This window comes from Rhizobacter sp. P5_A1 (assembly GCF_056400745.1).
The window spans coordinates 1-108,543 of sequence record NZ_JBFUKR010000018.1; the positions used below are offsets into that span (position 1 = coordinate 1).

General features: G+C 66.5%; 114 protein-coding genes, 4 pseudogenes and 2 riboswitches (1 of these 120 only partly in view). Of the genes and pseudogenes, 57 read left to right on the top strand and 61 right to left on the bottom strand.

Annotated elements, in window-relative coordinates; translation table 11 throughout:
• From AC1DTW_RS18660 to AC1DTW_RS18705, 10 genes are all read right to left on the bottom strand, one after another.
• On the bottom strand, positions 1–730 hold a 730-nt coding region (locus AC1DTW_RS18660; RefSeq protein WP_477982821.1), incomplete at its 3' end, for a Rossmann-fold NAD(P)-binding domain-containing protein.
• 178 nt (positions 731–908) lie between these two features.
• Positions 909–1,898, bottom strand: a complete 990-nt coding sequence (locus AC1DTW_RS18665) for an isochorismatase family protein (protein WP_477982822.1) — start codon at positions 1,896–1,898, stop codon at positions 909–911.
• Positions 1,898–2,092, bottom strand: a complete 195-nt coding sequence (thmT, locus tag AC1DTW_RS18670; protein WP_477982823.1) for a 2-hydroxymuconate tautomerase — start codon at positions 2,090–2,092, stop codon at positions 1,898–1,900. Before thmT ends, AC1DTW_RS18665 begins: the two co-directional genes overlap by 1 nt.
• Position 2,093: 1 nt before the next feature.
• Positions 2,094–2,774 (bottom strand): hypothetical protein, encoded by a 681-nt coding sequence (locus AC1DTW_RS18675; protein ID WP_477982824.1) that lies wholly within the window; start codon positions 2,772–2,774, stop codon positions 2,094–2,096.
• 2 nt (positions 2,775–2,776) lie between these two features.
• The gene (locus tag AC1DTW_RS18680) at positions 2,777–4,123 is read right to left on the bottom strand and encodes a dihydroorotase (protein WP_477982825.1); all 1,347 of its coding nucleotides are present in this window, start codon (positions 4,121–4,123) and stop codon (positions 2,777–2,779) included.
• The gene (locus tag AC1DTW_RS18685) at positions 4,120–5,010 is read right to left on the bottom strand and encodes a dipicolinate synthase subunit DpsA (protein WP_477982826.1); all 891 of its coding nucleotides are present in this window, start codon (positions 5,008–5,010) and stop codon (positions 4,120–4,122) included. The genes AC1DTW_RS18680 and AC1DTW_RS18685 overlap by 4 nt, the downstream gene beginning before the upstream one ends.
• Entirely contained in the window at positions 5,007–6,095 is a 1,089-nt protein-coding gene (locus tag AC1DTW_RS18690; protein ID WP_477982827.1) for an NAD/NADP octopine/nopaline dehydrogenase family protein, read from the bottom strand. The genes AC1DTW_RS18685 and AC1DTW_RS18690 overlap by 4 nt, the downstream gene beginning before the upstream one ends.
• Positions 6,096–6,102: 7 nt before the next feature.
• A complete protein-coding gene (locus tag AC1DTW_RS18695) occupies positions 6,103–6,906 on the bottom strand; it encodes an ABC transporter ATP-binding protein (RefSeq protein WP_477982828.1) in 804 nt (267 codons plus the stop codon).
• A 61-nt stretch (positions 6,907–6,967) separates the two neighbouring features.
• Positions 6,968–7,792: an ABC transporter permease gene (locus AC1DTW_RS18700; protein WP_477982830.1), complete on the bottom strand. Its 825-nt coding sequence runs from the start codon at positions 7,790–7,792 to the stop codon at positions 6,968–6,970.
• Between the two features lie 15 nt (positions 7,793–7,807).
• Positions 7,808–8,809, bottom strand: a complete 1,002-nt coding sequence (locus AC1DTW_RS18705; protein WP_477982831.1) for an ABC transporter substrate-binding protein — start codon at positions 8,807–8,809, stop codon at positions 7,808–7,810.
• Between the two features lie 237 nt (positions 8,810–9,046).
• On the opposite strand from AC1DTW_RS18705, the gene AC1DTW_RS18710 reads away from it, so the two are divergent.
• From AC1DTW_RS18710 to AC1DTW_RS18720, 3 genes are read left to right on the top strand one after another with little or no spacing between them, the layout of a single operon-like run.
• On the top strand, positions 9,047–9,796 hold the full coding sequence (locus AC1DTW_RS18710) for a GntR family transcriptional regulator (protein ID WP_477982832.1): 750 nt from the start codon (positions 9,047–9,049) through the stop codon (positions 9,794–9,796).
• A 19-nt stretch (positions 9,797–9,815) separates the two neighbouring features.
• Entirely contained in the window at positions 9,816–10,283 is a 468-nt protein-coding gene (locus tag AC1DTW_RS18715) for a RidA family protein (RefSeq protein WP_477982833.1), read from the top strand.
• Positions 10,284–10,285: 2 nt separating this feature from the next.
• Complete coding sequence (locus AC1DTW_RS18720; protein ID WP_477982834.1) at positions 10,286–11,329, top strand: CobW family GTP-binding protein; 1,044 nt, start codon at positions 10,286–10,288, stop codon at positions 11,327–11,329.
• 12 nt (positions 11,330–11,341) lie between these two features.
• Here AC1DTW_RS18720 and AC1DTW_RS18725 read toward each other — a convergent pair whose 3' ends face one another.
• The 4 genes from AC1DTW_RS18725 to AC1DTW_RS18740 all read right to left on the bottom strand — a co-directional run bounded on the left by AC1DTW_RS18725 (position 11,342) and on the right by AC1DTW_RS18740 (position 16,405).
• Positions 11,342–12,487, bottom strand: a complete 1,146-nt coding sequence (locus tag AC1DTW_RS18725) for an amidohydrolase family protein (protein ID WP_477982835.1) — start codon at positions 12,485–12,487, stop codon at positions 11,342–11,344.
• A gap of 80 nt (positions 12,488–12,567) precedes the next feature.
• Entirely contained in the window at positions 12,568–14,007 is a 1,440-nt protein-coding gene (locus AC1DTW_RS18730; RefSeq protein ID WP_477982836.1) for an amidohydrolase family protein, read from the bottom strand.
• Between the two features lie 66 nt (positions 14,008–14,073).
• Complete coding sequence (locus AC1DTW_RS18735) at positions 14,074–15,213, bottom strand: M24 family metallopeptidase (protein WP_477982837.1); 1,140 nt, start codon at positions 15,211–15,213, stop codon at positions 14,074–14,076.
• Positions 15,214–15,244: 31 nt separating this feature from the next.
• Positions 15,245–16,405 (bottom strand): mandelate racemase/muconate lactonizing enzyme family protein, encoded by a 1,161-nt coding sequence (locus AC1DTW_RS18740; RefSeq protein WP_477982838.1) that lies wholly within the window; start codon positions 16,403–16,405, stop codon positions 15,245–15,247.
• A gap of 530 nt (positions 16,406–16,935) precedes the next feature.
• A riboswitch (glycine riboswitch) is annotated at positions 16,936–17,032 on the top strand.
• Between the two features lie 4 nt (positions 17,033–17,036).
• Positions 17,037–17,142: riboswitch (glycine riboswitch) on the top strand.
• 83 nt (positions 17,143–17,225) lie between these two features.
• Here AC1DTW_RS18740 and AC1DTW_RS18745 point away from each other — a divergent pair.
• The gene (locus tag AC1DTW_RS18745; RefSeq protein ID WP_477982839.1) at positions 17,226–18,536 is read left to right on the top strand and encodes a D-amino acid dehydrogenase; all 1,311 of its coding nucleotides are present in this window, start codon (positions 17,226–17,228) and stop codon (positions 18,534–18,536) included.
• Positions 18,537–18,783: 247 nt separating this feature from the next.
• Here the strand turns inward: AC1DTW_RS18745 and AC1DTW_RS18750 are convergent, their stop codons facing one another.
• Positions 18,784–19,638, bottom strand: a complete 855-nt coding sequence (locus AC1DTW_RS18750) for a helix-turn-helix domain-containing protein (RefSeq protein ID WP_477982840.1) — start codon at positions 19,636–19,638, stop codon at positions 18,784–18,786.
• 206 nt (positions 19,639–19,844) lie between these two features.
• Between AC1DTW_RS18750 and AC1DTW_RS18755 the strand changes: the two genes are divergently transcribed.
• The 8 genes and pseudogenes from AC1DTW_RS18755 (at position 19,845) to AC1DTW_RS18790 (ending at position 25,466) form a co-directional block, all read left to right on the top strand.
• Positions 19,845–20,711 (top strand): fumarylacetoacetate hydrolase family protein, encoded by an 867-nt coding sequence (locus AC1DTW_RS18755; RefSeq protein ID WP_477982841.1) that lies wholly within the window; start codon positions 19,845–19,847, stop codon positions 20,709–20,711.
• A gap of 8 nt (positions 20,712–20,719) precedes the next feature.
• Positions 20,720–21,502: an alpha/beta fold hydrolase gene (locus tag AC1DTW_RS18760; protein WP_477982842.1), complete on the top strand. Its 783-nt coding sequence runs from the start codon at positions 20,720–20,722 to the stop codon at positions 21,500–21,502.
• Positions 21,503–21,563: 61 nt separating this feature from the next.
• A complete protein-coding gene (locus AC1DTW_RS18765) occupies positions 21,564–22,907 on the top strand; it encodes a metal-dependent hydrolase family protein (protein WP_477982843.1) in 1,344 nt (447 codons plus the stop codon).
• A 183-nt stretch (positions 22,908–23,090) separates the two neighbouring features.
• Positions 23,091–23,315, top strand: a complete 225-nt coding sequence (locus AC1DTW_RS18770; protein ID WP_477982844.1) for a hypothetical protein — start codon at positions 23,091–23,093, stop codon at positions 23,313–23,315.
• A gap of 60 nt (positions 23,316–23,375) precedes the next feature.
• Positions 23,376–23,751 (top strand): annotated as a pseudogene (locus tag AC1DTW_RS18775) (IS1595 family transposase); the annotation flags it as partial.
• Positions 23,752–24,441: 690 nt separating this feature from the next.
• On the top strand, positions 24,442–24,717 hold the full coding sequence (locus tag AC1DTW_RS18780) for a hypothetical protein (protein ID WP_477982845.1): 276 nt from the start codon (positions 24,442–24,444) through the stop codon (positions 24,715–24,717).
• 13 nt (positions 24,718–24,730) lie between these two features.
• Entirely contained in the window at positions 24,731–24,931 is a 201-nt protein-coding gene (locus tag AC1DTW_RS18785) for a hypothetical protein (RefSeq protein WP_477982846.1), read from the top strand.
• 232 nt (positions 24,932–25,163) lie between these two features.
• Positions 25,164–25,466: a hypothetical protein gene (locus AC1DTW_RS18790; RefSeq protein WP_477982847.1), complete on the top strand. Its 303-nt coding sequence runs from the start codon at positions 25,164–25,166 to the stop codon at positions 25,464–25,466.
• A 105-nt stretch (positions 25,467–25,571) separates the two neighbouring features.
• Here AC1DTW_RS18790 and AC1DTW_RS18795 read toward each other — a convergent pair whose 3' ends face one another.
• On the bottom strand, positions 25,572–25,982 hold the full coding sequence (locus AC1DTW_RS18795; RefSeq protein ID WP_477982848.1) for a type II toxin-antitoxin system PemK/MazF family toxin: 411 nt from the start codon (positions 25,980–25,982) through the stop codon (positions 25,572–25,574).
• Positions 25,979–26,266 carry a hypothetical protein gene (locus AC1DTW_RS18800; RefSeq protein ID WP_477982849.1) on the bottom strand — a complete coding sequence of 96 codons (288 nt, stop codon included), beginning with the start codon at positions 26,264–26,266 and terminating at the stop codon, positions 25,979–25,981. Before AC1DTW_RS18800 ends, AC1DTW_RS18795 begins: the two co-directional genes overlap by 4 nt.
• Before the next feature lie 284 nt (positions 26,267–26,550).
• Between AC1DTW_RS18800 and AC1DTW_RS18805 the strand changes: the two genes are divergently transcribed.
• Positions 26,551–26,754 (top strand): hypothetical protein, encoded by a 204-nt coding sequence (locus AC1DTW_RS18805; RefSeq protein ID WP_477982850.1) that lies wholly within the window; start codon positions 26,551–26,553, stop codon positions 26,752–26,754.
• 121 nt (positions 26,755–26,875) lie between these two features.
• Here the strand turns inward: AC1DTW_RS18805 and AC1DTW_RS18810 are convergent, their stop codons facing one another.
• Together AC1DTW_RS18810 and AC1DTW_RS18815 are read right to left on the bottom strand one after the other, a co-directional pair.
• Positions 26,876–27,304, bottom strand: a complete 429-nt coding sequence (locus tag AC1DTW_RS18810; protein WP_477982851.1) for an SET domain-containing protein — start codon at positions 27,302–27,304, stop codon at positions 26,876–26,878.
• Between the two features lie 105 nt (positions 27,305–27,409).
• Entirely contained in the window at positions 27,410–27,667 is a 258-nt protein-coding gene (locus tag AC1DTW_RS18815) for a hypothetical protein (RefSeq protein WP_477982853.1), read from the bottom strand.
• Positions 27,668–28,206: 539 nt separating this feature from the next.
• Here AC1DTW_RS18815 and AC1DTW_RS18820 point away from each other — a divergent pair.
• Together AC1DTW_RS18820 and AC1DTW_RS18825 are read left to right on the top strand one after the other, a co-directional pair.
• Positions 28,207–28,716, top strand: coding sequence for a single-stranded DNA-binding protein (locus AC1DTW_RS18820; protein ID WP_477982854.1), 510 nt, complete (start codon positions 28,207–28,209; stop codon positions 28,714–28,716).
• Positions 28,717–28,786: 70 nt separating this feature from the next.
• A complete protein-coding gene (locus tag AC1DTW_RS18825; protein WP_477982856.1) occupies positions 28,787–29,659 on the top strand; it encodes a DUF932 domain-containing protein in 873 nt (290 codons plus the stop codon).
• Positions 29,660–29,898: 239 nt separating this feature from the next.
• Here the strand turns inward: AC1DTW_RS18825 and AC1DTW_RS18830 are convergent, their stop codons facing one another.
• Positions 29,899–30,558: a PIN domain-containing protein gene (locus AC1DTW_RS18830; RefSeq protein WP_477982857.1), complete on the bottom strand. Its 660-nt coding sequence runs from the start codon at positions 30,556–30,558 to the stop codon at positions 29,899–29,901.
• Between AC1DTW_RS18830 and AC1DTW_RS18835 the strand changes: the two genes are divergently transcribed.
• The gene (locus AC1DTW_RS18835) at positions 30,543–31,040 is read left to right on the top strand and encodes a thermonuclease family protein (RefSeq protein ID WP_477982858.1); all 498 of its coding nucleotides are present in this window, start codon (positions 30,543–30,545) and stop codon (positions 31,038–31,040) included. The two genes, AC1DTW_RS18830 and AC1DTW_RS18835, sit on opposite strands and share 16 nt — an antisense overlap.
• A gap of 31 nt (positions 31,041–31,071) precedes the next feature.
• Here AC1DTW_RS18835 and AC1DTW_RS18840 read toward each other — a convergent pair whose 3' ends face one another.
• Positions 31,072–31,518, bottom strand: coding sequence for a helix-turn-helix domain-containing protein (locus AC1DTW_RS18840; RefSeq protein WP_477982860.1), 447 nt, complete (start codon positions 31,516–31,518; stop codon positions 31,072–31,074).
• Positions 31,519–31,706: 188 nt separating this feature from the next.
• Here AC1DTW_RS18840 and AC1DTW_RS18845 point away from each other — a divergent pair, with 188 nt between their 5' ends.
• Positions 31,707–32,150 (top strand): HU family DNA-binding protein, encoded by a 444-nt coding sequence (locus AC1DTW_RS18845; RefSeq protein WP_477982861.1) that lies wholly within the window; start codon positions 31,707–31,709, stop codon positions 32,148–32,150.
• 123 nt (positions 32,151–32,273) lie between these two features.
• Here the strand turns inward: AC1DTW_RS18845 and AC1DTW_RS18850 are convergent, their stop codons facing one another.
• From AC1DTW_RS18850 to AC1DTW_RS18860, 3 genes are read right to left on the bottom strand one after another with little or no spacing between them, the layout of a single operon-like run.
• Positions 32,274–32,735 carry a hypothetical protein gene (locus tag AC1DTW_RS18850; RefSeq protein WP_477982862.1) on the bottom strand — a complete coding sequence of 154 codons (462 nt, stop codon included), beginning with the start codon at positions 32,733–32,735 and terminating at the stop codon, positions 32,274–32,276.
• A complete protein-coding gene (gene stbB / locus AC1DTW_RS18855; protein ID WP_477982863.1) occupies positions 32,732–33,442 on the bottom strand; it encodes a StbB family protein in 711 nt (236 codons plus the stop codon). The genes AC1DTW_RS18850 and stbB overlap by 4 nt, the downstream gene beginning before the upstream one ends.
• Positions 33,439–33,804 carry a hypothetical protein gene (locus tag AC1DTW_RS18860; protein WP_477982864.1) on the bottom strand — a complete coding sequence of 122 codons (366 nt, stop codon included), beginning with the start codon at positions 33,802–33,804 and terminating at the stop codon, positions 33,439–33,441. Before AC1DTW_RS18860 ends, stbB begins: the two co-directional genes overlap by 4 nt.
• A gap of 433 nt (positions 33,805–34,237) precedes the next feature.
• On the opposite strand from AC1DTW_RS18860, the gene AC1DTW_RS18865 reads away from it, so the two are divergent.
• A complete protein-coding gene (locus tag AC1DTW_RS18865; protein ID WP_477982865.1) occupies positions 34,238–34,828 on the top strand; it encodes a hypothetical protein in 591 nt (196 codons plus the stop codon).
• Positions 34,828–35,313, top strand: a complete 486-nt coding sequence (locus AC1DTW_RS18870; RefSeq protein WP_477982866.1) for a hypothetical protein — start codon at positions 34,828–34,830, stop codon at positions 35,311–35,313. Before AC1DTW_RS18865 ends, AC1DTW_RS18870 begins: the two co-directional genes overlap by 1 nt.
• Positions 35,314–35,556: 243 nt before the next feature.
• On the opposite strand, the gene AC1DTW_RS18875 is transcribed toward AC1DTW_RS18870, so the two are convergent.
• From AC1DTW_RS18875 to AC1DTW_RS18905, 7 genes and pseudogenes are all read right to left on the bottom strand, one after another.
• On the bottom strand, positions 35,557–35,862 hold the full coding sequence (locus AC1DTW_RS18875; protein WP_477982867.1) for an RNA polymerase sigma factor: 306 nt from the start codon (positions 35,860–35,862) through the stop codon (positions 35,557–35,559).
• Positions 35,863–36,519: 657 nt separating this feature from the next.
• A pseudogene (locus AC1DTW_RS18880) lies at positions 36,520–37,709 on the bottom strand (IS91 family transposase).
• 9 nt (positions 37,710–37,718) lie between these two features.
• Complete coding sequence (locus tag AC1DTW_RS18885) at positions 37,719–38,594, bottom strand: tyrosine-type recombinase/integrase (protein WP_477982868.1); 876 nt, start codon at positions 38,592–38,594, stop codon at positions 37,719–37,721.
• A 391-nt stretch (positions 38,595–38,985) separates the two neighbouring features.
• Positions 38,986–40,815: an ATP-binding cassette domain-containing protein gene (locus AC1DTW_RS18890; RefSeq protein WP_477982869.1), complete on the bottom strand. Its 1,830-nt coding sequence runs from the start codon at positions 40,813–40,815 to the stop codon at positions 38,986–38,988.
• Positions 40,816–40,847: 32 nt separating this feature from the next.
• A complete protein-coding gene (locus tag AC1DTW_RS18895; protein ID WP_477982871.1) occupies positions 40,848–42,641 on the bottom strand; it encodes an asparagine synthase-related protein in 1,794 nt (597 codons plus the stop codon).
• 14 nt (positions 42,642–42,655) lie between these two features.
• A complete protein-coding gene (locus AC1DTW_RS18900) occupies positions 42,656–43,384 on the bottom strand; it encodes a lasso peptide biosynthesis B2 protein (RefSeq protein WP_477982872.1) in 729 nt (242 codons plus the stop codon).
• 295 nt (positions 43,385–43,679) lie between these two features.
• Complete coding sequence (locus tag AC1DTW_RS18905; protein WP_477982873.1) at positions 43,680–43,811, bottom strand: rubrivinodin family lasso peptide; 132 nt, start codon at positions 43,809–43,811, stop codon at positions 43,680–43,682.
• Positions 43,812–44,121: 310 nt separating this feature from the next.
• Between AC1DTW_RS18905 and AC1DTW_RS18910 the strand changes: the two genes are divergently transcribed.
• Complete coding sequence (locus AC1DTW_RS18910; protein ID WP_477982874.1) at positions 44,122–45,210, top strand: transposase; 1,089 nt, start codon at positions 44,122–44,124, stop codon at positions 45,208–45,210.
• A gap of 269 nt (positions 45,211–45,479) precedes the next feature.
• On the opposite strand, the gene AC1DTW_RS18915 is transcribed toward AC1DTW_RS18910, so the two are convergent.
• Positions 45,480–46,424: a LysR substrate-binding domain-containing protein gene (locus AC1DTW_RS18915; RefSeq protein ID WP_477982875.1), complete on the bottom strand. Its 945-nt coding sequence runs from the start codon at positions 46,422–46,424 to the stop codon at positions 45,480–45,482.
• Between the two features lie 6 nt (positions 46,425–46,430).
• Positions 46,431–46,928 (bottom strand): thioesterase family protein, encoded by a 498-nt coding sequence (locus AC1DTW_RS18920; RefSeq protein WP_477982877.1) that lies wholly within the window; start codon positions 46,926–46,928, stop codon positions 46,431–46,433.
• A gap of 155 nt (positions 46,929–47,083) precedes the next feature.
• On the opposite strand from AC1DTW_RS18920, the gene AC1DTW_RS18925 reads away from it, so the two are divergent.
• Genes AC1DTW_RS18925 through gabT form a run of 10 tightly spaced genes read left to right on the top strand, consistent with a single transcriptional unit; the run spans position 47,084 to position 57,108 of the window.
• The gene (locus AC1DTW_RS18925) at positions 47,084–48,247 is read left to right on the top strand and encodes a thiolase C-terminal domain-containing protein (protein WP_477982878.1); all 1,164 of its coding nucleotides are present in this window, start codon (positions 47,084–47,086) and stop codon (positions 48,245–48,247) included.
• Between the two features lie 2 nt (positions 48,248–48,249).
• Positions 48,250–48,648, top strand: a complete 399-nt coding sequence (locus tag AC1DTW_RS18930; protein WP_477982880.1) for a Zn-ribbon domain-containing OB-fold protein — start codon at positions 48,250–48,252, stop codon at positions 48,646–48,648.
• A complete protein-coding gene (locus AC1DTW_RS18935; RefSeq protein ID WP_477982881.1) occupies positions 48,645–49,094 on the top strand; it encodes a MaoC family dehydratase in 450 nt (149 codons plus the stop codon). Before AC1DTW_RS18930 ends, AC1DTW_RS18935 begins: the two co-directional genes overlap by 4 nt.
• Positions 49,091–49,843 (top strand): SDR family oxidoreductase, encoded by a 753-nt coding sequence (locus tag AC1DTW_RS18940; RefSeq protein WP_477982883.1) that lies wholly within the window; start codon positions 49,091–49,093, stop codon positions 49,841–49,843. The genes AC1DTW_RS18935 and AC1DTW_RS18940 overlap by 4 nt, the downstream gene beginning before the upstream one ends.
• A 31-nt stretch (positions 49,844–49,874) precedes the next feature.
• A complete protein-coding gene (locus AC1DTW_RS18945) occupies positions 49,875–50,915 on the top strand; it encodes an ABC transporter substrate-binding protein (RefSeq protein ID WP_477982884.1) in 1,041 nt (346 codons plus the stop codon).
• Positions 50,804–52,678 carry an ABC transporter permease gene (locus tag AC1DTW_RS18950; protein ID WP_477982885.1) on the top strand — a complete coding sequence of 625 codons (1,875 nt, stop codon included), beginning with the start codon at positions 50,804–50,806 and terminating at the stop codon, positions 52,676–52,678. Before AC1DTW_RS18945 ends, AC1DTW_RS18950 begins: the two co-directional genes overlap by 112 nt.
• Positions 52,675–53,748, top strand: coding sequence for an ABC transporter ATP-binding protein (locus AC1DTW_RS18955; protein ID WP_477982886.1), 1,074 nt, complete (start codon positions 52,675–52,677; stop codon positions 53,746–53,748). The genes AC1DTW_RS18950 and AC1DTW_RS18955 overlap by 4 nt, the downstream gene beginning before the upstream one ends.
• A complete protein-coding gene (locus AC1DTW_RS18960; RefSeq protein WP_477982887.1) occupies positions 53,745–54,554 on the top strand; it encodes an enoyl-CoA hydratase in 810 nt (269 codons plus the stop codon). Before AC1DTW_RS18955 ends, AC1DTW_RS18960 begins: the two co-directional genes overlap by 4 nt.
• A 23-nt stretch (positions 54,555–54,577) precedes the next feature.
• Entirely contained in the window at positions 54,578–55,780 is a 1,203-nt protein-coding gene (locus AC1DTW_RS18965; protein WP_477982959.1) for a CaiB/BaiF CoA transferase family protein, read from the top strand.
• Positions 55,780–57,108 carry a 4-aminobutyrate--2-oxoglutarate transaminase gene (gabT, locus tag AC1DTW_RS18970; RefSeq protein WP_477982888.1) on the top strand — a complete coding sequence of 443 codons (1,329 nt, stop codon included), beginning with the start codon at positions 55,780–55,782 and terminating at the stop codon, positions 57,106–57,108. The genes AC1DTW_RS18965 and gabT overlap by 1 nt, the downstream gene beginning before the upstream one ends.
• A gap of 422 nt (positions 57,109–57,530) precedes the next feature.
• On the opposite strand, the gene AC1DTW_RS18975 is transcribed toward gabT, so the two are convergent.
• The 5 genes from AC1DTW_RS18975 to AC1DTW_RS18995 are packed head-to-tail and all read right to left on the bottom strand — an operon-like array spanning position 57,531 to position 62,899.
• A complete protein-coding gene (locus AC1DTW_RS18975) occupies positions 57,531–58,355 on the bottom strand; it encodes an ABC transporter ATP-binding protein (RefSeq protein ID WP_477982889.1) in 825 nt (274 codons plus the stop codon).
• A gap of 47 nt (positions 58,356–58,402) precedes the next feature.
• Positions 58,403–59,209, bottom strand: a complete 807-nt coding sequence (locus AC1DTW_RS18980; RefSeq protein WP_477982890.1) for an ABC transporter permease — start codon at positions 59,207–59,209, stop codon at positions 58,403–58,405.
• A 14-nt stretch (positions 59,210–59,223) separates the two neighbouring features.
• Entirely contained in the window at positions 59,224–60,087 is an 864-nt protein-coding gene (locus tag AC1DTW_RS18985) for an ABC transporter permease (protein ID WP_477982891.1), read from the bottom strand.
• Positions 60,088–60,108: 21 nt separating this feature from the next.
• On the bottom strand, positions 60,109–61,206 hold the full coding sequence (locus AC1DTW_RS18990; RefSeq protein WP_477982892.1) for an ABC transporter substrate-binding protein: 1,098 nt from the start codon (positions 61,204–61,206) through the stop codon (positions 60,109–60,111).
• A gap of 34 nt (positions 61,207–61,240) precedes the next feature.
• Positions 61,241–62,899 carry a hypothetical protein gene (locus tag AC1DTW_RS18995; protein WP_477982893.1) on the bottom strand — a complete coding sequence of 553 codons (1,659 nt, stop codon included), beginning with the start codon at positions 62,897–62,899 and terminating at the stop codon, positions 61,241–61,243.
• Between the two features lie 505 nt (positions 62,900–63,404).
• On the opposite strand from AC1DTW_RS18995, the gene AC1DTW_RS19000 reads away from it, so the two are divergent.
• Genes AC1DTW_RS19000 through AC1DTW_RS19050 form a run of 11 tightly spaced genes read left to right on the top strand, consistent with a single transcriptional unit; the run spans position 63,405 to position 71,104 of the window.
• Entirely contained in the window at positions 63,405–63,875 is a 471-nt protein-coding gene (locus AC1DTW_RS19000) for a rhodanese-like domain-containing protein (RefSeq protein WP_477982894.1), read from the top strand.
• A gap of 28 nt (positions 63,876–63,903) precedes the next feature.
• Positions 63,904–64,671: a cytochrome b/b6 domain-containing protein gene (locus AC1DTW_RS19005; protein WP_477982895.1), complete on the top strand. Its 768-nt coding sequence runs from the start codon at positions 63,904–63,906 to the stop codon at positions 64,669–64,671.
• A 37-nt stretch (positions 64,672–64,708) separates the two neighbouring features.
• Positions 64,709–65,359 carry a cytochrome c biogenesis heme-transporting ATPase CcmA gene (gene ccmA, locus AC1DTW_RS19010; RefSeq protein ID WP_477982896.1) on the top strand — a complete coding sequence of 217 codons (651 nt, stop codon included), beginning with the start codon at positions 64,709–64,711 and terminating at the stop codon, positions 65,357–65,359.
• Positions 65,353–66,021 carry a heme exporter protein CcmB gene (gene ccmB / locus AC1DTW_RS19015; RefSeq protein ID WP_477982897.1) on the top strand — a complete coding sequence of 223 codons (669 nt, stop codon included), beginning with the start codon at positions 65,353–65,355 and terminating at the stop codon, positions 66,019–66,021. Before ccmA ends, ccmB begins: the two co-directional genes overlap by 7 nt.
• 27 nt (positions 66,022–66,048) lie before the next feature.
• Entirely contained in the window at positions 66,049–66,837 is a 789-nt protein-coding gene (ccmC, locus tag AC1DTW_RS19020) for a heme ABC transporter permease CcmC (protein ID WP_477982898.1), read from the top strand.
• Entirely contained in the window at positions 66,834–67,028 is a 195-nt protein-coding gene (ccmD, locus tag AC1DTW_RS19025) for a heme exporter protein CcmD (RefSeq protein WP_477982899.1), read from the top strand. The genes ccmC and ccmD overlap by 4 nt, the downstream gene beginning before the upstream one ends.
• A complete protein-coding gene (gene ccmE / locus AC1DTW_RS19030; protein ID WP_477982900.1) occupies positions 67,025–67,489 on the top strand; it encodes a cytochrome c maturation protein CcmE in 465 nt (154 codons plus the stop codon). The genes ccmD and ccmE overlap by 4 nt, the downstream gene beginning before the upstream one ends.
• The gene (locus AC1DTW_RS19035; protein WP_477982901.1) at positions 67,486–69,492 is read left to right on the top strand and encodes a heme lyase CcmF/NrfE family subunit; all 2,007 of its coding nucleotides are present in this window, start codon (positions 67,486–67,488) and stop codon (positions 69,490–69,492) included. Before ccmE ends, AC1DTW_RS19035 begins: the two co-directional genes overlap by 4 nt.
• 7 nt (positions 69,493–69,499) lie before the next feature.
• Positions 69,500–70,027 (top strand): DsbE family thiol:disulfide interchange protein, encoded by a 528-nt coding sequence (locus AC1DTW_RS19040; protein ID WP_477982902.1) that lies wholly within the window; start codon positions 69,500–69,502, stop codon positions 70,025–70,027.
• Entirely contained in the window at positions 70,020–70,448 is a 429-nt protein-coding gene (locus AC1DTW_RS19045; RefSeq protein WP_477982904.1) for a cytochrome c-type biogenesis protein, read from the top strand. Before AC1DTW_RS19040 ends, AC1DTW_RS19045 begins: the two co-directional genes overlap by 8 nt.
• Positions 70,445–71,104: a tetratricopeptide repeat protein gene (locus AC1DTW_RS19050; protein ID WP_477982905.1), complete on the top strand. Its 660-nt coding sequence runs from the start codon at positions 70,445–70,447 to the stop codon at positions 71,102–71,104. Before AC1DTW_RS19045 ends, AC1DTW_RS19050 begins: the two co-directional genes overlap by 4 nt.
• Positions 71,105–71,116: 12 nt before the next feature.
• On the opposite strand, the gene AC1DTW_RS19055 is transcribed toward AC1DTW_RS19050, so the two are convergent.
• The 8 genes from AC1DTW_RS19055 to AC1DTW_RS19090 form a co-directional block, all read right to left on the bottom strand.
• Positions 71,117–72,535 (bottom strand): sulfatase family protein, encoded by a 1,419-nt coding sequence (locus AC1DTW_RS19055; protein WP_477982907.1) that lies wholly within the window; start codon positions 72,533–72,535, stop codon positions 71,117–71,119.
• A gap of 89 nt (positions 72,536–72,624) precedes the next feature.
• A complete protein-coding gene (locus AC1DTW_RS19060; protein ID WP_477982908.1) occupies positions 72,625–73,344 on the bottom strand; it encodes a lectin in 720 nt (239 codons plus the stop codon).
• 34 nt (positions 73,345–73,378) lie between these two features.
• On the bottom strand, positions 73,379–73,858 hold the full coding sequence (locus AC1DTW_RS19065; RefSeq protein WP_477982909.1) for a c-type cytochrome: 480 nt from the start codon (positions 73,856–73,858) through the stop codon (positions 73,379–73,381).
• Between the two features lie 84 nt (positions 73,859–73,942).
• Entirely contained in the window at positions 73,943–74,584 is a 642-nt protein-coding gene (locus AC1DTW_RS19070; protein ID WP_477982911.1) for a c-type cytochrome, read from the bottom strand.
• Positions 74,585–74,633: 49 nt separating this feature from the next.
• Positions 74,634–75,227 carry a peroxiredoxin gene (locus tag AC1DTW_RS19075; protein ID WP_477982912.1) on the bottom strand — a complete coding sequence of 198 codons (594 nt, stop codon included), beginning with the start codon at positions 75,225–75,227 and terminating at the stop codon, positions 74,634–74,636.
• A gap of 10 nt (positions 75,228–75,237) precedes the next feature.
• On the bottom strand, positions 75,238–75,531 hold the full coding sequence (locus AC1DTW_RS19080; protein ID WP_477982913.1) for a hypothetical protein: 294 nt from the start codon (positions 75,529–75,531) through the stop codon (positions 75,238–75,240).
• Positions 75,532–75,636: 105 nt separating this feature from the next.
• Positions 75,637–77,082 carry a DUF1501 domain-containing protein gene (locus tag AC1DTW_RS19085; protein ID WP_477982914.1) on the bottom strand — a complete coding sequence of 482 codons (1,446 nt, stop codon included), beginning with the start codon at positions 77,080–77,082 and terminating at the stop codon, positions 75,637–75,639.
• Between the two features lie 53 nt (positions 77,083–77,135).
• Positions 77,136–79,454, bottom strand: coding sequence for a DUF1549 and DUF1553 domain-containing protein (locus tag AC1DTW_RS19090; protein ID WP_477982915.1), 2,319 nt, complete (start codon positions 79,452–79,454; stop codon positions 77,136–77,138).
• A gap of 391 nt (positions 79,455–79,845) precedes the next feature.
• On the opposite strand from AC1DTW_RS19090, the gene AC1DTW_RS19095 reads away from it, so the two are divergent.
• Positions 79,846–81,060 carry a sigma-54 interaction domain-containing protein gene (locus AC1DTW_RS19095; protein WP_477982917.1) on the top strand — a complete coding sequence of 405 codons (1,215 nt, stop codon included), beginning with the start codon at positions 79,846–79,848 and terminating at the stop codon, positions 81,058–81,060.
• Between the two features lie 81 nt (positions 81,061–81,141).
• Here the strand turns inward: AC1DTW_RS19095 and AC1DTW_RS19100 are convergent.
• The 3 genes and pseudogenes from AC1DTW_RS19100 to AC1DTW_RS19110 all read right to left on the bottom strand — a co-directional run.
• Positions 81,142–81,471: pseudogene (locus AC1DTW_RS19100) on the bottom strand (LysR family transcriptional regulator); the annotation flags it as partial.
• Positions 81,472–81,531: 60 nt separating this feature from the next.
• Positions 81,532–82,818, bottom strand: a complete 1,287-nt coding sequence (locus AC1DTW_RS19105; RefSeq protein WP_477982918.1) for a type II toxin-antitoxin system HipA family toxin — start codon at positions 82,816–82,818, stop codon at positions 81,532–81,534.
• A complete protein-coding gene (locus AC1DTW_RS19110; protein ID WP_477982919.1) occupies positions 82,808–83,152 on the bottom strand; it encodes a helix-turn-helix domain-containing protein in 345 nt (114 codons plus the stop codon). The genes AC1DTW_RS19105 and AC1DTW_RS19110 overlap by 11 nt, the downstream gene beginning before the upstream one ends.
• Before the next feature lie 105 nt (positions 83,153–83,257).
• Here AC1DTW_RS19110 and AC1DTW_RS19115 point away from each other — a divergent pair.
• Both AC1DTW_RS19115 and AC1DTW_RS19120 read left to right on the top strand, forming a co-directional pair.
• Positions 83,258–83,416 (top strand): annotated as a pseudogene (locus tag AC1DTW_RS19115) (ABC transporter substrate-binding protein); the annotation flags it as partial.
• Entirely contained in the window at positions 83,412–83,717 is a 306-nt protein-coding gene (locus AC1DTW_RS19120; protein WP_477982963.1) for a hypothetical protein, read from the top strand. The pseudogene AC1DTW_RS19115 and the gene AC1DTW_RS19120, both read left to right, overlap by 5 nt.
• Here AC1DTW_RS19120 and AC1DTW_RS19125 read toward each other — a convergent pair.
• Genes AC1DTW_RS19125 through AC1DTW_RS19140 form a run of 4 tightly spaced genes read right to left on the bottom strand, consistent with a single transcriptional unit; the run spans position 83,686 to position 87,368 of the window.
• Positions 83,686–84,555, bottom strand: coding sequence for an ABC transporter permease (locus AC1DTW_RS19125; protein ID WP_477982921.1), 870 nt, complete (start codon positions 84,553–84,555; stop codon positions 83,686–83,688). The genes AC1DTW_RS19120 and AC1DTW_RS19125 overlap by 32 nt on opposite strands.
• A complete protein-coding gene (locus AC1DTW_RS19130; protein WP_477982922.1) occupies positions 84,552–85,433 on the bottom strand; it encodes an ABC transporter ATP-binding protein in 882 nt (293 codons plus the stop codon). Before AC1DTW_RS19130 ends, AC1DTW_RS19125 begins: the two co-directional genes overlap by 4 nt.
• 2 nt (positions 85,434–85,435) lie before the next feature.
• Positions 85,436–86,446 carry an ABC transporter substrate-binding protein gene (locus AC1DTW_RS19135; protein ID WP_477982923.1) on the bottom strand — a complete coding sequence of 337 codons (1,011 nt, stop codon included), beginning with the start codon at positions 86,444–86,446 and terminating at the stop codon, positions 85,436–85,438.
• Between the two features lie 25 nt (positions 86,447–86,471).
• Positions 86,472–87,368, bottom strand: coding sequence for a TauD/TfdA dioxygenase family protein (locus AC1DTW_RS19140; RefSeq protein WP_477982925.1), 897 nt, complete (start codon positions 87,366–87,368; stop codon positions 86,472–86,474).
• A 191-nt stretch (positions 87,369–87,559) separates the two neighbouring features.
• Between AC1DTW_RS19140 and AC1DTW_RS19145 the strand changes: the two genes are divergently transcribed.
• Together AC1DTW_RS19145 and AC1DTW_RS19150 are read left to right on the top strand one after the other, a co-directional pair.
• A complete protein-coding gene (locus AC1DTW_RS19145; RefSeq protein WP_477982926.1) occupies positions 87,560–88,612 on the top strand; it encodes a class II glutamine amidotransferase in 1,053 nt (350 codons plus the stop codon).
• Between the two features lie 13 nt (positions 88,613–88,625).
• The gene (locus AC1DTW_RS19150) at positions 88,626–89,600 is read left to right on the top strand and encodes an aliphatic sulfonate ABC transporter substrate-binding protein (protein WP_477982927.1); all 975 of its coding nucleotides are present in this window, start codon (positions 88,626–88,628) and stop codon (positions 89,598–89,600) included.
• A 13-nt stretch (positions 89,601–89,613) separates the two neighbouring features.
• Here the strand turns inward: AC1DTW_RS19150 and AC1DTW_RS19155 are convergent, their stop codons facing one another.
• From AC1DTW_RS19155 to AC1DTW_RS19190, 8 genes are all read right to left on the bottom strand, one after another.
• Positions 89,614–90,573, bottom strand: coding sequence for an ABC transporter substrate-binding protein (locus AC1DTW_RS19155; protein ID WP_477982928.1), 960 nt, complete (start codon positions 90,571–90,573; stop codon positions 89,614–89,616).
• 10 nt (positions 90,574–90,583) lie between these two features.
• Positions 90,584–91,513: an ABC transporter substrate-binding protein gene (locus AC1DTW_RS19160; RefSeq protein ID WP_477982930.1), complete on the bottom strand. Its 930-nt coding sequence runs from the start codon at positions 91,511–91,513 to the stop codon at positions 90,584–90,586.
• A gap of 42 nt (positions 91,514–91,555) precedes the next feature.
• Positions 91,556–93,394, bottom strand: coding sequence for an amino acid ABC transporter permease/ATP-binding protein (locus AC1DTW_RS19165; RefSeq protein WP_477982931.1), 1,839 nt, complete (start codon positions 93,392–93,394; stop codon positions 91,556–91,558).
• 14 nt (positions 93,395–93,408) lie between these two features.
• A complete protein-coding gene (locus AC1DTW_RS19170) occupies positions 93,409–93,993 on the bottom strand; it encodes a GNAT family N-acetyltransferase (RefSeq protein WP_477982932.1) in 585 nt (194 codons plus the stop codon).
• 21 nt (positions 93,994–94,014) lie between these two features.
• The gene (locus AC1DTW_RS19175; RefSeq protein WP_477982934.1) at positions 94,015–95,235 is read right to left on the bottom strand and encodes a M20 aminoacylase family protein; all 1,221 of its coding nucleotides are present in this window, start codon (positions 95,233–95,235) and stop codon (positions 94,015–94,017) included.
• Complete coding sequence (locus AC1DTW_RS19180; protein ID WP_477982936.1) at positions 95,235–96,581, bottom strand: LLM class flavin-dependent oxidoreductase; 1,347 nt, start codon at positions 96,579–96,581, stop codon at positions 95,235–95,237. Before AC1DTW_RS19180 ends, AC1DTW_RS19175 begins: the two co-directional genes overlap by 1 nt.
• A gap of 32 nt (positions 96,582–96,613) precedes the next feature.
• The gene (locus tag AC1DTW_RS19185) at positions 96,614–97,615 is read right to left on the bottom strand and encodes an LLM class flavin-dependent oxidoreductase (RefSeq protein WP_477982937.1); all 1,002 of its coding nucleotides are present in this window, start codon (positions 97,613–97,615) and stop codon (positions 96,614–96,616) included.
• 159 nt (positions 97,616–97,774) lie between these two features.
• Positions 97,775–99,088, bottom strand: a complete 1,314-nt coding sequence (locus tag AC1DTW_RS19190; protein WP_477982939.1) for an O-acetylhomoserine aminocarboxypropyltransferase/cysteine synthase family protein — start codon at positions 99,086–99,088, stop codon at positions 97,775–97,777.
• Positions 99,089–99,365: 277 nt separating this feature from the next.
• On the opposite strand from AC1DTW_RS19190, the gene ssuE reads away from it, so the two are divergent.
• The 11 genes from ssuE to AC1DTW_RS19245 all read left to right on the top strand — a co-directional run.
• Positions 99,366–99,953 carry an NADPH-dependent FMN reductase gene (ssuE, locus tag AC1DTW_RS19195; protein WP_477982940.1) on the top strand — a complete coding sequence of 196 codons (588 nt, stop codon included), beginning with the start codon at positions 99,366–99,368 and terminating at the stop codon, positions 99,951–99,953.
• Positions 99,954–99,996: 43 nt separating this feature from the next.
• A complete protein-coding gene (locus AC1DTW_RS19200; protein ID WP_477982942.1) occupies positions 99,997–100,215 on the top strand; it encodes a TOBE domain-containing protein in 219 nt (72 codons plus the stop codon).
• A 35-nt stretch (positions 100,216–100,250) separates the two neighbouring features.
• Complete coding sequence (locus AC1DTW_RS19205) at positions 100,251–100,844, top strand: RBBP9/YdeN family alpha/beta hydrolase (protein ID WP_477982943.1); 594 nt, start codon at positions 100,251–100,253, stop codon at positions 100,842–100,844.
• Positions 100,845–100,991: 147 nt separating this feature from the next.
• A complete protein-coding gene (locus AC1DTW_RS19210) occupies positions 100,992–102,209 on the top strand; it encodes an acyl-CoA dehydrogenase family protein (protein WP_477982944.1) in 1,218 nt (405 codons plus the stop codon).
• A 74-nt stretch (positions 102,210–102,283) separates the two neighbouring features.
• Positions 102,284–103,081 carry a methionine ABC transporter ATP-binding protein gene (locus tag AC1DTW_RS19215; protein ID WP_477982960.1) on the top strand — a complete coding sequence of 266 codons (798 nt, stop codon included), beginning with the start codon at positions 102,284–102,286 and terminating at the stop codon, positions 103,079–103,081.
• Between the two features lie 20 nt (positions 103,082–103,101).
• The gene (locus AC1DTW_RS19220) at positions 103,102–103,764 is read left to right on the top strand and encodes a methionine ABC transporter permease (protein WP_477982945.1); all 663 of its coding nucleotides are present in this window, start codon (positions 103,102–103,104) and stop codon (positions 103,762–103,764) included.
• Positions 103,765–103,802: 38 nt separating this feature from the next.
• Complete coding sequence (locus AC1DTW_RS19225) at positions 103,803–104,648, top strand: MetQ/NlpA family ABC transporter substrate-binding protein (RefSeq protein ID WP_477982946.1); 846 nt, start codon at positions 103,803–103,805, stop codon at positions 104,646–104,648.
• Between the two features lie 12 nt (positions 104,649–104,660).
• Positions 104,661–106,046, top strand: coding sequence for an LLM class flavin-dependent oxidoreductase (locus AC1DTW_RS19230; protein ID WP_477982947.1), 1,386 nt, complete (start codon positions 104,661–104,663; stop codon positions 106,044–106,046).
• Between the two features lie 27 nt (positions 106,047–106,073).
• Complete coding sequence (locus tag AC1DTW_RS19235; RefSeq protein ID WP_477982949.1) at positions 106,074–107,060, top strand: aliphatic sulfonate ABC transporter substrate-binding protein; 987 nt, start codon at positions 106,074–106,076, stop codon at positions 107,058–107,060.
• Positions 107,061–107,066: 6 nt separating this feature from the next.
• The gene (locus AC1DTW_RS19240; RefSeq protein ID WP_477982950.1) at positions 107,067–107,921 is read left to right on the top strand and encodes an ABC transporter permease; all 855 of its coding nucleotides are present in this window, start codon (positions 107,067–107,069) and stop codon (positions 107,919–107,921) included.
• Positions 107,922–107,931: 10 nt separating this feature from the next.
• Positions 107,932–108,543, top strand: partial view of an ABC transporter ATP-binding protein gene (locus AC1DTW_RS19245; RefSeq protein ID WP_477982951.1) — the 5' portion only. It continues 135 nt past the right edge of the window; only the first 612 of its 747 coding nucleotides appear in the window; it begins with the start codon at positions 107,932–107,934; its stop codon lies beyond the right edge, outside the window.

Here is a 108,543-nt window from a genome sequence, read left to right on the forward strand (position 1 = left end):
CCTGCTGGCGCGCGAGCCAGCTCGGCGGCATCGGCTTGGCGTAGCCGCCGACGCCTTCGGCGGCTTCCTTCTCTTCGGGCGTGTCGTACGAGACCTCGATGAACTTGCCGCCGAGCGACTCGATCTGCTCCTTCACGCTCGGGCGCACGTCGCTCGCCTCGATCACGGCGCCGAGGCGCTTCGCGGTCGCGATCGCCTGCAGCCCGGCGACGCCGACGCCGAGAATCACGACGCGCGCGGCCTTCACGGTGCCGGCCGCGGTCATCAGCATCGGGAAGAAGCGCTGGTACTTGTCGGCCGCGATCATCACGGCCTTGTAGCCGGCGATGTTGGCCTGCGAGCTCAGCACGTCCATGCTCTGCGCGCGCGTCGTGCGCGGCGCGGCCTCGAGCGCAAAGCTGGTGATGCCGGCACCGGCCAGGCGGTGCAGGCCGTCGCTGTCGAACGGGTTGAGCATGCCGACGAGCGCGGCGCCGCGCTTCATTGCACTCAGATCTTGACTGCCGGGTGAGCGGACTGTGAGCACGAGATCGGCGCCAAGCGCGCCGGCGCGGTCTGTGATCACCGCGCCAACCGCTTCGTAAGCTGCATCGCTCACGCTGGCGGCCACACCGGCACCGGACTGAATCATGATTGCGTGGCCCAGTGCCGTCAGCTTCTTGGCCGTCTCTGGCGTGACGGACACGCGCGATTCACGGGCCGCCGTCTCCAGCGGAACTCCTATCAGCATGGGGTGCCTCCTCAGGCGCTTTGGATGCTTGCTCGCGTTGCTTGTCGCGCACAGGCCAGGCCGGGTAAACGTGCCTCGGCAGGCCACCAGAACTGAAGACTCAAGTCCACTCTTCACAAGGAGGCTCGTTGTCGCTGCCTCTGGCAGCGCGGGCCGCGGCGGGATTCAGTTTAGTGGATCAAGCCGTTGCGCCGACTTGATAGAGCTCGATCCGGATGCCGTCGGGGTCAGTCACGTAAATCGTCAAGCCATACGGTCCATCGTGCAGATCCTGCTGAAATTGAACGTCCGACCGCTTCAACTTGTCGCTCAACGCGCGCACGTCGTTGACTTCGAAAGCGATGTGGTCCACTTGGCGATGCGCAGGCGAACGGCCGCCGACGATCGCCACGCCCTGGTGAAACGCCGTGAACGGGCGGCCATCTGCCAACGGTTTGGCCGGTCGGACCGTGAAGCCCAGTTGGTCGACATAGAAGCTCGTCGAGCGCGGCACGTCCTCGACCATCAACAGCATATGCCCGTAGCCGAGCGTGCGCGGCGCCCGCTGGTCGTCGATCCAGCGCGACATCTCCTTCGAATCGGAGATCTCGCAGAAGTACTGCTTCCAGACCTTCTTCGCGGTTTCTTCCCACTCGCCGTTGACACCGGAAATGCAGTCGTTCAACGCGACGACATCGAAGTCGCGCAGGTAGGCCTCTCGGATGCTGGTTTCCACGCATGCATTCGTCGTCGTCCCGGCCACGAACAGGGTTCGCGTGCCCAGCATCTTCAGCATCATTTCGAGCCGGGTCTCGTAGAACGCGCCGAAGCGGTGCTTGCGGATCACGTACGCGGGGTTGACCGCGGCCAGAGGCTTCAACTCGTCGACGATCTCCTCGTCCCAGGTGCCTGCCAGCGCCGACACCTGCTTGCGCCGCGAGGTGTGGCCGGCGAGCTTCTTGCGTGCCCGGCTCGCGTCGACGGCGAAGTGCTCCTGCACCGTCCAGATCACCGGAATGCCCGCCGCCTGGCAGCGCGGGATCAGTTCGCCCAGCACCGGCACGATCGCCGACAGCCGCTTCGTGTCCACCCCCGACACGCCGAGCGTGCCCTGGTCGTGGATGAAGGCGTTCTGCAGGTCGATGACAAGCAGCGCGGCGGTGCGTGAATCGAGGTCCCCGAGCGTCATCATTGTTCCTTCATGTCGATGCCGAGCACGCCGTTGCGGCCCCAGCTGTCCTTGGGTGTGTCGTGAATGACCACGTGCAGATGCTCGGGCTTGCAGCCGGCATGATCGACCATGGCTTCGGTGATGGCCTTGACCAGGTTGCGCTTCTGGTCGACCGTGCGGCCTTCAAAAAATTCGACGATGACGAATGGCATGTCAGTGCTCCTCAGGTTGAATACCGGCCCAGCGCGGGACCGGGGGCGCAAAGCCCGTGACGAAATCGTTGCCGGCCCGGTCCTCACCGCGCACCAGCCACAACGGGCGCGTGGCGTAATTGATGAGAGGCTGCTCTTCCATGGCGGCCCAGTTGGCCCGTGAGCGCGCATCGCGAACGAACTGGCTCGTCGCCGGCATGTAGCGGATCACGTAGAGGGGCGCGCCCGGGTCGAACCCGGAAAGATCAGCGGTGGCAAGCGAAGCCAAGTCCAGACACGCGAACGAATGCGTCGCTCGGGTTGGCGCGATCAGAACCACCGCCCCCGCGAGCGGCATCATCGGCCAGTACCTGCCTTCGCGCCCTTGCGCGGCAAAGCGAACATATGACGCGGCCTCGAGGTGCAGTTCGCTGTCCCACAACACGATATCCGGCCCAACCAGCTTGGCGACTGCATCCAAGACGACCGCGTCTTCGCAGAGGTCCAGAAAGCGCCATGCGTTGGCAAGGACCGCCGCGTGTCCCCAGGGGTTGTGCATGCCGGACAGGCGTTCGGGCCTGAGCTTTGGGTGCCGGTCAGACAGGTCTCGCACGGTCGCCTGCAACGCGTCGATGCGCTCGTCGAGCGTCGCGGCGGCCGGCGACACACGCACCGCGCCCACCTGCGGGAACGCGGTCGCCATGTTCATGCCGGCAGAGAAACGCAACGGCCGCGCCCAAAATGGCTCTCATCGACCACGCCGTTCTCGTAGACGACGGCGCCGCGCGAGACCGTGAGGACCGGCCAGCCCTTGAGCTTCCAGCCCTCGTAGATGCAGGTACCCTTGCCGGTGTGTTGGACGGTGCGCTCCTCGTCGAGATCGACCAGCACCAGATCGGCGTCGAAACCGACCTCGATGTTGCCCTTGCGCGGCCACAGGCCGAAGCGGCGCGCCGGGTTGGCGGCGTTGAGCTGGACCAGCCGGGACAGCGGCAATCCGCGCTGGTGTACGCCGAAGTGCAGCATCAGCGGCAGTTCCCACGGAAACGATACGACCCCAGGGAGCTCGGTCCACAGGTTCTCCAGCTTCTTCGGTGGGAAGGGCACGTGATCGGTGCCCAGGCTGTACACCGACCCGTCAAGGATGCCGCGCCACAGGCCGTCCTGCTCCTCCTTGTCGCGCAGCGGCGGCGATATCTTGGCGCGCATGTCGAGGTCGGCGTCGTAGGCAGTGCGCGTCAAGTAGTGCTGGCACGTCTCGACCGTGACGTGCACGCCGCGCGCCTGCGCCTCGGCCGCCAGCACCGGCCCCATGCCCACCGACGTGTGCACCAGGTGCAGCGAACAGCCGGTGCGCTCGGCAAGGAAGATCATGCGGCGGATCGTTTCGACCTCGCAGAACGCGGGCCGGGATTCGGTATAGGCGGCCAAATCCTGACGACCTGTGGCCAGCATTTCCTTCTTCATCCACGACGCGATCTGCGTGTTCTCGCAGTGCACATTGATGACTCCGCCCGGGATCTTGGCCAGGATACGCATCGCCGCGTAAACCCAGCCATCGGTCGCCGGAACGATGCCGATCGGGTTGTCGGGTTCGTAGCCGAAATAGCACTTGAACGAACGCACGCCGGTCTTGGCAACGATCTCCGGAATCTCCGCGATATGTTCTTCGCGCTGGATGCCGAAGTGGAAGCCGAAATCGATGATCGAGTTCTCTTCGCCGACTGCCTTGCGTTCTTCGTAAAACGGCAGGTAGGACTCCCTCAGGTTGCGGATGTACAGCAGCGCCGTCGTGACGCCGCCGGAGGCCGCCGCTGCCATCTCGGTGCGCATGTCCTCGGCGTACGGGTACTTGACGCCGAGGTGGCAATGGGGGTCGATGAGGCCCGGCATCAGCACGCGTCCGTCGGCGTCGATCGTGCGGTGAGCTTCGGGCAGTGCGCTGTCGGCGCCGGTCAGCACGATCTTGCCGTCCTTGACGGCCACGCCGCCATGGAACTCCCCGTCGTGGCGCACCACGCGGGCGTTGCGAATCACCAGGTCGGCCTTCATTGGATCTCCTTCAGGATCTTGTCGATGCGCGGGCGGATGCCGCTCCACTGGCTGCGGCCCACGGTGACGGGGGCGCGCGCGCCGAGGCCGCGTGCCCAGACGAACTTCAGGCCGAGCTGTTGCGCGGCCTCGCGGTCGATTCCGCCCGGCGGCGCCGCCAGATCGACGAGCAACGCGTGCGCCGGGAGCCGCTCCAGCAGATCGCGCCCGATCACGCGCGCCGGCACGCTGGCGATCACGACATCCATGTCCGGGAGCACCGCCGCCAGATCGCTCAGCTCGTGCGGCTCTGCGCCCGCCGCATAGGCCGCCGCCCGCTGCACCGGATTGCGCGCCGCCACGTGCACCCGCGCGCCCAGCGCGCCCAGCGTGTGCGTGACCAGCGAACCAATGGTGCCCTGGCCGACGAGGCAGATGTTGGCCCGGTGGATCGTGATGTCGGTGTTCTCGATCAGCACCCTGAGCATGCCCTCGACGATGGCCGGCCCGCGCAGCAGCATCAGGTCTTGGTCCCATTCGTATTCGTGCAGCGCAATGCCAAGCGCTTCGCAATGCGCCTTCAGGTTCGTGTCCGCCCATCCGAGGATGATGTGGCCGGGCTTGCGCATGCCGGCCAGCATGTTGCGGTCCGGGATGAGGCGCTCGTTGCACTGCGGCGCGAAAAGTGCGCCATCGGCGGTGATGCCGGGAATGGGAAACAACGCGATGTCGGCGCCTTCCAGCGCTTCGCGTGCGTTGGCGCTGTGGCGCACCCCCGCGATACCTTGCTCCGGCCAGGGAAAGCCATGGGCACGCACCTCGGCGCCGGCCGCGGCGGCGCAGCGCGCGATTTCCTGTTCGCGGCGATCGCCGCCGACGATGGCGATGACGAGTTGATCCCAGTTCATGCTGACCTCACGAGTTTCAGAAGTTCTGTTCTCGATAGGCCTTCGATGCCCATCGCCGCCGCCGTGCGGCCGCCTTGGCGGTAGTCGACGCCCACCAGCGCCTGCGCCAGCGTGAACAGCGCGCCCGCCACCGGAGTCGCGACACCGGCGATCGCCGCCAGTTCCAGGAACGGCAGGACGCCGTGCCCGAAGTCTTCGCGGTAGTAGCGGTGCTGGAGCGAGTCGGGGCCCTTGATGCGCTTGTTCGCTTCGCCGCCCGCAATCGCGGCCACGAAGTCCTGCGTGCCGACGACCGAGGGCTCGACCGTGCCGATCAGCTTCATTTCTTCGATCAGGTTCGGCAGCCGATGCCCGAATGCCGCGGCGACCGCGAGTCGCTCGTCGTCGAGTTGGCGCATCGTGCGCGCCACCCCCGGCGTCATCGCTTCGACATAGAAGGTGAACTCACCATGGGTGGCCTCGACCCATGCGGCCGCCAGGACGGCGCCCGGCGGATGCAGCACGAGATTGGCGTTGGCCAGCGCCGAGGCCAGCACGTCGGCCACCGCTGCAGCACCCGGAAACAGTCGGCAGGCGAGTTCGAGTGCGGCGTCGCCGCCGGCCAGCGCCGCCGCACGCACCTGCTTGGCACGGCCGGTGATGGTGACGCCGTCGGGCCGGTACTTGCGGGCGACGTAGGTCAGGGTCGAGAACTCGGCGATCTGCGGCACGTCGGCGCGCACGCTTCGGAAGGCCTGCGCGAACTCGAGTGCGCCACCGGTGTGGCCCGGGTTCAAGATGACCGGGCGCTGCGCCGGCCAGCCCGCCGCGGCGAGTGCGCGCGCGACGGGCGCGTGTGAAAAGGTCGGCAACGTCACGACCGCGGCATCGACATCGGCAATCGCGGTCTTCAGGTCGGCCGTGATCGCCCGCGGTCTGGCCACACCCTCGCCGAGAACCCCCTCGTATGCGACACCACCGAGCGTCTGGAACGGCGCGAGCGTGTCGGGCGAGCGATTCCAAAGCACGACCTCGTGCCCGGCCAGCGTGAGCTCGGCCACCGCAGCGGCGCCACCGGCGCCCGCCCCCAGAACGGATATCTTCATGTGTACCTCAATGGGCGACGAGCACGCCCTTGGCCTCGAAAATCTCGCGCACCTGGCGCACGTAGTGCTGGAAGCTCGCGTTCTCGTGCACGCCGCTCCAGCGGCGCGGGCGCGGGATGTCGATCTTCAGGTCGAGATCGACCCGGCCCGGGCGCGGCGACATGACGATCACGCGATCGGCAAGGAACACCGCTTCGTCGATGCCATGGGTGATGAACAGAACCGTGTTGCGCAGCCTCAGCCACATCGTCTGCAGGTCCATGATCATCTGCTCGCGGGTCAGCGCGTCGAGCGCGCCGAAGGGCTCGTCCATCAACAGCAGCCCCGGCTCCTGGATCAGAGCCCGGCAGATCGCCACGCGTTGGCGCATCCCGCCCGACAACTCGGACGGGAACTTGGCGTCGAAACCGCGCAGTCCCACTTGCGCCAGCAGATCACGCGCACGGTCGGCATACGCCGCGCGATCGAGGCCCTTGATCTCGATCGGCAACAGCACGTTGTCGAGAATCGTGCGCCAGTAGAGCAGCAAGTCCGACTGGAACACGACCCCGGCCTTCGGGTGGGGCTTCACGACTTCGTCGCCATCGATGCACAGCCGACCCGAGGTCAATGGGGTGAGCCCGGCGAGCAATGACAGCAGCGTACTTTTTCCGCACCCGCTCGGCCCGACGATGGCCACGAAGCTGCCTGGCGCGATATCAAGGTCAACCCGGTCGAGTGCCAGCACATCGTCGCCGGAGCGCACTTCGTAGGATTTGGAGACGCCCGCGACCGTGACGGCGGCGGCCTGGACCCCGGCAGCGCCGCTCATCGCGCCACTCCGGCAGCGACCAAACATAGGCGGCGCGTCGCCCCAGCGATCATGTGCTCAATCATTTGGAACTTTCCCGATGGAACGAAACCTTGTTCTCGACCAGCGCGAGGACGAAGTAGAGGAGCACGCCGACCAGCGAGATGGTCACGACCGTGGCGAAGTTGAGCGTGGTGTCGAACTGCGAGTTCGCCTGCAGCTGCAGATAGCCCAGTCCACGTTCGGCAGCGATGTACTCGCCGATGATCGCGCCAATCACTGCGAGCGAGATCGCGACCTTCAGGCCGCCGAAGATGCTCGGCAGCGCCGCTGGCAGCCTGATCTTGAAGAAGGTCTGCGATTCGCTCGCGCCCATCGAGCGCACCAGGTTGACCAGCGCCTTGTCGAGCGACTGCAGGCCGACCACCGTCGAGATCACGATCGGGAAGAACGAGATCAGGAACGCGAGGCCGATCTTCGGCCCCCAGCCATAGCCCAGGTAGAGCACGAGCAAGGGCGCCAGGGCGATCTTCGGCACGGTTTGCAGCGCCACCAGCAGCGGATAGACCGCGCGCTCGAACACCTTCGAATAGAAGATCGCGAGCGCCAGCGGAATTCCGACGACGACCGCAGCGACGAAGCCGGCCAGCACTTCGAGCAGCGTGAAGTAGGCGTGTGTCCCGAGCAGCTGCGAATCGGTCAGCATTCGCTTGGCGATCGCCCAGGGCGTGGGCAGCACGAACTCAGAGAGTCCGAGCAGCGGGACCGCGACTTGCCAGAGGACGAGGATCAAGATGGCCAGCCACAAGGAGGCGTAGCGCTCGATCAGACCGCCCTCGCGGCGCTTCTTCTTCGCAGGTACGGCATGGGCCACGGGTGCGACCCCGAGATGCTTGAGTTCAGTCATGAACACCCCTTTCGGCTACTTGCCAAGCAGGTCGTTGGTGAAGAACGCGTCCACCGGTTTGGGTGCGCCGATGCCCTCGTCCGTCTTGAGCAACTCGAGTGCCTGGGTGATCGACTTGGGGTCGATCCAGCCGACCGGCTTGCCTGGCTGAACTTCCACGGCATCCATCGTCGCACGCACCTGCGCCTCGATGACGTCCGCGCCGGGGTTGCCCTGCCAGGCCTTTGCCATCGCGGCCGCCGCCGCTTTCGGATCCTTGCGCGTCGCTTCGATGCCCTTGGCGACCGCTGCGAGATAGCGCTTGAGCACGTCCGGCCGTTTCGCGATCGTCGCGGTGCTACTCACCGCCGAGAGCCCGGGAACGGCCAGACCGTACTGAGCGAGGTCCAGGACGGGAAACTTGGTTCCGACCTTGGCCTCGAGAATCGGCAGGTCGTTGTTGCGATAGACGCTGACGGCATCGACCTGCTTTTGCAGGAATTGCGGCACCCGCGTTTGCGCGTCCATCTGGATCTTCTTTACCTTGCCGCAGTCGACGCCGTTGACGGCGCAGAAGGTCGACAGGTAGGAGGTGCCGGTCTCGCCGACCGAATGCGCGATCGTCCTGCCTTCCAGATCCTTGGGGCGCAGGATCGGTTTGTCGGGCTGCGAGATCACGACCACAGGAGTCTTCGGGTGGTAGAGCGCGATGATCTTGATCGGCATGCCCTTCTGGATCGCCGAGATCGCAAAGATGGCGGGCATGATGACCACGTCCTCCTGGCCCTGAAGCAGGGCGCCCAGCGCCGCGGGCGAGCCGGCGCCTTCGCCCATGCGCACGGCCAGGCTCTTTTCTGCGTAAAGCCCCTGATCCTGCGCGAGGTAAAGGTGGCCATACTCGCCTTTCAGCTTCCAGCTGAAGCGGACATTGACTTCGTCAGCTGCCCACGCTGCCGATGCCAAGGTCAATGCGGCTACAGCCAATGCCCATTTGCGCAGACCCATGTTCATCAGGAAGTTCGTACAGTGGAAGTTCATGGTTGTGTACCTGGTTGACTGGACTGAACCTGAAACAACGTGGGGCACGCTTCATTCCGTGCCTGTCGGTCGACTGTTTGCTGTCGAGGAGCGCTACTTTGAGGTGTATCTTGATCACAGAGTGTGATCACACGTATAATCAGGGTCAATAGGGTTAACCCGCATAGGCTTCGAACGCGACCGAAGAGGTCTCCGTTTTCGTTACACATATCACCAGTGCAAGAGGCACAGATCAACATGCAACGCATCGCTGAACCCGCCGTTCATCCGGACGCAGTCGATCAACCCGGCAAGCGCAACCGCGGCCATGTGCAGGAGCAGGTCTTCGAACGGCTGCGGCGGGGCCTCATGGTGGGTGCTTTCGTCCCCGGCCAGGTGATGAGCCTGCGCAAGCTGGCCGCGGGCTTCGGCACGAGTCCGATGCCGATCCGCGAAGCATTGACACGCCTAGTCGTGATCAACGCTCTTGAAGGTACTGCGAACGGGTCCGTTCGCGTACCGCGCATGACGCCGAACCGGCTGACCGAGCTGTTCGCCGTGCGCGAGTTGCTCGAGGGCATGGCGACCGAACAGGCCTGCCGCAACAGTACGCCTGCGCTGATCGAGGCACTGGACGACATCAATCGCGAACTCCTGGAGGCAATCGCCAAGCGCAACATCCTTGGTTGCCTGTCTTCCAACCAACGCTTCCATTTCACCCTTTATGGCGCCTCTGACTCGGAAGTGCTGATGCCGCTCATCGAGTCGCTCTGGCTGCAGTTCGGCCCGACGATGTACCTGTCACTGCTCTCGCCGGACATGCCGTGGGACGCCTCGTCGCACGTGGAGATTCTGGAAGGACTGCGCCTGGGAAAACCTGCGATGGCTAAGCGTGGCCTGATCAACGACGTGCGCACGACGGGACATGCCCTCGTCCCCGCGATGACCGCGCGCGGTTCGATCAGCCTGCTCACGTCCCCGCTCGACGATTTGTACTTCGGCAACTGACTCAACCTAGGACACATCGATGACTCAAGGACATGAAGCCCGCCTTTCGGCGCTGGGCATCACGCTGCCGGCGGCGGTCGCCCCCGCAGCCAACTATGTGCCGGCGCGCCGCAGCGGCTCGCTCGTGTACATCGCGGGACAAGTCCCGACGGCCGATGGCAAGGATCAGTACGTTGGCAAAGTAGGGCGCGACGTCACGATCGAAGACGGGCAGAAGGCGGCGCGGTTGTGCGCCATCAACATTCTCGCGCAGCTGCGCAACGCGCTCGGCGGCAGCCTTGACGGCGTTGTCGGCTGCGTGCGCCTGGGTGGTTTCGTGAATGCGACACCCGAGTTCGGTGATCATCCCAAGGTGATCAATGGCGCTTCCGACCTGATGGTCGCCGTGTTCGGTGACGCCGGCCGCCATGCCCGCGCAGCGGTGGGCTGCATTTCGCTGCCGCGCAACGTCGCTGTCGAGGTGGACGCCATCTTCGAGGTGGACTGAGCATGCCAACGTCAGCGAGCGCGGCACAAGGCCATCAGTCCGATGGCCGCACACCGATCCATGTGCTCACGGGTTTCCTGGGCAGCGGCAAGACAACGCTGTTGCGGCATCTGCTGGCCGACCCGTCGCTCGCGGACACCGCCGTCATCATCAATGAGTTCGGTGAAGTCGGGCTCGACCATTTGCTGGTGCGCGAGGTGGCCGAAGACGTCGTGTTGCTCAGTTCCGGGTGCTTGTGTTGCACAGTGCGCGACGACCTCGTGTCCACGCTGGTCGAACTTTGCGCGCTCATGCAGGCAGGCGAGATTCCTTTGTTCACTCGCGTTGTGGTCGAGACCACGGGCTTGGCGGACCCGGCTCCGATCATGCAAGCCATCATGAGCGAATCGCGGCTGACTCGCAGTTACCGCCTCGGGCAGGTCATTACCACCGTGGACGGCCTGAACGGCGAAAGAACTTTGTCCGCCCATCGCGAAGCGCGACAACAGCTCGCCACGGCCGACCGACTGATCGTGACCAAGGTCGATCTTGTGAACGAAGGCGACCGGCTGGTGCTTGCCGACAAACTGATTGCGATGAATCCGTCGGCAACGCTGCTCGCGTCGGGGGTGGGTCGGCTTCCCGCTTCGGACGTATTGGGCGAAGCCGAAGCGCACTGGCAACGCCCGGATCGATTCAAGAAGATTTCTTCGTCACACGCAAGCCATGGTCACAAGCACTCATCTCCACACGATGACGCGATTCGAACATTCACGGTGCAGATTAGCCAACCCGTCGAGTGGGACGCTTTCGTCGACTGGCTGGAACTGCTGCTGGCCAGCCGCGGCGATTCGATCCTGCGCGTGAAGGGCTTGCTGGCCGTGGCGGGTGACGACCGGCCTGTGGTCGTCCAGGGTGTCCAGCACGTGCTCTATCCGGTTGAGCGACTTCCGAGCTGGCCTGACCCGTCCGAACGTGGCGGCTGGATCGTGTTCATCGCACGCGATCTCACCCAGAGCTCAATCGAAACATCGCTGCGTTCTCTGACGGACGCCAGCTTCGCCTGATCTCGCAACCGCCTATGAATGGCGTGGAATCTGCCGACCTCGTCGCACGAGCACGCGGCAGCCAGGTCGGCGGGCCAGAGCGTCGTCGAATGACGACGCCGGAATGAGCACCAGGTCGGCCATGTCGCCCACGCGCACGCGTCGCCGTCCTCCGCACAGCGCGGCCGTCAGTTCCCGCGGCGCGTCGAGATGCGAGCCGAGCGCTCCGATGTAGCCGGTCTCGAGGAGGTCCGCATCGCCGAACGGAAAGAACCAGTCCCTGACGTTGTCGGTTCCGAATCGCACTGGAACGCCGGCCCGCAGGGCTTCCAGCACCGGGGCGATGCCACGCTCGCGCGGCGAGCCGCTGCCCCGCCCCTGAAGGTATAAATTCAGTTCGGGCAACACGACGAGCGTGATGCGCGCCTCGGCCATTCGCTCGAGGGTCCGGTTCGCTGCGTCGTCGCTCATGGCCGCCAGCACACAGGCGTGGCTGACCGTGACCCGCCCCTGCAGCCCGCGCTCCAGGGTCGCTTTTGCAACCCACTCCAGCAGGGAGGCCTCGACCTCGAGATGCTCGTCGAGATGGAAGTCGACATCCACATCCAGGTGCACCGCCAGATCCAGTAGCGCATCGACCGTTCGCGATGGCTCGCGGCACAGCGCGGGCACGGCACCGATCAGCTTTGCACCGAGCCGCACTGCTTCGGTCAGCAGATCCCGGGTAGTCGAGCGGGCAGGGTCGGCCGCGGCGTTGGCGAAGGCGACGATTTCGACGTCGATGGCATCGCCGATCTCGCGCGCCGCAGCGAGAACCCCTTCCATGGCCCGCATGCCGGTGGTTGTGTCGACATCCGTATGCGTGCGGATCCGTGCTGTGCCGTGCACCAGCGAGCGCTCGAACAGACGCTTGGCACGATCTCGGATGCCGTCGGCGGTAGCCTTCGTACGCTCCAGTCTTGCCGCCTCGACAGCGTCCGCCAGCGAGCGCGGCCGCCGCGCAGGCGCCGCGAACGCGCGATTTGCATGAGCGTGCGAGTTGACGAACGCCGGCATCACCAACCATTGCGGCGTCGCGCCAGTGGCCGCGAGCACAACGGATTCGATTCGATCACCGTTCAGCGTGATGTCGAAACTGCCGGCTCGATCGCACAGTGCCACGGAGTGGATGGAGTGCACCCTGAGACCCTCACCCAGGACCGAGCTTGCGGGAGACGCATCATGCTCGGACATGGCCGCGTTCAACCCGCCGGGCCGCGTTAGTTTCCGTCGTCGTACAAGGTTGTGGTCGTTTCGACGGCCTCATCATGGAGACCCGCTCGAATGACGGCGGCCGCGGCCAGTTCTCTGGCTTTCTTGCGCAAGGCGGTCTCATCAACGCCGTGGACCTTGCCCTCGCTGTAAAGCGTCTTGCCATCTACCCAGGTCTGTGAAATGGATGCGGTCGACGCCGAAAAAACGAGCGCCTGCAGCGGGTCGTGGAACGGTGTCCACTCGACGTGGTCGAGGTCGAAGAGAATGAAGTCGGCCTTCTTGCCGATCTCCAGAGAGCCGATCTCGTGGTCCCAGAGCGCCGCCTTCGCGCCGTCGATGGTCGCCGCGCGCAGCGCCTGACGGGCCGTGAATATGTCGGGCTTCATGCGGGCATCCTTGAACATGCCCGCGACGATCAGCATCTGGCGCATCAGGTTCATGTTTCCTGCCGCAGACACGCCGTCGGTTCCGAGCCCTACGGTCACTCCGGCCGCGACCATCTCGGGATACTTGCCGATCGCGGTCGCGCCCTTGCCCAGCTTGAACGACGAGCAAGGGCAAAACGCGACCTTGGCGCCGCGCTTGGCAAGCAGCGCCACCTCTTCGTCGCTGACCGCAGCCCCGTGCGCGATCACCAGGTTGCTGCCGAGGCCGCCCGCCCGATCGATGCGGGTGATCGGCCAGCAGCCGTACTTGGCCTCGCAGACCTTGGCCTCCTCGATCGACGTGGCGAGGTGGTAGGTGGTGCCCACGCCGAGCCGCTCGGCGAGCTTTTGGGCACCCACATGCAACTCCAGCGTGCACGGCTCCTTGCCTTCGATGTTCACCCAGCAGCGCACGCGCCCATCGAGCGCACCGTCGTACTTGCGAACGCAGGCCTCGAGTTCCGCCAGGGCCGCCTTGGCGTTCGGGAAGAAATGGTGGCGCGCCATCTCTTCGGTCCACCCGCGTGGCAATTCGGGCGGCGGGTTGTCGGCCGCGTGGCGGCCGGTGATGCCCCGGATGCCGGTCTTCTCCATGGCCCGAACCGTGATGCCCGGGTCATATTGCGAACCCATGTCGATGAAGCAGGTCGTACCGTTGCGCAGCATTTCGGTGATGCCGAGCAAAGCGCCCCAATACTCGTCTTCTTGGGTGATATGGGCATAGAAGGGCTTGGCCCAGTGAAAGACCCACGCCCGCGTGTTGAGGTTGTCGGGGAAGACCGCTCGCGACAGCGTCTCGGAAAGGTGAACGTGGCTGTCGACGAAGCCGGGGCAGATGCCCAGCATGCGGCCGTCGATCACTTGGTCGAAGCCGGCGCGGTCATGCTTCTCGGCGATGGCCGCCGCCGGACCGATGTCGACGATGCGGTCCTTTTCGAGGACGATGCTCGCATCGCGCAGGACCGTGTCGTTGGCGTCGACGAGAAATGCAAATTCCAAGTGCTCGATGAGCGTGCGCATGGATGATTACTCCGTGTTCAATGAGAATGCGAGACGACGGCAGTCGCTCCGGAACCGGCTCCGGACCTATCCTTGGACGACGAGCAGCCGGTCGGTGTTTGCGTAGTCGGAGAGCAGCTCTGACCCCGTCGCAGTGACCAGGAGCATGTCCTTGTTCTGCATGCCGAAACCGTGGCCGGTTTCATAGCACAGCGGCTCGAACCCCAGCACCATGCCTTCTTCGATGAGCGCATCGCTGCCGGGACGGCCGAGGATGGGCGTTTTTCCAAGGTAGGGATCTTCATGCAAATGCAAGCCGATTCCATGACCAACAAAGGAGATCGGCGGCAGCTTCATCGCGGACAACTTGCCGATGAAGGCGTCATAGATGGCGCGACAGCTCGCGCCGGGCTTGACCATCTCCATGATCTGATACTTGCAGGCGACCAGATGCTGCCAGATCGCTTCGGCCATTGGCGGCGCCTCTTGCACCACGGCCGTGCGGCACACGCCGGCCTGGTAGCCATCGATCACCGAAAAGATCTCGACCCGACAGACGTCGCGATGCTGCAGCTTGCGTTCCGTCGGGCCGACGTTGGGCAGTGGGCTGCGCTCGCCGGTGGCAATGATCATCAACTTGAAATGCTCGGCGCCCAGCGCGTAGACGTTTCGCGTGAGATGCCCGGCAATGTCCATTTCCGTATCACCGGCGCGCACCGAGGCCAACGCGTCCGTGATGGCTTGGTCCGAGATGCGGGAGAGTCGACGCAGCAGCGTGATCTCTTCAGGAGTCTTGATCTGGCGCAGTCGCGCCAGTATGTGCTCGCAGCGCTCGAAGTGCGCCTCCGGCAAGGCCGCGCGCAGACGCACCAAGTCGCCCGCCGGCAAATAGTCCATCTCGATGCCAATGCGCCCCTGCGTCAGCTTGAGACTCTTCAACTGGTCGGCCAGGACCTGCATCGGATCATCGGTGAACTCTGCCCAGATGCGGGTCGGCACGTCCGGCGCCTTCCTCTTGACCGTGCTCGACTCCATATCGACCGAGAACAGCTCGACGTGTGCATCGACAGTGACGATGACCATCGCGTGCCTGTGCCGAATCAGCGGCTGCGACGGCACGACAAAACCGGTGGCATACGCGTAGTTCTCGGGCGAACACGAAATCATGGCATCCAGGCCGTTGTCCGCGATCGCCTTGACTTGCCGTTCGATGATTGTCTTGCGCATAGATGACCTTTGGAGAATCTGGAGGGTTGTCTCAGCCGCGAACTTGATACTTCTCGACCTTGCCGAGGTCAACGTCGATGCCCATGCCTGGCGCCGTGGGCACTTCGATGGCGCCGTCGACCAGCTTCATCGGCGCCACAATCAGGTCGTCCCGGTAGTAGATGCCGCCGACCTGGCCGGTTTGCCACTGCGCCGGTGTGGAGACCGGGATGACGCACGACAGGGTGGCCGCGGGCGCCGCCGCGGCGAGGTGGACATTGGCAAGATTTCCCACACCGGTCTCGACGGATCCGTTGACGTTGCAGATGATTCCGGCCGCACGGCAAACGGCTGCCACCTCCATCGCCTTGTACAGGCCGCCTGGCTTGGTCGTGTAGATCGATACGATCTGAGCGGCGCGGTGCTCGCTGATCTGGATGACGTCGTGCGCGTTCCACGCCGACTCGTCAGCCATCACGGGCGGGTCGATGGCACGTGCCACTTCTGCAATGCGCTCGATCCCCATCACAGGTTGTTCGACGTACTTCAGCCTGTACTTCTCCATCGCCCTGACCGTACTGATGGCCTCGCCCGGCGTGCGGTACCCCTCGTTCGCGTCAACGCAGAGCTCCACCTCCTCGCCCACCGCGGCGCGTATGGTGCGCACCATGTCGATGTCACGCTTCGCATCCACGCCGATCTTGATCTTGATCGTCTTGATGCCTTCGGCCGCCACTTGGGCGACTTCCTTCTCCGCTTCCGCGATCGGAATGAGTCCGATCGAGTGGGTCACGGCAATATGCGATCGCACTTTGCCGCCCAGCAGCATGTGCACTGGCAGCCCGAGCCATCGGCCGGTCACGTCGTAAGCCGCAAAGTCCAACGAAGCTTTTGCGTAGGGGTAGCCTTTGATGGCTGCGTCCATCCGGGCGTGCATCTCGGCGAAGTTTCCCAGGTCGACACCGACGAGCGCAGGGGCCAGATAGCTTTCAATCACGGCCTTTGCGATGAGGGTCGATTCGCCGAAGTAGCGCCCGAATTCGCCGCCCCAATCCTTCAGCGCGGGCGCCTCTCCCCAGCCAATGCGTCCGTCGCTGTCGGTGATCCGAGTCAACAGATAGCGTCCGATCACTTCGGTCAGTCCGGTCCACTTGTGCTCTCGCCGCGTTGGCAACTGAACAAGCACGGTTTCGACAGATTTGATGGTTGGCATAGCGTCTCCTCGTGTAGTAGGCGGCCCGAACCAGAGCGATCCGCAAATCGGTGTTTACCGTGATCACAGTTTGTGATCAAATGGAATTTCTGTCAAGCATGCGCGAGTGCGTCACTCGTCCACCAGGTCTTGGCCGCCCGAAAGCGGCAAAAAAATGGGGCACCCATGGTCATCGAAATCACCAACTACTACGCTCTCCCGGGACGCGCCGAGGACGTGCTTGCGCAGCGCCGCCGCGCGACCGCGGTGCGTCTGAAACTGGGCCTGCCTGCTGGCCGAACATTTTGCAAACTCGAGGGAGCAGGGCCCGACGTGCGTTGGGAGTGCGGCTTTGACTCGCGAGCTGCTTACGAAGCAGACTTAGCGATGCGCGGGGCCTCAGACGAGTTCGTACAAGCCAGACAAGCTATGCACTCGCTTGTCGAACGATTCGAGCGACATTTGCAAGAGGGCGTTGACGCTGTTGAGTGATGCGGGCCTGGGCGCATCGGTGCAACTTCCTTGACGTCCGTCGGCAACCTCAGTAAGCTCCGCGCTCTGCAGGAGAGCGGGCCACTTGGTGGCCCCACCGAAGGCGCAAACTCCCATAAACGCTCAGGTCGGCTCAAGCGAGCCTGTACTGCACCAACCGTCAGAGCCGTCTGGAGAGCCATCACTTCGCGTGATGCACCGAAGGAGCAAACCCGCTGCGGGCGCAGAGGGTGAATCTCTCAGGTACCGAGGACAGGGGGAGCGGCAACTTGGACATGCGTTCCGGTTGCTTTCTTTCTTGCAGCTTCCGTTTTGTTCTGTTCAAGCGCCAACCCCCAGGGTTCTCGACATGCGCGTGATCGTTCTTGGCGCCGGCCTTCTCGGCGTGACCTCGTCTTACTACCTCCAGCAACTCGGTCATGAAGTGACCGTGATCGATCGCCAAGCCACTCCGGCTGCCGAAACCAGCTTCGCCAACGGCGGGCAGATTTCGGTCAGCCACGCGGAGCCTTGGGCCAATCCGAGCGCGCCCCTGAAGGTGCTTCAGTGGCTGGGCAAGGAGGACGCACCTTTGTTGTTTCGCGTACGCGCCGACCTGCGCCAGTGGCTTTGGGGCCTGCAGTTCTTGCGCGAATGCACGCCGGCACGCACGCGCCACAACATTGAGCAGATCGTGCGCCTCGGCACTTACAGCCGCGACACTTTGCAGCAGCTACGCCGCGACACCGGCCTTAGTTACGATCAGCGCACGCAGGGCATCCTGCATTTCTACACGACACAAAAGGAATTCGACGGCGCACTGAAGCCCGCCGAACAAATGCGAGCGCTCGGCTGCGAGCGCCAAGTCATTTCGGCCGACGAGGCGGTGAGTATCGAGCCCGCTCTGGCCCACATCCGGCCGCAACTCGCGGGCGCCACGTACACCGCCGAGGACGAATCGGGCGATGCCAACCGCTTCGCGCGAGAACTCGTCAAGCTCGCCGCCGCCGCCGGCGTGCAATTCCGCATGAGCCACACCGTGACCGCGCTGCGCGAAGCCGGTGGGAGCATCGACCACGTCGAAGCGACCGACCGCGAAGGTCGATTCCAACGCATTCGCGGCGACGCGTTCGTGCTTGCATTGGGCTCGCTCAGTCCGCTCTACGCTGCGCCGCTGGGCATCCGGCTGCCGATCTACCCGGCCAAGGGCTACTCGGTGACGCTCCCGGTGATGGATGCGTCGAAGGCCCATCAGGTCTCGCTGACCGACGACGAGTTCAAGCTCGTGTTCTCGCGCTACACCTCCGCGTCGGGCGACCGCATGCGCATCGCCGGGACGGCTGAACTCAACGGCTACGACCGCGACTTGAACCGCGTTCGCTGCGAAGCGATCGTGCGGCGCGTCGAGCAATTGTTCCCGGGCGCAGGCGACACGAATCAAGCCCAATTCTGGACCGGGCTTCGTCCTGCAACGCCGAGCAACGTGCCACTGATTGGCGCGACGAAGCTGCCGAACCTGTTCCTGAACACCGGCCACGGCACGCTGGGTTGGACTCACGCCTGCGGATCGGGAAAATCGATCGCTCGCATCGTCAGCGGTCTCGCACCCGAGGTGGATTTCGCCTTCACCGGAATGCCCAAATGCGTATTTCAGCCCATCGTGGACGGCGTTTCAGACTGATCGCGGACGCTGTTTCAGCGAGATCGTGGACGACTTGGGGTGCGCAAGTGATTCTCTAACCGGCATCAAGCTCACCCCATTTTGAGGACCGGGCCGATGCCGACGAACAGAATCACATGGCGCCGAATCCGCGAGGTTTGGCACCTGCACTTGCAGGGCGGGTTGAGCTACAGCGCGGACGAGCGACGGCGAACACGCTCCGCGGCCGCAACTCGATGGCACCACCGTCACGCGGCCGTGACCTCGGCTACGACACCCCGGTCAAGAGGTGCGGCGTCGCAACCGTCGCCGCCCGGCGAAACTTCGAAGGCGTGACACCCATGTGGTCTCGAAAGAAGCGGGAGAAGTTGCCGGGCGTCGAGAAGCCCAAGTCCAGCGCGACTGAAGTCAAAGGCTCCCCCTGCTGTACCAGCCGCCGCACCGCTTCTTCGACGCGTACCGCACTCCAGAACACCTGAGGCGTCGTGTTCAGTTGGTCCTTGAACAGCGCGAAGAAGTGCCCGCGTGACAGGCCTACGCGTGTTGCCATGTCCTCGACCGCGATGGGCTCGCTGACGTGCTCACGCATGTACGCGATCGCGGCCCGAAGTCGGTGATCCAAAACTGGAGCCGTCGGTGTCAGCCCTTCGACGTTGATGGGCGCGCTCGACGCGTTGATCGCGGCCAGCAGCAACCGCTCGACTTCGCCATCGATGTCCGAACCGGGCTGCCGGTGCGGAGACACGATCTGATCGAGCACGCGCCAGCAACTCTGCCTGACGGCCGAGTCGATGGGCACGCTCGGCGAAGCGAAGAAGAAGGGCCGACCACTCGACGCGCGGCGTTCGTCCAGCCAGGGCTTGGCGATGTAGAGCACGAGAAAGACTGCCGGCCCGCTGCGGTCAAGGAGGCGCGCATCGTGCGATTCGTATGCGTTGGTGCCCAGTGCGAGTTGCTCGCCGTAGGGGACCAACTGCGAACCGACGTGCCCTTCCACGCGCGCGCCGCCAAGCCAGAGCGCAAGCTGGGTCTCGGCATGGGCGTGCGCGACGAGATCGTCACGCAACTCCAAGACGACTGCACGACCAAAGGTACCTTCGTGCAAGGCGTAGGCTTCAAGCATGTTGTCTCCATCGACCCCAGTGAGTCTCCTCAGCGCCCATCCCGGCGCATTTCAGGGAAAACACTGAGTTCGCCATCTGACGCGGTGATAAGTCGCCGCACGAGCTGATAAGCACGTCTGCGCCGCAGTTTCTACAGTTCATCCATCCGATCGATAACGCCTCACGGCACCCGGAATTTTCATCCAAACCCAGCAAAGAGACAGACATGCGAATTGCGACATTTGTACTCAATGGACAACGCCAGGTCGGCCTCGTTGCTGGCGACGGCAAATCCATCTCGCCGCTGGCGCTGACCGCCGAGCAAGCGAGCCTCGGTGCCCAAGTGCTGATCGATCTGACGCTCGACGGACGATCGCTCCCCGCCGCCCTTCCGTCTCTGCAGTTGAGCGATGTGAAACTCGAAGCACCGCTCCCGGCGCCGCGCCGCAATCTGTGGTGCGTGGGTCGCAACTACCACGCGCACGCCAAGGAGCTGTCGACCTCGGTGTTCAAGGACAACGACACCAATCCCGAGTCCTGGCCGATCGTCTTCACGAAGGTGCCGGAATGCGTGGTAGGGCCGTTCGATGATGTGCAGATCCCGGTGGGCGTGTCGGACCAGGTCGACTACGAGGCTGAGCTGACCGTGGTCATCGGCAAGGGCGGCAAGAACATCGCACGGGCTGACGCGCTGAAGCACGTCTTCGGATACACCATCGTCAACGACGTGACGGCGCGCGACGTGCAGATGCGCCACCAGCAATGGGACATGGGCAAGTCCTTCGATACGTTCTGCCCGATGGGCCCGTGGATCGTGACCGCCGACGAGTTCGACGGCACCAAGACCCGCGTGCGCTGCTGGGTCAATGGCGAGCTGCGCCAGGACGGCCCGGTCGAGAACATGATCTTCGACATCCCGACCCTGATCGAAACCATCTCCCGCGGCATCACCCTGTACCCGGGCGACGTGATCGCGACCGGCACGCCGGCCGGCGTTGGCATGGGCATGAAGCCGCCGCGCTACCTGAAGGCCGGCGACATCGTGCGGGTCGAGATCGATGGCCTGGGCGCCATCGAAAACAAGTTCGTCTGAGCCGCGCCATGACGACGCAACTGATCCAAGGCTTGGCCGTCGAGGTCGACGGCGAGGGCGATGCACTGCTTTGCATTCACGGGCTCGGCGGCTCCTCGAACGGCTGGACGCCGCTGATGCCCGCGTTCGAGGCTTTCAAGGCGATTCGGCCCGACCTCCCCGGCAGCGCCCGCTCTGCGCTGACGAGCGAGAAGCTGTCGATCGACGTGTACGTAAGCGCGCTGGAGAGCATGCTGGCCGGGCTGAACATCGAGTCGGTGCATATCGCGGCGCATTCGTTGGGCACGATCGTCGCGCAGCACTTCACGCTTCGCAACGCGGCCAAGGTGAGGTCGCTTGCGCTGTTCGGCCCGCTGTTGGCGCCGCCGGATGCGGGGCGCCCCGCGATCGTTGCCCGCGCCGCGCTGGCCCGCAGCGGCATCGTCGGGATGCAGCAGATTGCCGACGCGATCATGAAGGGCGCGACGAGCAAGGAGACGAAGGCGCAGCATCCGGCCGTGCTCGCGTTGGTCCGCGAGAGCGTGATGCGGCAGTCGCCCGAAGGCTACGCGCAGGGCTGCGAAGCGCTGGCCGAAGCGCAGGGCGCTGCGGTCGAAGGCATCCGCGTCCCGACCTTGCTCGTCACCGGCGACCAGGACGGCGTCGCTCCGGCGGCGAATGTACTGGCCATGGCCGAGCGCATCCAGAGCAGCCGCGCCGTCGTGCTCGAAGGATGCGGTCACTGGACGACCTTCGAGCAGCCGCTGGCCTGCATGCGGGAACTGCAGCAGTTCCACGCCAGCGTCCGCTAGTTCCCGTTCCCACGTTCCACCCACAACCGACCCCTGAAAACGGGGACGAAGGAGACTTGTCATGTCCAAAATTGCCATCGCCGACGTCAACATCTTCGACGGCAGCGGCGAAGACACCTTCAAAGGCGCCGTGCTCGTCGAGGGCAACCGCATTGTCGACGTCGTGCGCTCGCCCCAGCAGATCGACACTACCGGCGCACGCTTCATCGACGGGAAGGATCGCTTTCTGATGCCGGGCATGACCGAGGCCCACACGCACTTCTCGTGGAACGACCAGCCCTCGCTTGCGGCGATCCAGTTTATGCCGCCGGAAGAGCACATGCTCTGGTGCGTGCGCGTGGCCAAGCGCTACCTCGACATGGGCTGGACTTCGGCGATCGGCGCGGCCGCGGCCAAGCCGCGGCTCGACGTTGTGCTGCGCAACGCCATCGACGCCGGCGAGTTCCCCGGCCCGCGCTACCTGGCCGGCAGCCAGGAGATCACGACCATTGGCGCGCTCGGTGACAACACCCTGCCGCATATGAAGTTCGAGGAGCTGAGCTTCGGCAGCGTCTGTAGCGGCCCGGAAGAGATCCGCCGATCGGCCCGAACCTTCATCAAGTACGGCGTCGACCACCTGAAGATCAATCTGTCAGGCGAGTACATCGCTGGCATTGCGGCCGAGCAGTCGCCGTTTGCCGAAGACGAGATCGCGATGCTGGCGCAAGAGGCCAAGCGCTACGGCAAGCGCATGGCGGCACACGCACGCTCCAGCGAGTCGGTGAAGCAGTGCGTGAGGCACGGCATCGAGATGATCTTCCATGGCAGCTTCGCCGACGAAGAGGCTCTCGACATGCTGGAGGCCGCGAAGGACAAGCACTTCGTTGCACCCGGTATCGGCTGGCTGATCCGCACCACCTTCAACGCGGCCGAATACGGCATCACCGAGGCGGTGGCCACCCAGATGGGCTACAAGCGCGAACTGGAAGTCGCGACCGAGACGCTGCGCAAGATGCACAAGCGCGGCATTCGCATTCTGCCGGGCGGCGACTACGGTTTCGCGTGGATGCCGCACGGAACGAACGCGAACGACCTGCAGTACTTCGTTGACTACATCGGCATGACCCCTGCGCAGGCCTTGCGTGCGGCGACGAAGCTGGGTGGCGAAATCATGCAGCGGCCCCACGAACTCGGCATGCTGAAGCCCGGCTTTCTGGCCGACATCGTGCTGGTCGATGGCAACCCGCTCAAGGACCTGTCGGTGTTGACCGACCCTGCGAAAGTCCAGTTGGTGATGAAGGACGGCGTGATCCACAAAGACTGCGCGACGCCTGTGCCTCACGAGGCGGCGCTGCATCTTCCGGGCGCGGATCGGCCACTACAGGAAGAAGGTGTGAGGGGAGCGATCGCCGCGACCGCGATCTAGGCGAAATGGCGCCCATCGGTGGATCCGAGATCTCGGTGGCGATAGACTTCCTGTCGCCGGCACCCACTCACGACAAGATCGGCAGCGCGCTCGAAGAGATCCCGTTCTGGCGGCAACCCAGGGGGTTCGCTTCGCGGCATCACCACCTTCGGTGCCTCGGCGGCACCACAAGCGGAGATTGCGATGCGAACCGTGGCCCAAAGTGCCTACCTCGAATCCGAATTCGGGGCCTTGAGCGAACTGCCGGCCGTCGGCACCTCGCTCGAGAATCCATACGTCTACGACGCCTCGGCCAGGGAACTGAAGGCGATGGCCTCGCAAGGCCTGGTCAAGATCGTGGAAGAGCGGCGAGAAGGCGACGAGGAGAGCGGGCTGATCAGCAGGTTGACGTTCAAACGACTGCGCTAGCGGCACAAGGGCGGCTTGTTCAATGCCGGCGAAGGAAGTCAGCGACCGTGCGCAGCCTCGGCCAGTCGGGCGCGGCTGATGTGCCGGGCGTGTGGGCGCCCAGAGCACGGTGACGGCCGGCACGATCTTCGACAAGACGCGCACACCGCTGCGCGTCTGGCTCGCGGCGGCTTGGTATCTGACCAACCAGAAGCAGGGCGTCAGCGCCCTGGGTCTGCAGCGTGTGCTCGGACTGGGGAGCTACCAGACCGCCTGGACGATGCTGCATCGGTTTCGCCGAGCGATGGTGCGCCCAGACCGGGATCGCCTGAAGGGTCAGGTCGAGGTCGACGAGACCTACCTGGCCATCACCGACCGCGAGGAGCCCATCTCACCCGCGGGGCGCAAGAGCAAGACGAGCAAGGTGCTCGTCGTCCTTACGGTTGTCCTTCAGCCGATTGACCTGCGCCAGTCGGAGCTGGAATGCATCAATCGCCTTCTCCGACTCGACCGGCCACTTCACATCCTTGAGATGAAGTAGCACGGCCTGCAGCGCATCGGCGAGTTGGCCGATCTGCCGCCCGTAAGTTCCAACGTCGTCCAGAATCTTCTGTTCCAGCGCCGGGTCTGCGGACTGCCCCATCTCGATGTTGATGAGTCCGACCTGACCCCCGGTGGACTGCCACATCCAGTTCCAGGGTTGATGACCTGGTTCACATTGCCGGACAGAGGAAGCATGAGCTTGGGCATGAGGGACCTTTCGGGATCGAATCGAGTTGAGGTCGAGTGAGACGCTACTGCAAGCACATGACCGGGAAGGGACACGTCTCTGCATGCGCCGTGCCACTTCGACGGATTCCCTTGCGGGCGATGGCTACTCTGTCCCCGCGATCGCGGCAACGGGGCCCGCGACCGCCGCCGTCCAGCGCAGATTCGATCGATGTCATCGACTGTTGGGCCAGGTGATGTTGCGCCTCATGCGTGGCAAGGTTGTTCAGCGGATCGGATCGCAGCGACGCAGGGCATGCGTGGGTCGCTGACGTGGTGCTCGAACGCGCCGGATAGAGTTCTGTCCATGGGCCTACCGCCGCATTGCGCGGCGCGGGCTCCTTCGTCAGAATTTGTTCTCGTCAACCGGACCCGACCAATGGATTCGCCGTCGCCTTCCTATCGTTGCCGTTCGTGTGGCGCCACGAGTTATCAGCAGCTGGTGCACCGCGATCCCGACGGCGTGATGCGCTACAGCGGGGTCTACAAGTGCTCGGGTTGTCCGCTGGAGTTCACGCAGATCGGCTCCTGGCGTGAACGGCGAATGCATCCCAGGGGTGCGTCGACGGAACCATCGGCGAAGTGCGATGGGTCGGACGCTTCCATCTCGCCGCAGGGCCACAAGTTGCCTGACGACGCGTTCGCGCAGCGCTGACGGTGGAGTTCGAATGCCTCACGCTCCCTCTGCAGCTTGGCTGGACCGCTTCACGACGCGGCTGAGCCGGTTGCTGCCGTCGCTCACGATCGACGAGGCGTCCGGCATTGCGCTGGCGGTCTTCCCGGACGGCGGGAATCTGGATCCGGAAGAGGCCGCGGAGATCTATGCGATGGAGCCTCCGGCCGCCGACGCGGCGTCGCCGAAGGCGTAGCGGGCTGCCTTTTGCCGGGGCCGGCTGATCGGACCAACAGGCCCCGCGGGAGGTCTTTCGCTCGTCGTCCGCCGACGGCCGACGTGCGGGCGCCCGCTTCGCGCGACGGCATGGCGTCATCGCTCCATCCCGGCTCGTGCAAAAAGCATGGAGGTCGAGGGCGGGCGCTTTCGTCATCGAGGTGTGTGTTCCGCCGAGGCGGCGGAAATCCGGGTTCGGCGAGGGCGTGACCATGTGGATACTGTTTCAGCGGGCACCTGTGCCCGATGCGGCCGACTGGCCCGGCCGGCGGGGCCTGGCGGCGATCGATGCGCTGGCATGGCCGGTTGCGTTGGCGGTCCTCTTGTCCCGCGTCCCGGCCACGACCGGGGTCTTCGTGCCGACCGCGATGGCCATCCTCGTGCTGGCCGGGATGGTGCGAGTGCACCGGGCCGTGTGGCGCAACCACCGCTATCGGTTCACGACCTGGCGGGTCGCGCGCGTGCTGGCGGTGCTGATGGTCGTGGGACTCGCCCTCAAGATCGGCTTGGCCTGACCTGCTGTCGGGAGGTCACGCGCGCAGCAGTTGCCGCGAGGCGCAGCACTTGCCGTGCGAGGATGCTCGCGGCGGCCGAGGCGCCTTCATCGGGGTGCCGTCTGCTCATGCGGTGGCCGCCCGGAATGCCGCCTGGACGGCACGCACCAGCGACGGGTGCAGGGTGCCCAGCTTCGGCGTCTGCCCGTGAGGCGCAGCCGGCGGCACCGAGAACCACTCGGTGGTGTAGGGAAGGTCGAGGGCTTGTCTTAGGTCGAACTTGGTGTCGTGGCTGAGGCCGGCGGCTTCGTAGGCTGCGGGGTTGCGCTCACGCTGGATCGAGAACGCGCCTCGGTGCAGGGTGGTGGTGCGCTGGCTGGTGCCGTAGGCGACGCGCACCGTGAACTGCGGCGCGTCGTCGTCGAAGACCGCCAGGATCAGGGCAGGCCTCGGTTTCGGGCGCGGGTGGATGTTGTCGGGAAAGTGGCACCAGACGATCTCGCCGGCGGTGGGCTCGGCCCACCACTGCGACGTCATGCGGGTTCGACCTCGTACAGGCTGGAGCGGACCGACTTCTTCTTGCCCTGGGGGACGCGTTTCTTGATCTGCCGCACCTGAGTGGCCGTCAGCGGGCCTTCGTCGGCCTCGTATTGGGGCAGGAGCTTGACCGCCATGTCGTGCAGTGCCAAGTGAATGGCCTGGGTCTCGTCGACGCCGAGGCGTTCCGCGAGCCGCTTGGCGGTATCGCGGGTCACGCCGGTCGTGCTGTCGGCGGGACGATAGCGGAATGCGATTTGGTCGATGGTGCTGCGGGTGGCCATCAGATTGACTTCCTGAGATTGGATATCTTGAAGATATCCAATGATGTTGCGTGCGTCAAGCGCGCGCTTCCTCACCGCGCACCCGTGGCGGGCTGTATTCGTGTCGATGTCGCCGATCTGGCGGGCGTGTCGACACCTCGGGTGTCGTTGCACCGCCGTCGAACGCCACCCCGCCTCCCTGTGCGGACGCCCGGCGCGTCCACGCTGATCGACACGGCCTTCCCGTGCTGGCCAACGCCGGGCTTTCGCATATACTGTGATTCCATCCAGTATCCAGATCGACGATGAACGCGCCGCTGTTCGCCGAGGTCCTCCGGCTTCGCGAGGACTCTCCCCAGGAGGCGCTGCCTCTGGCCACCGAAGGCGTGCAGCGTTTCGTGTGGGAGAGCCGCTTCGGTCCGATGCTCATCGAGGTGGTCGACGGCGTCGCCTACGTCAACGGCCAGCGAGTCGACGCGATGAGGAGCGACGCGAGCACGGCATCGTAAGTTCGAGGAAGAACCGCCATGAACTCCTTGCGCCGGAACTACCACCCGCCGCGCCGCTCGGTGCCTCGCTGGCTCCGCCAAATCTGGGGCTGGCTGTAGCGCGGCTGCCCGGACGCGGCCATCACGTGGCGGCCAGCATCGTTCCTCGACACTGCACGGTTCCGCAGCTGCACCCGAATACGTTCGGCTCTTCTGTCTCGTCGACGACCAGGCTGTAGTCGAGGAAGAGCTCTTCGCCGGCACGAATCGGGCGCAGCGCATAGAAGACGACATGGGTCTCGCCGCTCGCGTCGACCTCCTCGTACGCTACACAGTTCGGCGCGCACGAATGATTCAGGTGCTTCGTCGAGTTGCCGCCGACGGCCGCGTCGATGATCGAGCCGTCCGACAGTCCGAACACATAGGTGAGCCCTGCGTCCCACGACCGACGGTTCACCTGGCGGGCCGAGTAGCGCTTGCCTTCGTACGTGCCGATCTGTTCGCCCTCGTCAAAATCTCGGGCGGCAAACGCCCCTTGTCCGTGGATGCGGCTCGGTCCAACAAGAATCATGGGTCTGGCGGACGCGTCCGCTCGCAGTCGTTCTGACAGAAGAAAGGGCCTCCATGAGGCCCGAGCAATATCCAGACCGGCGCGCGAGGTGCCGGCACTCTGCGGCTACTGACAGGCTTCGCAAGCCTCGTCGTCGGTCGCGCCTTCGCGGCGCCGCGGGCAAACCGGGAGCGTCTCATCCGAGTCGAGGTCGAGCACGAGCTCGGCAAATTCCTGGGGTTCGGTGCGAGGACGGGTGTCGTGGATGGTTGCCATGTCGATTGCTGAAGATCTGCGAGGCGACATTTTCGCACCGAGCGTCGATGCGTGCGGCCCGATCCCGAGCCCGGGGCCCGCGCGCTTTTTTTCCTTCATGCTGCGCATGAACGAGCGCGCTTGACGAACTGGCGGCCGCTTCGCTCGCGGCGCTGCGCTTCGATCGCTGCGCACCCGCCAGATCGCCACCCCGATCTCCCGCCACGCCCGAAGCCGGGCCGCTCAACCAAAGCGAAATGCATGCGTGATCGGTCCGCTCGACCGCCGCGCCAGTCGCTGCGCTTGGTGTCACGTCGGCTGCGGAGGCGCCGGACCTCGAGGCCCGGGCGGGCGACTGCGCTGCAACCGCCGCGCCAGGCAGGCTGGCACGGCGGCCGCGACGCTGCGTCGCCCGAACGCGGGGCAGCGCGTGCGCCAGTCGTCCCACCGAGCTCCCCCCAGCTGCGCCCCCGTCGACTCACGAGGGGGACTTGTGGGGGGATCTTCAAGCGGTGGGCCGGGAAACTGGCTCACTGCTTCGGCTGCGTTCGACTCCACCCATCTCCAACCTCTTCCCGTGAGGGAAGAGGCAATCGCCCACCCCCGCCGCCCCCGGGCGGAGCGAGGAAGTCCGAGCAGAAGGATCAGTTCAGAGGAACACCACAACGGTGTCCGGCTGGTCGTTCTGTCTGGAGCACATCATGGCTTTGGTACGAGTGGAACAACGCAACGCTCGCCTGGCTGCGCCGGTGAAGGTCGAGGTCGTCAAGGGTCGCGACGGCGAGGTCGCCAAGGGCACGGTGACCATCATCAGCAACGCGCGCCGAGGGTCCGGCGAGGACCGCGCCGAGGAGGCGACCGCAATCCAGTGGACGCTGTGGGGCAAGCAGGCCGAGAACGCCGCCGAGTACCTCGGCAAGGGCTCGCGCGTCAACGTCGTCGGGCACCTGCGCAATAACAACTACACGGACGGCGAGGGCCGCCAGGTCTACGGAATGTCGTTCACTTGCGAAGAACTCGACTACCTCGACAGCAAGGCCGAGTCGGAGGCGCGCAAGGGCCGGCAGGAATGGGCCGAATCCTATGAACGCGAGCAAGCCAGCGCAGCCGATCCGAAGGCGAGGCAGGGACGCGCGCCACGCACGGGCGGGCAGGCCCGCGGAGCCGCAGCGAACTGAAGCGCCAGCGGGCAGGGCGCGTGTGTGCCGGCCCGCCTTTCAATACCTCATGCATCGACAAGGAATCACCATGTATTCATCTCACAGCACCCCGAGTCTCGCCACACGCTTCGCGCGCAATACCTTCGTCGTCCGCAGCGAGACGCCACTCGCCGAGGACCAGATGCGGCAGGCCGCGCCGTCCATCTTCGCGGAGGGCAAGCACGTGAGCCGGTCCGAGCGCTACACGTACATCCCGACCATCGAGGTCCTGCGCGGTCTGCGCAAGGAAGGCTTCGAGCCGTTCATGGTCGCGCAGAGCAAGAGCCGCATTGTGGGCAAGACCGACTTCACGAAGCATATGGTCCGTATGCGGCACGCCGACCAAGTTATCGGCAAGGCCGAGGCGAACGAGATCATCCTCATCAACAGTCACGACGGCGCGAGCTGCTATCAAATGCTCGCGGGCGTGGTCCGCTTCGCCTGCTGCAACGGCCTGGTCGTTGGTGAGGTCTCGAACGATATTCGCGTCAAACACAAGGGCAACGTCCAGGACGACGTGATCGAGGGAGCGTTCCGTGTCCTCGAAGACTTCGAAGCGGTGGACGAATCGACCGAGGCGATGAAGGCGCTTCAGCTTGAGCCACACGAGGAGATCGCCTTCGCGACGGCCGCGCTGGCACTGCGTTTCGGCGTGCACGCGGTCGAGGACGGCGGTGGACACCGGCCGGCTCCGGTCACCGCCGAGCAATTGACCGAGGCCCGTCGGCTCGGGGATGTGGGGCACAGCCTGTGGATCACCTTGCAGAAAGTGCAGGAGAACGTCATCCGTGGAGGTCAGTCCGGCCGCAGCGCGCAAGGCCGGCGCATCCAGACACGCGCGGTGAGCAGCATCGACCGCAGCGTGAACCTGAACCGGGCGCTGTGGGTTCTTGCCGAAGAAATGCGCAAGCTCAAGGCCTGACAAAGCACGCGACCGCGCGACTGCGTGGTCACCCAGTGCTGAATTTGAGTCGAAATTCAGCACTGAATGCCAGCGTTGTCGGTCCGATGATCGGGCCGGCACGCGTGGCCCGACCTGTTGGCCATCGAGGCCGCAGGTCGGGAGTTGGATGGCACGTGTCGTTGGCCTGGTTCACCGTTCACGGCGGAGGTCACATGAGAATGGTCGCTCGTTGCAAACCCGGGCGTGCTTCCATGACTTCAGTCCGGCAACGAGTAAACCACCTTGCTGCCGTTGGCGACGAATACACCGTTGCGCTGCAGCTCCGCGAGAAGTGTCTGCACTTCGGCATCATCGAGCTTGGGCTGAAACAGCGCGCCGATGCTCGTGCTCAGTGTCCTGGTGGACGCGGGCCGCTGCGCGCCGCGCCTGACCAGGTAGGCCAGGATGATCGAGAGCTTGTCGTCGGCCGGTGCCGCCCCGGAGGTCCGGACGATCGGGATGTCGTTGACATCTGCGCACCGGCTCGCGTGAATCCCCTTGCTCTTGAGATGCTCGATCAACGGGTCATAGCCCTTGTCGACCGCGATCACATGGAAGTACGCGTCCGGCTCGGACACTGCGAGCCGCCCGAGGTAGTAAGCGATGTGGAAGTCCAGCGCGTTGCGCCCCGCGGCCGATACGCGGATGTACTCGGCACGCGCCCCCAGCAGCTGCAAGGCAGTGGCCACGTTGATGTCGATGCGGACCTGGTTGGGCCCGGTGAACATCAGCACCTTGAAGTGTTCATCCTTCAGCGCCGAGACGATCTCAGGCTGCACACTCTCGTAATCGATCAGGACGTAGTTGGTCTTGATGATGCCTCCGATGGCTGGGCGAGATCGAAGGCCACAGCATATGACAGGTGCGCCGTTGCACACCGCTTCCAACTTTCCTCAACCGTCCGGATTCCATGATTGAAGCTGCACTCCTTTGCCTGGTCGTCGGTATCAGCGACGGCGACACCATCAAGGTCCGGTGCCCCGATCGACCGCAGACCGCGGTTCGACTCGCCGAGATCGATGCGCCGGAGAAGGCGCAGCCATTCGGCCAGCGCAGCAAGGAACTGCTGTCGACGCTGTGCTTCAGGAAGCAGGCGGAGATCCGTCCTTCGACCCGTGATCGGTACGGCCGGACGATCGCTCGGGTCATCTGCGCCGGCACCGACGCCAACGCGGCCATGGTGCGTGCCGGCATGGCCTGGGCCTACACGCGGTATCTGACCGACCCGCAGATTCAGGCGATGGAAGTCGTTGCGCGGCGCGAACGACTGGGACTCTGGGCCGACGCTCGTCCGGTGCCGCCGTGGGAATGGCGCAACGGGAGCGAGAAGCGCACTGGTCTGCGCGCGTCGTCGTCTTGATTTGAGCCGCGTCTCGACTGGGCCGGCAGCGCTACTTGTCGTTCTTGCGGGAAGCGAGAATCTCGGCAGCCTGGGTCTTGTTCAGTCCGCGCAGTGCCGCAATCGCCGCGACGTGGCTGGCGCGCGGGCGGGCCTTGCCTGCCTCCCAGTTGTAGACCGACTGTCCCGATGCGCCGACCAGCAGGCCGACGGCGTCTCCCGACAGGCCCAATCGCTGACGTTGCGCAGCCAGACGCTTGGCACTGAACCGCAACTTCTTGCCCGGCTCGTCGCTCGGCGACGGCGATGGGTCCGGCTTGGGGGAGGACTTGTGCAGTCGTTTCAGTTCCTGCTCGAGCGCCTGGGAGCGACGCTTGAGCGCGGCGATCTCCGTGCGATGGGCGCTGACGGACTTCTTCAGGCCCTCGACCTCGGCGCGAATCTCCTTGCGCGCGATTCGGGTGATCTCGGATTTGAGGACGGATGCAATGTTTGGCATGGGCGCCATTGTGCCGCGTAGTTCGCCAATATTGGAATCGTCACAAGCTTGACAGTTGGCGGGTTCGAATCATCCGGATGAAGACTTCATGGTTTGGGTGATGATTCGCAAGGTCGCGGTGTCCCTCTAGAATCCCGCGGTCCGCAGTTCGCGGGCGTTTTCCTGACCCCCGAGGACATTCGAACCCCATGGCAACTGCAAAGAAGACGACGACCAAGGTGCCGGCCAAGAAGGCCGCGACCAAGGCCGCAGCGAAGACTGCGCCCGTGAAGAAGGCCGTCAAGGCCGCCGCGCCGGCCAAGGCCGTCGCCGAACTGAAGCCGATCAAGACGGCCTTCAATCGCACGAGCCTGATCGCCCATCTGGCGCAAACGGCAGCGGTGGAGCCCAAGGCGGTCAAGGCCGTCATCGCCTCACTGGAAGCGACGATGCTCGCGTCGGTGCACAAGAAGGGCCTCGGCAGCTTCACGTTGCCGGGCCTGCTCAAGGTCAACGTGATCAACGTGCCGGCGAAGAAGAAGCGCACCGGCCTCGATCCGTTCACGAAGGTGGAGCGTGTGTTCGCCGCCAAGCCCGCGACCGTGAAGATCAAGACCCGCGCGCTGAAGAAGCTGAAAGACGCTGCACTCTGACGCTCGACCGTCTGCGAAGGACGTGAGCAGGCCGCCGGTTTCCAGCGCCGCTTGCTTCGCGTCGCTCCGCTCGGCGTGCTGCACCCGATTCCGGAGTCGGCACGCCGATCACACCGGCACGCTTCATCTGCAGGCGAACGAGCCGAGGACCCACCAGGTAATTGCGGTCGATACGGCAGCCGTCGCGGCGTGTGTCAGCCAGAGGTCCCAGGGTCGATCGACGCGGCGGATGACCTGCTGCAATGTCGCCGTGAGTCGCGCCAGGTTGGAGTCGACCTCAGCCGAGAAGGCCAGCCGCGCCGCGGCGTTCATGGCCCGGGCCTGTGTTTCGATCGCCACGCTGGCCGCTTCGCCGGTGCGCTGGACAATGTGTTCGATCACCCTGGCCTTGGCCTGCTGCGTGAGTGATGCCATGCCCGCTTCAAATGCCTTCAGGCGATCACGCAGTTCCGCGTTCGCGTTGGCCAGCGCCAATCGACCCTCTTCCATCGACGATGACAGCGATTCGACGCGGTCGAGCATGCGCGCGACATCGCCGAGGGCCTCGACGATGAGGGCTTCGCGCGCCGTGTTGGGCCCTGTCATGTCGCCAGTGGCTCCAACTCGAGCGCGGCGAAGCACGCGTCGAGTTCGGGGATGACGCCGCGGGCAAGGCGCTGGGTCGCCAGCCGCTGCGCCAGCGCCATCTTGTCGGACGTCGCCGTCGCCTTGGCGATCTCGGCCTTGTAGTCGGTCGTGTCCGCGGCCCATTCGAGCAGCGACTGATCGGTGCCGCGAACACGCGCGTAGACCTCGTTGTAGCGCAGGCACGCGGCCAGGTTCGGCTGCGAGTGCCCCGAGGCCGCACAGTAGGCGAGCAGGGTGTCGAAGACCGCCTCGATCGGACTGTCGTCGTCGAGTTGGTTGAAGACCAGCCGGACGCGCTGCGCGGGCACGCCGATGCGCGCCAGCTCGGCCAGCGTCGCCGCCGTGTCCTGTTGCTGCTTGCGGGCCGGCACGGTCGGCACGACGAATCCGTCGAAGTCCATGTGGCTGCCGCTGTAGCGGCGCATCAGCGCGAGCAGGTCTTCGACGTTGCTCGCGCCGACATCGACGACCAGGTCAGTGACCGTTTGCAGGTATTCCTGCAGCTGTGCGAACTGCCGTCCCCGGATCGTCATGGGTTTGCCGTCGTCGGCGTTGATGCTTTCCACCGCGACGAATTGGCAGGCGGGGATGCGCGGGGCGAGCAGGTGGCGGGCGATCGTGCTCTTGCCGACGTTGCCAGAGAAGTTGATGACGGCGAGTTTCATGGGACCTCCTGGGTACGGACCAGCGGGTTGCTGGGGTGGGCGTTGAAGAAGGCTTCGGCGACGTCGTGGCCGCGGGCGCGAGGCCGTCCCGACGGCGACCCTGCCGGCGGGGTGCTCACCGCGCTCGCAGCGGTGGGTCGAGGCCCGGACGGCGGTCCGGACAGGAACGTGCGGGACCGCCCGCGGAGGCGGCGTACTTCGCGTCGCAACGCACTCGTGCTCAACTGGATGCCGACATCGGCCAGTGCTTCGCGGATCGCTTCAAAGGTGTAGCCCGCGCCGCGCAGCCGCACGATCTCCACGGCATACGCCGCCGCCTTGCGGTCGGCGCGTCCGGGCTGGCGCTTGGGTTGCAGTTCCACGGCAGGCCTGCGACTGGTTGTGATGGCGACACCACCAATCTAGATCGATGTGGTGCGATCTGGCGCGCTGATTTCTGGCGTTTATTCAGCGGCTCGGCGTCGCGTTCGAGACTGGTGCGCGACGGGGCGCGTCGCCTCTCGGTCGCGTGCGCGCCGCGTGATCGACGAGCTTGAGCGGATGTGACGCGCATCTGCTTCACCTGCGTCGGCTCTTCGTCGCTTCGCAAGCTGCTTCGCGGCGCGATGCGTCGGCTTTGCGGAGCCTTGCGAGCAGCGATGCGCCCACGGCTGTCGGCGATTCGATGAATCGCGGCTCGAAATTCATCGATCGTGAGACTCGATTGATCGACGAAGATGAATTCAAGGTGAGTGCAGAGATAGGCTGCGCGCCGCCGATTTCACAACCCGCTTCGCGTGCTTCATTCGTTGCCTCATGAACGCCGTTCCTCATGACTTCGTCACGGTCGATATGCGCGGCCTGAAAGCCGCGCTGGTCTCTCGTGCTCGCGAGCGCAGGGTCAGTGTGTCGGTCGTCGTGCGCGATGCGGTTGCTCGAGCGTTGCCTTCAAATGAGGAGGCTGCGCTCGAGGCGTCGAGGGCACCCGTCGACATGGACGTGCCATCGGGAACGCTGAAGGTGTCAATCAGATTGACGACGAACGAGGTCCGTCGACTCGATGCGGGCGCGAAAGCCGCAGGTCTCGCGCGCGCGGCATTCCTGTCCGGGTTGATCGATGGGGTCAACGTGCTCTCGTCGGGTGGCCGGCGTGATCACCTGGCAGCACTGATCTCATCGAGCTCCGAACTCTCGACCTTGAGCCGGAACATTCGTCACTTGGCAGACCTTTTGCGGCGAAGCGAATCGCGTGCGGCGCAGGAGTATCGAGCGATGCTCGACACGCTGTCCGGCGACATCGACAGGCACTTGAAGCTTGCCGGGGACGTGTTGGCCCAGATGCAGCCGGCGAGGCGGGCAGTGATAACCAAGGATCACCGCTCATTGGGCGCCAAAGATAAGAAGTGATGTCCGATCCCAGCTCCATCGACGGTGTCCTCGTCCAATGGGGCGACCGGTTGTTCTATCCGGGCAACCGGATCGTGAAGGTCGCACCGCAGCCGAAGCTCCCGGCACACTTGCTGCGGCAGCGCGCAAACGCGATCCGAGCGCGCATCGAGGCGACCGTCGTACGTCGTGCGCCTCAGGTGATGGTCAAGGTCACGGGCGGCGGCCGAGGGATGAAGGCCATTGCGGCGCACTTCAAGTACATCAGCAAGAACGGACGGCTGGACATCGAGGACGATCGCGGCGAAGTGCTTCGAGGGAAGGACGACCTGCGCGGGCTGGCCGATGACTGGCGGCTCGGGGGCACGCCGATCGATGACATCGGGTTTCGGAGGGAGGCTTTCAACATCATGCTGTCGATGCCTCGCGGGATCGACCCGCTGTATGTGCTGAAGGCGGCGAGGGAGTTTGCGCAAGCCGATCTTCCAGGGCGCGCGACTGAGTGACGTCGCCAACGTCCTGATCGGCGGCACCCTTATCCACATGCCGAGTTGCTGTCTTCGCCACCTCAGCGCGGCCGCGCGGTTGTCACGGGGGAATACGCTGTGCGGGAATTGCAACGCCGCGCGGGCCATTCGGTCCGCAGGCACGGCTGCTTTGTCGATATGCGGGGCGCTACTGCCTTCGTAACGCATGCCCTGATATGTGCCGAGCGGAGAAGCAATGGCATCACTTCGAGAGCACCTGGTTCAGTCAAACCCGTAGTTGGCCCCGAAGGCCACCGCCTCGGCGCCGGGCGCCGAATCGACCAGGACCACTTCTTCGAGAAGCACCTCCTCGCCACGGTTGACCGAGGTTCGGTATGCGTCCACCGACAGGTTGAGCGCGGTGCGCATCAGGAACGCCTCGGGCTTGGCCACGGTCTGCTCGCGCTCGTAGCAGGCCAGCCGAACCCAGGCCTCCTGCACCAGATCGTCCGCGTCATGCACTGAGCGACCGCGGCGCACGAGTGCCGCCCTGACGCGGGAGAAAGCAGCTTGCCAGTTCGGGGCCATTGCGAAAGGTCCGGGCAGAGCGATCTGGTCAAGGAGAGGCCGAGACCGTCGTCGTTGAACTGTTGCCACCTCGGTCCTGGCCCGGGAGCGCATAGCGCGCCTGAGCCACTGCCTGGGCCGTCTGAACGAGAATCCACCCCTGGTGGAGTCGAACAGCATGGGCGGTCGCGTGACCATCGCCACGATCGACCCAGTTGCTACATTCATGTCCTCTACAGAACCGTCGGAGCAATGAGCGACGCCGGCAACTTTGGCCGATTGAACACCCCGTGACCAGTCGGCCGCCAGTGACTGCTCGTGTGTAGGTTTATCCGATATCCACCCGCGACGAGACCACGCGTTGATGGACCGCAACGTGAGGGCGGATGTTGGATAAACCCCAGGGGAGGAAGCCGCGAGACAGTCCGCAGCCGGTTCGGTGGCGCTACATGCCTATGGGGATTGAGGCGAGCGAGCCGATGCGAGTCGGATGGCTTCGGCCAGCTGGCGTGCGGTCGGGCGGCACGCCACTCGCAATGGTCGATCTGGTCGGTGCGGCCTCGCATTGCAAGATGAGGCGACGAGGTCCGGTCGGATGGGGCCAGGCCAAGCTGAGGCGCGCCGGCGTGTCGCGTGGAACAGTCGGCGGCGGTTCGATCGGATTGATCGCGAGCGGAGTCATGGCGGTCGCGCCATTGGCGGCGGCGCGCGAATCGTGTGAGTGCGCGTGAACGTCTCCACGATGATCAAGGCAGCCCCGCAGTGCCGACAGATGTAGGGCGGTGCGCTGCGGTTGGCGTCGGTGTCGTCATGCATGGCCGGTAGCTCGAAGACCTGACCCAGCAGTTCGCGCGCCCACGCCAGACTGGCCTTGCGGTTGCCGTTGGCCAGCAAGCCGTAGTGGCGGATGCGATGCAATCCGCTGGGCAGCGTGTGCAACAGGAACCGGCGCATGAACTCGTCGGCGCTGAGCGTCATCGCCTTGTAGCGGGTCGCGCCCCTGGCGCGGTAATCCTTCCAGCGGAAGGTCACGCCGCGCTCGTCCAGGCTGAGCAGCCGGCTGTTGGAGATGGCCACGCGGTGCGTATAGCGCGACAGGTACGCGAGTACCGCCGCTGGCCCGGCGAACGGACGCTTGGCATAGACGACCCACTCGCACTTGCGCATCGGGGCGAGCCAGCGGGCGAAGGCGTGCGCGTCGGCCAGTGACGCGTGCTCGCCGAAGAAGCTCAGTTCGCCGCTCTCGTGGGCACGGGTGAGTTCCTCGATGAAGCGGCGCCGGAACAACCTGGAGAGCACTCGCACCGGCAGGAAGAAGCCGGGCCTGCAGGCGATCCAGGTCTTGCCGTCCGGTGAGAGCCCGCCACCGGGGACGATGCCGTGCACATGCGGGTGGTGGGTCAGCGCCGAGCCCCAGGTGTGCAGCACCAGCGTGGCGCCGATGCGTGCGCCCAGGTGCCGGCGATCCGCCGCGATGGTCATCAGCACTTCGGCCGCCACGTCGAACAGCAGCCCGTAGATGACGGCCTTGTTCTGGTACGCGATGTCGGCGATCGGCCCCGGCAAGGTGAACACAACGTGGTAATACTCGACCGGCAGCAAGTCGCTCTGACGTGCCTCGAGCCAGCGCTGCGCCGCACCGTCTGGCACTTCGGACAGTGCCGGTTGCTGCACGAGTTGTAGGAGACCTGGTCGACTCCGCAGCCTTCGCAACGCAAGACATGACCGCCCAGTGCCGCGCTGCGGCACTGTTCGATGGCCGACATCACCTTGAGCTGACCCAGGCTCAAGTGGCCGCGCTGACTCTGACGCCAGGCCGGACCGTGGATGCGGAAGATGTCGGCGACCTCCAGGGCGGGGTGCGCCACGCCAGAGGCCTACATGGGCGTCAGTCTCTCGAGAGGGCTGACGACCTCGTGCAGGATCCGGGTGGCTACATGGGTGTAGCGCGCCGTCGTGTCCAGCTTGCGGTGACCCAGCAGCACCTGAATGACGCGGATGTCGACCTTCTGTTCGAGCAGATGAGTTGCAAAGCTGTGACGCAGCGTGTGCATCGAGACACGCTTGCCGATCTGGGCGATGTCGACGGCCTCGCACAGGGCTCGGTTGAGTTGACGAACGCTCAGCGGGTCCATCGGATCGAGCCCCGGGAACAGCCAGCCGTTGGTCAGGATCTTGCCCTGCGAGTGAGCCACCCGCCACCAGTTGCGCAGCCGCTCCAGCAGCAGCGGCGAGAGCATGGCGTAGCGGTCCTTGCGGCCCTTGCCCTGTTCGACGCGCAGCGTCATGCGCTGGCTGTCGACGTCGGTGACCTTGAGGCCGATCACTTCGCTGGCGCGCAGTCCGGTGCCGTACGCGACGGACAGCGCGGTATGGTGCTTCAGGTTCGTGACGGCGCCAAGCAGCCGGGTGACCTCCTCGCGGCTGAGCACCACGGGCAGCGTCTGCGGCAAGCGCACCGGCGCGACCTTGGCCATGACGTCGCCGTGGCCGACGGTGACCTCGAAGAAGAACTTCAGGCCGCTGAGTGTCGTGTTGATCGTCGAAGGTGTCGCGCCGTCATCGGCCATGTGCACTTGGAAGCGACGCAGGTCATCGGCGGTGGCGGTATCGGGCGATCGTTCGAGAAAGTGCGTCAGCCGCAGTACCGCGCGGATATAGCCGGTCTGGGTATGCGGCTGAAACTTGCGCATGCGCATGTCCTCGAACATGCGTTGGCGTAGCGGGGAGATGGGCGGAGTCCGGAATTCCATGGTTCTGCTCCTGTTGATGAACGAGGCGGATTGCCTCGCTCGACAACATTGGCAGAACGACTGTCTCGGGTACTCACCGACGCAGCGACGAAGCGTTGCCGCGAGAGCGGCTTCGTCCAGTGGCCGGCTGCCGGCACCCACGAGTGGCAGCTTGGTGGTAGGCTGCTAGGGCGGGCCGGCATCGCACTGGATTGGAGGGAGCGGTAGAGAGTCAGGAACTTTGGCGGCCGTCGGACGCCAGTCGCATCAACTCATGAGAAGCTGGTGCGTCGTGTGGCGCGGTCGACGCCCAGTCGTTGATTTGACGGTCGCGCCAGAGCAACTATTGCCTTGCGTGAAGCGCGCGCGGGTAGGGCGCGGTTGGAGTGCCCACGGGTTGACTTGTCGCTTCTCACGGCGAGTGCGCACCCAGCTGCTCTCGCCACAGTGCGGCGTATTCGCGGCCGCTCGCCAGCAGCGAGGCGTGGTCGCCGTGCTCGGTGACCTTTCCGCCCCCGAGGACCACGATCTCGTCGGCATCCTGGATGGTGGACAACCGATGGGCCACGGTGACCGTCGTGACCCCTGCGGAAATCTCCTGCAGGTTTCGCAGGATTTGCGTCTCGGTCGCGCTGTCCAGCATCGACGTCGCTTCGTCGAAGACATAAATTCCCGGATCCTTGAGGACCGCTCGCGCGATGGCGATGCGCTGGCGTTCTCCGCCCGAGAGTTTGAGTCCGCGTTCGCCGACAACCGTTTCATAGCCCGCGGGGAGCGAGCAGATGAACGCGTGCATCCGAGTGATCCGGGCGGCACGCTCGATCTCCCAACGAGCCGCGTTCGACTTTCCGATGCCGATGTTGAAGGCCACCGTCTCGTTGAAGAGCATCGTGTCCTGTGGCACGACTGCGATCCGCTTGCGCACTTCGCGGGCGGACAGCGTGTCGATGGCCAGCCCGCCGAGCGTGATGCTGCCGGCTTGCGGCTCCTCCAGGCGGAGCAGGAGTCGAATCAGGGATGATTTTCCGGAGCCGCTCGCGCCCACGATGGCGACCCTGCTGCCGGCCGCGATGTCCAGGCTCAGTCCGTTCAGCACAGGGTTCCCGCCGGCGTACGCAAAACAGACGTCTCGCAAGCTCAGACTCAGAGCACCGCGTTGGTCGACGGTCGGCGCGTCGCGCGCGGTTTCCGCACCGATGTCGTCGGTCACGCAGGCGGCCGGCAAGCGTTCGCAGTCATCAGGTGCCTCCCCGACCTCCCTCAACACGTCGAGCACCGGGCGAATGAACTCCACCGCCTGCGACAGGTCGCGGGCCGCGGTGCCCAGCATTTCGAGCGGACGGGCGATCTGCAGCATGTAGGCGTTCGCGAGGACGAAACCGCCCACCGACAGCGTCCCGTGCAGCACCGCATGAACCGCGACCGCGAGCAGAGCGGTCATCGACAGGGCGAAGACCGCTGCCACGGTCAGCCCCACGCTCAGTCGCTCCCGCTGGAACGTCGACCACCGCTGTTCCAGCAAGCTCGTGGCCCTGTCGAAGCGAAGGCGTGCGGTCCCTTCTGCGCCGAAGCACTTGATCGTCTCGACGTTGAGCAGACCGTCCATCAGCATTCCATTCGCGTCGATGCTGGCTTCGGAGACGCCGCGCGCACTGCTCTTGATTTGGGCACCACGAGACCGCAGGACGGCCAGGTAGGCGAGGGCGGTCGCGGCGAAGGTCGTCATCAGCGCCGGCTCTCCGAGAGAAAAGAGCACGACCGTCACTGTGACCATCTCGACCAGGACCGGCACGACGCTGTTGACGAGGTTGAAGATGATGATCTGGTAGCCCAGGATCGCTTGCTGAAGGCATTGGGCAAGTGCGCCGCTCTGCCTGTCGCGATGGAACGCCAGCGGCAAGTGCAGCAGATGTGCGAAGAACCGCCGTCGCAGTCGTGCGTAGAGGCGTTGCTCCGCGGTGGCGATGAGCGACGGGCGGAGCTCGGTCAGGAGCCGACCGCTGCACAGTGCGAGGAGATAGGCGGCCGCGAACACCAAGGTGGTGCCGGGCGACGTCTGACCGTGCGCAGTGGGCTGGCCGGCTGCGTCGATCATGCCCTTGAGCGCGAGCGGCGCGAGTCCTGCGAGCAGGCCTCCTGCCACGACGAGCAAGGCGGTCGCTCCCAGCCGCCATGCCACCGTTCGATCGATGTCGGCGTGAAGCACGCGCAGCGCGGCGGCGAGGTCCACGAACGAAGACATGCAGCCTGTCTTTCGGTGCGGTTGACTGGCCGCTACCGCGGCCAGCGTGCGAGCCACAGCTCGATGCCGATGAAGGCATGAATGTGGCCGAGCGATCCGGGAAGCGCTGTCGGCCTTCCGGAGAGAACTTCCTCGACGCCAGCGCGGTCAAGCAGGCCGCGGCGAACGAGTTGGCCGTCCATCAGCACGCTGCGTGCGAACTCCAGATTCGAATCCAGAACATCCTTCAGGTGCTCCTCCATGCCGCCCTTCGACCGGCGCGCCGCGATCCGGGAAGGCATCTCCGATGCAAAGGCGCGTCGCGCGAGTGCGCGGCCGTGGCCGCCTTGCGTCAGGAGGTACGTGGGCAACCCGAGGCACAACTCGATCAGAGGCTGCGACAGCAACGGGTTGACCAGCTCCGGAGCCAGGGCCTGCTCGAACGGGTCGTAGTACCCGAGCGGGTGCATCAGCGACGCCGTCTGCATGTGCTTGCCGACGGGCAGACCCGGGCGAAGCAGGTGCGGATGAACGAAACGCTCCTGCTGCAGCTTGGTGTTTCGGAGCGCTTCGCCGTAGAGACCGCCCGATGGACTCGACGATTCGCGCGCGACAACGCGCGGCCACACCTGCTCCGCCATGGCGAGCGCGATGGCTCTCCAGACCGAGACCCTGCCGAGCCGTGCCGCATCCATCGCGGCGGCCGCGGCGCCGCGGTCCCAGCCCTTGACCTGCAGGTAGTCGGCGGCCGGCCACCAGCGTCGAAACTCGAAGAAGAGCGGGTCGCCACCTGCGCCGGTGAAGAGCGCCGTTGCGGAGTGCGCCGCGGCCAACCTGGCGTCGATGGTCGCGTTCATCCAGCCGATGTAGTTGATCGGAACGGGCATGCGTGCCGCCCTCGAAACAGGCTCGATGCGGAAGTCCGGGTTGCGTTCGCGCTCGATCAGGTCGCGTCCGACCCGCCCCGCGGCCAGTCGTGCGTACTCGCGTTCATCACTGTTGGAGCCGGGCGAGTGGAAGTTGAGGCAGAGGACATCCGCCGGCGTCGCGCCAGGTGCGAGACAGCTCAAGAGGATCGACGAGTCGACGCCCCCGGAGAGTCGAAAGAGGATCGTCTCGTAGCACGCGGCCCAGGAGCGGGTACATGAGCGCACGACCTCACGCAACAAGACCTCGGCCTCGGCGGCGCTGTGCGCGGTCGGAGACCGCGCGATGTCGACGGCGCTCCAGAGGAATGTCGACGCGTCGTTTCGCAGGTCGAGTGCCTCGCCCGCGAGGATCTGAGACAGTCCGTCGAGGGCGGTCTCTCGGCCACCGAGCGCGCCGAGCAGGATGAATGCGGCCACGGCGTCCCAATTCGCACGCGGTGCGTCGACGCCGGGGAGCATCTCCAGAACATCCTCGAGCCAGGAGAAGACGATCGTGACGCCCTCGTGGCGAATCCTAAAACAGGGCAGCGTCCCGCTCGGGTCCCTGAGCACGCAGGTCGTGCCATCTGCAGTTCCGAAGAATGCGACGTAGCGACCCCAGAAGTCCCGCACGAGCGCGCGGCCGTTGCTCTGCACGATCTGCTCGCCCTCGGCACTGGTGAGCGTGACGTCCGCTGCGAGCGGCGAGCGCAGGTCGCGGCGCCGAAAAAGTCTGCCGAGAACGACACCCTGTCCGCCCGGCAGCGGATAGACACCATTGATGTCCGGCCGCGTTCCTGTGGTGTAGACCTGCAGTCCGGAATGGACCAAGGCCGTGTTCCAACCGGGACGCTTCTCCAGACCCGCGGCGAGCTGTCGCGCCCTGACTGAGGTCGTCGATTGACTGTCGTTCCAGGAGATACCGACGTAGCGAAACATGTGCGCCGGCTCGGCTACACGACCAGGATCGGACGGAACTGTCGGACCGTCTCGTGCTGATCGTTGAGCACGATCGATCCCATCTGAACCCATGAGTGGGCGGCAAACGGGCGGGTCTTCACGCCGATGACCCATCGCGGGAACACGCCCTGCGACGCCAGGAAGCCGACGAGCGCCAACGAGTCGTGCAGACAGTTTTCGTGAGCGGTGAGGACGAGAGGCCGCAGCCGCGCGTACGTCGCGGTTCCGGTCCGTGCCGCAGCGAGCGAACTCGAATCCGACACTGGCAGTAGCCGGTCGCGGCGGGCCTGCACTGCCGTCGCGATCGCCTGGAGCGAACGGCAACGCATCCACCAGGACGTCTGCGCGGCGCTGCGAAGGAACTGTGCCAGGCGCCACGCCCCGATGCCGGCATTCGTGACGCCATGCTCGGCGTCGAGTGTCGTGGTGGCCTCCTCGACCGTGGCCTGCGGCGGCCGCTGCGACGGCGTATCCGCCAACAGCCCTCGCGCCAGGAGGCTCGCCACCAGCTGGTTCGCCGCCGTGGAAGTGGCGCCTTCGCGCAGCGCGTTCGGGCTCCGTGGCCAGCCGTCCACGCGATCGGCCAGTGCGCCGGACCGTGCGCCGCCGATGCCCACGTATCGGCCGTTGCGCAAGTCAAGCAGGATGACCTGCCCGTCACTCGCACACGCGCGAACGTGCGGCGCAAGCCCCAGCCGTTGACCCGAAGTCTCGGTGCGCATGGATGTCTCCTGAAACGATGCCTGTGGCATGCGGTCATCGACGTTGCAGGCGAGGTGGCCGAGCCCGGGCGATTCCCGGAAGCCGCGGGCTGACCTGGATGGCTTGGCGGACGGTGAGGCACGCGGGCCAGCGAGCAAGTCACTGGCACGCCATCGCATGTGAGCCTTGGCTCGTCTCGGGCCGCAGGGCCGGAGTCGGGGCGCCGTGCCGGACAGCAGGTTCGAGTCCGGCGCTTCGCGCAGCCCATGGGGACGCGCGCTGCTTTCGGCGTCGCGCGTCCTTCTCACTCAGGCGTCAGGCGAACTGACCCGGGATCGCGGGGTTTTCCTCGTGGAGGTGCGGCTGGGGCACGCCCATGGTGACCTCTTTCGCGTCGCCCAGTTCGACGACCTGCAGTTCCGCTTCGGTTTGAGATGTTTCGTTCATGACTACTCCGTCAGTTGAGGTTTGTGACCACCCTCGGCCGGGTCGGCCTCGGGCAGGTGCAAGTTAGTCTGCTCGATCCTCTCGGTCCACAGGCTCGCGCGGATCCCTGCAGGCGTTCGGTCTCGCTCGTCCACGGGGATTCATCCGCAGCGCGGCCTGGGCGCCGTTCGAACACGCCGCGACGCCTGACAACGATGCCCTACTCGTTCGGCGGGAGGAATGCGCAACGCTCGGCTTGCTCGACCGAACGTACGTGGCGGTATTGCCAACTTGGGGATGAGTGAGGCACCGCCGGGTTCGTCAATGGGTGATGCGCCCCGCCATCTCTCCCGACGAGGATCGGGTGGTCGAGCCGACTGCATGGAGTCTGTGCTGGCAGGCCGCGGTGGGGAGGCAGTTCTTCGCCCACGCAGACGATCGGGGATCGCTGGTCGATCGGATCAGGGGGCGCCTGATTGGCGCCCATGAGCGCGAGGGCAGGGTGCTGATCGACTACGTGCTGCTTCCGACGGAAATCCACGCCGTCACGTGGATTTCCCCCGGCGAATCCGTCGGTGGAGTCGCGCGCGCGTTCGGCAACGTGTTGTCCAGGTGGGTGCGAGAAGAGCAGCCGGTTCGAAGTCCGGTACTGGCCGGCCCCTATCGGGCTCAGCCTCTGCACTCCGTCGAGGCCTTGCGCAACGAGTTTCGGATGCTCGCCTGGCGCGCGGTGGTGCTGGGACTGTGCTCGACGCCGACTCACTATCCCCACGGAGCGCTGCGCATCGCTTCGGGGCTGTCGACGGGCAGGGGATTCAACGCTCGGCCGATGCTGGACCACTTTGGGACGACGGTTCCCGATGCGCGAGTGGCTCTGCGTCGCTGGATGAAGTACCGTCCGTCCGAGCAGGAATGGCGCGCATGGGAACTCACACGAGGCTTGGAACTGGCCACGGGAAGCGTGGGCCCGCGTCAAACGATGGCGAAGGCGGTGGACGCTCCCGCAGCGATGCTGATTGCCGCCGGCGGCACTTACGGAGTCGACGGCGCGCTGGATCTGCTCGCGACTTGGAGTTCCGCGAAGATCCATGCCGCGAGCCCGCCGAACCTGCACGCGGAGTCAAGCGCCATGGCGGCGAGAGGGCGGGCGCTGGTCGGATGCCTGGCTGTGAACCATCGCCTTTGCTCGGCAGCTTCGGTCGCGCGCTACTTTCATCGCGCGAAGGCCACGCTGAGCGAGCAGATGAGCGTTTGCCGGGCACGTCCCTCGGATCGAATCATCCTCGGCACCCCGTTGCGCAGGATCTTGGAGGAAGCTGCATCGCTCCAGGCGACGCGCGCACGATGCGCAGGCCGGTCGAGGTCGTGCGACGTGAACGCACAGGTTGAGACGGCGGACTGTCGCTGCGCGACAGACTGAGTTGCGCCTTTCGTCCGCCGCGCTGTAGCTCGATGCGGATCTCTCCCTCGACTCTCGGCGCTGGCAGCGCCAGCGGGGCGAGCGTCGGGCCGGGCATGGGAACGTCTTCCACTGGCCCCGTCTGTCCACCAGCCTTCGACTTCGGCGGTCGCGGGATCTCCGCGTTGATCGCCCACTTGCGCAGGATGTTCGCGTTCAGGCTCTGCCCAGTGCCACCGCCGCCGCCGACACGCCAGGGCGCCCGCATCCCTCAATGACCGCGCCGTGCATCAGGATTTCCGCGGAAGGCTTGCGCTGCGCGGCGCTGGGCGCACGTTGCCGGCTGGTGGCACGGACAGGGTCGCGGCGAGCCAGCGCTTCACGGTGGTCAGCGTGGGATCGTTCCACTTTGCCGCCGGCGCCACGAAGTAGTAGCCGCCCATCTGAAAGGTGGATTCGATTGCCTCGACGAGCTCTCCGGACTCGAGCCTGTCCCAGCAGATCAGGTCACTGACGAGGGCCACGCCTTGTCCGAGGCGCGCGGCCTCCAGGGTCAGGTGCCCCTGCCAAAGGCGCGGTCCGCGCAGGCGGGGAACGTCGGTGACGCCGTGAGCGTGGAGCCAGTTCTCCCAGAGCACGGTGGACTTCTCATGCAGCAACGGGAGCTGCAGCAGGTCGCCGGCGGAAGCAACCGGCGGGCATCTTCGCAGCAACGTGGGGCTTGCGACGGCAATCACCCGGGGCCGCACGAGCAGCTCCGAGCGAAGCCCGTCGCGTGTTTCAGGCTGCTCCAAGAACACGATCTCGGCATCGGCCTCGTCGCGATCGAAGTCGGGTCGTGTGATGGCGGGCTGCAGGATGACTTCCGTGTTGCCGAGGCTGGCTTCGAGGATTGGCAGACGAGCCAGTAGGCGGTGGCTGGCAAGGCCCACCATGCAGCAGATGTGGATCGCATCGCCGCGTCCGTGCGCGAGCTCGGCGGTGCCTTCCTCGAGCAGGTCGAAGGCCTTCCTGGCCTTGGCGGCAAAGCGCTCTCCTTCGCGGGTCGTCTTCAGACCGCGTCCGTCCTTCTGGACGAGCGGGATCCCGACGGCCTGCTCCAGGTTCTGGATATGGCGGGATACGACGGTGTGCGAGACGAGAAGTTCCTCCGCCGCCGCCCGAACGCTTCCCGTGCGGCTGAAGGACTCGAAGGCCCTGATCGGCAGCAGCGGCGGGAGCCTGCGACGTGCCATGCTCGGCTAGCCGGACGCTGCATTCTTGCAACGCATGAGCAGGTCCCGGCCGGCGTGCGCCGGCTCGGCACGATGCTCGGCGACGACTCGCTGCAGCCGGGCGCGCGCCGCCTCATGGAACGGCACCGTGCGCCGCGTCTCCAAATCGGCGTGAAGGCCCATCTGCTCCTGCGTTGCGCAGGCCCCGTCGACGCCTTCACTGCGCAGCTCGAGCCACATGTGCACCCGGACGTGATCGACACCGACGAGCCGAAGCGTCACTTCCAGCGGGGCGCCGACCCGCAGTTCACGCAGAAACCGCACCCGGGCATCCACGATGAACAGCCCGTGTCGTGCACGCCTCGTGTAGGCCAGACCGAGGTCCACACGGTCCAGGAGGTCGTACGTGACGTCGTCGAACAAGGCCACGTAGCGTGACATGTTCATGTGGTCGTAGGCGTCGATCCAGTCGGCCTTCACGACATGACCGCGCGAGACGAACGGGTCGGGCATCGGGTCGGACATTGCGCTTCGCATGCTCCGCAGTCTAGCGCCGCTCAAGCCGGACTAACCCTTTGATCGGTGCTTTGCATGCACAAATGGCGCGCAGTCTAGCTGCTTGTTGCGATCCGGTCCGGTTCCTAAGATGCACTCAACGCAGCTTGATACAGGGAATTGCCTTGAAGCTCTCCGGCGCCGCAGCCATCGTCGGCATCCACGAATCGCCTTTGCGGGATGCCGCCCGAGTGCACCCGTTCGCACTGCAGATGGATTGCGTCCTGGCGGCGCTCGACGACGCAGGCCTCGCGCTGTCGGACGTCGACGGCTTGTGCAGCGCTTCGGGCGACTGGGCCGAAGGTGGCGCCATCGAAAGCGTCATCGAGTTTGCCGAATATGCCGGCATCAGACCCACCTGGTTCGACGGCACCGATGTCGGCGGCTGCTCGTACATCGCGCATCTGGGCAAGGCCGCCACGGCCATCGCGGCAGGCGTTGCCGACGTCGTCGTCATCAGCTACGCGGCCTGTCCGCGGTGGTGGCCGCTCAACACACCGTCCTTCGATCCGTTCGTGTATCCGGCAGGTCCGGGCCAATACGAGCTGCCCTACGGTCCTACACTGATCTCGGCATACGGCATGTTTGCGCAGCGCCACATGCATTTGTACGGCACCACGCCGGAGCAGCTCGCGCAGGTGGCCGTGACGTTCCGGGCGCATGCGATCGCCAATCCGCAAGCGCGGATGCGCAAGCCCATCACCGTCGAGGATGTCCTCGCTTCGCCGATGGTGGCGTCGCCATTGCACCGCCTTGACTGCTGCGTGGTCACGGACGGCGGTGGCGCCATCGTCGTCACGAGCCGCGAGCGCGCGCGCGAGCTGAAGCAGAAACCGGTGCACGTGGCGGGCTTCGGCGCGGCGATCCATCGCACGCAGCTCAGCCAGATGGATCGGGACATCCATACGCCTGCGACGCTCTCCGGCCCTCGTGCCTTCGAGATGGCCGGGCTCGTGCCTGCCGATGTGGACGTCGCGCAGATCTACGACGCGTTCACCATCACCCCGATGCTCGCACTGGAAGACCTGGGCTTCTGCGGCCGAGGGGAGAGCGGCGCCTTCGTCGCGGACGGCCACCTGGGCATCGACGGCTCGTTGCCCACGAACACCGATGGCGGCGGCCTGGCTTCGAACCATCCCGGCAAACGTGGCATCTTCACCATCATCGAAGCGACGCGGCAGTTGCGCGGCGAAGGCCCGGGGGTGCAGGTGCAGGACGCCGCGGTGGCGATGGTGCACGGGCTGGGCGGCACCTTTTGTTCGGCCGCGACGGCGCTGCTCACGCTCTGAACATGACCGCCCCCCATCTCCCCGTTGCGGACGCACTGAGCAGCACCTATTGGCAGGGCACGCGCGAGCACAAGCTCATGATCCAGCGATGCCCGGTCACGCAGCGCTACCAGTGGTACCCGCGCGGGCATTCCGTGCATTCGCCTGGTGCGAGGCCCGAGTGGGTGCAGGCGAGCGGACGCGGGCGCCTGTTCACCTACTCGGTGATTCATCGCGGCAACGGCACGACACCCGTCCCGTACCTCTGCGCCGTGATCGAGCTCGAGGAAGGCGTCCTCTTCACGTCCACCCTGAAGGGCATCGACGAAGCCGCCGTTCGCATCGGAATGCCGGTCGAAGTCGGCTTCGAGGACGTGGGTGCGGATCTTGTACTTCCCTTCTTCATGCCGGCAAATCCATGACCCAACGAATCACACTTGAGGCGATCGCGCCGGGGGACACCTTCAACTCCAGCCGCGTGACGCTCACCGAAGCGCACATCGTGTGGTTCGCAGGCCTGACCGGCGACTTCAATCCTCTGCACATGGACGAACAGGGTGCGCGCGAGGGTCCGTTCGGACGGCGAATCGCGCACGGAATGCTCTCGTACTCGATGAGTACGGGCATGCGCTCGCGCATCGACGACTGGGAGATCCTCGCGTTCATGGAGACGAGTCGCAGGTTCAAGGGGCCGGTGTTCGCCGGTGACACCCTGCACTACGTCGCCAACGTCACGGAAGTGCGCCACAGTACGACGAAGCAGGACCGGGGCATCGTGCGTGTGGCCATGTCGCTGCGCAACCAGGACGGCAGCGTCGTGCAGGAGGGTGAGGACGTGTTCTCCGTTGCCACCTCGAGCCCGGTATGACGCGCCGCCTCGAAGGCCGCGTGGCGTTCGTGACCGGCGGCACGGGCGGGATCGGCTCCGCGATCTGTGGCCGCCTCGCCGACGAAGGCGCGGCAGTGATCGTGGCCGATCTGCCTGCCGCAAATCCCCTGGCCCTTGCAGAGCAGCTCCGCGCAGCCGGCCAGGACGCATGCGCCGTGGCCCTCGACGTCGCCAGCCGCGAAAGTTGGGACGCGGCGAACGCGGGCTTGGCCGAGCGCTTTCGGGGCTGGCAGATTCTCGTCAATGTCGCAGGCATCGTGCGCGATCGTTCGATCGCCAAGATGACCGATACCGAGTGGGACGCCGTGATGAACGTGAACCTGCGCGGTGCCTGGCTCGGATGCCAGGCCGCCTTCGCTTCCGTGCAGCGCAGCGGCTGGGGACGCATCGTGAACATCGCATCCACTGCGATCTTCGGCACCTTCGGCCAGGCGAACTACTCGGCCGCCAAGGCCGGGCTCGTCGGTCTGACCCACACGGCAGCGCTCGAAGGGGCAAAGCGGGGCATCCTCGTGAATGCCGTCGCGCCGGGCGTGATCGACACCACCATCACGGCGGGCGTGCCCGATTCCGTGAAGGCGCACTGGCTGGCGAAGACGCCGCTGGGCCGCATCGGGCAACCATCCGAAATCGCCTCGACCGTGGCCTTCCTGGCTTCGGACGATGCGAGTTTCATCACCGGCCAGACCATCGTTGTCGATGGCGGCGCCACCACCGGCGATTACTGAGCGCGCCGCTTCACACCCTGGAGATCCAGCCATGACACAGCACATGACCCGGCGCCGCTTCGTGCAGTCCGGTGCCGCCGCAGCCGCGGCGATCGGGCTCACGCCTCTGCAGCAGGCGGCTGCGCAGGATGACCCGCTCTACCAGGCGGCAAAGAAGGAGGGCAAGCTCTCCTTGTACTGGGGGACGTACGAACAGAAGACGGCGGAGGAATTTCGCGACGCCTTCAAGGCGAGGTATCCCGGCATCGAAGTCAGCCTGCTGCGTCAGGCCTCGCAGACCGTGTACAACAAGCTGCGCCTCGAATTGCAGAACAACGTGGCCGAGTGCGACTCGCTGGGCACCACCAACATCCTCCATTTCATCGAGCTCAAGAACGCCAATGCGCTGCTCGCGCATGTGCCGCAGGACTCGGCGGCGCTGTCCGCCAGCCTGCAGAGGCTCGATGCGGACGGCACGTACCACGTCGGCGCGGTGAGCCTGACCAGCATCAACTACCAGCCGGCCAAGGTGAAGACGCCTCCCGTGGGCTGGAAGGCACTGCTCGACGAAGAGTGGCAAGGCAAGATCACCATCGGCAGCCCCACCGCGTCGGGCGACGTGGCGAGCTGGGTGGTCGCGATGCGCGCCAAGTACGGTGACGACTTCCTGCGCCGTCTGGCTCGCCAGCGCCCGAAGATCGGCCAGTCGAACGTCGACACGGTGACAGACATCCTTTCGGGCGAACGCGTGGTCGGCGCGGCCGCGCCGTTCAGCTACACGCTGGCGCAGAAGGCGGCGGGCAATCCCATCGATGTGGTGGTCCCCGCCGATGACCTGATCCTGAACCTCGGCGTGATGGGCATCCCGAAGAGCGCACCTCACCCGAACGCGGCGAAGCTGTTCCACAACTTCCTGTACTCGCGCGAGGTGTCGCAGATCCTGTCGAAGAACTTCTGGCCGACACTTCGTGCCGACGTGCCGTGGGCCGAGGGCCGCTCGCTCGAGAAGCTCAAGTGGTATCGCAATTCACCGGCCAACCTGTCCGCCGAAGTGGCCGAAGGCATCGCCAAGTGGAAAGAGATCATGCGATGAGCAGCGCTGCCGGCACACCGCCGGAAGTGATGCGCAGCGCAGGTGCCTTCTCCCTGGGGGGCCGGCTGCGGCAGCTGCACCTGTCGAAGGTGCTGGCCGTCTCCGTCGTGCTGGCGAGCCTGCTGCTGCTGGTGCTGTACCCGTTCGGATGGGTCGCATTCAACAGCCTGCACGACGACACGAGCAAGGGCTGGTCTGCGGCCAACTACCTGACCCTCTTCGCCGAGAAGGACCTCTACAGGCCGATGCTGAACTCGGTGCTGCTGGCCGGCGCGGTCGGCGTCGTCTCGGTGCTGCTGGGAGTACCCGCCGCGTGGCTCGCGGGCCGCACCGACATGCCGGGCCGGCGGCTGGTGCGCACCCTCACGCTCGCCGCGTTCGTCACCCCCTCCTTCGTTGGGGCGACGGCCTGGATACTGCTCGCCGCGCCGAACTCGGGATGGCTGAACCACGCGTGGCGGTGGGTCGCGGGAACCGAAGATCCGCTGCTGAACATCTACTCGATGGCGGGCACGGTGTTCGTGAGCGCGATCTACACGGTCCCCTTCACCTTCACCATCGTCAGCAGCGCGCTGGAGTCGATGGCCGTCGAACTCGAAGACGCCGCGACCACGCTCGGCAGCGGCACCTGGCACACGATGGCCCATATCACGATCCCGCTCGTGCTGCCCGCCGTGCTGGCCGGCTTCATCCTTTCCTTCATCCAGGGCATCACGCTCTTCGGCGTGCCGTCCTTCCTGCTGGCACCGAGCGGCACCCAGGTGGTGACCACGCGCCTCGCCGAGCTCTTCCAGCAGTTCCCGCCCCAGCTGAACCTGGCCGCTGCCTACTGCATGCCGCTGTTGCTGATGACGGCATTGCTTTTCACGTTGCGCAGCCGCGTGCTGGGCCGCAGGCGATTCACGGTCATCTCCGGCAAGGGCCGGTCCGGGCGCATCGTGTCGCTCGGTCGCTGGCGCTGGACCGCGTTCGGCGTGGCCATGCTGGTCCCGGTCGCGGCCATCGTGATGCCGTACACGGCGCTGCTCGTGGTGTCGCTCAGCAAGGCCTGGGGCCGCGGGCCCGGCATCGACAACCTGACCTTCGACTGGTACGCGAAGGTGCTCGTCGGCAACGTGGAGACGCGCACGGCCGTGGTGAACTCCTTCACCTACGCCATCGCAGGCGCCACGCTGTGCGTCGCGCTCGGCGTCGTCGTCGCCTATCTGGTGGAGCGCCGCTCGGTGAAGTGCATCTCGCTGTTCGCGGGACTTGCATCCATGCCGATGGTGATACCGGGGATCGTCCTGTCGGTCGGGTTCTTCGCGGCGTTCACGCAGGCGCCGTTCAAGCTCTACGGCACCTCCTGGATCCTCATCGCGGCCTTCTGCGCGGCTTTCCTGCCCATCGCCTTCGCGCAGTGCAGCGCGCTGCTCAAGGGAATCTCACCCGACCTGGAACGCGTCGCGCGCAGCCTGGGCGCGAGCGAAGTGCACACCTTCCGCGAGATCACCGCGCCGCTGCTGCGCAATGGGCTCGTGGCCGCGTGGCTGCTGGTCTTCATCCCGATCATCCGAGAGCTCTCGGTCGCGGTGTTCCTCATCACGTCGAAGACCAACGTCCTGACGACCCTGATCTACAGCGCCAAGGACGGCGGCGACTACGAGTCCCTCTGTGCCATGAGTGTGCTGCTCATCCTGAGCACGCTCCTGTCGATCGCGATCGCGCACCTTGCCGCGTCCAGGGCGCGCCGTTCCATCCCCGAACCCGAGGCTTCCACATGAGCCACATACGAATCCAGCAACTGAGCAAGGCGTACGAGAGGCAGCGGGCGCTCGCCGGCATCGACCTCAACATCGCGGACGGTGCCCTGCTGGCACTCCTCGGCCCCTCCGGTTGCGGGAAGTCGACCACCCTGCAGCTCCTCGCGGGCTTCGAGGTCCCCACCACCGGCGAGATCTGGGCGGACGACCAACTGCTGTCGAGCCCGAAAGGCGTCGTCAGCCCGGACAAGCGCGGCGTCTCGCTCGTGTTCCAGAACTATGCGGTGTGGCCGCACATGACGGTGGCCGAGAACGTCGCGTTCGGGCTCAAGCTGCAAAGGCTCGGGAGTGCCGAGTTCCAGAAGCGACTGGACCAGGCGCTTCAGAACGTGCAGCTTTCGGCCCTGCGCGAGCGCTATCCCGCCGAGCTCTCGGGGGGTCAGCAACAACGCGTCGCGCTCGCGCGTGCCCTCGCCGTGCGGCCTCGCATCTTGCTGCTCGATGAGCCGCTCTCGAACCTCGATGCGCACCTGCGCGAAGAGATGCGCTTCGAGATCCGGCGGGTCCACGACATGCTGGGAATCACCACCGTCCTCGTCACGCACGACCAGGCCGATGCGCTCTCGACCGCCGACCAGGTCGCAGTGATGAACCGTGGCCGCATCGAGCAGATCGGCACGCCGCAGGAACTCTTCGCGCGACCGACGAATGCCTTCGTCGCGAAATTCATCGGAAGCAACAACGAATTGCGCGGCATTCACCTCGGCCAAGGTCGGGTGCGCGTCGACGGCCAGGAACTCCACGGCAACTTGCCGCACGCGCTGGAAGAGGGCGCGCCCGCATCGCTGTGCATCCGGCCGTCGCGCGTCATGCTCAAGTCCGGTGGGGCGGGTGCCGCCAACATGCTCCGGGGCCGCGTCGTCCGCGCGTCGTACCTGGGGGAATTCAGCGATGTGCTGGTCGACGTCGGCCCCGAGCAGACGATCCGGGTCAACCTCGATCCAGGCATCGACGTCTCGGTGGGCGAAGAAGTCACGCTGCACCTGCCGGCCGCGCAATGCCAGGTGTTGGCCCCGGGAGCCACGGCATGATCATCGATGACCTGCCCTCCGACGAAGAGATCGTGCGCAGGCGACTGGGCGTGGTCGAGTGGATCATCTTCAACCGGCCGAAAGCGCGCAACGCCATCACGCATTCGATGGAGGCAAGCCTCACCGCCATTTTCCGTGGGCTGAACTCTGACGCCACCGTTCGCGCTGTGGTCCTTACGGGCGCCGGCGGCGCGAAGCCAGCCTTCATGGCCGGCGCCGACATGGGCGACCTGCAGGCCGCCGTCACGATCGAGAACTCCATGCACATGGAGCAAACCTCGGAAGACATGCTCACGGCGCTCGAACAGGTTCGTGCGCCGGTGATTGCGGCCATGGCCGGCGCGTGCGTGGGGCAGGGCGCGCTCATCGCCAGCGCGTGCGACGTACGGCTCGCGGCGGCATCGCTCAAGTTCGGCTTTCCCATCGCGCGCACGGTCGGCAACAGTCTCTCGCTGAAGAACTACGCACGCCTGGCCGCCCTGATCGGGATTGCCCGGACCAAGGACCTCGTGTTCGACCCTGGCCTGTTCGACGGTGTCCATGCCAAGGACATCGGGCTGGCGAAGGAGTGCCTGCCCACGCAAGCTGCGCTGCTGGAGCGGGCGCAGGCCCTGGGCGAGGCGCTTGCCGCCTTGGCACCACTCACGCTGTGGGCAACCAAGGAATCGTTGCGTCGGCTGCGCGATGCCGCGCTCCCGCAGGAGGCCGAGAACGACCTGCTGCTCTCCTGCTACCTCTCGAGCGACTACCAGGAGGGCATCGCGGCTTTCATGGCCAAGCGCACTCCCGTCTTCACAGGCCGCTGAAGCGACCGTCCAGGAAACAAGGAATGACCGAAACTTCGAAGCAAGACCGCAGCGGGCCGCTGGCCGGCATCCGCGTGATCGACCTGACGCACATGCTGTCGGGCCCGTACTGCACCTGGCTGCTCGGCGCGCTGGGCGCCGACGTCATCAAGGTCGAGCGACCGCAAAGCGGTGACTTCACGCGCATCGTCGAACCGATGCTGGAGGACGAGAGCCTCTACTTTCTGAGCGTCAACCGCAACAAGCGCAGCATCACGCTCAACCTGAAGGATCCGCGCGGCAAGGCGATCCTGATGAAACTCGCCGAAAGCGCGGACGTGCTGGTCGAGAACAACCGTGCCGGCGTGATGGACCGCCTGGGGCTTGGCAAGGACGACCTGGCCAAATTGAATCCCCGTCTCGTCTATGCATCCATCTCGGGGTTTGGCCAGACCGGGCCTTATCAGCACCGCGCGGCGTTCGATGTCGTGGTGCAGGCGCTGTCGGGAATGATGAGCGTCACCGGCGAGGCCGGCGGCGAACCGTGCCGGGTGGGCACGTCCATCGGCGACATCGGTGCGAGCCTGTTCGCGGCCATCGGCATCCTTGCGGCGCTGCTGGAGAGACAGTCCACCGGGCGTGGCGAAGGCGTCGATGTCGCGATGCTCGATTGCCAGCTGGCGCTGCTCGAGAACGCCGTCGCAAGAGCCCTGAACACCGACGAGAAGCCGCGTGCGCTCGGCAGCCGCCATCCTCTGATCGCACCTTTCCAGGCCTTTGCCACCGCCGACCGCCCGCTCGCGGTGTGCGTCGACACGAACGAGCAATGGGAACGCATGTGCCGCGCCATGCAACTGGAGGCCTTGCTGAGCGATCCGAGGTTTCCGACCGGTTCGCGGCGCAACGCGAATCACGCAGAGCTGGAGGTCATTCTGAAGCAGGCTTTCGCCACGCGCACGCGCGAGCAGTGGCTGAAGTTGTTCGACGAGCACGACGTGCCCAGCAGTGCAATCAATTCGGTGTCCGAGGCCCTGGATGACCAGCAGGTGCGTCATCGCGAGATGGTCGTGGAGGTGCCGCCCGGCTCGGGGCGCAGGTTCGTCGACGTGCCGATCCGCGTGGGAGGATCGGCCCGACCGCCGTCTTCTCGCGCACCGCGCCTGGGCGAGCACAACGCAAGCGTCCTGGCCGAAATCGGCATTGGCGAAGAGCAACTGCGACAGCTGCGGGTGGAGCGGGTGATCTGATGGAAACGCGATCGACTCAAACGGACGTGGAACAACGCAGGCTCGCTGCCTCCCCGCGTGGGATCGGCGTGATGTGCAATTTCGTGGCTCAGCGCGCGGAGAACGCTACGGTGTGGGACTCGCAGGGGCGCTCCTACACGGATTTTTCGGGCGGCATCGGCGTTCTCAACACCGGTCACCGCCATCCCGCCGTGATGGCGGCCGTCAAGGAGCAGATGGATCGATTCACGCACACCTGCTACCAGGTGGTCCCCTACGATTCCTACTTCCTGCTGGCCGAGCGGCTCAATGCCGTCGTGCCTGTGCGCAATGCCAAGACAGCGTTCTTCACGACGGGCGCGGAAGCGGTCGAGAACGCGATCAAGATTGCGCGTGTCGCCACCGGCCGGCCGGGCGTGATCGCCTTCTCGTCGGCCTTCCATGGACGCACCCTCCTTGGGATGGCCCTGACCGGCAAGGTGAGCCCGTACAAGGCCGGCTTCGGGCCATTTCCCGCAGAGATCCACCACGTTCCGTTTCCCTCGGAGCTGCAGGGCGTCTCGGTCGAACAGTCGTTTGCGGCAATCGACCGCGTGTTCAAGTGCGACATGGGCCCCGAGCGTGTCGCTGCGATCATCATCGAGCCCGTGCAGGGGGAAGGTGGCTTCAACGTCGCACCGGCCGCCCTGCTTACACGGTTGCGCGAGCTCTGCGACCGCCATCGCATTGTCCTCATCGCGGATGAAATCCAGAGCGCTTTCGCCCGCACCGGCAAACTGTTCGCGATGGAGCACTACGGTGTTGAGGCGGACCTCGTCACCATGGCAAAGAGTCTCGCCGGCGGATTTCCGCTGTCAGCCTTGTCCGGGCGCTCGGAGCTCATGGATGCGCCGGCTCCCGGAGGACTTGGCGGAACGTATGCGGGCAATCCGCTCGCGATCGCGGCTGCTCACGCGGTGCTCGATGTGATGGAGAAGGAGCAGTTGTGCCGACGGTCCGTCGAACTGGGCGATCGGCTGCGCGACTTCCTGCAGCGTCACGCAGTTGCCGATTCCGCGGTGTCCGAAGTGCGCGGCGTGGGTTCCATGCTGGCGATCGAGTTTCGCGACCCGATCACGGGTATGCCCAGCGCCGAGATTGCGCAGGCTGTGCAGCGGTCTGCGCTCGAGCTGGGACTGATCCTCCTGACCTGCGGCACGAATGCCAACGTGATTCGTTTCCTGTATCCCCTCACGATTCCGCACGAGCAGTTCGAGGCCGCCTTGCGGACGCTCGAGGAGGCGCTGGCTGCGGCGGGTCCCGGGGTGGCCGCCATAGATACCGAAAAGGCCATCAGCAGTCGCGGATGACGAAGACATCGGCTGTCGCAGGGCTGGCTGATTGCATGCGCCGGCGTCGAGCGTGTCGACGTCCGAGCTACGATCAACGCCAACTACGCGGTGCAGGCCAAGCTGGTACCGACGCGCGACGCGATCGCGATCGAGGACGCTAAGGGTCGTACACCAACCTGATCGCGGTGCGCATGCAGGACAAGGACAAGCCGTGGGTACCCAAGCTCCTGAAGGCCGTTTCGCTCGCCTGAAGCGAAGCAGTTCGTCGCCAGCACCTTTGCCGGGGTCGGTCGTGCCAGCGTTTTGATCCGCCGAATGCCCGGCCTCCGGACTGCGCGGCGCGAACGAAGGAAAGCGAGCTTCCATATGCGCAAAGCGTTTGAGGCCGGGCGCTCGGCGCACAAGGGAGCGCACCGAGCAGGCGCAAGGGCAAGCGCCCCTCAGCGCGAAAAATGCCAGTCGGAGATGTCTCGCTGCAGCATGATCGACGGGTTGATCGCTTCCAGTGATGGCACGCCGCCGAACTCGCTCAACACATCGTCCTTGATGGCCATGAAGGCGGCGGCGCCGCGGTCGCGCGAACGCGCCAAGGGCACGTCGACGACGCGCTTGATGCGACCCGGCCGCGGCTGCATCACGACCACGCGGTCGCCCAGAACCACCGCTTCCTCGACATCGTGGGTGACGAGGATGGCGGTGATGCCCTCGGTGCGCCAGATGCGTTCGAGCTCCTGCTGCAGATGGCCGCGGGTCAGCGCATCGAGGGCACCGAAGGGCTCATCGAGCAGCAGCACCTCGGGTCGGTTGACCAGCGCGCGCGCGATGGCCACGCGCTGCGACATCCCACCCGACAGCTGGTGCGGATAGGCCGTCTCGAAGCCCTTCAGGCCGACCAGCGCGATGTGCTCGTGAACCGATCTCTTCTTGGCCGCATCGCTGCCCGGCGCGTTGAGAACGCCGATGGCAATGTTCTGTTCCACCGTCAGCCATGGAAACAGGCGGTGCTCCTGGAACACGATGCCGCGATCGAGGCTGGTGCCGACGACATGCTGGCCGTCGAGCAGGATCTCGCCCTTGTAGTCGCCTTCGAGACCGATGATGAGGCGCAGCAAGGTCGACTTGCCGCAGCCGCTGCTGCCTACGATGCTGACGAACTCGCCCGGCTCGATCGTCAGCGAGATGGCGTCGAGCACCGGCAGCGGTTCGCCCTGAACACGGTATTGCTTGCTCAGGTTCTTGATGTTGAGAGTGCCGGCCTGGGCCATCGTTGAATTCCTCGGTTCGGTTATGTGGCGGGTTCGTTCACACCTTGTCAGGCCTGTGGCCGCTGCCAGTGCAGCGCGCGCACCTCGACCCGCGCGGCGATCCGGCTCAGCAAGGTGCCGATCGCTCCGATCGCCAGCATGCCGACGATGATCAGCTCGACGTTGAACGCGGCGCGGCCTTTGATGATGATGTTGCCCAGGCCGTTGCCCCAGTTCGCGAGCAGAAACTCGGAGCCGATGGTCGCGACCCAGGCATAGACCAGCCCCAGGGTCAGGCCGGTGGCGATCTGCGGCGCGGCGGCCGGAAGGATCAGCCGGAACAGCAGTTGCGAGCGCGAGAAGCGATAGACCCGGGCGACATCGAGGTGCTCCAGCGTCACGCCCCGCACGCCCTCGAAGGTGCCGAGCGCCACTGGGTACAGGGTGGACAGCGCAATGAACACCAGCTTCGACAATTCGCCGTAGCCGAGCCAGCTCGAGAGCAGCGGCAACCAGGCAAACAGCGAGATTTGGCGCAGCGTGTGGAAGCTCGGGCCGATCAGCCGCTCGGCCAGGCGCGATGCTCCCAGCACGCTGCCGAGGGCCACGCCGCCGAGTGCGCCGGCCGCAAATCCGCCGGCATCGCGCGCGACGCTGAACAGCGCGCCCTGCCAGAAGACGGGATCGCCCAGCGTTCTTGCCGCGACGCGCAGCACGCTGCCCGGCGGAACGATCAATCGGGTGTCGACCCAGCCGACGGCGGTGAGCAGCCACCACAGGGCCAGCAGCGCGAGCGGCAGCGCAAAGGCGCGCAAGTCGATGCGGCGAGTCGCGGCCGCGGGTCCGATCGGTGCGCGTGTCGGGGTCCCGCTCATGTGCTCGCGCTCCATCAGAACGCAGTCCGACGCCAGCGCTGCACGCGCGACTCCAGCCAGCGCAGCGCCAGATCCAGCAGCACGCCCACGGCGCCGATGACGACCATGCCGGCCACCACCAGGTCGGGCTGCGACAGCTGGCGTCCCCACACGATCAGATAGCCGATGCCTTCGCTCGACGCCAGCAGTTCGACGAAGACCAGCGCCAGCCAGGCCTGCATCACCGCCTGCCGCAGGCCGGTGAAGAGGCTGGGCGCCGCGGCGGGCAGCACCACGCGCCACAGCACCTGCGCCAAGCTGAAGCGGTAGACCTGAGACACCTCGAGCAAGTGGGGCGGGATGTTCGCGATGCCCTTCAAGGTATTGATCGTCACGGGCACCACCACCGCGATCGAGATGGCCGAAATCTTCAAGCCTTCGTCGATGCCGGCGAAGATGATGAGCAGAGGCACCCAACCCAGCACCGGGAATTGAGCCGCGACATTGAAGCTCGGGTAGATGTAGGCGCGCAGCGTGCGCGACAGCCCCATGCCGAAGCCCAGCAGCAGCCCGGCGGAGCCGCCGATCGCCAGGCTCCAGGCGACCCGCGAAGCACTGAACCCCAGGTGCGATTGAAGATCGCCCGCGGCCCACAACTCGCGCAGCGACTGCCACACCGATGCCGGCGCGGGCAGCAGTTGCTCGGGCACCCAGCGGCGTGCGGCGGCGCTCCACCAGACCGCGAGGACGAAGGCCGGAAGAATCAAGCCGCAGGCCGAGTGGCCGACGCGCCGCGCCACGGCTCGGGCGAGGTCGAGCAGGGCGCCGAGTTGGGGTTGACTCAGCGCGCTACGGCCGCGCGGCGGGAAGACGCTCGCGTCATCGGTGGAAGCACTCATGCTGCGAGCTCCTTGCGCGCGTCAATTCCTGGCGGCGAGCTTGCGCCCATCGACCTTGAGCTTGCCTTCGGCGTCGTACTGCGGCCAGTAGTCTTCGAGCTTGAGTTCCTTCAGCGCCTGGTTCAGGTACTTCGGCTCGATCCAGCCGTCGAGGCTGACGTCTTTGCGGATCAGCTTGTACTTCTTGGTTTCCTCGATCGAGTTCTTCAGGCTCGCGACGTAGTAGTCGTCGAGCAGCGGGTTGATGCGCGTGCGCAGATCGGAAACCGACTCCCAATCCTTCTTGTAGTCGACATAGGCCTGGCTGCCCGAGGTGGCCCAGGCCTGGAGCTCCTTCTCGCGATTGGCTTCCTGCGTGCTCCAGTACGCCACCTTGACCAGCCGCGTGACGATGCGCTGCACGATTTGCGGGTACTTGGCCTCGAACTCCTCGCCGACCCAGACGGTGCCCGGCCGCGTGATCTTCGGATCGTCCCGGATCTCGAGGATGCTCCTGGCAATGCCGCGCGCCTGCAGATCGAACGGCGTGATGTTGGTGCCATCGATGTCGTTGGTCGCCAGCGCCGCCTTGGTGGAGTCGTTGTCGAGGCTGATGACGCGGAAATCCTTGTCGGAGAAGCCGTACCTGTCGAGCCAGCGGTACAGCGTGAGCTGCCCGGCGGTGCCCTTGAACGTCGCGAGCCGCTTGCCCTTCAGGTCGGCGATGCTCTTCGCGGTGGAGCCCGCGGGCACCACGAAATAGCTGCTGCCGAAGCGGCTGGCCGACAGCACGATCTTGTGTTTCAGCCCGGTCGCGCGGCCCACGATCAGCGGCAGGTCGCCGTGGCCGAAGGCCACGTCGGTCAGGCCGTTGGCATACGACTCGTTCAGCGCCGGGCCGGCGCCAGGAAAGAACTTCCACTCGATCTTGATGCCGTCGGCCTTGAACTCGTCGTCGATCTCCTTGAAAAGGTGAGCGTTGCTCGGGAAGCTGCCCCCCGAGAGCGGGCGGCCGCCTGTGCCGGCACCGGGAAAGCTGATGCGGATCACCGTGGGCTTGTCTTCGGCGGAAGCAGGCACAGAGGTCAGGCCGAGCAGCGCCAGCGCGCTGAAGGCCGCAGCAAGGGTTCGTCGTTGCATGTCGTGGGTCTCGAAGAGTGGAGTGGGGCGGCGATCAGAAGCCGTACTGGAACTGCACTTGCAGGCCTTGTGACTTCTGCGGGCGGTCGCTCGTGTAGAGGCCGCTGGCGGGCGCGTCGTTGCGGGCCAGCAGGTAGTTCACCTGCAGCTTGGTGGTTTCGGCGAAGAAGGCGTTCAGGCCGATCGTGGTGATGAAGGTCTTGTCGCCGACGCTGCCGGCGCGCGCCGCGGCGTTGTTCAACGTGTCGGCGTCGAAGCTGTCGAAGCGCACGAAGGCCTGGTACGACTTGGGCCAGTAGTCGTCGTACTTGGCCAGGCTCTTCTCGCTCGCCAGGAACTGTTCGCCCCAGGTGTAGCCGAGGTTCAGGTACTGGCCACGCGACTTCTTCACGAAGGTCGGCGTGCTCGCGGTGGCGGTGGCGGCCGCGGTCGCCAATGTGTCGTCCTTGCCCTGGACGAATTCGTAGGTCACCGAGAACGGCAGGTGGGTGTAGTTGATGTCGAGGCCGGCGCGCGTCGAGTTGGCGATCTGCACCACCGCGTTCGATGTCGAGTTGGCGAGGTTGTTGTAGCCCTTGTAGTACGACACGCCGAGTTTCAGTTCACGCAGCCAGCTGTTGTAGTCGGCCGGCAGCGTGAAGGCCAGTCGGCCCAGCCAATCCTTCTTGCCGTTGTTGTCCGACTTGTTCGGGCCGCTGCCGTTGACGACGCCGAATGCGTACTCAAGCAGGGCCGAGCGATAGTTGTTGGTGTAGTCGACATTGACGAACGAATCGCCGCGGTAGATCAGGCCGATCTGGCGCGTGTTGATGCCGCTGAGTGCCGACGTGAACTGGGCCGAATTGATGACCGGACGGATTTCCTCATTGGCCTGCGCTTCGAGGCCGAAGGGCACGAGCTGCTGGCCGGCGGTCAGCGTGCCCTTGGCGTCCTCCTGTCCGCCGTTGGTCGGAAAGAAGCTGTAGGCGAGGTTGGCGTTGGTGATGCTGAGCTGGCTCCCGTTGGGCGATGACACGCCCAGCGTGCGACCGGCGCTGCTGGTCGACTGCGGGCTGCCGGCGAAATTGCTGCCCGAGGCCAGGCCCAAGGTGTAGGTCAGGTTCTTGCCTTCGGTGTAGTCGCGAAAGAGCGTGCCCGCGAACGACAGCGTCACCGAAGGCACATCGAAGCTGGTGTGCCGCGTCGTGGCCTGGAAGCTCGTGTTGCCGCCGGTGGCGCCGTTGTCCACGCCGGCGTTCTGCGCCGGGTTCTGCCAGGTCCCTCGCACCTGGATCGTCCCGCCGATGCTCGTGTTGCGTGTGACGGACGGCACCTTGCGCTCAAGCTGGCGCGCGTTCTCGTATTTGTAGTTCTCGAAATCCGCGCGCACGCCCTGGATGTCGGCCTTCGTGGCCAGGGTGGCGGCATCGCGCGTGGCCTGATCCGCGTCGGCGGCCACGGTCGGCGCCGGTGCCGCGGGCTGCGCCTTGGCCTGCTGCTCCTTGAGCTCCTTGACCTGCTGGCGCAGATCCGCAAGTTCCCTGGCGTCTGCGGCGGGCGCGGCCTGCCTGGCCTGCTCGGCGAGCAGCTCGACTTGCCTGCGCAGCGCGTCGAGCTCCTTCTTCAGTTGGGTCGCCGACTGCGCGTTCGCGGCCGTGCTCGACAAGGCGAGAAGGACTGCGCCGGCGAGGGCTGTGGTCTTGAATCCGTGCACCGATGAGGCTCCTGTCGGGGTGTGTGCCTTGGGGTTGAGGTCTGCCACGGTCTTGAAAAGGTCGGACCGGCTGGCGCTGTGGAACCCATTGCTTTGCAGAAGGCATGCCACACGCAAATGGCTCGGCGCGGGCCCGTTTTCGAGTGGGGTTGCTGACAAGCGAGCAGCTTTCCTGGCGCGCGCTGCTGCGTGTGCAGCAGCGTGTCGCGATGTGTTCACCCCGACGCGGGCGACCAATCGAGTGGCTGCGAAAAACGTTCAGGCTCGGCGAGCGGCGCTCATGCCGGTGCAGCTGCTCGACTGCGTTGCCGCGTCCTGTCTGTGGCGCAGCAGCAAGAGCGCCTCACTGTCGGGTAGCCAGCAAGGTCGCTGTTCGAAATTCAACGCAATGAGCGCCATCGATGTCGGTCTCTCGACGTGGCCTCCTCGCAGCCCGATACGGGGGCAGGTTTGGCGCGCTTGTTGCTCTTCGACTCGCAGATTCTTCATCAACAAAGCGAATTCCATGACTCATTTGAAGAGCTTGCTGGCCGCCGTCATCCTCGGTCTGGCCGCATCGGTCTCCGGTGCGCAGACGTCCGCGAACGCGAACGCGCCCGCGACCGACGTGTGGACCCACAAGACCAAGCGGCTGGACCGCGCCGCGGTCGATGCCTTGCTGGCCCGGCCGCAGAAGCTGGTCGTCATCGACGTGCGCCGCCCCGACGAATTGACCGCGAAGGGCAGCTTCCCGGTCTACCTCAACATCCAGGCCAAGCAGCTCGAATCGGCGTTGCCCTACATTCCGAAGGATCGCGTGATCCTGACCGTGTCGAACCATGCGCATCGCGCCGGCGATGCCGGCGACCTGCTGACCAGCAAGGGCTTCAAGGTCGCCGGTGCGACCGGCTCCGAAGACTATGAAGCTCAAGGCGGGACCGCGTTGGTTCGCGTCCCGGTGCCGGCGAAGCCGGCCTCGGCATCGACCGCGCCATGAGCCACGCCACGAGTCGCGTGAGCACGCGATGACAGCGCAATCCAGCGTCGACCGCATCGCCGTCCCCGTGCAGACTGCGCAGGCCGCGCGCGCGCACACCCGCATCCGCCTGTGGGATCTGCCGGTCCGCGTGTTTCATTGGTCACTGGTGCTGGCCGTCGCCACCGCGGTCGTCACCGGCGAACTCGGCGGCAGCTGGATGGAGTTTCATGGCGAGGCCGGGCTGAGCATCGTCGGGCTCGTCGTGTTCCGCTTGGTTTGGGGTCTCATCGGTTCGACCCACGCGCGCTTCGTGCACTTTGTGCCGACGCCAGGCAAGCTCAAGGCGTATCTGCGGGGGCGCTGGCGGGGCACGGGCCACAACCCGTTGGGCGCCTTGTCGGTGTTCGCGCTGCTCGGGTTGCTGGCGGCGCAGGCGGCGACCGGCTTGTTCAGCAATGACGACATCGCGTTCAGCGGCCCCTTGTTCAATCTCGTGGACGAGGCCCTGGCCAGCCGCGTGACCGGCCTCCACAAGCAACTCGCGAATGGGCTGCTCGTGCTGCTCGCATTGCATGTCGCGGCGATCGCGTTCTACGTCTGGCTCAAGAAGGACAACCTCGTCAAGCCGATGGTCACGGGCTGGAAGGACGTCGAGGCCGGCGCGTCCGCCGAGAAGGGCGGGCCGGTCGCGTTCGTCGTCGCCTTGACTGTCGCATTGGCCGCGGTGCTGGCGGTGATCGCCGCGGCACCGTCTGCGGCGGCAGTTGCAACGCCTGCTGCGTCGACGCAGTCGCAGCCCAAGCCATCGTGGTAGCCGGGCGATCGCGCCAGCGCGGAAAGAGTGGGCGTTGATGACACTGCGGACCTTGCAGCTTGCCTGCGTGCGCGGCGAGCGCGAACTGTTCGTCGGGCTCGACGTCGATCTGCGCGCAGGCGAGGCCCTGTGGGTGCAGGGCCCGAACGGCAGCGGCAAGACCAGCTTGCTGCGGCTGCTGTGCGGCCTGGCGGCGCCGGCAGCCGGCGCGGTGCACTGGTGCGGTCGCGACATCCGGCGCCTGCGCGAGGACTTCCATCGCGAGCTGCTCTACATCGGGCACGCCAGCGGCCTCAAGGACGAACTGTCGGCCGCCGAGAACCTGCAGCTCGGCGCGCAACTGGGCGGACGCCAAGGCGATGCCGCGGCCGTGCAGCGCGCCCTCGGCCACGTCGGCCTGGCGCGCGCATCGCGGCTGCCGGCGGCGCGCCTCTCGCAAGGCCAGCGCAAGCGGGTCGCTCTGGCGCGCCTGCACCTGCCGCCCGTGCCACGGCTGCTGATCCTGGACGAGCCTTTCAACGCACTGGATCGCGATGCCGCCGACCAGTTGAGCGCGGCCTTGAGCGCGCACCTCGCGCAGGGCGGCATCGTGGCCTACACGAATCATCAAGCCGAGGCCTTGCCGGCACAGCGACTGCGGGTGCTGGACCTGCAAGCGCTTGCCGCGCGCCGGCAGCGGCCATGCTGAGGGTGCTCGCATGGGTGATCCGACGCGATCTGCGGCTGGCCTTCAAGCGGCGCAGCGACCCGCTGGCCACGGCGTTCTTCTTCGTCATCGCGACCACGCTGTTTCCGCTCGGCATCGGGCCCGAACCCGGGCTGTTGCGCAGCATGGCGCCCGGCATCGTGTGGGTCTCGGCGCTGCTGGCATCGATGCTGTCGCTCGGTCGGCTGTTCGCACTCGACTTCGCCGACGGCACGCTGGAGCAGATGGTGCTCGGCACCGAGCCGCTGCCGGTCATCGTGATCGGCAAGGTGCTCGCGCACTGGCTGGTGTCGGGCCTGCCCCTGGTGCTGCTCGCGCCGCTGCTCGCGCTGCAGTTCGATCTGCCGGCAGCGGCTATCGGCGTGCTGCTGGCGAGCCTCGTGATAGGCACGCCGATCCTGAGCCTGCTCGGGGCGGTCGGTGCGGCGCTGACCTTGGGGCTGCGCGGCGGTGGCGTGCTTGTCTCGCTGCTGGTGCTGCCGCTGGTCGTGCCGGTGCTGATCTTCGGTGCTGGTGCGGTCGAGGCGCAGGCCAGTGGCATCGACCCCAGTGCCCATCTGCTGCTGCTCGGTGGCTTGCTCGCGGGCACCGCGGCGCTGACGCCGTGGGCGGGCGCGGCGGCGGTGCGCATCGCGCTGGAATGAATTTGACCCATTGATCGAGGTGTTCTCTTGACCGTCACGTCACTCAACCCGGCCACGGCCGGCCCTGCGCGCGTCACCGGCATCGGCTGGTGGCGGTTCGCTTCGCCGCAAGCCTTCTATCCGCTCGCCGGAAAGCTCGTTCCTGCGCTGTTCGCTGCCGCGCTGGTGCTGCTGGCGCTGGGCCTGGCCATCGGTCTGCTCGTCGCGCCGACCGACCATCAGCAAGGCGAGGCCTACCGCATCATCTTCGTCCATGTGCCTGCTGCCTGGATGGCGATGGTGATCTACCTCGCGATGGCCTTCTGGGGCGCCGTGGGGCTGGTGCTGAACACGCGGCTGTCGTTCATGGCGATGCAGGCGCTGGCGCCGACCGGCGCACTGTTCGCCTTTCTTTGCCTGTGGACCGGTGCGCTGTGGGGCAAGCCGACCTGGGGCGCCTGGTGGGTATGGGACGCGCGGCTCACCTCGGTGTTGATCCTGCTGTTTCTCTACATCGGCTTCATCGCGCTGCAGTCGGCGATCGACGATCCGCGTCGTGCGGACCGTGCCGGCGCGGTGCTCGCGCTCGTCGGCGTGATCAACGTGCCGGTCATCTTCTTCTCGGTGCAGTGGTGGAACACCTTGCACCAGGGGTCGTCGATCGGCATGCGCGGCGCGCCGACGATGGCGCCGACCATGCTGCTGGGCATGCTGGTCAGCGCGCTGGGCTTGTGGGCCTACGCGATCGCCGCGGTGCTGCGTCGGCTGCGCTGCATCGTGCTCGAGCGCGAGCGGCATGCCGACTGGGTGGCGCAGCTGCCGGAGCTGCGGTCATGAACTGGAGCAGCTGGAACGACTTCATCGCGATGGGCGGCTACGCGCGCTACGTCTGGGGGTCGGTGGGGGTGGTGCTGGCGTGCCTGGCCGGCGAATGGATCGCGTTGGGACAGCGGCGTCGGGCCATCCTTGGACAGGTGAGCCTGGCCCGGCAAGCCGAAGCCGCGGACGCGCAGGGTGGTCCGCGATGAAGGCCAGGCACAAGCGTTTCACGCTGCTCGCCGCCGGGCTGGGCGCGCTGGCATTGGCCGCATGGCTGGTGCTCGCCGCGTTCCAGAAGAACCTGGTGTTCTTCTTCACGCCCACCCAAGTGGTACGCGGCGAGGCGCCGCAGCAGCGCAGCTTCCGCGTCGGCGGCATGGTCGAGACCGGAAGCCTGGCGCGCCAGGCCGACGGCATCACCGTGAGTTTCATGGTTACCGACACCGCGCAGCGGCTGCGGGTCGACTACCGCGGCGCGTTGCCCGACCTGTTCAAGGAAGGCAAGGGCATGGTCGCGCAAGGGAAGCTGACCCCCGAGCGCGTGTTCGTGGCCGACGAGGTGCTGGCCAAGCACGATGAGAACTACATGCCGCCCGACGCGGCCTATGCGCTCGAGAAGGCGAAGGCCTCGGGCGGGGCCCGAGGCCAGGGCGGGGAGCCGTTGAAGTGATTCCCGAACTCGGCAACTTCGCGCTCGTGCTCGCGCTGTGCCTCGCGTGCGTGCAGGGCACGCTGCCGGTCGTCGGCGCCTTTCGCGGCAATGCGCGCTGGATCGGCCTGGCCCGCCGCGCCGCGGTCGGGCAATGCGTGTTCGTCACGCTCGGCTTCGGCGCGCTGGTCCACGCCTTCGTGGGCAACGACTTCTCGGTGAGCTACGTGGTGGCGAACTCGAATTCGCATTTGCCGGTTCACTTTCGCATTGCCGGCGTGTGGGGTGGGCACGAAGGCTCGGTGCTGCTGTGGATCCAGATGCTGGCGCTGTGGACCGTCGCCGTGGCCGGGTTCAGCCGCCAGCTGCCGACGGCCGTGGTGGCACGCGTGCTCGGTGTGATGGGCCTCGTCAGCATCGGCTTCCTGTGCTTCCTGCTTTTCACGTCGAACCCTTTCGATCGCACGCTGCCCGCGGCAGCCGACGGGCGCGACCTGAACCCCTTGCTCCAGGACCTTGGAATGATCTCGCATCCGCCGATCCTCTACATGGGCTATGTGGGTTTCTCGGTGGCGTTCGCGTTCGCGATCGCGGCGCTACTCGAAGGCAGGCTCGACGCGGCCTGGGCACGCTGGACGCGCCCGTGGACGCTGCTGGCCTGGTCTTTCCTTACGCTCGGCATCTTCCTCGGCAGCTCGTGGGCGTACTACGAACTCGGCTGGGGCGGGTGGTGGTTCTGGGACGCGGTGGAAAACGCCTCGTTCATGCCCTGGCTGGTCGGCACGGCGCTGATCCATTCGCTGTCGGTCACCGAGAAGCGCAACACGTTCAAGAACTGGACGGCGCTGCTCGCGATCCTGGCGTTCTCGCTGTCACTGCTCGGCACCTTCCTGGTCCGCTCTGGCGTGCTGACCTCGGTGCACGCGTTTGCCAGCGACCCGCGGCGCGGCCTGTACATCCTGATCTTCCTCGGGGTCGTGATCGGCGGCGCGCTGACGCTCTATGCATGGCGCGGCCCCACGGTGGGCCTGGGCGGGCGCTTTGCCCTGTTCTCGCGCGAGTCACTGCTGATGGTCAACAACGTGATCCTCGCGGCGGCGGCGGGCACGGTGCTGCTGGGCACGCTGTACCCGCTGGTGCTCGATGCCTTCGAGCTGGGCAAGATCTCCGTCGGGCCGCCGTACTTCGAAGCCGTCTTCGTGCCGCTGATGGTGCCGCTGCTGCTGCTCGCCGGTGTGGGGCCGCTGGTCGCTTGGAAGCAGGCGTCGGTGTCTGGCGTGCTCCGGCGCCTGCGCTGGATCGCCGCGGGCGCCTTGCTGTTCGCGGCCGTCGCGCTGGCGGTGCTGAAGACTTCGTGGCTGGTCGCGCTGGGCCTGGCGCTGGCCGCCTGGCTGCTGCTCGGCACCGCGTCGGAGCTCGCCAAGCGGCTGCGCCGCCAGCCGGCCGGCACCCCCTGGCGTGCACGGCTCGCCAGCCCGCCGCTGGGCTATTGGGGCATGATCCTCGCGCATGCCGGCGTGGCGGTGTTCGTGCTCGGCGTCACGCTGGTCAAGGGCCTGGAATCGGCGGGCGACCACAGCCTGCGTGTCGGCGACAGCGCGACGCTCGGCGACTACCGCTTCAGCTTCGCCGATCTCCGGCGCGTCGACGGCGCGAACTACATCGCGGCGCGCGCGCGCTTCGAGGTGAGCCGGGGCGACGCCCATGTCGCGACCCTGTACCCCGAGAAGCGCTTCTACGTCGTGCAGCAGATGCCGATGACAGAGGCCGCGATCGACCGTGGGTTGTTTCGCGATCTCTATGTGTCGCTCGGCGAGGCCGGCAAGGACGGCGCCTGGGTCGTACGCGTGCAGCGCAAGCCGTTCATGGGCTGGGTGTGGGCGGGCGTGCTGCTGATCGCGCTCGGCGGCGTGCTCGCCGCGGCCGACCGCCGCTACCGCGCGTCCGCCCGCCGCATGCACGGGGCGCTCGCCACCGTCGCGCCGGCGCCGCTGCCTTCATGCGTCGTTCCTCTTGTCAATTGAGACCTTCATGAGACGTTTTCTGCTGCCGCTCGGTGTCTTGTTCGCGTTGCTGATGCTGCTCGGTGCGGGCCTCGGGCGCGACCCGCAGGCGATCCCTTCGCCGCTGGTGGGCCGCCCGGCGCCGGCGTTCGCGCTGGCGCAGCTCGAGCTTCCCGACAAGAGCTTCGGTCCGCAGGACATGAAGGGCAAGGTCTGGATGCTCAACGTGTGGGCGTCTTGGTGCAGCTCGTGCCGGCATGAGCATCCGCTGCTGCTCGATCTGGCGCAGCGCGGCGTCGTGACTATCGTCGGGCTCGACTACCTGGACGCGCGGCCCGAGGGTGTCAAGTGGCTGGCACAGCACGGCAATCCCTATCAGCTCTCGGTGCTCGACGCCAACGGCAAGATCGGCATCGACTACGGTGTCTACGGCGTGCCCGAGACCTACGTCATCGACAAGCTCGGCATCGTCCGCCTCAAGCACACCGGGCCGGTCACCGCGGAGGTCATCGAGACGAAGCTGCTGCCGCTGATCAAGGCACTGAACCGTGGCTAGGAGGCTGTCGAGTTTGCTGCTCGCGCTGCCGCTGGTGGCGCTGGCGCAAGGCCAGCCCGCCGTCTCGCCGGATGCCGATGCGGCGCTGGAGCAGCATGTGAAGCGGATCGCCGAAGAACTGCGCTGCCTTGTCTGCCAGAACCAGACGATCGCCGATTCACAGGCGCAGCTGGCGATCGATCTGAAGAACCAGGTGCGCGAGCAACTCGCGCAGGGTGCGTCCGATGCGCAGGTGATGGACTACATGGTGCAGCGCTATGGCGACTTCGTGCTGTATCGCCCGCCGTTGAAGGGCACGACGGGTCCACTGTGGTTCGGGCCGCTGGCGATGCTGCTCGCGGGCTTGGCCGTCCTGTGGTCGCGGTTGCGCCGCCAGGGTCGTCCGGAGCACGCCGCAGAAGAAGAGGGCGGTGCCGCATGAGCTTGTTTCTCGCCCTCGCCGCGCTGCTGTGCGTACTGGCGCTGGCCGTCGTGCTGCCAGTGCTGCTGCGCCGCGATGCCGGAGGACGGCAGCCTGTCGAACGCTGGCCTGCTGCCGCCCTTGCGCTGGCGATCCCGTTGTCGGCTGCGGGCGTCTACCGCGCGGTCGGGCATCCGGCCGCATGGGGCCCTGCCGAGATCGCATCGGTCGAGTCGCTGCGCGCACAGGCGGCGTCTCGGCCCGGCGATGCGGCCGCGTGGCGGTCATTGGCGCGTGCCCACGAATCAGCGGGGCGCTTCGAGGCGGCCGTCGAGGCCTACCGCCACCTGGTGACGCTGCAACCCGACGACGCCGATCTCTTGCTCGACTTCGCCGTGACCCTGGCCATGAGCACCGGCCAGCACCTCGACGGCGAGCCGGATCGACTCATTCAACGCGTGCTGGTGCTCGACCCGAAGAACGTGCAGGCGCTGGCCTTGTCGGGCAGCGTGCGCTACGAGCGCAAGGATTACGCCGGCGCTGTGGCGCTGTGGCGGCAGGTGCTGGCGCAGGTGCCGGCCGACTCGGCGGCCGCCGGCTCGATTGCCGACAGCCTCGCGAAGGCCGAGTCGTTGACAGGCGGCGCGATCGGGTCGCCATCGCCGCTGCGCAGGTAGGCGACGGCCGGGTCAGTCGGATTGCTGGGGAGCGTAGTGATCGGCCTGGACGTTGGGCGTCAACCCGTGCGTGAACACCTCGGGTGTGATCGGCAGCATGGTCGTGCTCCAGGTCTCCCAGTTGCGACGCAATTGCTCGAGGACCTCGGGATGCTTGCTCGCCAGGTTGGCGCGCTCGCGCTGGTCGACGACGACATCGAAGAGAAACTCGTTGCCGTTGATCTTCAGGTACTTCCAGTTGCCCGAGCGAACGGCACGCTGCGCATTCGCCTTGTAGCGCCAGTAAAGGGTTCGCGGCGACGGCGTGCGTTCGCCGAGCAGCACCGGCAACAGGTTCTCGCCATCCGGCGGGGTGGCGGGGTCGGGCAGTGCGCCGGCCGCGGCCAGCAGCGTCGGAAGCCAGTCCATGCTGATCGCGACCTGGCTGTTCACGTCGCCGGCCCTCAGGTGGCCGGGCCAGCGTACGATCGCCGGCACGCGGATGCCGCCTTCGAGCAGCTCGGTCTTCTGGCCGCTGAAAGGCCAGTTCCTGGAGAAGCGCTCGCCACCGTTGTCGCTCGTGAAGATGACGATGGTGTCGTCCGCCAGGCCTTGGTCGGCCAAGGTCAGGAGCACGCGGCCGACCGCGGCGTCGAGTGCTGTCACCATCTTCGCGTAGATGGCCAGGTTGCCGCCGTCGTAGTGAAAGATGTTGCCGATTTCGCGCGACACCGCTTCGTCGCCCGGTCCCTCCCAGGGCCAGTGCGGCGCAGTGAAATGCAGCGACAGGAAGAAGGGCTGCGCCGCGGCCTTGCGCTCGCGCAGATAGTCCGACGCACGCTCGCTCAGCAGGTCGGTGTAGTAACCCACCTTGTGCACCGGCACCTCGCCTTCGAACAGGTCTTCCTTGACCTTGTCCCCGACAGCGGGCTTGTGCGTGAAGTAGTCGATCGCGCCACCATAGTTGCCGAAGAACTGGTCATAGCCGCTCTTCAGCGGGCCGAAACTGGGCAGGGCGCCCAGGTGCCATTTGCCGAACAGGGCCGTCGCGTAGCCGGCGCGCCGCAGCAACGATGGCAGTGTGGCATGGCCGGGCGGCAGCCCCACCGTGTCCGAGGCGCCGGCGATCGGTTCCTCCAGGCCGCCGCGCAGCCGGTATTGATAGCGCCCGGTGATCAGGCCGAAGCGCGTGGCCGAGCACACGGCCGAATTCGCATAGGCCTGCGTCAAGCGCGTGCCTTGTGCCGCGAGCCGGTCGAGATGCGGCGTCTGGTAGTCGGTCTGGCCGTAGACGCTGAGGTCGGCATAGCCGAGGTCGTCCGCGAGGATGAAGACGATGTTCGGGGGCTTCGCGTCCTTCGCGAGGCTGCGCGACGTGCCGATGCAGCTGCCCACGGCCAGTGCGGATGCGCCGCGCAGCCACTGGCGTCGCGATGGAGTGGTAGTCGTCATGGTTCGAGACGGTTGACTGGATCAGTCTAGCGTGCGGCTCGTCGCGGCTCGGCCATTGCGTGGCCGAGCGAATCGAACGCGAAGCTTTCTCAGTCGACGGCGAAGCAATAGAACAGGCCCGCACCGCCAGTGGCGACGAGGTTCGCCTGCCCGCAGCCGCGGCTGGCGTGCGTGGAGTTCCACGAGGTGTTGCCGCCGCCGGTGCGGTCGAAGTGGCCGACCTGCGCGGCGCCGTCGGCGGCACTGCTCGTGTAGTTCTTGCAGGTGTGGTCGGCGGCATCGGCATAGGCACGGCCATCGAGCTGCGAGCCGGTCAGGATGTCGTGCTCGTTGGGCTTGTCGCCAGCGCGCTTGACCGCCTCGTTGGTCTCCGTGAATGCGGTGGCCCAGCTCAGGTTGTTGCCCAGCCTGGCTTCGTCGAGGGTGTCGCCGTGCAGATGCGACAGGTTGCGCGCAACGACGGCACCGCGGACGTTGTACCAGGGGCCCTGGCCGATGCGATCGCGCGCGTTGACGGCCGGCTGCCCGTTCGCCGCCTGGCTGCTGAGGTAGGCGCGCCAGGTCTTGTGACCCGCGCCGACGGCTCCGGCGAGCTTCTGGCAATGGGCATCGGCGCCGGCGAGGCCGCCGAGGTCAGCGCCCTTGCCCGGCCCGGCACTGGTCACGAAGAAGCTGAAGAGGCGAGTGGCATCCGCGGCCGACGGGGCGGGGGCGGCGGCCGGCGCGCTGGCCGTCTGGGCGAACGCACACGGCGGGGTGGCTGCGAGCGCGACGCAGAGCAAGGCAGCGCTGCTTCTGAAATGTTGCATGAGAGTCTCCGAAGGGTTGTCGATGGGGAAGGCGTCAGTCCTTGGCGCGGAAATCGTCGTGGCAGGCCTTGCAGGTGCGCGTCAGCTTCGCGTACTGCTCCTTGACCGCAGAAGGCTCGCCGGCCGCGGCGATTCGGGCCAGCTCGGTGGCCTCGCGGCTGAAATTGGCGGCGTATTCGCCGACCTTCTTGCCGTCCTGGAACAGCTCGGGCTTGACCGCGGTGTCATGCCAGCCCTTGCCCTGTTCGGTGCCGGGTGCGAACAGCGCACCCAGGCCTGAGTTGGCAACCGCGGCGATGGTGTTTGCGGCCTTGACCACGTCGTCCTTGTTGTACTGACCATCGAGCGCTGTCTTGATGCGGCCGGTGTTCCAGCCGATCAGTTGGTAGGCGGACTGGCGCCACTTGATGAGCTGCTCGGGCTTGGGCGCTTGCTGTGCGACGACCGCGGTCGATGCGGCGGCGATCGCCACCGCGAGGGCGGAAGCAGTGAGGGTGCGAAAGGCTTTGGTCATGGGTGTCGTTGCGGGTTGGGAATGAAATGGTGTGTGTCTTGATGGATGCAGTGAAGGACAGGGGTGCCAGATGACTCGATGCCACTAGAGTCCGGCGAGGTAGCTCGCGAGCGCCTGGATCTCGCGGTCGGTGAGTGTTTGGGTCACCCGGTTCATCGCCCCGTCGGCGCTGTTGTGGCGTTCGCCGCTGCGCCACTCGGTCAGCTGCCTTTCGAGGTAGTGCGCTTCCTGGCCGCCGATCACCGGTGCGGTCGCGGCGCCGGCGGCGCGGCCCTTGCCGGCGTCGCCGTGGCATTCGACGCACGCGGTCACGCCGCGCGCCGGGTCGCCCCGCAGGTAGAGCTCGCGCGCCGGCGCCACGTCACGGGCGCCATCGCCACGCATGACGGGCAGGCCGGCGAAGTAGGCGGCAATGTCGGCGATATCGGCGTCATCGACGCTGCGCGCCATCATGGCCATGAAGTCGTGGCGGCGCGCGCCGCTGCGGAAGTCGCGGATCTGCTTCACGATGTAGGCAGACGATTGCCCGGTCAGTTTGGCGAACTTGCCGCCGGTGCCGTTGTTCGGTCCGCTCGTGCGCGGATCGATGCTGTGGCATTCGATGCAGCGTTCCGAATCGGATTTCTCCTTGCCGGCGATGGCGTCGCCTTGAGGCGCGCCGGTGCCGCTTGCATTGGCGATGGCCGCGCTGCCAGCGGGCGCCGCGATGCACAGCACAGCCCACATGGCGCCGATCCGCACGAGTTGGGCTGTGCGACGTTGCGTGGCGCCCGGGTCACCGCGGCGCGGCCGCCAGCTTCTGCACCGCTGCCAGCGCCCGTTCGACGTTGGCCACCGGCGTCAGGCCGCCCACCGTGGCCGCGATCCTGCCGTCGGGCGTGATGACGAAGGTGGTGCGTTCCGTCGAGCCATGGTCGATGTCGGCACCGCGCGTGTCCTTGCGCCCGGCGACCGCGTCGCGCACCGCCAGGTCGTAGGCCCTGGCGATCCTCCCGTCGGCGTCCGATGCCACGGCGATCTTGCCGGCGCAGTACTGGGGGTCGGCCGAGAACTCATTGAGCCGACCGATGCTGTCCAGCGACACGCCGACGATGGTCGCGCCGGCCGCCACGAATTGGTCGTGATGAACCGCAAAGGTGTGCGCCTGCAGGTTGCAGCCGCCCGTGAAGGCGGACGGATAGAAGTAGACGACCACCGGCCCGTTCTTCAGGCTGTCCTTCAGCGAGAAGCTGAAGGCCTTGCCGGCCAGCGAGGCCTGCGCCGTGAAGGCCGGGGCCGCATCGCCTTCCTTGAGTGCCGCGAGCGCGGCGGACGACACGACAGTGGCGAGCAGGGCGGCCGGCAGGCACGCCGCAAGAGAACGTTTCATCGATTGGCTTTCAGGATTTCTTGTAGTAGTTGTGGCAGGTCTTGCAGGTTCTCGACAGCGTGGTCGCCGAGTCGGTGGCGGCGCCGAAGTCGCTGGTCGACACCGACTGCAAGATCTGCGTGCTCAATGCGCGGCTCTTCTTCGCCAGCTCCACCGCGTCCGGGGCATCACCCTTCCTCGCGTAGAACGCCTCGACCTGCGCGAACATCTCGGTCAGTTCCTTGGCGTCCGAACTGGCGCCCTTGGTTTCCTTGATCGCGATGTTGGAGGCCAGGCTCTTGTTGCTGTCCTCGATGCTGTGCATCAGGTCGGTGTCGAGTTCTGCCTGATCGGATCGGGCGCCCCCGGCCAGGGCCAGGAGCGCGGCGAGTCCAACGATTGCCCGTCGCATGTGCGCGCGTTCTCGTGGTCAGGCGAGCAGTTCCTTGATGACCTTCCCGTACACCACGGTCGGGCGCTCGGAACGGCCGTTGTTCAGGAACGTGGTCTTCAGGTGATCCAGCCCGAGCAACTGCAGCACCGTCGCATGCAGGTCGTAGGTGTCGACGGCCTTGTCCTTGTCGGCGACCTGCAGGCCGATCTCATCGGTCTCGCCGTAGGTGGTGCCGGCCTTGATGCCGGCGCCGGCCAGCCACTGCGTGTAGCCCCAGGCGTTGTGGTCACGGCCGTTGCCACTCTGGCCGTACGAGGTGCGGCCGAACTCGGAAGTCCACACCACCAAGGTCGACTCGAGCAGGCCGCGCGACTTCAGGTCGGCGAGCAGGCCGCCGATCGGCTTGTCGACCATGCGCGCCATCAGGCCGTGGTTCTTCTCGAGATCGCTGTGCGCATCCCAGCTCGTGAACTCGGTCTCGCCATCGGGCGCGCCCGACACGACCTGGATGAAGCGCACCCCGCGTTCCACCAGGCGCCGCGCGCGCAGCAGGGTCGTGCCGTAGCTCGCGCTGGTCGGGTCGTCCAGGCCGTACAGCGCCTTGGTGGCATCGGTTTCCTTGGCCAGATCGACCGCTTCCGGCGCGGCCGCCTGCATGCGGTCGGCGAGCTCATAGGAGCGCACCCGCGCGAGCAGCTCCGTATCGGCCGGACGCTGCGCCGTGCCCAGCGCGTTCAGGCGCTTCAGCAAATCGAGCGAGCTGCGCTGCTGGGTCGCGGCCCGCAATTCGGGCCGGTCCAGGTACAGGATCGGCGACGCGCCTGGACGGAACGCCGTGCCCTGGTAGACGGCCGGCAAGAAGCCCGAGTTCCAGTTGACCGAACCGGCACTCGGCTCGCTCTTGCCGTTGTAGAGCACGACGTAAGGCGGCAGGTCAGGATTCGCCGAGCCCAGCGCATAGGTCACCCAGGCGCCCAACGAAGGCCGCCCGGGGTTCAGGTCGCCGGTGTTCAGCTTCAGGATCGAGATGTCGTGGGTCGCGCCGACGGTCATGCTCGACTTGATGAACGCCAGCTTGTCGGCGTGCTGCGCGATGCTCGGCACCAGATCGGAGAACCAGGCGCCGCTGTCGCCGTGCTGCTTCCAGGTGCGGTTCGACGCGTACAGCTTGCCGACGCCGCCCTGGGTGCTGGTCTTGATGCCCTTCAGGAAGGAAGCGGGGACTTCCGTTCCGGCCAGCTTCACCAGGTCGGGCTTGTGGTCGTAGAGGTCGAGCGTGCTCGGCGCGCCGTTCATGTGCAGCCAGATGACCGACTTGACCTTGGCCGGGAAGTGCGGCTGCTTGGGCGCAAGCGGGTCGATCAGGTCGGCCGCCTGGGCGGCGCCGAACGCGCCCACGCCGGGGATCAGGCCGGTCAGCGCGGCGCCGCCGAGGCCTTGGCCGGTCTTGAGGAGAAAGTCGCGACGCGAAGCGATGCTCATGATGCTGTTTTCCTTGTGTTGAACGATTGTGTTGAAACTGCTTGGCAGTGAACTCAGAACCGGTAGGCGAAGTCGTTCGAGTTCGCGACCGTGTGCACGAGATCGACGAACGCCGCTGCCCGGATCGGGTTCAGCTGTTGCGTGTCTTTCAGGCCAGTGGGAACCGCGACTTCGAACTTGCCGTTCGATGTCTTTTGCGCGATGAGCTTTTCCTCGTTGGCCAGGAACTCCTTCAAAGCCGTCTTCTCCGCCTTGTTGGGCTCGCGCGAGAACAGCACCTGGTAGAGCCGGGTCAGCTGCGCAGATTCATCATTGCCGGCTTCGCGGATCACGCGGCCGGCAAGGGCCTGCGACCAGCCGAACACGATGTCGCTGTTGAACAGCGTCAGTGCCTGCAGCGGCGTCGTTGTCACATCGCGCTTGTGATGCGGTTGCGACGGATTGGCCGGGTCGAAGGACTGCATCAGCGGGTACGGCACACTGCGGCGGACGAACACGTAAATGCTTCTGCGGCGATAGTCGGCCTCGTCTTGCGACACCTGCCACAGGTTGCCGGCGTCGAGATTGCTCGGCACCGGCGGAAACACCGCCGGGCCACCGACCTTGTCTTCGAGCTGGCCCGAGGCGTACAGCAGCGCATCGCGGATCTCTTCGGCCTCGAGGCGCTTGCGCGGAAACACTGCGAGCAGCCTGTTCTCGGGGTCTGCCTTGACGGCGTCGTTGCGCTCGGCCGACGACTGGCGATAGACGCTCGACAACAGGATCTGGCGCTCCAGTTTCTTGACGCTCCAGCCCTGCTTGACGAAGTCGTCGGCGAGGTAGTCGAGCAATTCGGGGTGCGTGGGCTTCTGGCCGGCGCGGCCGAAGTCGGCCACGGTGCCGACGATGCCGGTCGCGAAGTACTGGCTCCACACGCGGTTCACGAAGACGCGCGCCGTCAGCGGGTTCGTCGGGCTGGCGATCCAGTTCGCCAGCGCGGTGCGGCGGCCCGATGAGGTCGCGGTCGGCACGATCTGCGGCTTCTCGGCGCCGGTCCATAGCGCCGGCAAGCCGGGCTGCACTTCCTCGAGCGGGCGTTCATGGACGCCACCGAAGCGCAGATGGGTGGGTGGCGCCTCGGGATGTCCGAGCTCGGTGGCCGCGGTGAGCGTGGCCGAACCACGGGCGGGTTTGAGCTTGTCGAACTTCTTCAGTTCGGCCGTCAGCTGCTCATACTGCTTCCACTTGTCGACGTTCGCGGCCTCGTATTCCGGGCCGTCCTTTTCTGTGGCGGAGTACTTCAGGAAGTTCGCGATGTCGTTGTCGGTGGTCACGCTCTTCAGGCGGAAGTTGACCCAGCGGTCCAGCGGCGTCCATTCGCTTTGGGGCTTGAAGATCGCTTCGCGGCTGTCGGTCAGGTAGCGTTCCTTGTGGTACTTCTCGCCCTTCTCGCGCACGCTGTCGAGGATGGCCTTCTGCCTGGCGCGGACGTCCTTGGTGGCGTCGCGATACGCGGCCTGCGCCTTCTCGTACTCGAGGTCGGCGGGGCCCTTCTGTGCCAGCGGCGCCTTCTCGTCGACGCTGGTGTTGGCGAAGAAGGCCTGCAGCTGGAAGTACTCCTTCTGGCTGACCTTGTCGGCCTTGTGGTTGTGGCAGCGCGCGCAACCGATGGTGGCCGACAGGAAGGTCTCGCCGACCAGGTCGGTCATGTCGGTGGCGATCTGGTACTTGCGCTGCACCAGGTCGCGCGAGTTGCTGTTGTCGGGGTAGCCCGCGAGGAATCCGGTGGCGATCCTGGCCTCCTGGCTGTCGGGCCAGAGTTCGTCGCCGGCGATCTGTTCCTGGACGAAGCGGTTGAACGGCTTGTCGTGGTTGAACGCGTCGATGACGTAGTCGCGATAGCGCCAGTTGTTCGGCCGCGTCTGGTCGCCCTGGAAGCCGGCGCTGTCGGCGTAGCGCGCGAGGTCGAGCCAGCGGCGCGCCTGGCGCTCGCCGAAGTGGTGGGACGCAAGCAGCCGATCCACCAGCTTCTCATAGGCATCGGCAGAGCGGTCGTTGACGAAGGCCTGGACCTCTTCCGGCGTGGGCAGCAGGCCCCAGGCATCGAGCGTCGCGCGCCGGATGTACGACGCACGGTCCGTGTCCGGCGAAGGCTTCAGGCCCTTGGCCTCGAGCTGCGCCAGCACGAACGTATCGACAGGCGTGCGCACCCAGTTCTTCTGCGTCACCATCGGCAGCTCGGGTCGCTTGACAGCCTGGTACGGCGACCAGGCCTTGGTGGCGATCGCCGTCGTGGCCGTGACGTCGTTCGCTGTCGCGGACTTGTCGTCGGCTGCCGATGCGGCCACGGTGCCGAGCCCCAACAGCACAGACAGGTACCAGGTCTTGTTCATTCGCGTACTCCGAGTTCCAGGATGTTGTTGTTGTGCTTGCGAGGCGTGCAGCAAGCGGCAGCACGGCCCTCGTTTGCAACTACCGAGCCAGCATTGATGCCTTGTCGATTCGACTGCGTGTCAGCGCAGGTTCACTCCCTGGCAGCCCTCTGTGGTGTGCTGTGGACTGTCGCGCTCCGAGTCGCGAATCGCGCGATCCGCTGTTCGATCTGCAGCGACACGCGCTGTTGGGAATCACGCATTCCGCGACGTCCATTGCTGAGGAATCAGCACGCCGGGCGGGCCGGGCGACAGCGGTCGTATATCCATATCCATAAACATCAGTTGGTGGATTGCCCCCTAGCCACTATGGTCTCGGCCTCGACGCCTTGCAAAACCGCCCGCCATTCGCATGTCCGCCAATCCGCTCCTGACCTTCCCAGAGCCTGCGTCGATGGCCTTGTCGATTCGGGCGAAGGCTTTGCTGTTTCACGATCCTCGATCGGTCGCGTTGCTCGAGCAGGTCGAACGCGTCGCGCGAAGCGAGGCGACGGTGCTGGTCATCGGCGAGACCGGCACCGGCAAGGAATTGATCGCGCGCCACGTGCACACGTGCAGCGGGCGCCGCGGTCCGTTCGTGGCGGTGAATTGCGGTGCCTTCAGCGAGACCCTGATCGATGCCGAGCTGTTCGGGCACGAGAGCGGCGCCTTCACCGGTGCTTCGCAGGCGCGGGCCGGCTGGTTCGAGGCGGCCAACGGCGGCACGCTGTTTCTCGATGAGATCGGCGATCTGCCGCTCGCGCTGCAGGTGAAGCTGCTGCGCGTGCTGCAAGAGCGGCAAGTGGTCCGGCTCGGCTCGCGTCGCTCGACGCCGATCGATGTGCGGCTGATCGCCGCGACCAACATCGAGTTGCACCAGGCCGTGGAAGCGCAGCACTTCCGCGCTGATCTGTACTACCGGCTGAGCGTGGCGTCGGTCAGTCTGCCGCCGCTGCGAGAGAGGCCGGGCGACATCCTGCCGCTGGCGCGGCACTTCATGGGCGTGTATGCGGGCAAGCTGCAGGTCGATGACCCGCGGCTGTCCGAGGACGCCCAGGGCGCGCTGCTCGCTTACGGCTGGCCCGGGAACATCCGCGAACTGGAGAACGTCATCCACTACGCGCTGATCGTCTGCCGCGATGGCATCGTGCGCGTTGCCGACTTCCGTTTCTCGCCGCTGACTCGCATGGGCGCGGTGGGGCAGGGCGAATCGCCGCAGCGTGAGGACAGTGCCAGTGCGCCGATACTTGGCGCACCGCCACTCGCGCCTGGGAGCCTTGCGCCGGAGGGTTGTATCGCAGCGCTGGAACAGGCGATCGATGGCGTCATGAACGCAACCCAGCCGCAGGTGTTCCAGACGATCGAAGCGATGCTGGTGCGGCGTGCGTTCTCTCGTTGCCACGACAACCAGGTCCGCACCGCGCGTCTCCTGGGCATCACGCGCAACACGCTTCGCACGCTGCTGAAACGGCACGGCCTCCTCAGCGATGCGGCAGCGCCGGATGTCGTGGCAGATGAGGAGGCTGGGGCGGGCCTGCCGCCCTCCGCCTCCCCTGCAGCTGCATCTGCCTATTCGTTGGCGAACTGATCACCTTTCTCAAGCAGGCGCTGCCCTTGTCGGCCCAGATTGCGCGGACGAGCAGAAGGAGCACGCGGATCAGCCGGAAGTCGGGCAGTCGCGGCCATCACGGCCCAGGCGCCACATCAACCACAGGCTCGCGATGCTGGGGCACAAAGTGACGCCTTGCCGCAGATCTTCCGTTGCCGCAGCGATCGCAGAGAGCGCGCCGCCGATACGTGAAAGGTACAGCTCTCCAGCTGCGCTGATGGGCACGCAATGAGCGCTTCGCTCAAACAGGCGCACACCCAGGTGCGATTCGAGCCGCGCGACCTGGTGGATGATCGTCGATGCCATGAGATGAAGTTCCGCTGCCGCGAGCGCGAAGCTGCGCCGGCGCGCCACGGTGCGTTGCCGAATCCCAAGCAGGTCCGAGCCGATCGGGCATGGAGTTGACCAGCCGCAAGCAGATCCCGGCCTGCGATAGCCGCATCGTCGCACTCAACTCAGTGCAGCATCAAGGCCGATGTCGCGCGGCTTGCGGAATGCCGCTGCCACCTTGTCGCACTCGGCATTGCCGACGCCCATCTCGTTGAAGGCCGTCCGCCACTCTCGGGTCACCATGCTGATGCGCTCGACGATCTCCTTTGCTTTCGGCGGCGTCAGCCCAAATCGTCCGGACTCCGACATGGCGTTGTCGAGGGTCGCCAGGCGACCGCGCTTGCCCACGCCAAGGTGCAGACGTCGTTCGGTCGCAATCTGCGGCTTCGGCAGGACGTCGTACAGCGGGCTCAGTGTCCAGCCGCGCGCTTCGGGCAACCAGACGAAGGCGTGGTTGCGGAGGTGGTCGTCGTCGTTGCTCACCAGGACGTTGAAGACCATGCGACCGAAGAGCTCCGCGCGGTCGACGTCCACGCGTCCGTGTGCGGCGAACCGGCCCATCCTGTCCGAAAGCGCGGCGTAGCTCGCGTCGGGCGACTCGGTTTCATGCAGCTCCAGTGCCGTGAGCGCGCTGACCACCGGCTTGCGCACCCACCCGCCCTTGACCGCGGTTCTGTCGAACCGTTCGATGAGCATGACGTCGCGACCGTCGGGCATGCGCACGACGTCTGTCTGGGGCACCTGCAACCCGCAGGCGCGTGCGAGCTCGAGCGTCGCGCGCTCGATGACGGGGACATTGAACCCGTCACCGGTGGCAGGGAATTTGGCCAGGTACTGCACGTCGTCACGCACGACCACGGCCTTGGGCCGCGCGCCGCCCATCGTGGCCCCTGCATGGAAGAGCTGGGTGAGGTTCTGCGGAATGGGCTCGCCGCGCTGCACCCGGTCGGAGGCGTCGAGGAGGTAGCTCAGCTCCGTGACGGGCACCAGCAGGCCGTCCTCTTCCTCGGACTCCGGCGTCGCCCGGAAGTCGAGCGCACCCAGGCGGTTGCTGCCGGCGTGGCGCATGTAGTCGGACTCGCGCAGGGAGTTGGCCGGCACGTTGAGCTTGTTCTCGATGACGCGCCGGCCCCAGAGGTCCGGCAGTGCGTCTCGCACGGCTCCGAAGAGCGGGAGGCCGTTCGGAGGAGTGATCTGCTTCACCGAGCCGGGTACCGCGCCCTCCAGCCGGAGCGCGGAGGTGTCCAGCGGGATCGCGTTGCCGCGCTGCAGGTACCTGCTGCCGAAGCCGAAGGTGGATCCAACGGCCTGGCTTCCTTCTTCCTGGAGATGCAACAAGCCCGCCGGCACGGCGCGCAACTCCGCGCCCAGGAAGGCGAAGACCGTCGTGGTGAATTCAGAAGTCATAGGCGTCTTCACGCGCGGCCGCGCCGTGCAGCCCGGAGGCGCGTTGGCGCGTGCCAGCGCGCGCTGGCGTCGGCGTGTTGGCGCGCGCGGGCGCGCTCGGCTGCAGGAGATGGAGGAGCGAAGCCTCCTCCATCGCCGACAGCCACGAGCTGAAGCTCACCGCAGGGTCACCGGACTCGATGCGCGCCAACGTGGCGCGGCTCAGGCGCGCGCGCGCGCTGAAGTCCACCTGCGTCGAGTTCATCGCGAGTCTGGAGGCGCGCACGGCCTTGCCGAGTTGCCGGGCAGCGTCCAAGCCAGCCGGGGTCACGAATTCCAGTTCAGGTCGACGCATGTCGCTCCTCCTTCATGGTGCCAGTGTACCAACTAAGAGGCAAATCGACAATGATTTGTATCTAATATGAGGATCTATGATGCCAATGCTTCAATTAAGATACATCCTACCGACAACTGGGAGCTTGCACCGTACCTGCAGCGCATCAAGGATGCGAAACCGGATGCTGTGTTCGTCTTTCTCCCTGCTGGCGAGCCGATGGTGGCATTCATGAAGGGCTTTGCCGATCGTGAAATGCCAAAGGCCGGCATCAAGATTCTTGCGCTGGATCGCCCATGCCATTCAGAAACAGGGCGGCAAGGTCGATCCGGACGCGACCATCGCCGCGGCGAAGGGCTACACGTACGAGAGTCCTCGGGGAACGATCCTGATCGATGCCGAAACGCGCGACGTTGTCCACGACATCACGCCTACTGCTCCCTGCCACTCAAAGCAGCAGGTTAGGGTTCTTGCGTGGGTCAGTTTTAAACGGAAGTCAGCGGGGTCAGTGGATCACTTCTGGGTGGAAATCAACACGCGCCGCCTTGCGTCGCTCACCGCTGCATGCCCCAGCGGCGCACCGTGATGCGCTCGAGCGTGTCGAAGCCCAGGCTCTCGACCAGCAGGCCGATCAGGATCACGCTGGCCAGGCCGGCAAACACCTTGTCGGTGTAGAGCTCGTTGCGGTTCTGAAAAATGTACCAGCCCAGGCCGCCCTTGCCCGACGAGGCGCCGAAGAACAGTTCCGCGGCGATCAGCGTGCGCCACGCGAAGGCCCAGCCGATGCGCAGCCCCGACAGGATCGCCGGCAGCGCCGACGGCACGAGCACCAGCACCACGAAGCGCAGGCCGCGCAGGCCGTAGTTGCGCCCGGCCATGCGCAAGGTCTCGGGCACGCCCTGGAAGCCGGCGTAGGTGGCCAGTGCGAGCGGCCACAGCACCGAATGCACGAGCACGAACACGAGGCTCGCCTTGCCCAGGCCGAACCACAGCAGCGCCAGCGGCAGCAGCGCGATCGCCGGCAGCGGGTTGAACATCGCGGTCAGCGTGCTCAGCAGGTCGCGGCCGAAGCGCGTCGACACCGCCAGCGCCGTGAGCGCGAAGGCGCAGACGATGCCGAGCAGGTAACCCTGCAGCAGCAGCGCCATCGAGATGCGCGCCTTGTCGATCAGCTCGCCGCTCGCGAAGCCGTCGATGAAGGCGCGGGCCGACTGCGTGAACGTGGGCAGTAGCAGGTCGTTGTTCGCGAGCCGTGCGACCAACTCCCACAGCCCGGCGAGCAGCGCGACGATCACGGCCTTGCGCCACGCCGTGTGCTGCCATAGCCGCGCCGGCAGCGGCAACGCGCGCTCGGGCGCCACGTCGCCCAGCGGCTCCAACGGCCGCTCGAACTCGGCGCGGATCGGTGTGGAAGAGACGGTCATGGCGCGCAGCCGCGGGCCGTCGCGTCGAAGAGCAGGCCGTGGATGCGCCGCGCCTGTGCCTGGAAGGTCTCGCTGCCCAGGCTGTGCAGGTCGAACTGGTGCGCATTGAGCTCGGCGCGCACGCGCCCGGGATGCGGTGAGAGCACCAGGATGCGGTCGCCCACCACCAACGCCTCCTCGATCGAGTGGGTCACGAACAGCAACGTGAAGCGTTCCTCGTCCCAAAGCTCGAGCAGTTCCTCCTGCATGCGGCGGCGCGTCAGCGCGTCGAGCGCCGCGAAGGGTTCATCCATCAGCAAGACCTTGGGCCGCATTGCCAGCGCGCGGGCGATCGCGACGCGCTGCTTCATGCCGCCCGACAGCGTGTGCGGATGCACGTCGGCGAAGTCGGCCAGCCCGACCTTCGCGAGCACCTCGAGTGCTCGATCCCGCGCCTGTGCCTTGGGCAGCCGGCGCGACGCGAGCAGCGGGAACATCACGTTGGCCAGCACGGTCTTCCACGGCGGCAACTGGTCGAACTCCTGGAATACGGCGATGCGGTCAGGGCCCGGCTCGCGCACCGGCTCGCCATCGAGCCGGATCTCGCCTTCGCGCGCCGGCAGGAATCCGCCCACGGCCTTCAGCAGCGACGACTTGCCACAGCCCGACGCACCCAGCAGCACGAAGCGGTCGCCTTGGTGCACATCGAAGCTCACGCGGTGCGTGGCCCGAACAACGCGGTCGTGCGTGACGTACTCCAGCGTCAGCCCATCGACCTGCAGCAGCGCGGCGCTCGGTGCCAGCGCCTTCGCGGCCGGTGTCGACGCGCGCTCCACGGCAGACTCGGCTTCGGCGGTGCGCAACAGCGTGTCGTTGCCCGAGGCCCAGGACGAGACCATGCTCAATTGCCCGCGGTGTTCTGCGCGTCGTCGAAGAAGTAATCCTTGGCCGATGCCGGCCTGTGCTTGATCGCGCCGACGCGGTACATGAACTCGGCCAGCGCGTAGGTGTTCTGCGGCGCCAGCTTGAACTCGACCTCGGGGTTCTTGATGATGCCGAGCAGCAGCTTGCGGTCGATGCCGGACTTGTTGGTGCGGATGAAGATGTCTGCGGCCTTCTCGGGATCCTTGCGCACGAGTTGTGCAGCCTCGGCGAGCGCGTCGACGAAGGCCTTGTAGGTCTTCGGGTTCTCCTTGCGGAACTTCTCGGTCCCGTAAAGCACCGTGGCCGACGACGGGCCACCCAGCACGTCGTAGCTCTTCAGCACGATGTGGGCGGCCGGGTTGCCGGTCAGGCCCTGCTCCTGGAACGGCGGGTTGCCGAAATGCGCGGTGATCTCGGTGCCGCCCCTGATGATCGCGGCGGTGGCTTCGGGATGCGGGACGGCGACCTGGATCTTGTCCAGCCGGTTGTATTGCCCATCACCCCAGACCTTGGCCGAAGCCAGTTGCAGCACGCGCGATTGCACCGAAACACCGACTGCGGGCAGCGCGATCCTGTCCTTGTCGGTGAAGTCGGCGATGGTCTTCACCGCCGGGTTGATGCTGGTCAGGTAGTACGGGAAATTCCCCAGCGACGCGATGCCGCGCACGTTCTGCTTGCCGAGCGTGCGATCCCAGATCGTCAGCAGCGGGCCGACGCCGGCGCCGGCCACGTCGATCGATCCCGACAGCAGAGCCTCGTTCACCGCCGCACCGCCCGAGAGCTTGACGAACTCGACCTTGATGTCCAGCCCCTGTGCCTTGCCCTGCTTCTCGATCAGGTCCTGGTCCTGCGCGACGTTGAGCAACAGGTAGACGATGCCGAACTGCTCGGCGATGCGCAGCTGGCCCTCGGCATGGGCAGGCAGGGTGGCGCCGAACGAGAGAAGGGCCACGGCGGAGGCCGCGAGGCGGCGTGAGATCGAGATCATCGAGGGTCCAGTGAAAGTCAGGAAATCAGAAGGGCACATCACCTTCGATCGTGGTGCGGTTCAGGCGCCGGCGCTGGTCCTCGGGGCAGCCGGTCGCCAGATGCATCAGCGAGCGGTTGTCCCAGAACACCATGTCGTGCGGCTGCCACCTGTGGCGGTAGAGGTGTTCGGGACGCACGCTGTGCGCAAACAGTTGCGCCAGCAGGTCGCGGCTCTCGTGCTCGGGCAGGCCGACGATGCGGGTCGTGAAGTGCTCGCTGACGAACAACGCCTTGCGGCCGGTCTCGGGGTGGGTGCGCGCGATCGGGTGCTCGACCGGCTTCACCTGCGCGCGCTGCGCGTCGCTGAGCTTCGGGCGCCACGGACTGCGCCGGCGCAGCTCCTCGTACTTCGCGAGGTACGAATGCTCGGCGCGGTGGCCCTCGATGGCGTGACGCAACGGCGCCGGCAGCGTGTCCCAGGCTAGATGCATGTTCGCGAACAGCGTGTCGCCGCCGTTGGCGGGCAGCTCCTGCGCGTGCAGCATCGAACCCAGACTCGGACGCTCCTTGTACGACAGGTCGGAGTGCCAATAGCGGCCGGCGTCGCCCAGCCCGATGGGCTCGCCGCTCTCGACGATGTTCGAGACGATCAGGATTTCGGGATGGTCCTTCAGCAGGAACTGGTGCAGCACGTGAATCTGCAGCGGCCCGAAGCGGCGGCTGAAATCGATCTGCTGCTGCGGCGTGATGCGCTGGTCGCGAAACACCAGCACGTGATGGTCGAGGTGCGCGCGATGGATGCGCGCGAAGTCGGTGTCGGGTAGCGGTGCGCCCAGGTCGAGGCCGGTGACTTCAGCACCGAGCGGCGCGTCGAAGCGATGGACTTCGATCGGCGGCGTCAAAGCGAGATGGGCCGAGACGGAGGACAGGTTGATGCTCATGCGATGACGGAAGACGGCGGGCTCCGGCCAAGCGTTGCCATGCGGCGGGCGAAGACAGGAGGACGCGCAGTCTAGGCAGCCGAAGGATCGAAGCGGAACGAATGATTCTGCATGTGCCTACTCGTGCAGCGCATGAGAGGCTGCTCAGGCCGCCGAGGCCTCGTGATGTGTGAGGGCCAGCGCGATCCAAAGTGATCGCACAGCGTTCGGCCGCTGTACTCGGTGAGCGCATATCGAAACGCGCAATGCTTCGTTGGGGTGGCGCGTCGGCTTCCGTATGGTCGGTACCAGCCTGCAGCAAGCTTCGCTGCCTCTTCCTCGCATCCAGAGTCGTTGCTTCACATGAGCCAGGACAGTCAGACCGAGCATCCGATCGACCCGCTGTTCACGCGCCGCAAATGTGCCAGCTGTTCGCGCTGAGCTGCAACGCACCGGCCGCGGTGACATTCTCGTTCACCGGCCTGTCGGCGCGTGGCGGGCATACCGGTGAGCATGCCGATGGCTACGGCCTTGCCTTCCATGACGACAAGGTATGCCGTCACTTCATCGACGACGGCCGTGCCAGCGACTCGGCGCTCGCCGAGTTCCTGCGCCGCCACCCGATCCGTGCCCGCACCGTGCTCGCCCACGTCCGCAAGGCCACGCAGGGCGCGGTGCACTTGTCGAACTGTCACCCGTTCGTGCGCGAGTGGCAGGGCCGGCACTGGTCGTTCTGCCACAACGGCGACCTGAAGGACTTTCACCCGCGGCTCGGCGGCAGCTGTCAGCCGGTCGGCGACACCGACAGCGAGCGCGCCTTCTGCTGGATCCTGCAGGAGTTGCGGCGGCGTTTTCGCGAGCGTCGCGCGGCAGGGTGGCAACAGCTCGCACCGGTGATTGCCGACCTGGCCGCTCGCATCGCGCGCCACGGTTCCTTCAACTTCGTGCTGACCGACGGTCGGGCCGTCTATGCCCATGCGTCGACGCGGCTGTTCTGGCTGCAACGCGAACACCCGTTCCCGACCGCACATCTGGTTGACCACGACATCGCGCTCGACCTGAGTGTGGCGAACGGCCTCGACGACCGGATGGTGCTGTTGGCCACCGAGCCACTGACCCGAAACGAAACATGGACGCCGTTCCGCTCCGGCGAACTGCAGGTCTTCGTCGCAGGCGAGCCGGTCTGGCGACGCACCGTGCGACCCGAGGACACGGCGACCACCGACATCCGCAACGTGCATGCACCGCTCGGTGTGCCTGCCTGAACCCCGCCGCACCATGCAAGACTCCACTCGCCACGACGCCCTGCGTCGCCACCTCCTGCTCGCGGGTGCCGCCGCTGCACTGCCGTTCGCCGCCGGACGCGCGCTTGCCGCCGATCCCGAGAAGCTGCGGATCGGCTTCCAGAAATCATCGACGCTGACGATCTTCCTGAAGTCGCGCGGCACGCTCGAGAAGGCGCTCGCCCCGCTGAAGGTCGACGTGCAATGGCACGAGTTCACGTCGGGTCTGCCCTTGCTCGAAGCGCTGAACATCGGCGCGGTCGACCTCAGTGCGGACGTGGCCGACGCGGTGCCGCCTTTCGCGCTTGCGGCCGGCGCCAGGCTCACCTACTACGCGATCGAGACGCCGTCGCCGCAGGCGCAGGCGATCGTTGTGCGCAAGGACTCGGCGCTCACCAGCGTCGCCCAACTGAAGGGCCAGAAGGTCGCGTTCGCGAAGGGTGCCGGCGCGCATTACCTGATCCTCGAGGCGCTCGCGCAGAGCGGCCTGACGATCAAGGACATCGAGCCCGCTTACCTGACGCCCGCCGACGGCCGCGCCGCGTTCGAGGGCGGCAACGTCGCCGCGTGGGTGATCTGGGATCCATTCCTCGCCGCGGTGCAACGCCAGTCGAGTGCGCGTGTCCTGGTCGACGGCGGCAAGCTCTCCAGCTACCGCCGCTTCTACCTCGCCGCGACGCCTTACGCCCAGCGCCGCGCCGACGTGCTCGCGGTCGTCTACGCCGAGTTGCAGCGTGCGGGCGAATGGATCAAGAAGAACCCCGGCCCGGCGGCCGCGTGGAACGCGCCGCTGATCGGCCTGGACGCTGCCATCGTCGAGTCCGCGAACCTGCGCCGCAGCTACCGTGTGCAACCGGTCGACGCCGAGGCGCTGGCCGAACAGCAGCGCATCGCCGATGCATTCACGCAGGCGCAGATCCTGCCGAAGCGCATCAACGTCGCCGATTCGCCGGTATGGCGGCCGGCTTGACGGCGCTGCGGCACTAGAACTTCGGCAGGCCGGGCGGGTTCGTCTCGGACTTGGGCAGCGCTTCCTCGGTGAGGCTCCAGCGTGCCAGCGCCTGCGCGTACTTGCCGTTCCTGATCAGGCCATTGGTGGCGATGGTCAGCGCGTTCGCCAGGCCGCTGCCCTTGCGCGTCGTGATCGCGACGTCGGACTTCAGCGGCCAGCCGGCGTTGACAGTGCCGACGACGCGGATCTGTCCATCCTTGGCCGCGTGATACGCCTGCGGTGCGTTGGGGTTGAAGTTCGCATCGGCGCGGTCGGAGACGATGGCCAGGACGCGGGATGCGTCGTCGTCGAAGTACTGCACCTCGACCGGCTTGAGTCCGGCCGCAACGTTTTGCTTGTTCCACTCCAGCAGGATTCGCTCCTGGTTCGTGCCGGAGCCGGTGATGACGCGAAGGCCCGCGATGTCTCTGGGTTCCTTGATCGACTTGATCGGGCCGTCGGCCTTCACGTAAAAACCGTGCAGGCCGAGCCGGTAGCTCGAGAAGTCGAACTTCTCCTTGCGCTGCTCGGTGACGCCGACGTTCGAGATCACCGCGTCATACTTGCCCGAGCTCAGGCCCAGCGGCCAGTCGGCCCAGGCGATCGGCTGCAGTTCGAGCTTGAGGCCGAGCGCATCGGCGATCAGCTGCGCGTAGTCGGGATCGAAGCCGACGACGGTCTTCGCATCGGTCGCGTATGTCGCGATCGGTGGCGCGGACGGTGCGATCGCGACGGTCAACACGCCGTCCTTCACGAACTTGAAATCCTTCGAGAGCGCCTGGATCGCGGCCGGGTCCTTGTCGGCGTGCAGGCGGCCCGCCTGGGCGGGGCTGAAGTCGAACTTGTCGGCAGCGTGCGCACTGCTGAATGCGAGCGCGAAGGCGAGGCCCGCCGCCGCGGCGCTGGCGATGATTCTCTTGAGCGGCATGCGCTCGGCGCTGGAAGTGCTCATCGCGCCGCCCTCACTTCTTCGGCAGGCCGAGCGGGTTGGTGCGCGCCACCTGGATGGCCTCGGACTGCAAGTTCCAGCGCTCCAGCGCCTTCGTGTAGTTGCCGTTCTTGATCTGCGCGTTCAAAGCCGCGGTGATGGCGTCGGCAATGCCCGAGCCCTTGCGCGAGGTCACAGCGATCTCGGCCGTCAGCGGCCAGCCGCCCGAGAACGCACCCACCAGCCGGGTCTTGCCGTCGCGCGCGTTGTGCGCAGCGATGCCGTTGGGCGCGAGGTAGGCGTCGGCGCGGCCGGAGGCGAGCGCCAGGTACAGCACAACGTCGTCGTCGTAGTACTGCACCTCCACCGGCTTCAGGCCGGCGGCGATGTTCTGCTGGTTCCAGCGCAGCAGGATCTGCTCCTGGTTGGTCGAAGCACCGACGATCACCTTCAGCCCGGCCACGTCTTTGGCGTCCTTGATCGACGTGATCTTGCTGCTCGTGGGCACGTAGATGCCGAGCTGATCGTTGCGGTAGGTGGAGAAGTCGAACTTCTCCTTGCGCTCTTCGGTGACGGTCACGTTGGAGATCACCACGTCGAACTTGCCCGACTGCAGGCCCAGCGGCCAGTCGGCCCAGGCCACCGAGATCAGTTCGAGCTTGCGGCCCAGGCTGTCGGCCACCAGCTGCGCGATGTCGGGGGCGTTGCCCACCGGCGTCTTGTTGTCCAGCGCGTAGGCGCCGAAGGGCAGGCGGCCGGTGGTGGTGCCCACCGTCAACGCGCCGTCCTTCACGAACTTGAAGTCCTTGCCGATGAGCTTGATGGCCTCTGCCACCGGCTGCGAGCGCGGCCGACCGGGTTGCTCGGGGCTGAGGTCGACGGCTTGCGCCGAGGCGGCCCCAGGCAACAGTGCGGCGGCGATGCCCAGGACGACGGACGAGAGAACGGTTCTTCTGAAGGTCATGGTTTGGTTCTTGGAGTGGTTCGTGGCGTAAAGGTGAAGTGGTCAGAGCACCTTGGCCAAAAAGGCCGCGGTGCGCGGGTGTCGCGGGGTGTTGAAGACCTGGTCGGGCGTGCCGGTCTCGAGGACGCGGCCCTGCTCCATGAAGACGATGGTGTCGGCGACTTCGCGCGCGAAGCCGATCTCGTGCGTCACGACGATCAGCGTGGTGCCAGAGCGCGCCAGTTCCTTGATGACGTCGAGTACTTCGCCGACGAGTTCGGGGTCGAGCGCCGAGGTCGGTTCGTCGAACAGCAGTACCTTCGGGCGCAGCGCCAGCGCGCGTGCGATCGCCACGCGCTGCTGTTGACCGCCCGAGAGCTGGCGCGGGTAAGCATGCGCCTTGTCGCTCAGGCCGACGCGGGCCAGCAGTTCGAGCGCCTGCGCTTGCGCGTCGGGGCGCGACACGCGGCGTACCGAGACCGGCGCCTCGACGATGTTGTCGAGCACCGTCAGGTGCGGGAACAGGTTGAAGTTCTGGAACACCATGCCCACGTCGACACGGCGCGTGAGGATGTCCTTCTCGCCGAGTTCGTACAGCGTGTCGGCGTCCTGCCGGTAGCCGATCAGTTCGCCGTCGATCGCGATGAAGCCGCCGTCGACGCGCTCGAGGTGGTTGATCGAGCGCAGCAGCGTGGACTTGCCGGAACCCGACTGGCCCAGGATCACGGTCACGCTGCCCCGCGGCACGGTGAGCGTCACGTCGTCAAGCACCTTCAGCGCGCCATAGCTCTTGGACACACCGTGGATCGTGACCTCGCCGCCCTGCAGCCGGGTGCCGGTCCAGCGCGGCACGGCGGGCGCGGGGGCGGCAGGCACGGAAGCCTCGGCCGACGACGGCGCCGCCGCCTTGCCGGTCTTCGTCCTGCCAGAGAGCCCGAGCCAGCGCGCCAGCCCGATGAACGCCGACGGCGGCGGGTTGCGCAGCGCGCCCTTCGCGTAGTGGCGCTCCACGTGGTGCTGGATCGCCGACAGCACGGTCAGGATCACCAGGTACCAGACGGTGGCCACCATCAGCAGCGGGATCACCTCCAAATTGCGTCGGTAGATGATCTGAATCGTGTAGAACAGCTCGGGCAGTGCCAGGATGTAGACGTTCGACGTGCCCTTGGCCAGCCCGATGATGTCGTTGAACGCGGTCGGCAGGATCGTGCGCATCGCCTGCGGCAGCACGATGCGCGACGCCTGGCGGCGCCGCGACAGCCCCAGCGCGGCCGCCGCCTCGAGCTGGCCCTGATCGACCGACAGGATGCCGCCGCGCACGATCTCGGAGGCGAACGCGGCCTGGTTCAGCGTGAGGCCGATGAGCGCCGCGACGAACGGGCTGATCAGCTGCGTGGTGGGGTACGAGAAGAAGGTCCAGCCGGTGTAGGGCATGCCCAGCGACACGTTGGCGTAGAGGTAGCCGAGGTTGTTGATGATCAGCAGCAGCACGATCACCGGGATCGAGCGGAAGATCCACACGAACGTCCAGGCCAGCCCGGACAGCAGCGGCGAGCGCGAGACCCGCGCCAGTGCCAGCAGTGTGCCCAGTGCGAAGCCGAACACCGCCCCCAGCGCGGTCAACAGCAGCGTGCGTCCCAGGCCCACCAGCACCGGCTCGGCGAAGAACCATTCGGCGAACACGTTCCAGCCCCAGCGCGGGTTGGTGAACACCGAGTGCAGCACCGCGACGATGACCAGCGCCGCGAAGATCGTGCCGACCGCGCGCGCCGGGTAGCGCGCCGGCACGATGCGGTAGTGCGAGTAGTCGCCCTTGACGGGAGGCGGGGCGCGGTGCGCCACGGGGTGCGTGTTGTCGGCCCCGAAGGCATGGTCCGCGGGGTTCGCAGTGGTGGTGGACATGGTTCTGACCTCGTTCAGTGCTCTTGTTCGGCGCCCGTGCGGTACGGCGCCGGCTGCCACAGGCGCGGGTGCGCACCCGCCAGCGGCGGTCGCATCGGCCCCGCGGCGCCGACCAGCGGCTTCTCGAACGGCAGCTTGCGGTGCACCTCGGGGTCGACGCTCAGGTCGAACAGCGGCGTGTAGCCGCGCCCGAGATAGAGACGCACGGCCTCGGGCTGGCGGAAGCCGGTCGTCAGGTACAGCCGTGTGTAGCCCTGGCGCAGTGCCTGGGCTTCGAGCTCGCCCATGATCCGACCGGCCAGGCCTCGGCCGCGCAGATCGCCGTGCGTCCACACGCGCTTGACCTCGGCGGTGTGCGCGTCGAAACGCTTGAAGGCGCCGCCTGCCACCGCCCGCCCGTCGCGCAACAACAGGATGAAGTTGCCGTGCGGGGGCGCGAACAGTTCAGGCGGGTACTTCTCCATCTCGCGCGGCTCGCCGTTGCAGTCGTAGAACTCGCCGTAGCGGCTGTCGTACTCGCGCGTCAGGCCGTCGACCAGCGGCCGCGCGCGCGGGTCGATGGGGCTGGTCTGGATGAAGATGTCGCTCGCACTGCTCATGGTCTTTCTCCGTCTGCGGTGTCAGGCCAGGAATCTCTCGGCCAGCCGCACCCAGTAGGTGGCAGCGGGGGCGAGGATGGCGTCGTTGAAGTCGTAGTGCGGGCTGTGCAACGGTGGCCCGTCGCCGTTGCCGACGAAGACGTAGCTGCCGGGCTTGGCAAGCAGCATGAACGCGAAGTCCTCGCTCGCGGTGCGGGGCCTGAAGGCCGGATCGACATGTCCGGCGCCGAAGGTCTCGAGCGCAACGGCACGCGCGAAGCCGGTCTCGTCCGCGTGGTTGATCACCGCCGGAAAGCCCAGGTGGTACTCGACCTGCGCCTGCCCACCGAAGCTCTCCGCCTGCGCGCGCGCAAGTGCCGGCACGCGCTCGCGCAGCAGCTCGCGCACATCGGGCCGAAAGGCGCGCACCGAGAGTTTCAGCTCGACCGTCTCGGGGATCACGTTGGCCGCGCCGCCACCGTGGATCGAGCCGACCGTGATGACCGCCATGTCGAGCGGGTTGACGTTGCGCGCGACGATCGTCTGCAGCGCAGTGACGATGTGCGCCGCGACCACGACCGCATCGACGGTCTCGTGCGGCTGCGCGCCGTGGCCACCCTTGCCGCGCACCACGATGCGCGCCCAGTCGACCGAGGCCATCGCCGGGCCGGCGACGCAGCCGATGTGGCCGGCGTCGACGCTCGGCCAGTTGTGCAGGCCGAACACCGCGTCGACCGGGAAGCGCTCGAACAGGCCGTCGTCGATCATCTTCGTCGCGCCCTTGCCGGTCTCTTCGGCAGGCTGGAAGATGAGTTGCAGCGTGCCGTCGAACGATCCCGATTCGGCGAGATAGCGCGCCGCGGTCAGCAGGATCGCGGTGTGGCCGTCGTGGCCGCAGGCGTGCATCACGCCGGCGTGGATGCTCGCGTGCGCGGCGCCGGTCTGTTCCTCGATCGGCAGCGCGTCCATGTCGGCGCGGATGCCCAGGCGCCGTTCGCCACGGCCGCGCCGCAGCGTGCCGACCACGCCGGTGCCGCCCAGGCCCGTCGTCACCTCGTAGCCGAACGATCCGAGCCGCTCGGCGACGATCTTGGATGTGCGGTGCTCGTTGAACGAGAGCTCGGGGTGCCGGTGCAGATCCCGGCGCAGCGCGATGAACTCGTCGATCGTCGTCGCGATCGACGACGCGATGCGTTCGGTCTCCTGCTCGGCCAGCGTGAGGCCGAGCGGCTGTCCGAGCGGGTTCCTGAAGGCCGACCCCATCAGGCAACCTTCTTTGCGGAGTCCGACGTGCCGCCCGTTGCCGCGTGGCGGCTTGCCTTGCGCGGCAGGCCGAGGTGGTCGCGCAGCGTGCGGCCGGGCAGCGTGCGCTGGTAGCGCCCGCGCGCCTCGAGCGCCGGGATCACGAACGTGATGAAGTCCTCCAGCCCCTGCGCGAGCACCGGGAAGCCGAGGATGAAACCATCGGCCGCGCCCTCGTCGATCCAGCGGATCAGCGCATCGGCGATCTGCTCACCGGTGCCGACGAACTGCGGCTTCGGTGTCGCCACCTCGAGCGCGACCTCGCGCAAGGTCGCGCCCTTGGCCTTGGCGTCGGCCTTGATGCGATCGGTCGTCGAGCGGAAGCTGTTCTTGCCGACCTCGCCGAGCTCGGGGAAAGGCGCGTCGAGCGGGTACTGGCTGAAGTCGTGATGATCGAAGTAGCGGCCGAGGTAGGCGAGCGCTTCGTCGATGCTCAGCAGTTCGCGGATGACGCGGTACTTCGCCTCGGCTTCCTCCGTTGTTCCGGCGGCGATCGGGCCGATGCCGGGGAGGATCTTCACGTCGTCGGCCTGGCGCCCGTGCGACACGGCGCTCGCCTTCACGCGCCTGAGGAACAGGCGCGTCTCTTCGAGCGAGGGCGAATGCGTGAACACCGCGTCTGCGTACTTGCCGGCCAGGCCGATGCCGGCGTCCGACGAGCCGGCCTGGAAGATCACCGGCTGGCCCTGCGCCGAGCGGCCGATGTTGAGCGGCCCGGCGACCTCGAAGAAGCGGCCCTTGTGGCCGAGGGTGTGCAGCTTCGACCGGTCGAAGAACTGGCCGGTCGCGCGGTTTCGGACGATCGCATCTTCGTCCCAGCTGTCCCACAGGCCCTGTGTGACGTGCAGGTACTCGTCGGCGATCTCGTAGCGCAGTGCGTGCTCGGGGTGCGTGCGGCTGTAGTTCTTCGCGCTGCCCTCGAGCGGCGTGGTGACGACGTTCCAGCCGGCGCGCCCGCCGCTGATCAGGTCGAGCGAGGCGAACTGGCGCGCCACCGTGAACGGGTCGCTGTACGAGGTCGAGACCGTGCCGGCCAGGCCGATCTTCGTCGTGTGCGTCGCGAGCGCCGACAGGATGGTCAGCGGCTCGAAGCGGTTCAGGAAATGCGGGATCGATTTCTCGTTGATGTACAGGCCATCGGCCACGAACGCGAATGCGATGCCGGCGGCTTCGGCCTTGCGCGCGGTTTGCACGTAGAAATCCAGGTTCACGCTCGCGTCGGCCGGACCGGCTGGATGCTTCCACGAATTCATGTGGCCGCCGGCGCCGTGCAGCATGACGCCGAAGGTGATCGGTTGTGCGCTCATCGTGAATGCTCCCGAAGGGGGTGAGAGAGAGATCAGGCCGCGACCGCTTCGCGTGCGCCCGCCAGCAGTTCGACCGAGGCCCAGCGCTCATCGAACGATGCGACCGGCGAATCGATGACGAACTCGTCGATGCCATAACGCAGGCTCAGCGCGCCGAGTTCGCGCCGCACGTGTTCCGGTGTGCCGGCGATGACGTGCGGTTGCCGCTCTTCAGTGCGGTAGTTGTCGACACCGGCCTGGCGCGCGAACTCGGCCGCAGCCTGAAGCGTCGGCAGGTTGAAGTTCTGGCCTGTCGCGAGTTGCAGACGCACGCCGCGCACCTGACCGACGAGGCGTTCGGCCTCGCTCTGCGAGCGCGCCGCGAACGCGAACAGCGCAAGCAATGGCGCGCGTCCTGTCGCGAGGCGGTAGGCCTCGACCGAGCGCTCGATGTTGGCCGGGTCGCCGTTGAAGTGGGCGGCGTAGACAAACTGCCAGCCGCGCTGCGCCGCCAGCACCGCGCTCTCGGGGCTGCCGCCGAGCAGGAAGCGCGCCGGCAGGTCGGGCGGTGTGGGTGTGGCGACGGCACCCGCTAACGCATGGTCGCTGGGCAGCGTTCCCGCCAGGAAGTGATCGAGCTCGGCCAGGCCCGAAGCGAAGTCCGAGGGCTTCGCCTTGTCGTGCAGCGACTGCAGCGCGCGCGTCGAATCGGGCAGGCCACCCGGCGCCTTGCCGATGCCCAGATCCACGCGTCCCGGCGCCAGCGATGCCAGCACCTTGAACACCTCGGCCACCTTGTACGGGCTGTAGTGCTGCAGCATCACGCCGCCCGAACCGACGCGGATCCGCGAGGTCGCCGCAAGGATGTGCGAGACGAGGATCTCGGGTGCGGACCCGGCGAATCCCGGCGAGCCGTGATGCTCCGCGGCCCAGAAGCGGCGATAGCCCAGCTCTTCGGCGCGCTGCGCGAGCGCGACCGTGCGATGCAGCGCCTGCGTGGCGGTCGCGCCCTCGGGAATGGGGCTCTTGTCGAGCAGTGAAAGACGGTAATTCACGGTGCTTGTTCCGGTTCGCATGCGATGCGGGAGTGCAGTGTCGCGGCGAGAGCGCAAATGACCTTGCGACTTCTTTTCATGTCGGTATACGAAGGCCCGGCGCGAGGTGCATGGAGTGGTCCGGTTCTGTGGCGGGAAGCTGCGGCTTGCGTCGGGCGCTTAGACGGCGGCCAAGGCCTGCTCGAGATCGGCCAGCAGGTCGTCGATGTGCTCGATGCCGACCGACAGACGCACCGTGTCTTCGCTGACTCCGGCCTTGTCGAGCTCGGCCGGAGACAGTTGCCGGTGCGTGGTGGAAGCCGGGTGCGTCGCGAGCGACTTGGCGTCGCCAATGTTCACGAGGCGCGTGAACAGCTGCAGCGCGTCGAGGAAACGGGCGCCGGCTTCACGGCCCAGGCCAGGCCCGCTCTTCAGCCCGAAGGTCAGGATGCCCGAGGCCTTGCCCGACAGGTATTTCTTCGCCAGCGCGTGGTCGGCGTGGCTCTCGAGCCCGGCGTAGTTGACCCAGCCGACCTTCGCATGGCGGCCCAGGTGCCGTGCCACCGCGAGCGCGTTGTCGCTGATGCGCTCGACACGCAGCGCGAGGGTCTCGATGCCCTGCAGGATCAGCCAGGCGTTGAACGGCGAGATCGCCGCGCCGATGTTGCGCAACGGCACGACGCGCGCGCGGCCGATGTAGGCCGCGGGGCCGAGGGCCTCCGTGTAGACCACGCCGTGGTAGCTCACGTCGGGTTCGTTCAGGCGCTTGAAGCGCTCCTTGTGCTGCGCCCACGGGAACTTGCCCGAGTCGACGATCGCACCGCCGACGCTCGTGCCGTGACCGCCGAGGTACTTGGTCAGCGAGTGCACGACGATGTCGGCGCCGTGCTCGATCGGGCGCGAGAGGTAGGGCGTCGGTACCGTGTTGTCGACGATCAGCGGCACGCCGTGGCGGTGCGCGACGGCCGCGATCGCGGCGATGTCGGTCACGTTGCCGGCCGGGTTGCCGAGCGACTCGACGAAGATCGCCTTGGTCTTCGCGTCGATCAGCGGTTCGAACGAGGCCGGATTGCGGTGGTCGGCGAAGCGCGTCGTGATGCCGTACTGCGGCAGCGTGTGCGCGAACAGGTTGTAGGTGCCGCCGTAGAGCGCATTGCTCGAAACGATGTTGTCGCCGGCCTCGGCGATCGTCAGGATAGAGTAGGTCACCGCCGCCTGGCCTGAAGCCAGTGCGAGCGCGCCGATGCCGCCCTCGAGCGCGGCGACGCGCTGCTCGAGCACGTCCTGCGTCGGATTCATGATGCGCGTGTAGATGTTGCCCGGCACCTTCAGGTCGAACAGGTCGGCGCCGTGCTGCGCGTTGTCGAACGCGTAGGCGACGGTCTGGTACAGCGGCACCGCGACCGCCTTGGTGGTCGGGTCGGGCGAGTAGCCGCCGTGCACGGACACGGTCTCGAAGCGCCAGGACTTGTTGGCCGTTGCATCTTGCGTCATGCGGAGCTTTCAGAAGGGAAGGGCCTGCAGGCTAGGCACCGCAGGTCGCGCTGTGAACTGATCAATCCGCATATCGATCTGCGCCGAATCGCAGGTGTGCGTGGCGGAATCCGCTATGCGCTTTTCCACTATCGAAAGCCGTTCTTCTTCGTTCACGGCGCGGCCGCAGGCTCGTACCGTCGCGTCTCTCATCACGGCGCGTCGTGCCATCAGAACTCGAATGAAGATTGTTGGAATCCAGGGCAGTCCGTCTGTCACTTCACGCTCTGCCAGCCTGATGGCACTCGCGCAATCGCGCTTGCAGGGTGTCGCCACGAGTGCTCGCCAGATTGCGGTGCGCGAGCTTCCCGCGCAGGCCTTGCTGCACGCGCAGTTCGACCATCCGCTGATCCGCCAGGCGCTCGCCGAGGTCGCGCAGGCGCAGGTGCTGCTGATCGCCACGCCGATCTACAAGGCGGCCTACAGCGGCGTGCTGAAGGCCTTCCTCGACCTGCTGCCGCAGGATGCGCTGCGCGGCAAGACGGTGTTGCCGCTGGCCACCGGCGGCAGCATCGCGCACCTGCTCGCGCTCGACTACGCGCTCAAGCCGGTGCTCTCCGCGCTCGGCGCGCGCGACATCCTCGACCCGGTGTTCGCGACCGATGCGCAGATCCTCAGGCACGAGACGCTCGGCTATGAACCGCAACCCGAAGTCGTCGAGCGTGTCGAGGCGGCGTTGCAGATCCTGATCGATCGCGCCGAGGAGTTCGAGCGCAGCGAGGAGGCGGCGCGCGAGCGCGACGAACTGCTCGCGCGGCTGCAGCCCAAGGCCGCAACCGCCGATCACAGCATCTGGCCGGCGCGCGACATTCGCTGGTCTGTCTGAAGCTTCACCTCACCCACGTTCCCCCGCATTCCCAGGAGAAATCATGAGCATCACCGCCATCAACGTGCGCAACCAGTTCCGCGGCAAGGTCAAGGAAGTCATCGAGGGGCCGGTGGTCTCCGAGATCGACGTCGAGACGCCGTCCGGCCTGATCGTCACGTCGGTCATCACCACGCGCTCGATCAAGGAGCTTGGGCTGGTGGTGGGCAAGGAAGTGATCGCGCTCGTCAAGGCCACCGAGGTCTCCATCGCCACGCTCTGACGCGTCGGTCGAAACAAGCTCGAGAGAGGCAGACCATGTGCTTCAAAGGTGACCCCGTTCGGCTGCTGGTGATCCCGGGGCTGAACGACAGCGGGCCGGCGCATTGGCAGACCTGGCTGCATGCGCACTTCAGCCGGCATGCGGTGCGTGTCGAGCAGGACGACTGGGCGAGCGCCGATCTGGCGCGCTGGTCGCAGCGCATCGAGACGACGCTCGCGCGCCATCCGGGTTCGCGTTGGGTCGCCGTCGCGCACAGCTTTGGTTGCCTCGCGCTGTTGCGCCATCTGGCGCTGGGCGGCACGGGCGTGATGTCGGCGCTGCTGGTGGCGCCGGCGGATCCGGCGAACTTCGGCGTGGCGGGCAAGCTGCCTCAGTCACGGCTGGCGCTCCCCTCGGTGCTGCTGGCGAGCGAGACCGATCCCTGGATGAAGTTCGAGGCGGCCAGCGCCTGGGCACGCGTCTGGGGCTCGCAGCTCATCAGCCTCGGCGACGCCGGGCACATCAACACCGAGGCCGGATTCGGGCCGTTGCCACAGGCCAAGAGTCTGGTCGAGACCATGGTCCAGCGCCTCGAGCGCGAGCGGCGCATCGACCGGGCGCACCCGCTCGAACTGTCGTTCGCGATCTGAGCGTCAGGCCGCCCGCGCTGCGGAAGGGGCGATGGTGACGCGCGCAGTCCGCGTTCCTCGCACAACGGCCCACCAACCAACGGTTTGCGCAGAACGTCAGGCGATTTGATTCGTTCACGGCGCAGCCCGCGCCTGAAACACTGAGGCATGACTTCAGTTGTTTCGTTGAAACCACCGCGGACGCAGCGCGAGCCGGCTCCCCAGCCCATCGATGTGGATGCGATTGTCGAGGCGCTCGCACGGCGCCTGGCGCAGACCGCGGTCGAGCGCGATCGCGAGGGCGGCCATGCGGCGCACGAGCGTGAACTGATCCGCGCCAGTGGCTTGCTGAGCCTGTCAGTGCCTGTCCAACACGGCGGGCAAGGCTTGGCCTGGTCCGCGGTGTTTCGCGCCGTGCGTCGGCTCGCGCAGGCCGATGCGGCATTGGCCCACGTGTTCGGCTTCCACCACCTGCAGCTGGCTGGTGTGCAGCTCTACGGTTCGCCCGACCAGCAGTCGCGCTTTCTGCGCGACACGGTGGCGCAACGCTGGTTCTGGGGCAACGCGCTGAATCCGGCGGACCGGCGCCTGCGTGCCACGGAGGTCGACGGGGGCTACCTGCTGCAAGGGGTGAAGAGCTTCTGCTCCGGCTCGGTGGGCTCCGATCAGCTCACGGTGTCGGCGTGGCATGAGCCGAGTGCCAGCGCGTTGATCGGCATCGTGCCGACGCGGCGCGACGGCGTGCGCGTGAACGCCGACTGGGACGCCTTCGGCCAGCGCCAGAGCGACAGCGGCACCGTCGAGTTCGAGCAGGTGCTGCTGGCTCGCCACGAAGTCCTGCAATCGCCCGGCGTCGTGCCGACGCCGCAGACCACGCTGCGTTCGCAGATTGCCCAGCTGCACCAGGCCAACCTGTACCTCGGGATCGCCGAAGCAGCCTTCGCGGCCGCGGTCGAGTACAGCCGGGATCTGGCCCGACCGTGGTTCGCCTCCGGCGTCGAGCGCTCGACCGACGACCCGTACATCCAGCATCGGTATGGCGAGTTGTGGTTGCTGCTGCGGCCGGCGCAGGTGCTGGTCGATGCCGCGGCTGCGCGGCTCGACAGCGCGTTTCAGCGCGGCGCAGAACTGACGGCACCCGAGCGCGGCGAGGTCGCGATCGCGGTGGCCGAAGCCAAGGTGCTCGCGCACCGCGCCGGCGTGGAGATCAGCTCGCAGTTGTTCGAGCTCACCGGCGCGCGCTCGACATCAGAGCGCCATGGGTTCGACCGCTTCTGGCGCAATGCGCGCGTGCACACGCTGCACGACCCGGTCGACTACAAGCTGCGCGACCTCGGCCGGCATGTGCTGACCGGCACCCACCCTGAACCGACGGCCTACTCGTGAACACATCGACACTCGCCGCGGCGGCGGCCGCGAATCCCCTCCCGCCCGAGGCATCCGCATCGGGGCTCGAGGCGATCCGCCTCGAGGGCGTCAGCAAGTCGTACCGGCTGCCGAATGGCACGTCGTTCGAGGCGGTGAAGAAGGTCTCGCTGGCCGTGCCGCAGGGCGACATCTTCGGCCTGATCGGCACCAGCGGTGCCGGCAAGTCGACGCTGCTGCGGCTGATCAACCGCCTCGAACACCCCGACGCCGGCCGCGTATTCGTCGGCGAGCGCGAGATCACGGCGCTGGGCAAGCGCGAGCTGCGCGTGGCGCGCCAGCGCATCGGCATGATCTTCCAGCAGTTCAACCTGTTGCAGAACGCGACCGTCTTCGACAACGTCGCGTTTCCGTTGCGCATCCACGGCAAGGCCAGCCCCGGCGACGTGTTCCGTCGCGTGCGCGAATGCCTCGACCTCGTGGGCCTGCTGGACAAGATCGACAGCTACCCGGCGCAGCTCTCGGGCGGGCAGAAGCAGCGTGTCGCGATCGCCCGTGCGCTCGCGCCGCGACCCGATGTGCTGCTGTGCGACGAGCCGACCTCGGCGCTCGATTCGGAGACGACGCGCTCGGTGCTCGACACGCTGCGCGACGTGAACCGGCGCCTGGGCGTCACGGTGCTGATCGTGACCCACGAGCTGGCGGTGGTGCGGGCGCTGTGCCGCACGGTGGCGGTGATGGAAGGCGGCGAAGTGGCGGAGCAATTTGCGGTCTTTGATCCCGCGCAGAACCGCGAGCGCCGCCACACCGCACTCGGGCGCGAGCTGGCCCGCATGGCGGTCTACGCCGATGTGCAGAACGACCTCGAGCGGCTCGACGCCGCCCTCGCCTGAATCCCCTTCGCATCAGCGCCATGTCACCCAACCTCGTCGCGATACTTCCCGAACTCTGGACTGCCTGCGGCCAGACTCTGCTGATGCTGGGCATCGGCTTGTCCGCGGCCTTGCTGCTCGGCGGCCCGCTGGGCGTGCTGCTGTTCCTGCTCGGCCCGGGGCAGTCGCTCGAGCGGCCCGCGCTCTTCGGTGTCATCAACTGGCTCGTGAACACCGTGCGCTCGTTCCCGTTCATCATCTTGCTGGTCGCGCTGGTGCCGTTCACGCGACTGATTGCGGGCACGTCGATCGGGCCGGTGGCCGCGGCGGTGCCGCTGTCGCTGGCGGCAATTCCGTACTTCGCACGGCTGGTCGAGCAGAACCTGCGCGACGTGCCGCGCGGCGTGATCGAGGCGGCGCACGCAATGGGCGCCTCCGAGTGGCAGATCGTGCGGCGGGTGCTGCTGGTCGAGGCGCGCTCCGGCCTGGTACTGGGCCTGACCGTGCTCGCTATCAGCTTCCTGTCGTACTCGGCGGTGGCTGGCGTCGTCGGTGGCGGTGGCATCGGCGACCTCGCGATCCGCTACGGCTACTACCGCTTCCAGACCGACGTGATGGTGCTGACCGTGGCCATCTTGGTCGTGATCGTGCAGCTCATCCAGTTCACCGGCAACGGCCTCGCGCGTCGGCTCGACAAGCGCTGACCCGGCTTCTTCATCTTCTTCTCCTCAAGGACGCTTCCATGTCATTCGCGCTGCGCAGCCTGCTGGCCTCGCTGACCTTCACTGTCGTGGCCGCGCTCGCGGCGATCCATCTGCCTGCGTCTGCGCAGACGAAGAAGGAGCTCGTGATCGGCGCGACCGCCGGTCCGTACGCCGACCAGGTCAAGCTCGGCATCAAGCCCATCCTCGAAGCCAAGGGATACAAGGTCAAGGTGGTCGAGTTCAACGACTACATCCAGCCCAACTTCGCGCTTGCACAGGGCGACCTCGACGCGAATGCATTCCAGCACATCGTCTACCTGACCAAGTTCGCGAGCGAGAACAAGCTGCTCTTGACCGAGCTGATCAAGGTGCCGACCGCGCCGATCGCGGTCTACAGCCGCAAGCACAAGAGCCTCACCGAAGTGAAGGAGGGCTCGACGGTCGCGCTGCCGAACGACCCGACCAATGCGGCGCGCGCCCTCGTCGTGCTCGAGCAGATCGGCTGGCTGAAGCTGCGCGAAGGCTATGACCCGATCCGCGCGTCGGAGAAGGACGTGGCCGTGAACATCAGGAAGATCAGGCTGATCCCGCTCGAAGCCGCGCAATTGCCGCGCTCGCTGGACGACACCGATTTCTCGTTCGTCAACGGCAACTTCGCGCTTGCCTCGGGCCTGAAGCTGACCGAAGCCCTCGCGCTCGAGAAAACCTCGCCGACCTACCAGAACCTGGTCGCGGTGCGCAGCGCCGACAAGGACGCGCCGTGGGTCAAGGACATCGCCGACGCGTACCGCTCGCGCGAGTTCCTCGCGATCACCGAGACGCGCTTCGCCGGGTTCGTGAAGACCGACTACCAGCAGCAGTTGCAATCGGCCGCGGCCAAGTGACACCACGCTGACATGAGCAAGCCGATCCGGTTCAATGCCTTTCAGATGAACACCGTCGGGCATCAATCGCCCGGGTTGTGGACGCACCCCGACGACCAGTCGCATCGCTACACCGACCCGGACCATTGGGTCGAGCTCGCGCGGCTGCTGGAGCGCGGCCGATTCGACGGCATCTTCCTGGCCGACGTGCTGGGCGTCTACGACGTCTACCAGGGCGCTGCCGACGCCGCGCTGTGGCACGGCGTTCAAGTGCCGGTGAACGATCCGCTGGCGCTCGTGCCGCTGATGGCGCAGGCGACCGAGCACCTCGGCCTCGGCGTGACCTGCGCGCTGACGTACGAGCACCCGTACCCGTTCGCGCGCCGCCTGTCGACGCTCGACCACCTGACGCGCGGGCGCGTCGGCTGGAACATCGTCACCGGCTACCTCGACAGCGCCGCCCGCAACCTCGGCCTGCCGAAGCAGCTCGGCCACGACGACCGCTACGACGTGGCCGAGGAATACATGGACGTCGTCTACAAGCTCTGGGAGCACAGCTGGGAAGACGGCGCGGTGCTGCGCGACAAGGCGCGCGGCATCTACACCGACCCGGCCAAGGTTCATCCGATCCGCCACCACGGCGCGCACTACCAGGTGCCGGGCTTCCACCTGTGCGAGCCCTCGCCGCAGCGCACGCCGGTGCTGTACCAGGCCGGCACCTCGTCGCGCGGCAAGGCCTTCGCGGCGCGCCACGCCGAGTGCGTGTTCATCAGCGGGCCGAGCAAGGCCGTGGTGGCGCGATCCGTCAGCGACCTGCGGCATGCGGTCACGCAAGCCGGGCGCGACGCAGGCGAGTTGCTGATTTACGCGCAGGCGCTCGTCGTCACCGGCGCGACCTGCGCCGAAGCCGCGGCCAAGCACGTACGTTATCGCGAGCACATCGATCCCGAAGCAGCGCTCGCGTTGCTGTCCGGATGGACCGGGGTCGACTTCAGCCGCTATCCGCTGGATGCGACGATCGAATACATCGACACCGATGCCGGCCGCACCGCGCTGGCCTCGTTCAGCCAGGCCGACCCGAGCCGGCGCTGGACCGTGGGCGAGGCGGCGCAGTTCATCGGGCTGGGCGGCCGCGGGCCGGTGCTGGTCGGTGATGCGCAGCAGGTCGCCGACGAGCTGGAAGCCTGGGTCGAGGAGACCGGCATCGACGGCTTCAACCTGAGTTTCGCGGTGGCCCACGAGACGATGCGCGACGTGGTCGAGCACATCGTGCCCGAGTTGCAGCGGCGCGGCCGCTACCCGCTCGACTATGCAGCGGGGACGCTGCGCGACAAGCTGTTCGGTCGCGGTGCGCGCCTCGACGCACGCCACGCCGCGCGCCAGGTGCGTATCGACCTCACGCAGGCCGTGGCGGCCTGACCGACTTCCAAACGAGAACGACGACCCATGAAACGCAGAACCCTGTTGCAAGCCACCAGCGGCGCCGCCGCGCTGTTGGCCGCCCCCACGCTGTTGCGTGCCGCCGAGCCCTTGAAGGAGCTTCGGCTCGACTACGCGACGTATTCGCCATCCAGCCTCGTGCTCAAGCGCTTCGGGTGGCTCGACGACGATTTCAAGAAGGACGGCACCGGGGTCAAGTGGGTCTTCAGCGCCGGCAGCAATCGTGCGCTCGAATACCTCAACGCCGGCAGCATCGACATCGGCTCGTCGGCAGGCCTGGCCGCGTTGCTGGCCAAGGCCAACGGCAACCCGATCAAGACGCCGTACATCTTCTCGCGCCCGGAATGGACCGCGCTGGTCGTTCCGAAAGACTCGCCGATCCGGACGCTGGCCGACCTGAAGGGCAAGAAGGTGGCGGCGACCAAGGGCACCGACCCCTACCTGTTCCTGCTGCGCGCGCTGCACACCGTCGGCCTGAAGCGCACCGACATCGAGCACGCCGCGCTGCAGCACGCAGATGGGCGCGCGGCGCTCGAGCAGGGCCGTGTCGACGCCTGGGCCGGGCTCGACCCGCTGATGGCCGCGAGTGAACTCGACCGCGGGTCGCGGCTGCTGTATCGCAACGTCGCTTTCAACACGTATGGCTTCCTGAACGTGCGCGCGGACTTTCTCGCGAAGTCGCCGGACGAGGTCAAGCGCGTGCTGGCCGCTTACGAGCGCGCGCGTCTGTGGATCCTCTCGAATACCACCGAGGCCGCGAAGATCCTCGCCGACGAAGCCAAGGTCAGCCTGCAGGTCGCGTTGCTGCAGCTCAAGCTGCGCACCGACCTGAGCAACCCGCTGCCCTCGTCGGAACACGTCAAGGCCTTGCAGGCGGCGGCGCCGATCCTGCTCGACGAGGGCCTCGTCAAACCCGGCACTGATCTGGCGCGCGTCGTCACTGACCTGGTCGACACGCAGTTCGCACGCGGGCTGCTGGCTCGCAGCGCCTGACGCGTGATGTCGGCCGATCCGAACCTGCTGCTGCCACGGCCGGCGCTGAAGGCGCGACCTGCCGCGTCGGCATCCGCGCCGCGCCGGCAGGCCGCGCGGGGCGATGCGCCGCGCTGGATCGGTGCGGTGTTGCCGGTGGCGCTGCTGCTCGCGCTCGAAGCGGCATCGCGCCTGGGCTGGATCGCGCCGCATTTTCTGCCGCCGCCGAGCGAGGTGCTGAACACGCTGTGGTGGTTGCTCGGGCAGGGCCTGGCGGGTCACGTGGCGGCCAGCAGCCTGCGCGTGCTCGCAGGGTTTGCGGCCGGTGCGTCGCTTGCGCTGGCCATCGGTGCGCTGGTCGGCCTGAGCCGCCACGGCGAACGCTTCCTCGACCCGAGCTTCCAGGCGCTACGCGCGATTCCGTCACTCGCCTGGGTGCCGCTGTTGCTGCTCTGGCTGGGCATCGACGAAGCACCGAAGATCGTGCTGATCGCGATCGGTGCGTTCTTCCCGATCTACATGGGGGTGGCCTCGGGCTTTCGGGATGTCGACCGCAAGCTTGTCGAGGTTGCACGCATGGCCGGGCTGTCGTCGCTCGCGCTGGTGCGCCGCGTGCTGCTGCCGGCCGCGATGCCGGCTGTTCTGACCGGGCTGCGCAACGGCCTGAGCCTGGCGTGGATGTTCATGGTGGCGGCCGAATTGATCGCCGCCACGAGAGGCCTGGGCTACCTGCTGACCGATGGCCGCGAGACCAGCCGCGCCGACATCGTGCTCGCCGCGATCGTGCTGCTGGCGCTGCTGGGCAAGCTCAGCGACACGCTGATGCAGCGGCTCGAACGGCACCTGCTCTCGTGGCGCGACACCTTCGACAGCCGGGCCTGAGAGACCATCGATGACCCGACTACTGGAAGCCCGCGTTCGCCGCAAGCACTTCGGCGACCGGCTGATCCTGCAGCAGATCGAACTCGACCTGCGCGCCGGCGAAGTCGTCACGCTGGTCGGCGCCAGCGGCTGCGGCAAGAGCACGCTGCTGCGCATCATCGCCGGCCTCGAGCGTGATCACGATGGCGAGGTGCGGCTCGAGGGCCGCGTGCTCGACGGTCTGACGCGCGACATTGGTTTCATCTTCCAGGAGCCGCGCCTGTTCCCGTGGCTGGATGTCGCGCACAACGTCGCCTTCGACCAGGGCCAGGGCAGGGCACGCGGCGCGCCAGCCGAGGCGCATGTCGCGGAGCTGCTGCGCGAGGTCGGCCTGGGCGGCCTGGGCTCGGCGCTGCCGAAGCAGCTCTCGGGCGGCCAGGCGCAACGGGTGGCGATCGCGCGCGGTCTGTTCAACCAGCCGAAGCTGCTGCTGCTCGACGAGCCGTTCTCGGCCGTCGATGCCTTCACGCGCATGAAGCTGCAGGACCTGCTGCTGCGCCTGGCGCATCGCCACGGCATCACCGTGCTGATGGTGACGCACGACATCGACGAGGCGGTGCACGTCAGCGATCGCGTGCTCGTG

What these genes read in the sequence shown, in the direction of transcription:
- AC1DTW_RS18875 (WP_477982867.1), bottom strand. Translation starts at nt 35,862, where the DNA reads ATGGCCCCGAACTGGCAAGCTGCTTTCTCCCGCGTCAGGGCGGCACTC.
- AC1DTW_RS19110 (WP_477982919.1), bottom strand. Translation starts at nt 83,152, where the DNA reads ATGCGTCGACCTGAACTGGAATTCGTGACCCCGGCTGGCTTGGACGCT.
- AC1DTW_RS18785 (WP_477982846.1), top strand. Translation starts at nt 24,731, where the DNA reads ATGCCTCACGCTCCCTCTGCAGCTTGGCTGGACCGCTTCACGACGCGG.
- AC1DTW_RS18730 (WP_477982836.1), bottom strand. Translation starts at nt 14,007, where the DNA reads ATGCGCACGCTCATCGAGCACTTGGAATTTGCATTTCTCGTCGACGCC.
- AC1DTW_RS19090 (WP_477982915.1), bottom strand. Translation starts at nt 79,454, where the DNA reads ATGAACAAGACCTGGTACCTGTCTGTGCTGTTGGGGCTCGGCACCGTG.
- AC1DTW_RS18805 (WP_477982850.1), top strand. Translation starts at nt 26,551, where the DNA reads ATGAACGCGCCGCTGTTCGCCGAGGTCCTCCGGCTTCGCGAGGACTCT.
- AC1DTW_RS19190 (WP_477982939.1), bottom strand. Translation starts at nt 99,088, where the DNA reads ATGACGCAAGATGCAACGGCCAACAAGTCCTGGCGCTTCGAGACCGTG.
- AC1DTW_RS19175 (WP_477982934.1), bottom strand. Translation starts at nt 95,235, where the DNA reads ATGGGGTCGGCCTTCAGGAACCCGCTCGGACAGCCGCTCGGCCTCACG.
- AC1DTW_RS18760 (WP_477982842.1), top strand. Translation starts at nt 20,720, where the DNA reads ATGACGACGCAACTGATCCAAGGCTTGGCCGTCGAGGTCGACGGCGAG.
- ccmD (WP_477982899.1), top strand. Translation starts at nt 66,834, where the DNA reads ATGAACTGGAGCAGCTGGAACGACTTCATCGCGATGGGCGGCTACGCG.
- AC1DTW_RS18750 (WP_477982840.1), bottom strand. Translation starts at nt 19,638, where the DNA reads ATGCTTGAAGCCTACGCCTTGCACGAAGGTACCTTTGGTCGTGCAGTC.
- AC1DTW_RS19125 (WP_477982921.1), bottom strand. Translation starts at nt 84,555, where the DNA reads ATGACCGTCTCTTCCACACCGATCCGCGCCGAGTTCGAGCGGCCGTTG.
- AC1DTW_RS18720 (WP_477982834.1), top strand. Translation starts at nt 10,286, where the DNA reads ATGCCAACGTCAGCGAGCGCGGCACAAGGCCATCAGTCCGATGGCCGC.
- AC1DTW_RS18665 (WP_477982822.1), bottom strand. Translation starts at nt 1,898, where the DNA reads ATGACGCTCGGGGACCTCGATTCACGCACCGCCGCGCTGCTTGTCATC.
- AC1DTW_RS19060 (WP_477982908.1), bottom strand. Translation starts at nt 73,344, where the DNA reads ATGCAACATTTCAGAAGCAGCGCTGCCTTGCTCTGCGTCGCGCTCGCA.
- AC1DTW_RS19135 (WP_477982923.1), bottom strand. Translation starts at nt 86,446, where the DNA reads ATGATCTCGATCTCACGCCGCCTCGCGGCCTCCGCCGTGGCCCTTCTC.
- gabT (WP_477982888.1), top strand. Translation starts at nt 55,780, where the DNA reads ATGGAAACGCGATCGACTCAAACGGACGTGGAACAACGCAGGCTCGCT.
- AC1DTW_RS19155 (WP_477982928.1), bottom strand. Translation starts at nt 90,573, where the DNA reads ATGAGCACTTCCAGCGCCGAGCGCATGCCGCTCAAGAGAATCATCGCC.
- AC1DTW_RS18825 (WP_477982856.1), top strand. Translation starts at nt 28,787, where the DNA reads ATGTATTCATCTCACAGCACCCCGAGTCTCGCCACACGCTTCGCGCGC.
- AC1DTW_RS19040 (WP_477982902.1), top strand. Translation starts at nt 69,500, where the DNA reads ATGAGACGTTTTCTGCTGCCGCTCGGTGTCTTGTTCGCGTTGCTGATG.
- AC1DTW_RS19065 (WP_477982909.1), bottom strand. Translation starts at nt 73,858, where the DNA reads ATGACCAAAGCCTTTCGCACCCTCACTGCTTCCGCCCTCGCGGTGGCG.
- ccmA (WP_477982896.1), top strand. Translation starts at nt 64,709, where the DNA reads ATGACACTGCGGACCTTGCAGCTTGCCTGCGTGCGCGGCGAGCGCGAA.
- AC1DTW_RS18980 (WP_477982890.1), bottom strand. Translation starts at nt 59,209, where the DNA reads ATGAGCGGGACCCCGACACGCGCACCGATCGGACCCGCGGCCGCGACT.
- AC1DTW_RS19205 (WP_477982943.1), top strand. Translation starts at nt 100,251, where the DNA reads ATGTGCTTCAAAGGTGACCCCGTTCGGCTGCTGGTGATCCCGGGGCTG.
- AC1DTW_RS19200 (WP_477982942.1), top strand. Translation starts at nt 99,997, where the DNA reads ATGAGCATCACCGCCATCAACGTGCGCAACCAGTTCCGCGGCAAGGTC.
- AC1DTW_RS19180 (WP_477982936.1), bottom strand. Translation starts at nt 96,581, where the DNA reads ATGAGCGCACAACCGATCACCTTCGGCGTCATGCTGCACGGCGCCGGC.
- AC1DTW_RS18765 (WP_477982843.1), top strand. Translation starts at nt 21,564, where the DNA reads ATGTCCAAAATTGCCATCGCCGACGTCAACATCTTCGACGGCAGCGGC.
- AC1DTW_RS19095 (WP_477982917.1), top strand. Translation starts at nt 79,846, where the DNA reads ATGTCCGCCAATCCGCTCCTGACCTTCCCAGAGCCTGCGTCGATGGCC.
- AC1DTW_RS18815 (WP_477982853.1), bottom strand. Translation starts at nt 27,667, where the DNA reads ATGCGCAGCATGAAGGAAAAAAAGCGCGCGGGCCCCGGGCTCGGGATC.
- AC1DTW_RS19085 (WP_477982914.1), bottom strand. Translation starts at nt 77,082, where the DNA reads ATGAGCATCGCTTCGCGTCGCGACTTTCTCCTCAAGACCGGCCAAGGC.
- AC1DTW_RS19225 (WP_477982946.1), top strand. Translation starts at nt 103,803, where the DNA reads ATGTCATTCGCGCTGCGCAGCCTGCTGGCCTCGCTGACCTTCACTGTC.
- AC1DTW_RS19210 (WP_477982944.1), top strand. Translation starts at nt 100,992, where the DNA reads ATGACTTCAGTTGTTTCGTTGAAACCACCGCGGACGCAGCGCGAGCCG.
- AC1DTW_RS18755 (WP_477982841.1), top strand. Translation starts at nt 19,845, where the DNA reads ATGCGAATTGCGACATTTGTACTCAATGGACAACGCCAGGTCGGCCTC.
- AC1DTW_RS19160 (WP_477982930.1), bottom strand. Translation starts at nt 91,513, where the DNA reads ATGACCTTCAGAAGAACCGTTCTCTCGTCCGTCGTCCTGGGCATCGCC.
- AC1DTW_RS18975 (WP_477982889.1), bottom strand. Translation starts at nt 58,355, where the DNA reads ATGGCCCAGGCCGGCACTCTCAACATCAAGAACCTGAGCAAGCAATAC.
- AC1DTW_RS19055 (WP_477982907.1), bottom strand. Translation starts at nt 72,535, where the DNA reads ATGACGACTACCACTCCATCGCGACGCCAGTGGCTGCGCGGCGCATCC.
- AC1DTW_RS19000 (WP_477982894.1), top strand. Translation starts at nt 63,405, where the DNA reads ATGACTCATTTGAAGAGCTTGCTGGCCGCCGTCATCCTCGGTCTGGCC.
- AC1DTW_RS18695 (WP_477982828.1), bottom strand. Translation starts at nt 6,906, where the DNA reads ATGAGCGGCGCTGCCGGGGTCCAGGCCGCCGCCGTCACGGTCGCGGGC.
- AC1DTW_RS18985 (WP_477982891.1), bottom strand. Translation starts at nt 60,087, where the DNA reads ATGAGTGCTTCCACCGATGACGCGAGCGTCTTCCCGCCGCGCGGCCGT.
- AC1DTW_RS18900 (WP_477982872.1), bottom strand. Translation starts at nt 43,384, where the DNA reads ATGCGCACCGAGACTTCGGGTCAACGGCTGGGGCTTGCGCCGCACGTT.
- ccmB (WP_477982897.1), top strand. Translation starts at nt 65,353, where the DNA reads ATGCTGAGGGTGCTCGCATGGGTGATCCGACGCGATCTGCGGCTGGCC.
- AC1DTW_RS18945 (WP_477982884.1), top strand. Translation starts at nt 49,875, where the DNA reads ATGACACAGCACATGACCCGGCGCCGCTTCGTGCAGTCCGGTGCCGCC.
- AC1DTW_RS19070 (WP_477982911.1), bottom strand. Translation starts at nt 74,584, where the DNA reads ATGTGGGCTGTGCTGTGCATCGCGGCGCCCGCTGGCAGCGCGGCCATC.
- AC1DTW_RS18740 (WP_477982838.1), bottom strand. Translation starts at nt 16,405, where the DNA reads ATGCCAACCATCAAATCTGTCGAAACCGTGCTTGTTCAGTTGCCAACG.
- AC1DTW_RS18960 (WP_477982887.1), top strand. Translation starts at nt 53,745, where the DNA reads ATGATCATCGATGACCTGCCCTCCGACGAAGAGATCGTGCGCAGGCGA.
- AC1DTW_RS18870 (WP_477982866.1), top strand. Translation starts at nt 34,828, where the DNA reads ATGTCCGATCCCAGCTCCATCGACGGTGTCCTCGTCCAATGGGGCGAC.
- AC1DTW_RS18690 (WP_477982827.1), bottom strand. Translation starts at nt 6,095, where the DNA reads ATGAAGATATCCGTTCTGGGGGCGGGCGCCGGTGGCGCCGCTGCGGTG.
- AC1DTW_RS18685 (WP_477982826.1), bottom strand. Translation starts at nt 5,010, where the DNA reads ATGAACTGGGATCAACTCGTCATCGCCATCGTCGGCGGCGATCGCCGC.
- AC1DTW_RS19165 (WP_477982931.1), bottom strand. Translation starts at nt 93,394, where the DNA reads ATGTCCACCACCACTGCGAACCCCGCGGACCATGCCTTCGGGGCCGAC.
- AC1DTW_RS18745 (WP_477982839.1), top strand. Translation starts at nt 17,226, where the DNA reads ATGCGCGTGATCGTTCTTGGCGCCGGCCTTCTCGGCGTGACCTCGTCT.
- AC1DTW_RS18865 (WP_477982865.1), top strand. Translation starts at nt 34,238, where the DNA reads ATGAACGCCGTTCCTCATGACTTCGTCACGGTCGATATGCGCGGCCTG.
- AC1DTW_RS18910 (WP_477982874.1), top strand. Translation starts at nt 44,122, where the DNA reads ATGCGCCCCGCCATCTCTCCCGACGAGGATCGGGTGGTCGAGCCGACT.
- AC1DTW_RS18800 (WP_477982849.1), bottom strand. Translation starts at nt 26,266, where the DNA reads ATGGCCACCCGCAGCACCATCGACCAAATCGCATTCCGCTATCGTCCC.
- AC1DTW_RS18810 (WP_477982851.1), bottom strand. Translation starts at nt 27,304, where the DNA reads ATGATTCTTGTTGGACCGAGCCGCATCCACGGACAAGGGGCGTTTGCC.
- AC1DTW_RS19230 (WP_477982947.1), top strand. Translation starts at nt 104,661, where the DNA reads ATGAGCAAGCCGATCCGGTTCAATGCCTTTCAGATGAACACCGTCGGG.
- AC1DTW_RS18955 (WP_477982886.1), top strand. Translation starts at nt 52,675, where the DNA reads ATGAGCCACATACGAATCCAGCAACTGAGCAAGGCGTACGAGAGGCAG.
- AC1DTW_RS19150 (WP_477982927.1), top strand. Translation starts at nt 88,626, where the DNA reads ATGCAAGACTCCACTCGCCACGACGCCCTGCGTCGCCACCTCCTGCTC.
- AC1DTW_RS19240 (WP_477982950.1), top strand. Translation starts at nt 107,067, where the DNA reads ATGTCGGCCGATCCGAACCTGCTGCTGCCACGGCCGGCGCTGAAGGCG.
- AC1DTW_RS18885 (WP_477982868.1), bottom strand. Translation starts at nt 38,594, where the DNA reads ATGGAATTCCGGACTCCGCCCATCTCCCCGCTACGCCAACGCATGTTC.
- AC1DTW_RS19170 (WP_477982932.1), bottom strand. Translation starts at nt 93,993, where the DNA reads ATGAGCAGTGCGAGCGACATCTTCATCCAGACCAGCCCCATCGACCCG.
- ccmE (WP_477982900.1), top strand. Translation starts at nt 67,025, where the DNA reads ATGAAGGCCAGGCACAAGCGTTTCACGCTGCTCGCCGCCGGGCTGGGC.
- AC1DTW_RS19050 (WP_477982905.1), top strand. Translation starts at nt 70,445, where the DNA reads ATGAGCTTGTTTCTCGCCCTCGCCGCGCTGCTGTGCGTACTGGCGCTG.
- AC1DTW_RS18965 (WP_477982959.1), top strand. Translation starts at nt 54,578, where the DNA reads ATGACCGAAACTTCGAAGCAAGACCGCAGCGGGCCGCTGGCCGGCATC.
- AC1DTW_RS18780 (WP_477982845.1), top strand. Translation starts at nt 24,442, where the DNA reads ATGGATTCGCCGTCGCCTTCCTATCGTTGCCGTTCGTGTGGCGCCACG.
- AC1DTW_RS18915 (WP_477982875.1), bottom strand. Translation starts at nt 46,424, where the DNA reads ATGGCACGTCGCAGGCTCCCGCCGCTGCTGCCGATCAGGGCCTTCGAG.
- AC1DTW_RS18790 (WP_477982847.1), top strand. Translation starts at nt 25,164, where the DNA reads ATGTGGATACTGTTTCAGCGGGCACCTGTGCCCGATGCGGCCGACTGG.
- AC1DTW_RS18705 (WP_477982831.1), bottom strand. Translation starts at nt 8,809, where the DNA reads ATGAACTTCCACTGTACGAACTTCCTGATGAACATGGGTCTGCGCAAA.
- AC1DTW_RS18890 (WP_477982869.1), bottom strand. Translation starts at nt 40,815, where the DNA reads ATGTCTTCGTTCGTGGACCTCGCCGCCGCGCTGCGCGTGCTTCACGCC.
- thmT (WP_477982823.1), bottom strand. Translation starts at nt 2,092, where the DNA reads ATGCCATTCGTCATCGTCGAATTTTTTGAAGGCCGCACGGTCGACCAG.
- AC1DTW_RS18990 (WP_477982892.1), bottom strand. Translation starts at nt 61,206, where the DNA reads ATGCAACGACGAACCCTTGCTGCGGCCTTCAGCGCGCTGGCGCTGCTC.
- AC1DTW_RS19075 (WP_477982912.1), bottom strand. Translation starts at nt 75,227, where the DNA reads ATGAAACGTTCTCTTGCGGCGTGCCTGCCGGCCGCCCTGCTCGCCACT.
- AC1DTW_RS18850 (WP_477982862.1), bottom strand. Translation starts at nt 32,735, where the DNA reads ATGACAGGGCCCAACACGGCGCGCGAAGCCCTCATCGTCGAGGCCCTC.
- AC1DTW_RS19235 (WP_477982949.1), top strand. Translation starts at nt 106,074, where the DNA reads ATGAAACGCAGAACCCTGTTGCAAGCCACCAGCGGCGCCGCCGCGCTG.
- AC1DTW_RS18895 (WP_477982871.1), bottom strand. Translation starts at nt 42,641, where the DNA reads ATGTTTCGCTACGTCGGTATCTCCTGGAACGACAGTCAATCGACGACC.
- AC1DTW_RS18735 (WP_477982837.1), bottom strand. Translation starts at nt 15,213, where the DNA reads ATGCGCAAGACAATCATCGAACGGCAAGTCAAGGCGATCGCGGACAAC.
- AC1DTW_RS18920 (WP_477982877.1), bottom strand. Translation starts at nt 46,928, where the DNA reads ATGTCCGACCCGATGCCCGACCCGTTCGTCTCGCGCGGTCATGTCGTG.
- AC1DTW_RS19130 (WP_477982922.1), bottom strand. Translation starts at nt 85,433, where the DNA reads ATGGTCTCGTCCTGGGCCTCGGGCAACGACACGCTGTTGCGCACCGCC.
- AC1DTW_RS18930 (WP_477982880.1), top strand. Translation starts at nt 48,250, where the DNA reads ATGACCGCCCCCCATCTCCCCGTTGCGGACGCACTGAGCAGCACCTAT.
- AC1DTW_RS19005 (WP_477982895.1), top strand. Translation starts at nt 63,904, where the DNA reads ATGACAGCGCAATCCAGCGTCGACCGCATCGCCGTCCCCGTGCAGACT.
- AC1DTW_RS18905 (WP_477982873.1), bottom strand. Translation starts at nt 43,811, where the DNA reads ATGAACGAAACATCTCAAACCGAAGCGGAACTGCAGGTCGTCGAACTG.
- AC1DTW_RS18675 (WP_477982824.1), bottom strand. Translation starts at nt 2,774, where the DNA reads ATGGCGACCGCGTTCCCGCAGGTGGGCGCGGTGCGTGTGTCGCCGGCC.
- AC1DTW_RS19105 (WP_477982918.1), bottom strand. Translation starts at nt 82,818, where the DNA reads ATGACTTCTGAATTCACCACGACGGTCTTCGCCTTCCTGGGCGCGGAG.
- AC1DTW_RS18795 (WP_477982848.1), bottom strand. Translation starts at nt 25,982, where the DNA reads ATGACGTCGCAGTGGTGGGCCGAGCCCACCGCCGGCGAGATCGTCTGG.
- AC1DTW_RS18845 (WP_477982861.1), top strand. Translation starts at nt 31,707, where the DNA reads ATGGCAACTGCAAAGAAGACGACGACCAAGGTGCCGGCCAAGAAGGCC.
- ssuE (WP_477982940.1), top strand. Translation starts at nt 99,366, where the DNA reads ATGGCACTCGCGCAATCGCGCTTGCAGGGTGTCGCCACGAGTGCTCGC.
- AC1DTW_RS18935 (WP_477982881.1), top strand. Translation starts at nt 48,645, where the DNA reads ATGACCCAACGAATCACACTTGAGGCGATCGCGCCGGGGGACACCTTC.
- AC1DTW_RS18700 (WP_477982830.1), bottom strand. Translation starts at nt 7,792, where the DNA reads ATGACTGAACTCAAGCATCTCGGGGTCGCACCCGTGGCCCATGCCGTA.
- AC1DTW_RS18770 (WP_477982844.1), top strand. Translation starts at nt 23,091, where the DNA reads ATGCGAACCGTGGCCCAAAGTGCCTACCTCGAATCCGAATTCGGGGCC.
- AC1DTW_RS18710 (WP_477982832.1), top strand. Translation starts at nt 9,047, where the DNA reads ATGCAACGCATCGCTGAACCCGCCGTTCATCCGGACGCAGTCGATCAA.
- AC1DTW_RS18940 (WP_477982883.1), top strand. Translation starts at nt 49,091, where the DNA reads ATGACGCGCCGCCTCGAAGGCCGCGTGGCGTTCGTGACCGGCGGCACG.
- stbB (WP_477982863.1), bottom strand. Translation starts at nt 33,442, where the DNA reads ATGAAACTCGCCGTCATCAACTTCTCTGGCAACGTCGGCAAGAGCACG.
- AC1DTW_RS19140 (WP_477982925.1), bottom strand. Translation starts at nt 87,368, where the DNA reads ATGAGCATCAACCTGTCCTCCGTCTCGGCCCATCTCGCTTTGACGCCG.
- AC1DTW_RS19220 (WP_477982945.1), top strand. Translation starts at nt 103,102, where the DNA reads ATGTCACCCAACCTCGTCGCGATACTTCCCGAACTCTGGACTGCCTGC.
- AC1DTW_RS18840 (WP_477982860.1), bottom strand. Translation starts at nt 31,518, where the DNA reads ATGCCAAACATTGCATCCGTCCTCAAATCCGAGATCACCCGAATCGCG.
- AC1DTW_RS18715 (WP_477982833.1), top strand. Translation starts at nt 9,816, where the DNA reads ATGACTCAAGGACATGAAGCCCGCCTTTCGGCGCTGGGCATCACGCTG.
- AC1DTW_RS18680 (WP_477982825.1), bottom strand. Translation starts at nt 4,123, where the DNA reads ATGAAGGCCGACCTGGTGATTCGCAACGCCCGCGTGGTGCGCCACGAC.
- AC1DTW_RS19080 (WP_477982913.1), bottom strand. Translation starts at nt 75,531, where the DNA reads ATGCACAGCATCGAGGACAGCAACAAGAGCCTGGCCTCCAACATCGCG.